Consider the following 111,380-nt stretch of genomic DNA (forward strand, 5'->3'; position numbering starts at 1 on the left):
GCAAATCCGAGCGCATGGCGCGCCGCGCGGGCACGCTCTTGCCGCCCTATGAAACCCGCGAGACACTGGCGCGGCTGGAGGCCGAGGTGGAGGCGACGGCAGCGCGGCGGGTGATCTGTCTGGGCGACAGTTTCGACGATGCCGCGAGCCTTGACGGGCTGGAAGAGGACGACAGGCTGTGGCTCACCCGGCTCATCGCGGGGCGCGACTGGATCTGGATTGCGGGCAACCATGATGCCGGGCCGCTCGACATTGCGGGCACCCACCGGGCCGAGGTGCCTTTGGGGCCGCTCACCTTTCGCCACATCGCCGAAGCCGGGGCGCAAGGGGAGGTGTCGGGTCATTACCACCCCAAGGCCCGGCTGGCGGGCAAGGCCTGGCGTTGCTTTCTCGCCGACCGCAACCGGGTGATCCTGCCGGCCTTTGGCACCTATACCGGCGGGCTCTGGTGCCAAGACGCCGCTTTTGCCGGGCTGATGCAGCCCGGCGCTCTGGCCATCTTGGCCGGGGGCACGGTGGCCCGCGCGATCCCAATGCCGCGCTAGCCGCGCATGTGGCTGCCGCTCAGGCGGTCAGCCCCTCAGGCTCGGGCAGGCCATGGGCACGGCAGCAGGCGGTCAGCGTATTGGCCAGAAGACAGGCAATCGTCATCGGCCCCACGCCGCCCGGCACCGGGGTGATGGCCCCCGCCACCGCGGCAGCACTTGCGAAATCGACATCACCCACCAGCCGGGTCTTGCCGTCCCGCTCGACCCGGTTGATGCCCACGTCGATGACGGTTGCCCCCGGCTTGACCATGTCACCGGTGATCATCTCGGGCCGCCCCACCGCCGCCACCAGAATATCAGCGCTGCGGCACAGCGCGGCCAGATCCTTGGTGCGGCTGTGCGCGATCGTCACCGTGCAGCTGTCGCCCAACAGCAGCTGCGCCATCGGCTTGCCCACGATGTTGCTGCGCCCCACCACCACCGCGTTCAGCCCCGAAAGCGAGCCGTGATACGCGCGCAGCATCATCAGACAGCCCAAGGGCGTGCAGGGCACCATCGCCTTTTGCCCGGTGCCCAGAAGGCCCACGTTCGAGATGTGAAAACCGTCGACATCCTTGGCCGGGTCAATCGCATTGATCACCAGATCGGCGTTCATATGCGCGGGCAAGGGCAGCTGCACCAGAATGCCATGCACCTGCGCATCGGCGTTCAGCCGCGCGATCAGCGCCAGCAGATCGGCCTCGGGCGTGTCGGCGGGCAGCTTGTGTTCAAAGCTCCGCATCCCCGCCTCAAGCGTCTGCACGCCCTTGTTGCGCACATAGACCTGACTGGCCGGGTCCTCCCCCACCAGCACCACCGCAAGGCCGGGGACCAGCCCTTGCTCCTCGGCCAGCCGCGCCACATGGGCTGCCACCCGGGCGCGCACATCCGCCGCAAACGCCTTGCCGTCGATCACTTGGCCCGCCATCTCAGCCGTCCTTTCGCATGGAATCCGGGCCCAGGCGGTTTTCCTCCCGCGCGATGGACCAATCGATCAGCCGCCGCCACAGCTTTTCGACCAGATCGGGCGGCAGACCATGGGTCTGGGCATGGCGGCGCACATTGGCCACCACCTCCTCCACCCGCGAGCCGATGCGCGCGGGCAGGTCCACCTCGGCCTTGATCTCGGCGGCGCGGTCGATATAGCCCGCCCGTTCCGCAAACAGCCGCACCAGATCTTCGTCCAGCCGGTCGATTTCAGCCCGGATATGGACCATGGTTTCACATTCCGCAGGTTTGCGCATCGGACCCTTCCCGTTCAGACCCCCCCGACATAATCGCCTGCCCGGCAAAGGGCAACGCGGGGATTTGCCTCACAGCGTTCAGAACAGCCCTTCGACATGGCCTTCCGCGTTCAGCCGGATCACCTCGGCCGAAGGCACCCGCGGCAGGCCCGGCATCGTCATGATCTCGCCGCAGATCGCCACCACGAACCCCGCCCCTGCCGAAAGCCGCACCTCGCGCACCGGGATCACATGGCCCGTGGGCGCACCGCGCAGCGTGGGGTCGGTGGTAAAGCTGTATTGCGTCTTGGCGATGCACACCGGCAAGTTGCCATGCCCCGCCGCTTCCCACGCGCGCAACTGATCCACCACCGCCTTGTCGGCCACCACCGCCTCGGCGCGGTAGATCTCCTTGGCTATTGCCTCGATCTTGGCGAGCAAAGGCAGCGCATCGGGGTAGAGCGGCGCGAAATCCGCCGCCCCGCTTTCGGCCAGCGCCACCACCTTCTGCGCCAATTCTTCGATGCCGGCCGAGCCTTGCGCCCAATGCTTGCACAAGATCGCCTCGGCGCCTTGCTCGGCCACATAGGCCTGCACGGCGGCAATCTCGGCGGGCGTGTCGCTCACGAAATGGTTGATCGCCACCACCACCGGCACGCCGAACTTGCGCACATTCTCGATATGGCGGCCCAGATTGGGGCAGCCCGTCCGCACGGCCTCCACATTCTCGGCCCCCAGATCGGCCTTGGCCACGCCGCCGTTCATCTTCATCGCGCGCACCGTGGCCACGATCACCGCCGCCGCCGGGCGCAGGCCCGCCTTGCGGCACTTGATGTCAAAGAACTTCTCCGCCCCAAGGTCCGCCCCGAACCCGGCCTCCGTCACCACATACTCGCCCAGCTTCAGGGCCGTCGTGGTGGCAATCACCGAATTGCAGCCATGCGCGATATTGGCGAACGGCCCGCCGTGCACGAAGGCCGGGTTGTTCTCCAGCGTCTGCACCAGATTGGGCTGCATCGCATCTTTCAACAGCACCGTCATCGCGCCATCGGCCTTGATGTCGCGCGCCGTGACCGGAGCCTTCCCGCGCGTATAGGCCACCACGATATTGCCCAGCCGCTCCTGCAAATCCTCCAGATCGCGCGCAAGGCACAAAATGGCCATCACTTCCGAGGCCACCGTGATGTCGAACCCGGTCTGGCGCGGAAAGCCGTTGGCCACCCCGCCAAGGTTCACCACCACGTCGCGCAAGGCGCGGTCGTTCATGTCCATCACGCGCCGCCACACCACCCGGCGCGCATCAATGTCCAGCGTGTTGCCCCAGTAGATGTGATTGTCGATCATCGCCGCCAAAAGGTTGTGGGCCGATGTGATCGCGTGGAAATCGCCGGTGAAATGCAGGTTCATCTCCTCCATCGGCACCACCTGCGCCATGCCCCCGCCTGCCGCCCCGCCCTTCATCCCGAAGTTGGGGCCAAGGCTCGCCTCGCGGATGCACACCACCGCCCGTTTGCCGATCCGGTTCAACCCGTCGCCCAAGCCCACCGTCGTGGTCGTCTTGCCCTCGCCCGCCGGGGTCGGGTTGATCGCCGTCACCAAGATCAGCTTGCCATCGGGGCGATCCTTCAGCCCGGCGATGAAGTCCTGCCCCAGCTTGGCCTTGTCATGGCCATAGGGCAGCAGATCCGCCTCGGGAATCCCCAGCTTGGCGCCAATCGCCTGAATGCGCTGCTTCTTTGCCGCGCGGGCAATCTCGATGTCGGATGCAAAGGCCATGTCTCTCTCCCAAGGTCAGTCCTGCGCCTTGTTGCGGCGCTTGCCCTCAGTGTTAGCGACGGAGTCGCCCGAAACACAGGCATTTCCGACCTCTGACCGACGAATTCCGCCGCAAACGCGCGCGCCTGCCGCGCCCAAAGCTCAGGCGCGGCGCACCTCTTTCAGATGGGTCCAAGCCCGCTGGTCGGGAATGTGCAGCGTGATCGCCTCGCCCAGATGGAACGTGCCCTCGCGCTCGACCCAAGCCGTGATGCCCCGCCGCCCTTTGGCCGCCGTCTTGAACAGGCGGCCATAGCCGGGATGCGCGGCCTCGATCGGTTTGCCGGGCAGCACGCAAGGGCGGTTTTCCATATCCACCACCAGCGTCGCCCCGCCTGCGGCCTGAAGGCGCGAGGACGGCGGCAACCGCGTGAAATCCGGCAGCCCTTCAATCACCATCGTCGCACCCAGCAAGGCCGGGTCCAGCGCAGGCAAGCCCATGCGTTCGGCAATCTCAGCCATTTCCTCGGCGCCCATGATGGAAAACTGCCGCGTGTTGCGAATCTCGGTGCCGCGCGGATACTGCGCCTTCACCCGGCTACAGGCGGGCCGCGTCAGCCCGCCATGCGCCTCGCCTTCCGGCCCGGCAAAGCTCGCGCGCAACGCGGTCACCGGATCGGCCTGCAATTGGCGATCCCGGTCAGGCACCACCCCCAACCATGTGATGCGCCCCACAAATCCGCTCGGTTTCAACGCTGCCATACTGGCCTCCTGTCATTTCTGTCGCCGCAGGGCCGTGCCCCGTCGCCCCGCGCCGGCAAAGCGCCGCCGTAAAGGGGCGCCCGCCTCCGCCTCTGGCCGAACTCTGGCCCGGTCTGGGCCCGCGCGCAAGCAAGCCCTCTTAAACCCCATCTCTCAGCCGCACGCGAAAGCGCGTCTCGCGCCCGCACCGCATCGGCCAGCCGCGCGCGCAAAACCGCGCAAGCCAAGTCCCGCCCGGCGCTCACGGGCACAGCCCGACGCCCGCGCAGGAACCCCCGGCTCCACCAAAGCCCGCCAAGCCCGACAGGCGAAAACCTAGCCCCGCACACTCCGTACCGCGCCCCGCAAGCCCTCGGCGCTACGCAACTGTGGGGAAACTCACAAAGACACCCCCGCCCCGCGCGCCCCTCAACGAAACTGCGCAGTCACCCAAGCCACGCCCGCCAAAGATCACGCCACCCCGCACCACGCACCGCAAACGTCATCCGACCCAAGCCACGCACAACAAAGATCGCGCCCCGGCGCCGCCCCAATCACAGCGGCTTGGCCTGCCAAGGTGGCCAGCACGCTTGCCGCACTTGCCGAAAAAGAAAAGCCCCGGAACCTGCTTTGGTTCCGGGGCCATGCTCTTTTGGCATCAAGATCACGCCAGCGGTTCGGGCTCCATGCCGCCCGTCGCCTTGGGCTTCAGCTTCGGGATCGACGGGATCGAGGCGATCCCCCCGCCCGAGGCAGGTTTGTCGGCATCATCGCCGCCGCCCAGCTTTTCACCCGCGACCACCTTCTTGATCTCATCACCGGTCAGCGTTTCGTATTCCAGCAGGCCTTGCGCCAGCCGCTCGAACTCTTCGCTGCGCTCCAGCAGGATGCGGCGGGCGGTTTCATAGCCTTCATCGATCAGACGCTTCACTTCCTGCTCGATCAGGCGCTTGGTTTCCGCCGAAACCGAGAAGCCGCCCGTGTTGCCCTGATAGCCTTCGGCCGCTTCGGCATAATCGACGTTGCCGACCACATCCGACATGCCCCAGCGCAGCACCATCGCCCGCGCCAAGGCCGAGGCTTGCTGAATGTCGCCCGAAGGACCGTTCGACACCGCATCCGGGCCCCATTTGATGATCTCGGCCGCCTTGCCCGCCATGGTCATGGCGATGCGCTGTTCGCACTGGTCGCGGTGCCAGTTCAGCCGGTCCATCTCGGGCAGGCTCATCACCATGCCCAGCGCGCCACCGCGCGGGATGATCGTCGCCTTGTAGACCGGGTCACATTTCGGCAGCGCCATGCCGACGATGGCGTGGCCCGCTTCGTGATAGGCGGTCATTTCCTTCTGGTCCTGCGTCAGCACCATGCTGCGCCGCTCGGCCCCCATCATGACCTTGTCTTTCGCGTTCTCGAAATCGTCCATCGCCACAAAGCGACGGCCCACGCGGGCGGCCATCAGCGCCGCCTCGTTCACAAGGTTCATCAGATCGGCGCCCGAGAATCCGGGCGTGCCGCGCGCGATGGTGCGCAGATCGACATCGGGGCCCAAAGGCACCTTGCGGGCATGCACGCCCAAGATCTTCTCGCGGCCCTTGATATCAGGGTTGGGCACATGAACCTGACGGTCAAAGCGGCCGGGGCGCAGCAGTGCCGGGTCCAGCACATCCTTGCGGTTGGTCGCGGCGACGATGATCACGCCCTCATTCGCCTCGAACCCGTCCATTTCGACCAGCAACTGGTTCAGCGTCTGCTCGCGTTCGTCATTGCCGCCGCCGATGCCCACGCCGCGGGCACGGCCCACCGCGTCGATCTCATCGATGAACACGATGCACGGCGCGTTCTTCTTGGCCTGCTCGAACATGTCCCGCACCCGGCTGGCACCGACACCCACGAACATCTCCACGAAGTCCGACCCTGAGATGGTGAAGAAGGGCACGCCCGCCTCCCCCGCGATGGCGCGCGCCAGAAGCGTCTTACCAGTGCCCGGAGGGCCGACCAGCAAGGCGCCTTTGGGGATCTTGCCGCCCAGACGGCTGAACTTCTGCGGGTTGCGCAGGAATTCCACGATCTCTTCCAGCTCTTCCTTGGCCTCATCAATCCCGGCCACGTCGTCAAACGTCACCCGCCCGTGCTTTTCCGTCAGCAACTTCGCGCGCGATTTGCCAAAGCCCATCGCACCGCCTTTGCCTCCACCCTGCATGCGGTTCATGAAGAAGATCCACACACCGATCAGCAACAGGAACGGCAGGAAGGTCATCAGGATCGAGACAAAGCCCGATTGCTGCTGCGCCTCGGCCCGCACCTCCACGCCCGCCGCCACCAGACGGTCGGTCACATCGGTGCCCTGCGGCACGATGGCGCCATAGGTGTTGCCATCCCGGCCCCGCACCTGCAGCCGTTCGCCATCGATGACCACGCTGGTCACCTCACCCGAATCCACCCGCTGCACGAAATCCGAATAGGAAATCTGACGCGAGGACGTGGTGGCCTGATTCCCGCTGAACAGATTGAACAAGGCCAGGATCAGAAAGAACAGAACGACCCAGAAAGCGATATTTCGTGCATTTCCCACGAAGCGTCTCCTCACATGTCCGCCGCCCGGAACGGGGCGGCGGTCTTGACCCCTAAGATAGACAGAACGGCGCGGGGTTCAATGCGATAACAGGAATAAGCCGAAACCTGCCGTCAATGTCGCAGCAAATCCTTTCGCCTCCGTCACCAGCGGTGCCGCGCGCAGCGTCTCGCCCTCCCAAACCGCCGGAGTCGCCTCGGCCACCGCCCGCAAAAGCCCTGCGCTGCGCCAATCGGGCAGCTGCGCCAAACCCGCAGGCCCCAGCGCGCGCACAACGCCCGCGCCCGCGCCTGTCACCCGCCAGCGCCCGTCCCAGACCGCGCCCAAGGGCACCTCAGGCCCCAAGGCCCGCGCCTCGCGCACCAGCACCATACCGCCGCCGCGCGGCACCATGCGACAGCCCGCCAGCGTGGCCGCCTGCCCCCTGCGCAAGGCCGCACCCATCCGCGCCAAGGCAGGCGCCCGCGGCGCGTGCGCCGCCCCCGACAGCCACATCAGCCCCGCCTGCAACAACCGCCGCGCCACCTCCCCCGGCAGGGCGGCAAACCCTGCGCGGTCAATCTCCAAAGCTCCGGCCCGCTCCACCACCAGCCGCGCCGCCGCTTCCGCCACCAGACCGCGCACATCGCTCTGCACCGCCGCCAGATGGCCCGCCACCGCCGCCAGCCCCGGCGCGGTGATCCCCACCCCGGCCAAGCCCTGCAAGGCGCGGCGCATCTTCACCCGGTCATAGGCCGGATCGTCATTGCTCGGGTCATCCACAAACCACAGCCCGCGCTGCGTCAGATATCCGCGCAAGGCGGCACGCGTCACGGCCAACAGCGGGCGCCGGAACACCACGCCCCCCTGTTCCCACAGCGGCCGCATTCCGGCCAAACCATCCAGACCCGCCGCGCGGGCCAGCCCCAGCAGCACCGTCTCGGCCTGATCATCCGCCGTATGCGCCACCAGCACCGTTGCAACGCCTTGCGCGCGCGCCCAATCGGTCAGCAGCCCATAGCGCGCCCGGCGCGCGGCCTGCATCAGATTGCCCGCCACCGCTCCATGCTCCCAGCGCAGCACCGCATGCGGCAGCCCCAGCCCGGCGCAGATCTGCGCCACCTTGGCCGCCTCCGCCGCCGACTCGGGGCGCAGACCATGGTCCACCGTGGCCACCGCCAAAGGCCGCCCCAGCGCCGCCGCCAGATGCAGCATCGCCATGGAATCGCCCCCGCCCGACACGGCCAAGCCCAGAACCCCGTCCCCCGGAACGGAAGAAAGCGCCCGCCGGGCGCTTTCGATCACTCTTTCCTCGGGCAAGCCCGCATGGGTATCGGCGCTCACTGGCACTGATACCCCTGCATCGCCACCTGCGCCTGCGTGGCCGCGATGCTGCCCGGATAGCGGGTGCCGACCTCGGCCAAGGTCACGCAGGCCTCGGGCGTCTGCCCCAGCACCCCCAGCGCCTCGCCCAGCTTCAACAGCGACTCGGCGGCAAAGGGCCCGTCCGGGTTCACCGAAAACGCTTCCAGATAGGCCCGGGCCGCGTTCGAGGTTTCCCCCAACTGCACCAGCGCCTCACCCTTGCTGTATTCGGCCTCCTGACTCAGCGGCGAGCCAGGATAGGATTGGGTAAAGGTCGTAAAGAGGTCCGCGGCGGTGCGAAAGTCACCCTGACCGAGCACCGCCCGGGCCCGGTCGAAATCCGCTTGCTCACCAATCGCCAATTCTGCACCGCCCGAGGCCGCGCCGCCCGTGGCTGCGCCACCCCCGACAGGGGCCGAAGGTTCCTCAATCACCACCGCATTCGGCGGCTGCGACGGCACCACCGCCGCCGTGCCGCCGCCCGCGGCATCGCCGCCCAGCAAGGGCGTGGTGCCCACCGTGGCGATGTCACAGCCCGGCGTCACTTCGCACAGGCGGAATTCCAGATCTCCGATCCGGTTGGTGCCATCGCTGACCACCCGGTTCAGCCGCAGCTCGATCTCTTCGGCCCGCGCCGTCAACCGCGACAGTTCCGCCTCCAGCGTGTCCATGCGCTCAAGCGCCGATCCGCCCGCCAGCGCCCCGCCCGAGGCTCCAGTCTGCACCAGTTCCGCCTTCAGCCGGGTAAACTCCGCCGAAAGCGACCCCAGCTCGGCCCGGATATCGGCCAGCGTCTGCGGGTTGGCCTGCGCGAACGCAGGCCCTCCCATCAGAACGAAAGCCGTCACGATTGCGCGCAGCATCCGCTTACATCCCCGCGCCCATCGACAGAACCGTCACAGCGCGGCGGTTCTGGGCATAGCAGGCTTCGGACGAGCAGACTTCGATCGGACGCTCTTTGCCATAGCTCACGGTCCGCATGCGGTTGGCCGGAACGCCCTGCGAAATCAGGTAGTTCTGCACCGAAGCCGCACGGCGCGCGCCCAGCGACAAGTTGTATTCGCGGGTGCCCTGCTCATCGGCATGGCCTTCGATGATGACGGCATAGCTGCTGTTGGTCATCAGCCACTGCGCCTGCCCCGACAGGGTCTGACGGCCTTCCTCGGTCAGCGTGTGCTGGTCCACCGGAAAAAGAACGCGGTCGCCGACTCGCTGGTTGAAATACGCGATCGAGCGCGGGTCATTCGGATCGCCCAAGCCGGTGGTGTCGACGAAACCGCCGCCCATGCCACCGCCCGCGCCACCCGCGCCACCGGCACCGCCCGCGCCAAAGCGGTCGGGGTTGTTACAGGCTGCCAGTCCGAAGGCAGCGACGACCAGAAGGGCCTTGGGAAGAAGCGACATGGTAAGTTTCCTTTTCTTGGCTCGATGGCCATAGCGTATCAGGTTTGGCGCGCCCTGTGAATCGGCCCCCGCAGAATTGGGGGGCCGATCGGGGCGTGCAAGTCAGGTCAGGGCAGCAAAGGCGACCACGCCGGGTCCGAAGCCGCGCCTTCGGTCGGGATCTGGCGCAGGTTGCGCCCCGAAATATCCACCGAATACAGCGCCGCCTGTCCGCCGGCCCCGCTGGTTTCACGGGTGAACATGATGACCCGGCCATTCGGCGCCCAAGTCGGGCCTTCATCCAGGAAAGACGCCGTGAGCAGACGCTCTTCGCTGCCATCGGTGCGCATCACACCAATATGGAACCGGCCCTGATGCTGCTTGGTAAAGGCGATCATATCGCCGCGCGGGCTCCAGACCGGGGTGCTATAGCGCCCTTGCCCGGCCGAGATCCGCCGCGCCTCACCGCCATTGGCACCCATCACATAGAGCTGCTGCGTGCCCGACCGGTCGCTTTCAAACACGATCTGGCTGCCATCGGGGCTAAAGCTCGGCGCGGTCTCGATCGACGGCGCATTGGTCAGCTGCACCAGATTGCCCGACCCCAGCGTCAGCATATAGAGGTCCGAGTTGCCGCCCCGCTCCAGACTGAACACCACACGCCCGCCATCGGGCGAAAAGCGCGGCGCAAAGGTCATGGTGCCTTGCTGCTCGGCCAGCGTCTGCGTGCGCAACGACCCCACATCCATCAAGGTGATGCGCGGGAAACCGGTCTGATAGCTGGTGTAAAGAATGCGGTCGCCACTGGGCGAAAAGCGCGGTGCCAGCACGATCGAACTGCTGTCCGTCAGATATTGCACATTCGCGCCGTCGTAATCCATCACCGCCAGCCGCTTCAGCCGGTTGTTCTTCGGCCCCGACTCGCTCACGAACACCACGCGCGAGTCGAAATAGCCGCCCTCGCCGGTGATCCGGCTATAGGCCGCATCCGCCACCTTATGCGCCATCCGCCGCCAAGTCTCGGGCGTCCCGGCAAATTGCAGCCCTTCGCCCAGTTGCTGGCCGCTGAACACGTCGAACAGGCGGAACTTCACCACGATCCGCCCGCCAGACACCGTCACCGCCCCGGTGATCACCGCCTGCGCATTGATCGCCTTCCAGTCCTCATAGGCGATCGAGCTGTCAAAGCTGCTCACCCGGCTGATATGCGCCTCACGCGGGATCTCGCGGAACAGCCCCGTCCCCGACAGGTCCGCCGCGATCACACGGGCGATGTTGCGCGCATACTCGCCCGCGCCGCCTTCATCCACAAAATCGGGCACCGCAAAGGGCAAGGGCTCGATCACCCCTTCGGTGATCTCGATGCGCAAAGGCCCCGATTGCGCCTGCGCCGGGGCCTGCGCCCCGAACAGGCCCATCAGGGCAACGGCAAGTACGGAAAGAGACAAGTGTTTGACTGTCATCATGGCCTCGGGTTGTCCTCGGTCTGTCGCAGGCAGCATAACGCAGCCTTTGCCGGGGTTAGGAAGAAAACGAAAGCACAACGCCCCGTTTCAGCAAGTTCTGGCGCAATCGTGATCATCGCATCCGCATCCCGTCGGGATTGAACACCAGTTCCATCTCACGCCATTGGTCGTATTTCTCGGGCGGCAGCGGGAAGCCGCGCGCCCCACAACGGATGATCGCCCGCCGCGCCGCCTCAAAGGCGCCGCGCGCCCCGGCCTCGGATCCGCCGGAGGAACTCACCATCCGGATCGAGCCCGCATCCGGCACGCCATCCTGCCCCACCGAGACAAACACCACCACCGTGGTGTTCAGCGCATCCGACGACAGGCTGCCCACGTTCCAGCATTGCTGCACCGCCACCCGCATCGCATCGCGCTCGCCGCTGGTCATCGGCGGGCCGACGGGGGCATTGCTCGCGCCCCCGCTCGGGGCAGGTTCTTCTGCCGCCAACGCCTCGGCCAAGGCCGCCGCCACCGCATCGGCATTGCTCTCGGGCGCAGGCTCCGGCGTCGGGGTCGGGGTCGCGGCCGGGGCCGCCGTTTCCACCGGCGGGGCTTCGCTGCGCACCGGGCGACCGCGCGGGCGCGGGCTGCTGGGCGGCGCGCCCGAGGCCACAACCTCCTCGTCGCGGTTCGCTTCTGTTTCCAGCACGGTGCCCGCCTCTTCGGGCTGCGCCTCCGGCTGCTCGGGCTCCACGATCTCGGGCGCCTCGACCGGATCGGGCGTCACCGCCTCGACCGGGGCCTCGGCCACCTCCACCGCAGGCTCGGGCGCATCCACCGGCACCGGAGCCACGCGCGGGGCGGGCTTGGGGCGCGGACTGCTGCTGGGCGGCAAGGGCACTTCCGGGATCGGGTCCGGGTTCACCGGCAAGGGCAAGGCATCGGCCACGCCGTTGTTTTCCGGCAAAGGCACCGGCTCCGGCTCGGGCACCGGCTCGGGCGCCGGCGCCTCGGTGGGCGCGGGCAGATCCGGCACCACAGGCGGCGGCGGCTCCACCACGGCTTCGGGCGCTGGCGCAGGTTCGGGCGCTGGCGCCGGCGGCTCGGGCGCGGGCTCCGCCACGGGGGCAGGCTCAGGCGTGGACGGGGCCGAGGCCACCATCGCATCGAATTCCGCCGAAGAGATCAGCGAAACCTCCGCCACCTCCACCGCCGCCGGGGCATTGGATGCAAACAGCCAATCCCCCAGAATCACCCAGAGGATCAGGGCCGCATGGCCTGCACCCGAAACAAGGGTGCCCGTCTGAAACCGCCCGTCTTGCACCGCTGGCCTCAGTTGCCGCTGCCGTTCATGGCAGGCCCATCCGTATCGGTCACCAGACCGATGCTGTTAAACCCGCCCGCGTTCAGCGCGCCCATGACTTCCGCCACCCGCTGATAAGGAATGGCGCCATCGGCGCGCAAAAACACCTTGTTGCTGGTCCGCTCGGCGGCAATCGCCGTCAGCCGCAGGATCAGCTCGTTCATCGGAACATCCGTGGTCTGAATCAGCGTGCGGCCATCCGCCGTCAGCGTGATGGTCAGCGGCTCTTCCTGTTCGGTCGGCAAGGCGCTGGCGGCGGTGCGCGGCAATTCCACCGGCACCCCCACCGTGAGCATGGGCGCCGCCACCATGAAGATGATCAACAGCACCAGCATCACGTCCACGAAAGGCGTGATGTTGATCTCGGCCATCGCGGTCGATTTGCCGCGCCGCCGCCGCCCCGATCCGCCGCCCGATTTTTGCTGAACGCCGCCCCCCATGGCTCAGGCGTCCAGCTGGCGCGACAGGATGGTGGCGAATTCGTCGGCAAAGCTCTCATAGCCGCCCAGGATGCGCTCGCTGTCGGAATTGAGCTTGTTGTAGAACACCACCGCCGGAATAGCCGCGATCAGGCCGATGCCGGTGGCCAAAAGCGCCTCGGCGATGCCGGGGGCCACGACGGCAAGGTTGGTGTTCTGGCTGATGGCGATCTGCTCAAAGCTGTGCTTGATGCCCCAGACGGTGCCGAACAGCCCGATGAAAGGCGCGGTGGCCCCGGTCGTGGCCAGAAACGAAAGGCCGCTGTTCAGCTTCTCGCTCTCCCGCGCGATGGCCACATTCATCGCCCGGTCGATGCGCGCCTGCGCGCCTGCGATCAGCGCGCCATCCTGCCGGTGGCTGCGCCGCCACTCCAGCATGCCGGCGGCAAAGATCTTTTCGCTGGCGCCTTCAGGCTGCGGGCCGATCTTCTCGAACAATTCATCCAAAGGCTCGCCCGACCAGAAGGCGCGGTCGAAAACCTCGGCCTCGCGCTTGGCGGCGCGGTAGACAATATGGCGCTGCACGATGGTCGCCCAAGACCAGAAGGACATGATCATCAGCATCAGCATGACGATCTTCACCGTCAGCGTTGCGCGTGCAAAAAGGGCGATCAAAGAGAAATCAATCTCCTGCGCCATCGCAAGGGTTTCGGTATCCATTACGCCTGCTCTTGTTGTCCGGGGCCTTGTTGGCCGCCTGTTAGCAGCGATTCTATCTGGATTTAAAGCGGATTGCCAACACAACTGCGTCACAAGGCGGCAGATCGCTGAAACATTGCGTAAGGTGCGTGCAAGCACGCACCCTACACGGGTCGCCCCTTGCACCCGTTAAGCGGTATTTAACCTTGCAGGGGCAAGGCTCCCTCATGCCTCAATATCGCCGCCCCCAGATCACAGATGTGCCGATCTATTTCACCGTGGCGCTGGCCCAGCGCCCCAGCGATGCGCTGCTCCGCCATGTCGATCTGCTGCGCGCGGCGGTGCGGCAAACGCGGGCAGAGCGCCCGTTCGACATTCTGGCCTGGGTGGTCTTGCCCGATCACATGCATTGCATCTGGTCGCTGCCCGAAGGTGACCGCGATTATCCCACCCGGTGGCGGCTGATCAAATCCCGCGTGTCGCGCGCCTTGCCCATGGGGCCGCGCCGCGCCTCGGATCTGCGCCGGAACGAACGCGGCTTCTGGCAGCGGCGCTATTGGGAACATCACCTGCGCGACCCGCAGGATCTGGCGGCGCACCTACAGCAGTGCTGGCGCGATCCGGTGCGCCACGGCCTCGTCGCGCGGCCCGAGGATTGGCCCTGGTCTTCGGTGCATCAGGCGATGGCCCAAGGCTCCTATCGCCCGGCGCCCGCCGCGTAGGGTGCGTGCGCGCACGCACCCTCCCCGCACCAGAAAGGCGTGGACAAAAGTTAAAAATCCCTGAATCTCACAGGGCCAAACTGTTGATTTAAAAGGCAAAGAAAAACTGTCCGCGCGTGTTACACCGCCCCCGCCAGCGCGGCCCGCACCTCGGCCGGCAGCCGCGCCGCCCGCCCTTCACCCCCCACACAGACCAGCACCACCCGGGCCGCGAAGAGCCGCTCCTCCCCCCGCCAGACCGCCTGATCCAGCACGATCCGCGCCCCTCCCAGCTCCACCAGCTCCGTGGTCACCTCCAGCAGGTCATCAAAGACCGCCGGTCGCAGATAGTCCGCCTCCAGCCGCCGCACCGCAAAGACCAGCCCCGCCTCGGCCCGCAACCGCCGCTGATCCACCCCCACCGCCCGCACCCACTCACTGCGGGCCCGCTCGATAAAACGCAGATAGTTGGCGTAGTAGACGATCCCCGCCAGATCGGTATCCTCATAATAGACCCGAAGCTCAAACCGATGCGCCACAGCCGTCTCCTTTTTCCAATCGCGCGGAACCGCGCCGCCCGCCCCACGTTTCCCCAGTCCCTGACCGGAGTTCCCCATGACGCGCGCCGCCCCCCTCCTCGCCCTCGCCCTGCTCACCACCCCGCTCCACGCCGAAGAAATCGGCCGCGTCGGCGTCGACTGGGTGGGCAATGACATCATCATCGAAAGCATCGCCGACCCCAAGGTGCAAGGCGTCACCTGCCACGTCGCCTATTTCGACCGCTCCCTCATCGACCGGCTCTCAAACGGCAACTGGTTCGAGGACCCGTCCTATTCCGCCGTCGACTGCGTGCAGACAGGCCCCATCACCTTGGGCGACATCGACCGCGACGGCAGCGGTGAGACGGTGTTTTCCGAACGCCAGTCCCTCATCCTCAAATCCCTGCGCGTGACCCGGATCTATGATGAACCCAACAACGCCCTCGTCTACCTCGCCCATGCCAGCGAACTGACGCAAGGCTCGGGCAAGATGTCGATCTCGGTGATCCCCCTCGCCCGCCCCTGAGCGCGAGGTCACGCGACTCAGCGCACCGCAGGCATCCGCGCCGCGAGCCGCAAGGCGTGGCTCGCATCGGTGGCCACCAACGGCATCATCGGATCATAGACCGCGCGGATCACCTCGGCGATCTCAGGCTTCAACACCGCCACCCCATCCAGCATCCCCAGCGGCGGGCGGCTCACAAAGGCCTGATCGCTCCAGACCAATATCGCCTGAACCGCCTGCGACAACGCAAGCGTGCCTGCAGGCACCTCCGCCAAAGCGGCATCCATCCGCAGGAACACGAAACAGGCCCGGATCGCACCCGAGGCGTCATAACGAAACAGCCGGTACTGGTTGGCCCCCGCCGCCTCGAGCCGGTCGAGCACACCGCCAAACCCTTCGATCAGGCGGTCAAGCTTGGGCACCACGCGCAACTCGGCCCAATCCCGGCAAAAAAACAGCATCAGATTGGCCCCAAGCTCTGGGTCGGTCTCGGCCATCTTGTGCCCGGCCAAGCCCACCACGGCCTCAATCCCGCCCTTGATCACGCCCAGCGTGGCATCTTCCACGCCAAACACCACCGGCACGATCGGCCGCCCCCACCGCGCGCAAAGATAGCTGCCGTCGCCGCGTGTGAACAGTTTCGCAATCTGATCCGCGTCCATTTCACCCTCCGTTCTTGCCCTGCCCATAGCTGTCCCGGCCGACACAGACAACGCCTGCCCCTTGCACCTTTCCCAAATACTCCCGCCGGAGGCGGCGACAGTGGCAGCCGCGCTGGACTCACAGGCCAAGAGACCCGATATAGGCCTCATGTCCTTGCCACCCGGATTCCTTGACGAATTGCGCAGCCGGATCTCGCTCTCCCAAGTCGTGGGGCGCAAGGTCACTTGGGACATGCGCAAATCCAACATGGCCAAGGGAGATTGGTGGGCGCCCTGCCCCTTCCATCAGGAAAAATCCGCAAGCTTTCACGTCGATGATCGCAAAGGCTTTTATTACTGCTTCGGCTGCCATGCCAAAGGCGATGTGCTGACCTTCATCAAGGAGTCGGAAAACACCGGCTTCATGGAGTCGGTGGAAATCCTCGCACGCGAGGCCGGGATGCAGATGCCCGCCCGCGACCCAAAGGCCGCCGAAAAGCAGGATCACCGCGCCCAGTTGGCGCAAGTCATGGAAGAGGCGGTGAAGTGGTTCCGCCTGCAACTCAAGACCGGCGCTGCGGCCGAGGCCCGCGCCTATATCGCCAAGCGCGGCCTGTCCGATGCGGCGGTCGAGCGGTGGGACATCGGCTTTGCACCCGATGCGCGGCAAGCCCTGTTCAACGCGCTGATCCAGAAAGGATTTACCGCCGATCTGATCGTCGGCTCCGGCGCTTGCGCCAAGGCCGATGACGGGTCGATCTATGATCGGTTCCGGGGTCGCATCATCTTTCCCATCCGCGATGCGCGAGGCCGGGCCATCAGCCTTGGGGGCCGCGCGATGGACCCCAATGCCCGCGCCAAATACCTCAACGGCCCGGAAACCGATCTCTTCGACAAGGGCCGCAACCTGTTCAACCATGCCCCCGCGCGGGAGGCGGCAGGCAAAGGCAAGCCGCTGATCGTCGCCGAAGGCTATATGGACGTGATCGCCCTGTCCGAGGCTGGCTTTCATGCGGCGGTTGCCCCCCTTGGCACCGCCATCACCGAAGACCAACTGCGCCTGATGTGGCGCATCGCGGATGAGCCGGTGATCGCGCTGGATGGCGATACGGCGGGCATCCGGGCGGCGCTGCGGATGATCGACCTTGCCTTGCCGCTGCTCGAGGCCGGCAAGGGCCTGCGCTTTGCCGTCCTGCCCCCCGGGCTCGACCCCGATGATCTGATCAAGCAGCAAGGCGCGCCCGCGATGCAAAAGGTGATCGAGGGCGCCCAGCCCATGGTCAGCCTGCTGTGGCGGCGCGAGACGGAAGGCAAGAACTTCGACAGCCCCGAGCGCAAGGCCGCCTTGGAAAAGTCCCTGCGCGCGGCCTTGGAGCGGATCACCGATCCGGGAATCCGCGGGCATTATGGCGAAGAGATCAAGCGGCTGCTCGGTGATCTTTTTGGCACCAATGCCCGGCCCTTCACCCCCTTTGCCGCCCGCCCGCCCCGCGCGCCTTGGCAGCCGGGGCAAAAGGGCAAGCCGTTTCAGCCCATAGCGCCGATGGCCACCACCAAGCTTTCGCTGCTGGCCTCGCCTGCCGACACGGTCGCGGACAGCCTGCGCGAGGCGGTGGTGCTCGCGGCCTGCATCCATCACCCCGGCCTGATCCCGCGCTTTGAATCGGCGCTGGAGCGGCTGGATTTTCTGGGCCATGGCCATGACATGCTGCGCAGCCTCATCCTCTATCATCAGGCAGCCCCGGACCTGCGCGCGCTCCTCATGACCGAGGCTCCCGTGCCCACCGAGGCGGTCCTTTTGCACCCGCATGTGCGCATCACATTGGCAATCGGACCAGAGGCGTCCGACGAGGCCGCCGAGAACTGTCTCGCGGAGGCTTTGGCGCGCTTGCAGGCGGATCGCGCCCATAGGCTTGAAATTGCCGATGCCGAAGACGATGTAACAGGTGTGGCAGATGAAGGCCTGACATGGCGCCTGTCCAAAGCGGCTGAGGCCCGCCACTCTGCCGCGCGCGGCCCACAAGATACCAAGGGTGAATCCGTGATCGCGCCCAATGGAATCGAATTGGATCGTGACGAGTTGAACCGGGCCCGATCGTTGCATGACTCGATTGATTTCACGCGCGGCGGCCGAGGTGGTAAACAATGAGTAACCCTTTTCCCGACCAATCGGGCAAGAAAATGCAGCATCCGGCCTTTAACCCGGCGTGATTCGCGGTATTGATTCGGAAAAGTCCGCAACGATTCGCCCCGCGCGCCCTCAAGGAGCACCCATGGCCCTGAAAGACACCGACGACGGCAAACCCGACGCAGACGAGGCCGATGTCTCCCTCGACATGAGCCAGGCCGCCGTCAAGAAGATGATCGCCGACGCGCGTGAGCGTGGCTACATCACCTATGAGCAGCTCAATCAGGTCATGCCGCCGGAGCAGGTGTCGTCCGAGCAAATCGAAGACGTCATGTCGATGCTGTCCGAAATGGGCATCAACGTGATCGAGGATGACGAAGTCGAAGACGGTGAGGCACCGCTTGGCGGCGAACTGGTCGAGTCCTCTTCCACCTCGCGCGAGGTTGCTGTCGCAGGCACCACCACCGAAACGCTGGACCGCACCGATGACCCGGTGCGGATGTATCTGCGTGAGATGGGCAGTGTGGAGCTGCTGTCGCGCGAAGGCGAGATCGCCATCGCCAAGCGCATCGAGGCTGGCCGCAACACGATGATCCTTGGGCTGTGCGAAAGCCCGCTGACCTTTCAGGCCATCACGATCTGGCGCGACGAACTTCTGAACGAAGACATCCTGCTGCGCGATGTGATCGACCTTGAGGCCACCTTTGGCCGCAGCCTTGATGGCGACGATGACATGGACGGCCCGATGGGCGCGGCCGATCTGGAAGGCGTCGATGTCAGCGCGGCCACGCCACGCCGCTCCGAAAGCTCGGAACCGGAACTGGACGCCGACGGCAACCCGCTGATGCGCAGCGACGATGACGATGAGGATGACGAAGCCTCGAACATGTCGCTGGCGGCCATGGAAGCCGCGCTGAAGCCGAAGGTTCTTGAAACGCTCGCCATCATCGCGCGCGATTACGTCAAGCTGGCCGATATGCAAGAAGCGCGGATGAACGCCACGCTGTCGGAAAAGACCCGCTTCTCCTCTGCCGACGAGGCCGCCTATCAGAAGCTGCGGTCAGAGATCGTGGTTCTGGTGAACGAGCTTCACCTGCACAACAACCGAATTGAAGCGCTGATCGACCAGCTTTATGGCATCAACCGCAAGATCATGACGATCAACTCCGGCATGGTGAAGCTTGCCGATGCGGCCCGCATCAACCGCCGCGAGTTCATCGACGAATATCAAGGCTATGAGCTGGACCCAAGCTGGTGCGACCGCATGGCCGCCAAGGGCGGGCGCGGCTGGCAGGCGCTGATGGAACGCTCGCGCGACAAAGTGGAAGAGCTGCGCGCCGAAATGGCCGCGGTCGGCCAATACATCGGCGTCGACATCAGCGAATTCCGCCGCATCGTGAATCAGGTGCAAAAGGGCGAGAAAGAGGCGCGTCAGGCCAAGAAGGAAATGGTCGAGGCCAACCTGCGCCTCGTGATCTCGATTGCCAAGAAATACACCAACCGCGGGCTGCAATTCCTTGATCTCATTCAGGAAGGCAACATCGGCCTGATGAAGGCGGTGGACAAGTTCGAATACCGCCGCGGCTACAAGTTCTCGACCTATGCCACATGGTGGATCCGTCAGGCGATCACCCGCTCAATCGCCGATCAGGCCCGCACGATCCGCATCCCGGTCCATATGATCGAGACGATCAACAAGCTGGTCCGCACGGGCCGCCAGATGCTGCACGAAATCGGCCGCGAACCCACGCCGGAGGAACTGGCCGAGAAGCTGCAAATGCCGCTGGAAAAGGTCCGCAAGGTGATGAAAATCGCCAAGGAACCGATTTCCTTGGAAACCCCGATTGGCGACGAGGAAGACAGCCAGCTCGGCGATTTCATCGAAGACAAGAACGCGATCCTGCCACTGGATTCCGCCATTCAGGAAAACCTGAAGGAAACCACCACCCGCGTTCTGGCCTCGCTCACGCCCCGCGAAGAGCGCGTGTTGCGCATGCGTTTTGGCATCGGCATGAACACCGATCACACGCTGGAAGAGGTGGGCCAGCAGTTCAGCGTCACGCGCGAACGCATCCGCCAGATCGAGGCCAAGGCGCTGCGCAAGCTCAAGCACCCCAGCCGCAGCCGCAAGCTGCGCAGCTTCCTCGACCAGTGATCCAAGATACAGGGCGGGGGGAACCCCGCCCTTTCTTCTGGCCAAAGGCGGCGGACCTTCCGCCCTCCCCCACGCGGCAAAAGGCCCTCCGCACGCGTCCTCCCTGTGCCTTTGCCTTACCCCGACAGGAGCCTGCACATGCCCTCTTTCCTTTCCCGCCTTTTCGGAAAATCCGCGGACCCGGCCCCTGCGGCAGAGCCGATCCTGCACAATGACTTTCGCATTTTCCCCGATCCGATCAAGGAAGGCGGCGTGTTCCGCATCGCGGCCCGGGTCGAGAAAACCTTTGGCGACACCGTGAAAACGCATCAGCTCATCCGCGCCGATACCCGCAGCACACAGGATGAAGCAACCGAGGCCAGCATCGCCAAGGCCAAACAGGCGATCGATCAGCTGGGTGACACGCTCTTTACCTAAAGCGCCTGAGTCTCCCACGCCACACCTCTCCCCCCTAGATCATGTGGTCGCAACTTCGGCCTAGCCCAGATCACAGGCTTCCCCCTATAGTCTGTGGATAAATGCCCGGAACACACCGGGTTCAGAGGCAGGCACATCAACGAACAAGCGAGGAGGGGGCCATGCGCTGCCCATTCTGCGGCAATATCGACACCCAGGTGAAGGACTCGCGCCCCGCCGAAGACCATGTCGCCATTCGGCGCAGGCGCTTTTGCCCGGCCTGCGGCGGCCGCTTCACAACCTATGAACGCGTGCAACTGCGCGATCTTGTGGTGATCAAATCCAGCGGCAAGCGGGAAGATTTCGACCGCGACAAGCTGGAACGCGCGATCCGCATCTCCATGCAGAAGCGCCCCATTGATCCGGATCGCATTGACCAGATGATCAGCGGCATCGTGCGCCGGCTGGAATCCATCGGCGACACCGACATCCCGTCCCGCACGATCGGCGACATCGTGATGGAAAGCCTCGCGCGGATCGATACCGTGGCCTATGTGCGCTTTGCCAGCGTCTACAAGAACTTCCAAGCAGCCGATGACTTTGACAAGTTTGTCAGCGAGCTGCGCCCCGGCGAAAAACCCGAAGAGTGAGCGCGGAAGACCACGGACATATGGCCCATGCCCTCGCACTGGCTGCGCGCGGGCTGGGCCGAACTTGGCCCAACCCGGCGGTTGGCTGCGTGCTGGTGCGCGATGGCCGCATCCTTGGCCGCGGCTGGACACAGCCGGGCGGCCGCCCCCATGCCGAACGCCGCGCGCTGGATCAGGCGGGTGAAGCGCGCGGCGCCACGGCCTATGTCACGCTGGAGCCTTGTGCCCATCACGGCAAGACTCCCCCTTGCGCCGAAGCCCTGATTGCGGCGGGCGTCACCCGCGTTGTCACCGCGCTGACAGACCCAGACCCGCGCGTCGCCGGTAAAGGCCATGCCATGCTGCGCGCCGCCGGAATCGCGGTGACGGAACATGTGCTGGCCGCAGAAGCGCAGCGCCTGAACGCGGGCTTTCTCAAGCGCGTGACGCAGGGCTTGCCCTTTGTCACCCTCAAACTTGCCACCACCCTCGATGGCCGCATCGCCACAGCCTCGGGCGAGTCGCGCTGGATCACCGGGCCCGAAGCCCGCCGCTATGTGCATGGCCTGCGCCTTGCCCATGATGCGGTGATGGCGGGCTCGGGCACCGCGCATGCCGATGATCCGGATCTGACCGCACGCGACATCGGCGCCACGCATCAACCCGTGCGCATCCTCTTGGACCGCAAGCTGCGCCACAGTCCCGCCAGCCGTCTTGGTCAGACGGCGCGCGCGCATCCGGTCTGGGTGCTTCACGGCCCCGACGCCCCGCAGGAGGCGCAACAGGCGTGGACGGCCACCGGGGCCCGACTGATGCTCTGCCCGGTTGCCGAGGGCCATCTGGACCTTGGCGCGGCGCTGTCACAGCTGGCCGCGCAGGGTCTGACCCGCATCCTGAGCGAAGGCGGCGGCACCATCGCGGCGGCCTTGATACAGGCCGGGCTGGTGGACGATCTGATCCACCTGACCGCAGGCAAGATCATCGGCGCAGAGGGGACACCCGCCTTGGGGGCCTTGGCGCTGCTGCGCCTTGCCGATGCGCCCCGTTTCCGGCGGCTGGCGCAACGCAGCCTAGGCCAAGACATGCTTTGCCACTGGACCCGCGCCTGAACCCTCCACGGGCTATTGGCGCTGCAAGACCCGCGCAATGGCGGGCGGGGGCATCCCGTCGAACGTGCCCCAAACCCGGGCCACCTCCCCTTGCTGCCACAAGGCAATACCCACACGCCCATCGGGATGGAGCGCCACCGCGCCTTGGGTCACATCGCATTGGTGCGGCTGGCAGCCACTGGCGGTGATCCAGCCGGCCTCCTCTGTGAAAAAGGTGGCAACCGAAATGATCCGCTGCGCTTCCTGCAGCGCATTTGGCCCCAACAGCGCCGTCAGCCGGGCCGTTTGTTCGGGCGCCGCCAGAAACTCGGCCGGATGGCGGCCAATCCAGACGCGCGCCGGGGCGTCCACGCCAACGCCGCTGGGGGCCGATGCCAAGGCCTGCTCACGCACGGCAGCACTTTTGCCATCCCAGTGAAAAGCCACCTGCCCTTCTCCGGGCCGCATCGAAGGCATGGTCACGATCAGAGACTCGGCATCCCATGTCACCTCGGCCAGATCCGAGCAGGTTCCAAAACGATCCGACAGCCGCACAAGGCCCGGCCGCGTGTCCAGCCAAACGAATTCCGCCGGGCACATGCTGCCCCCCGATGACACCGACAGCAGCACCACATCCCCCAGCCGCGTGCCAAAGGCCGCATAGGGCATCCCGTCGAACACAAAGCGCTGGCCGCCAATGGTCAGGACGGAATGAATGTCGTCACGGCTGAGGATCGCCGGACCCGAGGGCGTGTCGATGCGCTGCGCTGCATCCTGCGCCAGCAGCGGTGCCGATCCTCCAAAAGCCAATGCCAAAGCAATCGCGCCTGCCAGCCGTTTCATCTGCGCCTATCCTTCCGCGAAAAGATCACCCTGCCCCGGCACCTTTGGTGCCTCCAGTCCCAGATGCCGCCACGCCTTCGCCCCAAGCATCCGCCCGCGCGGCGTGCGCAGGATCAGCCCTTGTTGCAGCAGATAGGGCTCGATCACCTCTTCGATGGCATCGCGCGGCTCGCTCAGGGCCGCAGCGATGGTTTCCACCCCCACCGGCCCGCCGCCATAATTCTCGGCCAGCAGCACAAGATAGCGCCGATCCGCGCCATCCAGCCCCAGCTTGTCCACCCCCAACCGCGTCAGCGCGCGGTCAGCCAAGGCGCGGCTGATGCGTCCCCCCTCCTCCACCAAAGCGAAATCCACCACCCGGCGCAGCAGCCGCCCGGCAATGCGCGGCGTGCCGCGCGCGCGCCGCGCGATCTCCAGACAGCCCTCCGGCTCCGCCTGCACACCCAAAAGCCGCGCACCGCGGCTGACGATCTCGTGCAACTCGCCTTCGGTGTAGAATTCCAACCGGGTGGGAATGCCAAAGCGGTCGCGCAGCGGCGTTGTAAGCAAGCCCAACCGCGTGGTCGCCCCCACCAATGTAAACGGCTGCAGATCGATCCGCACCGTGCGCGCCGCCGGACCCTCGCCGATCACCAGATCCAGCGCGAAATCCTCCAGCGCCGGATACAGCACCTCTTCAACCACCGGGGAAAGCCGGTGGATTTCATCGATGAACAGCACATCGCGCGGTTCCAGATTGGTCAAGATCGCCGCCAAGTCCCCGGGCTTGGCCAGCACCGGGCCACTCGTCATGCGAAAGCCCACCCCCAATTCGCGCGCCATGATCTGCGCCAAGGTGGTCTTGCCAAGGCCGGGGGGGCCATGAAACAACGTGTGATCCATCGCATCGCCCCGCATGCGCGCGGCCTCGATGAAGACGCGCAGGTTGGCGCGCGCCTCGGCCTGACCTATGAATTCCTCAAGCCCCTGCGGGCGCAAGGCGCGGTCAGTGTCTTCGGGCAGGCGCTCCGGGCGCAGGGCGGGGTCTGGTTCCAACATGGCGGAACAATCCCCGAACGCGCGCACTTTGGCAAGCGGTCAGATCAGACCCACGGCCCCGACTTCGGCCCCGACCGCCCGCCTGCGCGCGGCACCGATGACCGTGTCATGGCCGCCTCTGCCCTGCCCGCCCGTCGCACAGGCGGCATCGCCTCCAGCGCGGCAATCCGGTTGGCCGTGTTGGGATGGGTGGAAAACAGCTTGTCATGGGCATGGGCATGCAAAGGGTTGATGATGAACATATGCGCAATCGCCGGATTGCGCTCGGCCGCGTTGTTGTCGATGCCTTTGGCGAAAGCCTCGATCTTGCGCAGCGCATCCGCCAGCCAACGCGGCTCGCCACAGATCTCGGCCCCCACCCGATCGGCCTCATATTCGCGCGACCGCGAAATCGCCATCTGCACCAAAGCCGCCGCCAAAGGCGCGAGAATCATCAAAGCCAAGGTGCCGATCACGCCCCCCGGACGCTCGCGGTCGCCGCCGAAGAACAGCGCGAAATTCGCCAGCATGGAGATCGCCCCGGCAAAGGTCGCCGTCACCGTCATGATCAGCGTGTCACGATTGCGGATATGGGCCAGCTCATGCGCCATCACCGCCGCCACCTCCTCTTCGGTCAGCCGCCGCAGCAGCCCCGTCGTCGCCGCCACCGCCGCATTCTCGGGGTTGCGCCCGGTGGCAAAGGCATTGGGCTGGTCGGTCTCGATGACATATACCTTGGGCCGCGGCATGCCCGCCCCATCCGCCAGCTGGTTGACCATGCGCACCAACCCCGGCGCGCTCCTCTCATCCACCGCCTTGGCGCCCGTCATCGACAGCACCGCCTTGTCGGAATTCCAATAGGCAAAAACATTCATGGCCGCCGCCAGCACAAGCGCGACCGCCGCCCCGCCCGTTCCGCCCAGCATGGCCCCAAGGCCCATGAAAAGCGCGGTCAAAGCCGCCATCAACATGCCTGTCTTCACATAGCCAGCCATCGGGTGCCCTTTCTGTGTTGCCTCAGGATATGGGCAGGCCCACCGAGGCTGAAAACCCCCATGACCTTTATCTTGGCCAAAATATCCCGGGGGGACGCCGCAGGCGGGGGGGCAGAGCCCCCCTTTCTCAGCGCGGGGCCAGCACGCGCAGCGCCTTGCGGATCAAGGTGCCGGTGTCCGCTTCCGGCTCTTCGCCTGCCACTGTCGCCACAGCCTGGGCTGCATCGCCTTGCCCGTAGCCAAGGTTGAGCAGCGCCGAAAGCGCATCGGCCGTGATGGCCGCCCGTCGCGCCGGGGCGTCATCCGCCTTGGCAGGCGTTTTCGGCGCCGCCCGTTTGCGCGGCGCATCCGCGGCCGCGATCTCTTCGATCACCGCCGCATCCACCTCAGCGCGCGCCGACAGGCTTACGCCCGCCGCCATCACCGAGGGCGCCTTGGCCTTCAGCTCCAGGATCACCCGCTGCGCGAGCTTTGGCCCCACCCCCGGCGCCGCCTGCACGGCGCGGGCATCCCCCAGCGTGATTGCGCGTGCGACCCCTTCGGGCCCCAGCGCCCCCAAAATCGAAAGCGCGGCCTTCGCCCCCACGCCTTGCACCGTCACCAGCAGACGGTGCCATTCCTTCTCCAGCATGCTCGGAAAGCCGAACAATTGCAGCAGATCCTCGCGCACCACCAGCTCGGTATACAATGACACCGGCTCGCCCAAGACTGGCAGGCCCGCCAGCGTGCGCTCTGACACATGCACGATATAGCCCACGCCGCGCACATCGATCAGCACCTCGCCCGGCCCGCGCCAATCCAACCTGCCCGAAATCTTCCCGATCATCCTGCCGCCCTTTTCACTGCAGCCTGCAACCGGCCCGAGGATTGCACATGATGCGCATGGCAAATCGCAATCGCCAAGGCATCGGCGGCGTCCGCCCCTTTGATCACCACCCCCGGCAGATGCAGCCGCACCATATGGTCCACCTGTTGCTTGGCGGCATGGCCGACGCCCACCACGCATTTCTTCACCGCGTTGGGGGCATATTCCCCCACCTCCAGCCCGAACTGCGCCGGAACCAGCAGCGCGATCCCCCGCGCCTGCCCCAGTTTCAAGGTGGCCACCGCATCCTTGTTCACGAATGTATGCTCCACCGCCGCCGTTTCCGGCTGCCAGATCCGCAGAACCTCTGTCAGCTGAGCGTGCAAGCTGCGCAGACGCTCGGCCAAGGTGCCGTCACCCCCTTCGGAATGGCAGATGCCATTGGCGACATGGGTGATGCGCGCGCCCATCACATCGATCACACCCCAGCCAAGGTTTCGCAACCCCGGATCGATTCCCAAAACCCGCATGCCCGCCCTTGCCCCTGTTTTGTGAAAATCTTTCTTGACCAAGGGCTAGCACGAAAGGGGAACATAGGCCAAGCCCTTCCCGAAATCCGGCGACGCGCGCCGCAAAACAGGTGCCGCGCGTCACGGGTCTGTTACGCAGGTGCAGCAAAAGCGACCTTCCGCAGATCACCCGCGACGCAATCGCCGCCAAGGCCGCCAGAGCCTTAAAATTAAGGTAAAATTGCGGCCTCCTCCCATGCAGGCGCTGCATGGCTGCCATGCCAATCGCTCCACTTGCTTTGCATATGCAGCATCGTTATGTGGCAACGCGAGGGCAAAAATGCCTCTCCAGTAAGCAGTTTAAAAAGGATAACCGCCATGGCCGCCTATGAGACGACCCGCACGGCGCCGTTCGGCGCCATCTCGATTTTCCGCGCCGTTCAAGGCATCGGCAGCATGTTCGCTGCTGTCTCCGCTTGGAACGATGCCCGCATCACCCGCAAGGCCCTGTCCAAACTTTCGGACCGTGAGCTTGACGATATCGGTCTGTGCCGCGGCGACATCGAGAGCCTGACCCGCTGATCCAAGGGCGCACCCGCTCGCAATCAGCCCTCTCAGCCGAATGCCAAAGGCCACCGAGCAGCGCTCTGGTGGCCTTTTTGCTGCGCTGGGACCGCCGGGCGCGGCGCGGCTCAGCCGTCCAGCCGCGCCAAGGCGCCGATCTGCCCTGCAAGCGTGGCCGTCAGCGGATCGGCTTGCATCAGCCAGCCCCCGATCCGTGCGACCCCGTCCTGCGCCAGCAAGCCAGCCACGCGCATCTCATAGGCCGGTCCGCCAAGCTCATACAGAACCAACGCTTTCAGCACCGTGCCGAACATCAACGCGATGACAAGCGGCCGCAGGACCGGCACGCGCCAAAAGCGCCCGCGTCTGGTGTTCTTACGGCTGTAGAAAGAGCGCCCCAAAGCGCCCTCGGCCTCAAATCCATAGCCCTTGGCGCGGGCCTTCTGGATGCGTTCGATGCGATTGTTGAACTCAGCGATGCCTGGGTCATACATGACCAAACTCCACACTCATACACCCCACGAGACCATCCTAGGGCAGAAATGTGGCGTCGCCGCGGCGCTTTTCTCAGAGCCTTGGCAACAATCGCCGGGCTTTGTCTCAAATCCGGCGCATCACAAGCGTGGACCACTCTCCGATGTCCTCACGCCCCACCGGCTCGAAACCAGCCGCGACATAGGCGGCAGTCACGGTTTCGGCCTGCACCACCAGCAGACCCGACAGGATGCACAATCCCCCTGCCCCCAGATGGGCCGCCATCGGCGGCGCCAGCTCGATCAGCGGACCCTTGAGGATATTGGCAAAGACCAGATCAAAGGGCGCGGCCTCGGCAAGGCGCGGATGCGCAAAGCCTGCGGCCTCCATGCATTCGATCCGGCCTTCCAACCCGTTGATCAACACATTCGCCCGCGCCACATCCACCGCCACTTGGTCGATGTCGCTGGCCAGCACCAAAGCCTCGGGCAGCACGGCCGCCGCCGCCATCGCCAGAACGGCGGTGCCGCAGCCGATGTCGGCAACACGGGCGGGGGCAAAGCCTTCGCTGAACAGCCGGTCAAAGGCACGCAAACATCCCAGCGTGGTGCCATGATGCCCGGTGCCAAAGGCGACCGTCGCCTCAATCTGCAACGCCACCCGATCCGGCCCCAGCCCGGTCGCCCGCTCGGCATCATGGCTGCCAAACACAAAGAAGCGCCCCGCCTCGACCGGCGCCAACTCGCGCCGCACCTTGGCCACCCAGTCGATCTCCGGCAGTTCGGAAATCACAAAAGGCTTTGCGCCATGGGCACTGCCCAGCTGATCCAGCATCGCGGCATCGGGCTCCTCCAGAAAATAGGACCCCACCTCCCACAGACCGGAGTCATCCTCGATTTCAAACGCGCCAACGCCATAAGGCGCGGGTTCCATCGCCTCGATCGCTTCTGCAAGCGCTTTGGCAGCCCCCTCCCCCGGCAGGGTTGTCAGCGCGGTAAAGGTGCGCTGTGCATGCTCCGTCACGGTGAAGGCCGTCGCCCCGAAAGCCTCGGCCAGCACATCCAGCACCGCGCCATTCGGCGCTTTGGCGAACAGGGCCACCACTCGGGCAAGACCGGGCGTCTCGGCCTCGTCGTAAATCTCCACCTCCATCGGTTCCGGCTGCATCCGCTCCAGCGCCTGCGCCAAGGCTTCGGCGGCATCGTCACCGGCAATCGTGGTCAGGGCGGTATAGGTGGGCATGGCAAAACCTCTGGCAGTTGCGCCTCAGGGCCTAGCCGCCGCTGCCAGTGGCGTCAAGGCGACTGCGCGCATGGCGTGCCGCCAGCACCCGCCACATCACCCCGGCCAGACGGCGTGGCCCCAGATCGGCGTAATCCATCTCACCCGCCAAAAGCGCCAGATAGCGGCGTTGCAGGTGATCCGAACCGGCGAGGCTGCGCAAAAGCCGTGGTTGCAGCGCCGGGTGATACACCAGCTTCGCCAAAAGCCGCGCCCGCACCAGCTCGGCCCGGACCGGACCCATCCGCCTGTGATAGCGCTGAAACGCCGAGTCCGGCGCGCGCGCCCGAAGCGCCTCCACCGCCGCCTGCCCTGCCATCTGGCCCGAAAGGATGGCCCAACCAATGCCCTCGCCCGTGATCGGATCGACCAGACCCGCCGCATCCCCTGCCAAAAGCACGGATCCCCGCCCTGCCTGAGGCCGCGACGTGCCCGACGGCAGGTGATGCCCCTTGATCTTTACCAGTGCCGGATCCACGCCGCGCGCGCGCAACCAAGCGTGAAACCGGGGGCGCAAATCCTGATCCTGCACCGCCAGTCCGCCGATGCCCAAGGTGCGCCCCTGCGGCTTCGGGAAATCCCAGCCATAGCCCCAAGGCAGCGCTGTCAGATCCAGCTCGGTCTCCGGCCCCGGTGCGCCCGGCACCTCGGCTTCCAGCGCAAAGCCCATGCTGCGCAGGTCCGGCCCGCCGCCCAAAAGCGCGCGCGCCACCGCCGAGTGAACGCCATCCGCCCCGATCACCACCGCCGCTTGCAACACCTGCCCATCGGCCAGCGTCACCCGCCCTGCCTCGGGAGCACAGTCCATCATCCGCTGGCCGCAGCAATCCACCGCCCCCGCCGCGATGGCCCGCGCGCGCAAGACCGCGTCAAAGCCGCTCCGCATGGTCATGTAAATCGGGGGCGCTGGTTCCACCCGTGCCACGGTGGCGGTGCCGCTGGAAAACCGCACCGCGCGGCTGACATGAAACAGATCCTGCGGCAGGTCGCCAAAAACCGCGCGGGCATATCCATAGGCCCGCGCCGTAACCCCACCGCCACACAGCTTGTCGCGCGGGAAAGCCGCCTTGTCGATCAAGGCCACCCGCAGCCCGGCGGATGCGGCGGTGATCGCGGCGGCCGCACCCGCAGGCCCGGCCCCGATCACCAGCACATCCAGTGCGGGCTGCGGCAAGATCAGGCCGAAACGCCGGTGCCAATCGGGCAGGTCACACCCGTGCCGCCGATCCCGCAATAGCCGTTCGGGTTCTTCTCAAGGTATTGCTGGTGGTAGTCCTCGGCATAGTAGAACACCGGGGCGGGCAGGATCTCGGTGGTGATCGCGCCCCGCCCTGCCGCCGTCAACGCGGCCTGATAGACGGCCTTGCTGGCCTCGGCGGCCTCGGCCTGCGCAGGCGTGTAGGTGTAGATGCCGCTGCGGTAAGTGGACCCCACGTCATTGCCCTGACGCATGCCTTGTGTGGGATCGTGGTTTTCCCAGAACAGCTTCAACAGCTGCTCGTAACTCACCACCGACGGGTCATAGATCACCCGCACCACCTCATTGTGCCCGGTCAGCTGGGTGCAGGTTTCCTTATAGGTCGGGTTCGGCGTGTAGCCTGCGGCATAGCCCACCATCGTCAGCCAGACGCCGGGCACCTGCCAGAACTTGCGCTCGACGCCCCAGAAGCAGCCCATGCCGAACATCGCCTCTTCCATGCCCTCGGGCACGGGGGATTTCAGCGGAATGCCGGAAATGAAATGCGTCTCGGCGGTCGGCAGCGGCTCTGCCCGCCCGGGCAGCGCGTTCTTGGGGTCAACCATCTGCGTCTTGGCGCGGTCCATGAAGAACATCTTGAAACTCTCCTAATGCCAGACTCGATATATAGGAACGATCGCCCGAACCGCCACTCATTCCGCCGGTTGTGGCAGGCCGCGTGCAAAGATTGTTTCATATCCCGGCTCGGGATGGCGGGGGATCAGCAGGACCAGCGCGAAAGCGATCAGCGCCATCCCCGCGCCAAGCAGAAACACGTAATCCGGCGAAGTCGCCCACAGATACCCCATCGCGGCCGGCAAAAACACCGCAGCGATGTGGTTGATGGTGAAGGAAACCGCCGCCGTAGGGGCAATATCGGCAGGATCGGCGATCTTCTGAAAATAGGTGCGCAGGGCAAAGGAGAGCGCAAAGAACATCTGATCGGCGATATACAGCGCCCCGGCGATCACCAGCCCCCAGCCGAACCAGTAAAGCCCGCCATACAGCAGGAACACCAGCGTCAGTCCCAGATACTCGAAGGCCATCACCGAACGTTCGCCAAACCGCCCCAAGGCGCGCCCCATCGCCGGGGCCGCCACCATCTGCAGAACATAGTTGATGAGCAAAAGCGCCGTCATCTCTGACACTTTCATGCCAAAGCGTTCGACCATCATGAACCCGGCAAAGACCACAAAGATCTGCCGCCGCGATCCGGCCATGAATTGCAGCGCATAAAACAGCCAATAGCGCCGCCGCAGCACGATGGAGTTGCGCTGCTTGACCGGGTTCACGAATTGCGGATAGGCCAAGGCCGCAAAAAGCGTAAGCAGGATCGTCGCCCCGCCCGACACCATGTAAACCGTGTCATAGGTCAGCGCGAACCGCTCCCACAGCACCACCAGCAGGCCATAGGCCAGCAGCGCCGCCCCGGACCCCACCGCCACAATCCGCCCCAGCACCTGTGGCGCGCGGCCCTTCTCCACCCATTGCAGTTGCAAGGATTGGTTGACCGTCTCGAAGTAGTGAAAGCCGATCGACGACAGCAAGGTCACGATCAGCAACCCGCCAAAGCTGGGAAACCACGCCGTCACCGCCGTTGCCAGCCCCAGAAGCAGCAGGCTCGACAACGCCAGCACCTGTTCACGGAACACCAGCAAAAGCGCGATCACCAGCACCGCCAGCAAGCCCGGAATCTCGCGCACCGTGTGCAGCCAGCCGATCTCGACCCCGGTGAACCCGGCCATCTCGATCACAAAGTTGTTCAGCACCGCCGACCATGTGGCAAAGGCCAAAGGCATCGCAGCGGCCATCACATACAGCAGCGCCTCGGGCCTGCGCCAACGCGGCAAGCTGTGGGCATCATCAAGGGACATGCGCTCGAACATAGCAAATCCCCTACACCCGAAGCGCGCGCCGTGCCAAGCGCGCGATTGTGTGGGTTACAGAGGCCCGTCTTGCGCCCTCCTTAGCACCCGCTTACGCATGGAGAAAACGAGGGCATGGGCATGAGCCTTGGGGTGTTTCTGGCCGTTCTGGGCGCGGCCTTCCTGCATGCGCTGTGGAACGCGCTGATCAAGCTGGGCACCTCGAAGGTGGGCACCATGGTGATCCTCTCGGTGATCGAAGTGCCCATCGGCCTTGCCGTCATCGCGGTCTCGCCCCCCATCGACCCGGCGGCGATCCCTTGGGTCATCGCGGCGGGATGCACGCATTTCGCCTACAAGTTCTTCCTCACCTACGCCTATGACCGGGGCGACCTGTCGCGCGTCTATCCGATCGCGCGTGGCGCGGCGCCCATGGTGGTGGCGCTGGTGGGCGCGCTGATGCTGCCCGATGCGGTCAGCGGCCAGCAATATCTTGCCATCGCCGTGCTGGGCTGCGGCATCCTTCTGATGGCACGCGGCGTCTTCTCCAGCGGCGAGGACCGCCGCCTTTTGCCCTTCGCCTTGGGCTCGGCGGCGGCCACCGCGACCTATACGATGATCGACGGCATGGGGGCTCGCATTTCCGGCGCGCCCGCCGCCTATGTGGCTTGGGTCTTCGTCGCCGATGGCCTGATCTTCACCTTGGGCATGCTCGCGCTGCGCGGCCGGTCTGTCCTGCCGATGAACCGCCGGGCTTGGGCGCTTGGGTCTGTCGCCTCGGCCGCAAGCTATGGGGCCTATGCCGTGTCGATCTGGGCGATGACCATCGCCCCCATCGCGGTGGTGGCCGCCTTGCGCGAAACCTCGATCCTGTTCGCCGTGCTGATCGGATGGATCGCCTTCGGCGAAAAAATGAACGGCGAGAAAGCCCTCGCCGCTCTTGTCATCGTCGCAGGGGTCTTGCTCACCCGGCTTTAACGCAGGCCCGGCCGCTCCGGGATCACCTGTTGCGCGATCCCCGCGAAGGTCAGGTAAAGCGAGGTCAGGATCAGCCCCCAATGCGCCCAAGACGCCGGGTGGAATTCCACGAACGCCGCCCAACCGGCAAAAATCACCCACAGCAGCGAAACCGGCAAGGACACCGCGCGCCAGCGTTTGGTGCGGGTCGGGTGGATGAACTTCAGGTTCAGGAACATGGCCACCGTCAGCGCGATCACAATCGCCAGAATCACACCTTTGCTCGGAGCCACCGCGAACAGAACCAGCACCACCATGTTCCAGCAGGCCGGAAAGCCTGAAAAGGATTTGTCCTTTGTCTTCATGCGGGTATCGGCGAAATAGATCACCGAGCCATAGACAATCACAATGATTGCAATCCAGCCTGTCCAGCCCGGCAGCAGGCCGGACTTGAACAAGGCATAGGCCGGAATGAAAACATAGGTCAGGAAGTCGATGATCAGGTCCAGCAGAACCCCATCATAATTCGGCCAGTTCTTGTTCACCTCGTAGCGCCGTGCCAGAGGCCCGTCGATGCCATCGACAATCAGGGCAAACACCAGCCACAAAAACATCAGGCTCCACTTTTCCTCGACAGCCGCCAGCATGGCGAACATCGACAAAACAGCGCCAGAAGCGGTCAGCAGGTGAACGGAGAGGGCTTTGTAACGTAGATCCATCACGTTTTGATGGCGCAAAGCGCGGTCGGGCGCAACCGCTCAGGCGCTCCTTGCACAAAGTTCAGGCACGCGGATGTGCCTTTTCATACACGTCCATCAGGCGCGCGGCATCGACCGCCGTGTAAACCTGCGTGGTCGACAGCGAGGCGTGGCCCAACAATTCCTGAATCGCCCGCAAGTCGCCGCCCGCGGCCAGCAGATGGGTGGCAAAGCTGTGGCGCATGGCATGTGGGGTGGCGGTCGCGGGCAGGCCCAACTGCATCCGCGCCCGCTCGACCACGGCCGAGATCAGGCGCGGGTTCAGTGGCCCGCCCCGCGCGCCCCGGAACAACGGCTGATCCGCCTCCAGTGGGAACGGGCACAGCCGCACATAATCGGCCACCGCCGCGCGTGTCACCGGCAGCACCGGCACCAGCCGAATCTTGTTGCCCTTGCCGGTGATGCGCAACACCTCTGGCAGCGGATGCGCCGCCCCCGTCAGGGCCAAGGCTTCAGAAATCCGCAAGCCGCAGCCATACAGCAACGTCACCACCGCCCGGTCACGCGCGCCCACCCAATCTTCCCGCGCCTGTTCACCCACAGCCGCGATCATGTCCTGCGCGCCCTCCACGCTCAGCGGGCGCGGCAACTTGCGCTTGAACCGCGGCGCGCGCGCCGACAGCACCGTTGTCGCATCGGCCCCCGCGCGATCCGCCACCCAAGCGGTGAAATTCTTCACCGAACTCAGCGCCCGCGCCAGCGACCGCGCCGACAGCCCCCGCGCGCGCTCATGCGCCATCCACGCCCGCAAATCGCCTTGCGGCAGATGCCCCAGATCCGCCAACCCCTCGGTGCCGCCACGATGCCGCGCGAGAAATTCCAGATATCCCGTCACATCGCGCAGATAGGCGGTCACCGTATTGCGCGCCGCCCCATGCACACCCGAAAGCTGCTGGCTCCAACTCTCCAGCGCCGCGCGCACCTGAGGAGACAGCGTCGTCATGCCAGCCAGCGCCGCATGGTCCGCTCGAACACGCCTGCGAAAAACGCCAGCAGATCGGTGCCATGCGTCGGCTTGAACTGATGCGGGTCCTCGGCCCCCAGCACCAGCATGCCCGGCAGCCGCCCCTTGCCGAAATCCAGCTTCAACAGCGCTTCCGACCGAATCCAGCCCGCGCTTTCGCCATAAATCATGTCCGAGGCCGGAATGGTCTGGCGCAGCGTCACCGGACGCAAAGGCACGTTGCGCCCGCCCGACAGGTATTCCCCCACGAACCCCGGCCCGGCCACGAACAGCACCTCGCCCAGCTTGCGCAAGGCCGGGTCTTCGGCATCCTGCACCGATTCCAGCACCAAGCGCACACTGTCCACCCGCAAGGTCGCCGCCACATCCGTGGCAAGATTTTTCAGGAAATCCTCAAAGCTCAGCGGGTCCAGCATCTGCATGATCGCCCGGTGCACCTGATTGGTGCCCGCCAGATTCTCATAGGCCGCCGCGATCACCGTGCGATGCGTGTCTTCCAGCCGGTCCAGACGGTTTGACAACCGCTCCATCGCGATCCCGCGCAGGTCCACCACATTGCTGCCCATCGCGCGTTCGTTCGCGCCGATCAGCGCGGCCATCAGATCGCGGTCCTCGAGAATCGTCTCGGGCTCCGCAATCAGGCGGTCGCGCAGGTCTTGTTCGATCATCGTCTCTCTGCCCGGTTCTTCTTGGTGATTTGTCTGCGATCATAGCAAAAAGCGTCCCGCATGGGGAAGGTCTTGTGCCGCCGCCTTTGGCTGGGTGTCGCATTCCGCCGCCCCGCTGTATCTGTTATGTCGCTTTGGCAATGCGCGGAAGGGGGCACAGTCTTGGCGGAAATTCTGATCCTTTACACCGGCGGCACCATCGGCATGGTCCCCGGCCCCGAAGGCCTGCATCCCGGCGCGGGCGTTCTGGAAACCGCCCTTGCCACGCTCACGCCGACCGGCACACAGACAACGGTCGAGACATTCTCGCCCTTGATCGACAGTGCCAATATCCGCCCGGCCGACTGGAACCACATGCTCGACCGGATCGCGGCATGGCAAGGCACGGCGGTGATCATCGTGCATGGCACCGACACCATGGCCTATACCGGCGCCGCCCTCTCCGCCGCGCTGGCAACGCCCCGCCTGCCCGTCATCCTTTGCGGCGCCATGGCACCGCTGAACACGGGCGGCGATGCAGAGGCAAACCTTTCCCTCGCGCTCGCCTCGGCCCAGACAGCGCCCCCCGGTGTCTGGCTCGCCTTTGCCGGCAAGCTCCTGCCCGGTGCGGGGCTGGTCAAGCAAGACAGCCACAGCGCCGACGCCTTCCGCAGCACAGCCCAGACCCCGCAGCCCGCCGCTGCCGCGCGCTTTGCGCCGCGTCGGCTGGCCATCCTGTCGCTTTCCCCCGGCCTGCCCGCCCCAGCCCTCGCCGCCGCCTTGGCCGAACTCGACGGCGCCGTTTTGCGCGTCTTTGGTGCGGGCACCATGATGCAAGACCCCGCCCTCATCGCGGCCTTGCGCAACGCCACTGCCGCAGGCTGCCGCCTGCGTGCGGTCAGCCAATGCGAAAACGGCGGGCTGATGCCCGCCGCCTATGCGGCCGGGGCCGCGCTCTGGTCTGCCGGAGTGGAAAACGGCGGCCATGAGACGGCCGAACTCGCGCTCGCCCGCCTGTGGCTGTCACTCTCCTGATCAGATGATCTTCTGACCGGTCTTGGCCCAGTCTTTCATGAACTGATCCAAGCCCTTGTCGGTCAGCACATGGCCCGCCATCGCCTTGATCACCGAAGGCGGCGCCGTCATCACATCGGCCCCAATCAGCGCGCATTGCGTGACATGGTTGGCGGTGCGGATCGACGCGGCCAGAATCTGCGTGTCAAAACCGTAGTTGTCATAGATCTGACGGATGTCGCCGATCAGTTCCAGCCCGTCCAGGTTGATGTCATCCAGACGCCCGATGAAGGGGCTGATGAAGGTCGCCCCCGCCTTGGCTGCCAGCAGCGCCTGATTTGCGCTGAAGCACAGGGTCACGTTCACCATGAAGCCTTCGCTCGAAAGCACCTTGCAGGTCTTCAATCCGTCCCAGGTCAGCGGCACCTTGACGGCGATGTTCTCGGCGATCTCGGCCAGCTTGCGGCCTTCGGCGATCATGTCATCGGCCTTGAGCGCCACGACTTCGGCCGACACCGGGCCCGAAACGATGCCGCAGATCTCTTTGGTCACTTCCAGAATGTCCCGGCCGGACTTCAGGATCAGCGAGGGGTTGGTGGTCACACCATCCACCATGCCAAGGTCGTTCAACTCGGCAATCGCCTCGACATCGGCGGTGTCTACGAAAAATCTCATGGGGCGCGTCCTTCGATGGGTTGCGAGGGGTTCACCGGGGGTTTACCCCATCAGCACACAGAACGAAAGACAGCGGATGGCGCCTACAGTCACAGATCGGACCTTTGCCGCAGGCGAGACGGTGGGCGTGCTGATCACCGAGTCGCTGGGCCGCTCGGGTCTGGGCCTGCTGGATTACCGCGCGCCCGAGGGCGGCTGCGGGTCGGGCGATTTTGTCGAGGTGCCGCTTGGCCCGCGCAAGGTGCTTGGCGTGGTCTGGGGCGCGGGCGAAGGCAGCTATGACGCCGCCAAGCTGCGCAGCATTGCCCGCGTGCTTGACGCGCGCCCGATGCGGGCCGAGTTGCGCGCCTTTCTCGCCCGCGCTGCCGATTACACCCTGACCCCCCTGCCCGCGATGCTGCGCTTGGCCACCCGCGCCCCGGGGCTGATGTCGGGGGCGGCGACCCGCCGGGTCTATCGCCTTGCCGGGCCGGTGCCGAACCAGCTTACCGATGCGCGCTTTCGAGTGATCGAGGCCTTGCGCGATTACGGCGGCGCATCGGTCACGCTGTCAGAACTGACGGAAGCCGCAGGCTGCACCGCTTCGGTGGTCAAGGGCTTGGTCGCCAAAGGCGTGCTGGCCGAAGAAGACGCCCCCAAGGACACGCCCTATCCGCCCCTGAATGCCCGCACCGAAGGGCGGCTCGCAGGCGATCAGATCACCGCCGGGGATGCGCTGGTGGCGGCGGTGGACAGGGGGGACTATTCCTGCACCCTCCTCAAAGGCGTGACCGGATCGGGCAAGACGGAAGTCTACCTCGAAGCCGTCGCCGAATGCCTGCGCCAAGGACGTCAGGCGCTGGTGCTGTTGCCCGAAATCGCGCTGACCGCCGATTTCCTGACGCGCGTGCAGGCCCGCTTTGGCGCCCGCCCCGCCGAATGGCATTCCGGCGTGACAATGACCGAGCGCCGCCGCCTGTGGCGCATGGTGGCCGAAGGCGGCGCCAGCTTCGTGGTGGGCGCGCGCTCTGCCCTGTTCCTGCCCTTTCAGGATCTTGGCCTGATCGTGGTGGATGAGGAACACGACACCTCCTACAAACAGGAAGAAGGCGTGCTGTACAACGCGCGCGATATGGCGGTGCTGCGCGGGGCGATTGCGGGCTGCCCGGTGGTGCTGGCCTCGGCCACGCCCTCGCTGGAAAGCTGGGCCAATGCGGACGCCGGGAAATATCAGCGCGTGGATCTGGGCGCCCGCTATGGCGCGGCGGAAATGCCCCGGATGCAGGCAATCGACATGCGGGCGGAAACGCTCAGCCCCGATCGCTTCGTCTCCCCCAGCCTCGCCGCCGCCGTCACCGCGCGCGTGGCCAAGGGGGAACAGGCGCTCTTGTTCCTCAATCGGCGTGGCTATGCGCCGATCACGCTGTGCCGCGCCTGCGGCCATCAGGTCGGCTGCGATGACTGTGATGCCCGCATGGTCGAACACCGCTTTCTCAAGCGCCTCGTGTGCCATCAATGCGGCGCCACCAAACCCGTGCCCACCGCCTGCCCTGCCTGCAAGGTGGAAGGCAAGATGGCCGCCGTCGGCCCCGGAGTGGAACGCTTGGCCGAGGAGGTCACCGCCCGCTTCCCCGAGGCGCGGGTGGCCGTGCTGTCCTCCGACCTGTTCGGCTCCGCCCGCGCGCTGAAAGCGCAGATCGAGACCATCGCCGCGGGCGGCGCCGACATCATCATCGGCACGCAGATCGTCGCCAAAGGCCACAACTTCCCCCTGCTCACCCTCGTCGGCGTCATCGACGCCGACCTCGGGTTGCAGGGGTCAGACCTGCGGGCGGCCGAGCGCACCTTTCAACTAATGCGGCAGGTGGCCGGACGCGCAGGACGGGCAGAGTTGCGGGGCACCGCGCTGCTGCAAACCCACCAGCCCGATCACCCGGTGATCCGCGCCATTCTGGGCGGGGATGAAGAAGCCTTCTGGAAAGCCGAAGCCGCCGAGCGCCAATCCGCAGGCGTGCCCCCTTATGGCCGGATGGCGGGAATCATCCTCTCCGGCCCCGATGTGGCACAGGTCTTTGACATCGGCGCCGAACTCGCGCGCCTCGACGCTCCCTTGCGCCGGATCGGCGCGCAGGTCTTTGGCCCGGCCCCCGCCCCCATCGCCCGGGTGCGCGGCCGCCACCGCGTCCGTCTTCTGGTGAAGGCCGACAAGGGCACCGCCTTGCAAGCGGCGCTGAGTGAATGGGTGGCCCAGATCAAGCTGCCCAATACCCTACGCCTCGCCATCGACATCGACCCGCAGAGCTTTTACTGACCCACCCTTGCGCCGAGTGCCACCCGCGGACGCCTCCGGCGGGAGTATTTCAGAAAGGTGCAAATGACAAAGCGCGCGCCCGATTTGCACCTTTTCCAAATACTCCCCCGCCGGAGGCGTCCGACGGGGACGCAGCGGCGAGGGGGCAGGATCAGCCCAGAACGGTATCGCAGCGCTTGCAAACGCCCGGATGCCTGTGGGTGCCGACATCCGGAAGGATCTGCCAGCAGCGCTGGCATTTCTGTCCTTCGGCCTGCGCAAAGACTACGGCGACACCCGGCACGTCTGGCAGGGTAAAGGCCCCCGCAGGTGCCGATCCGTGCTCGAGCGCGAGCGCCGAGGTGATGGCCACCTGCGCCAGATCCACCCGGTCGAGCGCAGCCTGCACGGCCGGCGCCTCAACATGCACCGTGGGGGCGGCTTCCAGCGAGGAACCGATCACCTTGGCGGTGCGCTGCACCTCGAGGGCGGCGGTGACCACACGGCGCACCTGCCGGACCTGCGCCCATTTTGCGCCAAGCGCCTCGTTGCGCCAAGCCGCCGGGGTCTCGGGAATATCGGTCAGGTGAACCGAAGACTCGTCGCCCGGGAAACGCTCGAGCCAGACCTCTTCCATCGTGAACACCAGGATCGGTGCGAGCCAAGTGGTCAGGCGGTGATAGAGCAGATCCAGCACCGTGCGCGCGGCGCGGCGGGTCACGGCTTCGGGCGCGTCACAATAGAGCGTGTCCTTGATCACGTCGAAATAGAAGGCCGACAGATCGGTGGTCGCGAAGGTAAAGACCTTCTGGAACACGCCTTGGAAATCATAGGCGGCATAGCCTGCCCGCACCTCGGCATCGAGTTCCGCCAGACGGTGCAGCACCCATTGCTCCAGCTCTGGCATCTCTGCCACCGGCAGGCGCTCGGCCTCGGTGAAGCCGTGCAGCGCGCCCAGCATGTAGCGCATGGTGTTGCGCAAGCGGCGGTAGCTGTCGGCCACGCCCTTCAGAATTTCCTTCCCGATCCGCAGGTCCACCGTGTAGTCGGACTGCGCCACCCAAAGCCGCAGGATATCGGCGCCGTATTCGTCGATCACCTGTTGCGGGGCCACGGTATTGCCCAGCGACTTGGACATCTTCATGCCCTTCTCATCCAGCGTGAAGCCATGGGTCAGCACGCCGCGATAGGGGGCGCGGCCCTTGGTGCCACAGGCTTGCAGCATGGACGAATGGAACCAGCCACGGTGCTGATCGGTTCCTTCGAGATAAAGATCGGCGATCCCGTCCTCGGCCCCATCGGCGCGGTCGCGCAGCACGAAAGCATGGGTGGAGCCGGAATCGAACCAGACATCCAGCACATCGAACACCTGATCATAGTCAGCCGGATCGACCAGCCCTTCCAGCATCCGCTCTTTGAAGCCCTCCACATACCAGACATCCGCGCCTTCGGCCTCGAAGGCGGCGGTGATGCGGGCATTCACTTCGGCGTTGCGCAGCAGGAAATCGGGCGCATCGGGGCGCGCGCCTTTCTTGACGAAACAGGTCAGTGGCACACCCCAGGCACGCTGACGCGACAGCACCCAATCGGGGCGCGCCGAGATCATCGAATGCAGCCGGTTGCGCCCGGTTTGCGGGGTCCAGGTCACCAGCTCGGAGATCGAGGTGAGCGCGCGCGCGCGGATCGTGTCGCCATGCGCGCCCATGCCATCCTCCAGCGGCTTGTCGATGGCGACAAACCACTGCGGGGTGTTGCGATAGATCACCGGCGCTTTCGACCGCCAGGAATGCGGGTAGCTGTGCTTGAGCTTGCCCTTGGCAAAAAGCGCCCCGGCCCCGGCCAAGGCCTTGATGTTGGACACGTTCGCCGGGCCTTCCTTGCCATCGGGCAGGATGATGTGCTGGCCTGCGAACAGCGGCAGATCGGCGCGATAGCTGCCATCGGCCTCGACGTTATAGGTCATCTTCAGGCCGAACTTGACGCCCATCTGGTAGTCGTCATCGCCATGGCTGGGCGCGGTATGCACAAAGCCGGTGCCCGCGTCATCGGTGACATGCTCGCCCGGCAGCATCGGCACATCGTAATCCCACTCGCCCGCACCGCCTTCGATGCCGCGATAGGGGTGGGCGCAGATCAGTGCCGCCAGATCATCGGCCGACACGTCGCACAACCGGCGCAGCATATCAGGCCCTGCCAGCTTGGCTTGGGCAAACACCGCCTCAGCCAGCTTGTCGGCCAAGATCACGCGCTGACCGATGGTCGCGGTGCTTTCGGCAGGGCGACCGATCACCTCATAAAGGCCATAGCCGATGCCGGGGCCAAAGCTGATCGCGCGGTTCTGCGGGATGGTCCAAGGCGTGGTGGTCCAGATCACCACATCGGTCGGCGTCTTGGTGAACAGCGCATCGCCTGCGACCACCCGGAAGCGCACCCAGACCTGATGGCTGGTATGGTCATGATATTCCACCTCGGCCTCGGCCAAAGCGGTTTTCTCCACCGGCGACCACATCACGGGTTTCGACCCCTGATAGAGCGCGCCGTTCATCACGAACTTCATGAACTCATCCGCGATCACCGCCTCGGCGTGGTAATCCATGGTGAGATAAGGCTTGTCCCATTTGCCGGTGATGCCAAGGCGCTTGAACTCGGCGCGCTGTACGTCGATCCAGCCTTCGGCGAACTTGCGGCATTCCTGACGGAAATCGACGATGTTCACCTCGTCCTTGTCCAAGCCCTTGGCGCGGTATTGTTCTTCGATCTTCCACTCGATCGGCAGACCATGACAATCCCAGCCCGGCACATAGCGGGCATCCTTGCCCATCATCTGCTGGCTGCGCACCACCATATCCTTCAGCACCTTGTTCAGCGCGTGCCCGATGTGCAGGTGCCCGTTCGCATAAGGAGGGCCATCATGCAGCACGAACGGCGCGCGCGCGCGGCCCGTCTCGCGCAGGCGGTCATAGACTCCCAGCCGCTCCCAGCGGGCCAGCCAGTCCGGCTCACGCGCAGGCAGTCCGGCGCGCATCGCAAAGCTCGTTTCCGGCAGGAACACCGTATCGCGGTAATCGGGCGCGGTGGTGTCAGGGGCAGAAGTATTGGTGGTGTCGGCGCACATCGGCGAATTCCTTGGAAGGGGGTATGGAGTCAGCGGCCCCATCGGGCCGCGCGCAAGGCAGAACGCATCCCGGACGCTTCAACGAAACCGTCAAAACGCCGGGCGACTAATTCGCGCTATGATCCGGGTCATCCACATGAGGCGCCTTATACGCGGCAGAATGTCGGTGGTCCAGATCACCCTGCGCAGTTGTGCTCCATCCAAGGTCAACGCCGGGCCGCCCAAGACCAAAGCGCCACTGGACCCTGCGCCGCGCGCGGCCTATCCTTGGCCCAAGCAAGGGGACGCGCATGAAAGAACCATCCGTAAATGTGCTGGGCGGCAGGTTGGAGCCGTGCTCGACCGATCCCGTCACCGGATTTTTCCGCAACGGCTGCTGCGACACCGGCCCGATGGACCGGGGGCTGCACACGGTGTGCGCGGTGATGACGGCCGAGTTCCTCGCGTTTTCCAAATACCTCGGCAATGATCTCTCCACGCCGCGCCCCGAATATGGCTTTGCGGGGCTCAAGCCCGGGGATCGCTGGTGCCTTTGCGCGGGCCGCTTTTTGCAGGCGCATGAAGAAGGTGCCGCGCCTCAGGTTCATCTGAACGCCACCCATCAGATCACCCTTCAGGTGGTCCCGCTGGAGGTGCTTGCCCAATACGCGGCCCCCGCGCCGCGCTGATCCGCACCAGCGCCGCATGATCCCGCCCCGCTTTCCGATCACCGCCGATCAGATCAACGCCACGCTGGCCGAGTTTTACGCCTGCGTGCGCGCCCATCCCGGCCTTGGCCCTGTCTTTGCCCGCCATGTCACCGACTGGCCCGCGCATGAAGAAAAGATCGCCCGCTTCTGGCGCAACGCGATCTTGTTCGAGCGCAGCTATGACGGCAACCCCATGGCCGTGCATATGGCGGCAGGCGATGTGCGGGCGCCGATGTTCGGCGTGTGGCTGGGCCTCTTCGATTCGGTCCTGCGCCGCACCCTGCCCGAGCAGACCGCCGCCGCTTGGTCGGCGCTTGCGCATCGCATCGGGCGCGGGATGCACATCGCCATTCAGGATCGTGACACGCCCACAGGCCCGCCCCGGCTTGGCTAGGCCGCGTCCGGGGCTTTGGCCGCCTGCCGCACCGCGCCATCGTCCCGCATCAGATCCTCGATGAACAGGCTCAGCAACTGCGGCCGCCCCGTCACCCCGGCCTTGCGGTAGATCGCATTGGTCTGCGCCTTGATCGTGCCTTCACTGGTGCCGCGCAAACCTGCGATCTCGGCCGTGCTCATGCCCTTGATCGAGAACAACGCCACATCGCGCTCTGCGGGGGTCAGGCCCCAATCGTCAAACCGTTCGGAAAGTAGGTCCATGAACGCGCCGGAAGCCCGCCGCAGCCGCGCCTCGGCCCGCGCCCGGTCGCGGAAACTGCGCCGCAGCACCAGTGCGCCCAAGATCAGGCCCAAGATCAGCCCCAAGGCCGCGCCGATCTCCAGCAATTCGCGCAATTCCCACGCCAGCGGCGTGCTGCGCAGCCCCAAAAGCGAAGACAGGATGTCCGAGACAAAGAAAAACGCGCACAGGGCCTGCACCACGAACAGCGCAAGGATCGCAACCCGCCGCATCACCCGCGCTCCTCAGCGGCAGGATCAATCGTCATCATCCGACCCACCGCCCTTGCCGCTGTTGTCCTCGCCGTCGCTCCCGCCAGAGCTGTCGTCGTCGTCCTCGTCTTCCTCTTCGTCCTCGTCATCGTCTCCGCCGCGCCCCCGGCCCCGGCCCCGACCGCTGTCATCCGCCTCGGCGTCACGGATCAGCCCGCCACTGCGGCCGCCGCCCGAGGCAGGGATCCACAGATCGCGCAAAATCTCGCCCGTGCGCGGGTTCAGGATGATCTCGCGCCGTCCGGTTCCGCTGTCGGCCAGTATGCGGGTGCGACCCAACAGGGTGCGCTCCACCTGAATCGCGCCAAAGCCCTGATCCTGCAACTGTTCCAGCACATGTTCGGTAAAGTCTTTCGCAAAGGCAGGATGCCCCATCAAGGCCACCGCCAAAACAAGCCCCAAAAGGCTGCGACGCTGCATAACTTCCTTTCCGGCCAGCACAGGCGCGGCTTCGTTGCGCAAAGGCACTATCCTACAAGGCGGATGCCCCGGCAAGAGCGGGGCATCCCTTCCGCATGGCGCGCGCGGTCAATCCTCCCCGTCGCGGTCATCATCATCATCGTCACGGTCATCGTCATCATCGTCACGGTCATCATCGTCACCGTCATCATCATCGTCACGGTCATCATCGTCACGGTCATCGTCGTCCCGGTCGCCACCGCGGTCATCTCCCGGCGCGTCATCGCTGCCCCGGCCCCGGCGCCCGTTGTCATCGTCATCCTCCGAAGCGGAACCGCCCCGCACGAAATCACGGTTGCGGTCGCGGATGCTCACGCCGGGCGTGGTGGTCTCCCCCGGCCGCACCGTCTCTTGCTCGCGCTTGAGCACCGCGCCAGTAGCGCGGTCCAGCACCAGTTCCAGTTTTTCGGTGCCACGGATCGCCTCTACCTTCATCTGCGACAGGCCCCGCTTCACTTCGACGCGCGAATAGCCCGCCGCCTGCAAATCCGCGATCGCCTGTTCGGCGGTCAGGGCAAAGCCCGTCCCCGCTGGCAGCATCAACCCCAGCACCAGCACACCAACCTTCAGTGTCATGATCTTTCTCCGAATGCGGCCCGTCCCAAGGTCGCCCTTGATCCGGCCTTCATCGCTCCCATCGGCGACAGGCTCAGCAAAACGCAGGCCGCGGCCCGCTGCCATGCACCGGCGGTTTAATCCGGCCCGCCTCGGCCTCTGGTTTGCGCGCCTAAACCAAGGTTTATGGCCCTTGCGCAAAGAAAACCCCCGCCAGCAGGACGCGGGCGCGGGCAAAGGCCATCCGGCAGAGCGAAAGCTCAGACCTTCATGTCAAATCCCAGATGCTTGGCCACCGTGAAGATGTCCTTGTCGCCACGGCCACACATGTTCATCACGATGATATGGTCTTTCGGCAAGGTCGGCGCGATCTTCATCACATGGGCAAGCGCATGGCTCGGCTCCAGCGCAGGGATGATTCCCTCCAGCTTGCACGACAGTTGAAACGCCTCCAGCGCCTCGGCATCGGTGATGCTCACATATTCCGCGCGGCCCACGTCATGCAGCCAAGCGTGTTCCGGCCCGATCCCCGGATAATCAAGCCCCGCGCTGATGCTGAAGCCTTCCAGAATCTGCCCGTCCTCGTCCTGAAGCAGATAGGTGCGGTTGCCATGCAGCACGCCCGGACGACCGCCGGTCAGGCTGGCGCAATGCTGCATCCGGTCATCCACACCCTTGCCGCCTGCTTCAACGCCGATGATCTTCACCGAAGGATCGTCAAGGAAGGGATGGAACAGCCCCATTGCATTCGACCCGCCGCCAATCGCCGCGATGATGGTGTCGGGCAGCCGCCCTTCGCCTTCCTGCTCGGCCAGCTGCCAGCGCACTTCCTTGCCGATGATCGACTGGAAATCGCGCACCATCGCCGGATAGGGCGCAGGCCCGGCCACCGTGCCGATGCAATAAAAGGTGTCGCGCACATTCGTCACCCAGTCGCGCAGCGCATCGTTCATCGCATCCTTCAGCGTGCCGCGCCCCGATGTCACCGGCACCACCTCGGCCCCCAAAAGCCGCATGCGGAACACGTTCGGCGCTTGGCGCTCCACATCATGCGCGCCCATATAGACCACGCATTTCAGCCCGAACTTGGCGCAGACAGTCGCGGTGGCCACCCCATGCTGCCCGGCCCCGGTCTCGGCGATGATCCGCGTCTTGCCCATGCGCCGCGCCAGAATGATCTGCCCCAGCACATTGTTGATCTTATGCGCGCCCGTGTGGTTCAGCTCGTCGCGCTTCAGATAGATCTTGGCCCCGCCCAGATGCTGGGTCAGCCGCTCGGCATAATACAAGGGCGACGGGCGCCCCACATAATGCTTCCACAGATCATCCATCTCGGCCCAGAACGCCGGGTCGGTCTTGGCGAACTCATAGCGCTCTTCCAGCTCAAGGATCAGCGGCATCAGCGTTTCCGAGACAAAGCGCCCGCCAAAGATGCCAAAACGCCCGGCCTCATCTGGCCCGGTCATAAAGCTGTTGATTCCGTCCTCGGCCATGGTCCGCCTCCTGATATGTCTGCGATTACCTAGCGCGCCCATGCCACGCGGTAAAGCCGCGCCACAGCTTCGTCATAACGGTTTCGTTATCACCCGGGCTGAAACTCGAGGTGGCTGGCAAACGTATCCATTGCGCATCGGCCGCTAAGGCCATGATTTTTGTATAAGATGGAGTGACACCATGACGCGTATTCTTGCAACTCTTCTCGCCACAGCCGCATTCACCGCGCCCGCTTTCGCGCAAACCGCTCTGGGCCTTGCTGGCGACAAGACGCTGGTGATGATCGACCCCGCCACCGCTGCCGTGACCGGCACTGTCGAGGTGCAAGGCGTCAACAAGCTGCACGGGATCGATTATCGTCCCGGCACCATGACCGTCATCGGTGTCACCGATGAACAGGCCATCGTCACCATCGATCCGATGACCGGCGAAACCACGCCGCTGTCCACCATGAACACCAAGATGGAAATCGCCGATGGCGCTCCGGTCATCGTCGACGTGAATCCGGCGGCAGATCGGCTGCGCTTCATGTCGGGCACCACCAACCACCGCATCAACATGGACACCGGCGAAGTCACGGTGGACGGCGACCTTGCGTGGGAGGCCGGTGATGCGAATGCCAATGCAGGCCTGATGGTCGGCGCGACCGCCTATAGCAACAGCTTCGGCAAACCCGAAAACACCGCGATGTATAACATCGACACTGGGCTTTCGGGCCTGCTGCAACAGACCGCCCCGAACGATGGCACCAATGCCAGCATCGGCATGCTGGGCGCCACGGTCGAAGGCCCGGTCGCCTTCGACATCGCCACCACCGAAGACGGCACCAACACGGCATGGCTGGTCGCCAATGGCGCCCTGCACACAGTGGACCTCGCCACCGGCGCCGTGACCCAGTCGTGGGACATCACCGGCACCGAAGAGGTGCTGCGCGACCTGACGATCCTGCCCGCTATGTAAGCCCCCCGGGTCGGCATCGCTTCAGTGAGAAAGGGGGGCGCAAGCCCCCCTTTCTTGTTGCTGCGGCACCCGCTGGTGCCAAGCCCCACAGGTTCAGCGCAAAATGGGCACGGCTGGCGCGCGTGTCGCCGCCACAAAGGCCGCGATCTTCGCCGCATCCTTCACCCCCGGCGACAGCTCCACCCCCGAGGACACGTCAACCTGACGCGCATTCGTCAGCCGGATGGCCTCCGCCACATTCCCGGCGGTCAGCCCGCCTGCCAACATCCACGGCCGCAACCAGCGCCGCTGCGCCACCAGCCGCCAGTCGAACGACAGGCCATTGCCTCCGGGCAGAGCGGCCGTCTTCGGGGGTTTGGCATCCACCAGAATCTGATCCGCCGCCAAAGAATATTCCAGCACCGCCGCAAGATCGCCCTCATCCGCCACGCCGACCGCCTTCATCACCGGCAAGCCATAGCGCGCGCGCACCTCGGCCACACGCTCGGGCGACTCGTGCCCATGTAATTGCAGCATATCCAAAGGCATCGCCTCGATGATCGCGTCCAGCGCCGCATCATCGGCATCCACCACCAGCGCCACCTTGGCCAAGCCCACCGGGGCCGCCAAGGCCAGCGCGCGCGCCTGCGCAAGGGTCACATGGCGCGGGCTTTTGGGAAAGAACACAAAGCCCGCATAGGCCGCCCCTGCCGCCGCCACGGCAGCCACATCCGCCACGGTCCGCAGACCGCAGATCTTGACCCTGATCTCTGCCATGCCCGTCAGCCCGCCTTGCGCTGATCCAGCAAGGCCAGCACATCATCCTGCGCTTCGGGCTTGGTGTCGCGCATCACGGCCAATTCCCGCTCCAGCTTGGAAACCTCACGCGCCTTGGTGGACGCATAAGCACGGTGCTTGTGCTCGCGGAACCATTCCCAGACGAAACCGATCAACACCCCGGCCAGAATGCTGGCAAAGATCACCACGTAAAGCGGCAGATCCACCTGCCAGCCAAAGCCCGAAAACGTCGCCAGATCGTCCGGCAAGGCCCGCAGCGTCACCACGCCCCGGTTGGCCAAGGCCAAGGTCAACAGGCTGATGGCCAGCACAGCCAAAAGCACATAGCGCAGATAACGGATCATCAAACCACTCCCGGAAACTCAGTCCCGAATATCGGCGCTGGAGGCGTCAGGTGCAAGTCCTGTCGGCCCCTGCCCTGCCCAAGCCTTCCGCTTTGGCCCTTCAGCTCTTGCCGTTCAGCCGATCGCGCAACAGCTTGCCGGTCTTGAAGAAGGGCACCTTCTTGTCCTCAACCTCGACCGCCTCCCCGGTGCGCGGGTTGCGCCCGGTGCGTGCGTCGCGCGACTTGACCGAAAAGGCCCCAAAGCCGCGCAACTCCACCCGATCCCCCTTGGCCAGCGCCTCGATGATCTCTTCGAACACCGTGTTCACGATGCGCTCGACATGGCGTTGTGTCAGATGCGGGTTCTCATCCGCGATTTTCTGGATCAGTTCCGAACGGATCATCCGAAGTGTCCCCCCTGCGATCGGTCCGCGATCTGCCTGCGCAAATGCCGCCGCCGCTGTGATTATTCTGCACCGACTATAGGCAAATAATTCGGCGCCACACAAACGAAAAGGCTGGAATCCCCGTAAGATACAAAAAGGCCCCGCCTTTCGGCGGGGCCTTTCCTCAACAATCGAGGCCAAAGCCTCAGTTCTTGTCGCCTTTCAGTGCCGCGCCAAGGATATCGCCCAGCGATGCACCCGAATCGGACGAGCCATACTGCTCAACCGCTTCTTTCTCTTCGGCGATCTCGCGTGCCTTGATCGACAGGCCCATGCGACGGGTCTTGGCGTCGATATTGGTCACGCGCACGTCAACCTTGTCGCCCACCGAGAACCGCTCGGGGCGCTGGTCGCCACGGTCGCGGCTCAGGTCGCTGCGGCGGATGAACGACTTAGCGCCGTTGTATTCCACCTCGACGCCGCCCTCTTCGATCGCGGTCACTTCAACCGTGATCACCGAGCCGCGCTTCACGCCATCCACCGCATCGGTGAAGGTGTCTTCGCCCAAAGCCTTGATCGACAGTGAGATACGCTCTTTCTCGACGTCAACTTCCGAAACGGCGGCCTTGACGGTGTCGCCCTTGCGATAGTTGGCAATCGCGTCTTCGCCGCGCTGATCCCACGACAGGTCGGACAGGTGAACCATGCCGTCGATGTCGTTTTCCAGACCGATGAACAGACCGAATTCGGTGATGTTCTTGACTTCGCCTTCGATGGTCGAACCCACCGGGTTGTTCTCGGCGAACACTTCCCACGGGTTGCGCTGGGTCTGCTTGAGCCCCAAGGACACGCGGCGCTTGGCGGAGTCGATCTCCAGCACCATGACGTCCACTTCCTGGCTGGTCGAAACGATCTTGCCGGGGTGCACGTTCTTCTTGGTCCACGACATTTCCGACACGTGAACCAGACCTTCGACACCGGCTTCCAGCTCGACGAATGCGCCGTAATCGGTGATGTTGGTCACGCGGCCCTTGTGGACCGAACCCAGCGGATAGGCGCGCTCGACAGCATCCCACGGATCTTCTTGCAGCTGCTTCATGCCCAAGGAAATACGGTGGGTTTCCTTGTTGATCTTGATGACCTGCACCTTGACAGTCTCACCAATGGCAAGGATTTCCGACGGGTGGTTGACGCGACGCCAAGCCATGTCGGTCACGTGCAGCAGGCCGTCAACGCCGCCCAGATCCACGAACGCACCGTATTCGGTGATGTTCTTGACCACGCCATCCACGGTCTGACCTTCGGTCAGGTTGCCGATGACTTCGGCGCGCTGTTCGGCACGCGATTCTTCCAGAATGGCGCGACGCGACACAACGATGTTGCCACGGCGACGGTCCATCTTCAGAATCTGGAACGGCTGCTTCAAGCCCATCAGCGGGCCAGCGTCACGCACCGGGCGCACGTCAACCTGGCTGCCGGGCAGGAAGGCCACAGCGCCACCCAGATCCACGGTAAAGCCACCTTTGACACGGCCAAAGATCGCGCCATCGACGCGGGTTTCGGCGGCATAGGCCTTTTCCAGACGGTCCCAAGCTTCTTCGCGCTTGGCTTTCTCACGGCTGATCTGGGCTTCCCCGCGCGCATTCTCCACGCGGTCCAGATAAACCTCGACTTCGTCGCCGACGTTGATGTCGGGCTGCTCGCCGGGGTTTGCGAATTCTTTCAGATCGATGCGGCCTTCCATCTTGTAGCCGACGTCGATGATGGCTTGGCCTGCTTCAATCGCGATGACCTTGCCTTTGACAACCGAACCTTCTTCGGGGGTGTCAATCTCGAAGCTCTCTTTCAGAAGGGCTTCAAAGTCTTCCATGGTAGCTTTAGCGCACATATGCAGTTTGTCCTTTTTCGTGGTTTTCTGGCCATGCGGTTGGCTCCGCCGGTCTTTGATCGCCCCGCTGACCCGACCACAGCCCGCAAAACCGGGCCAGAGATCTCTGGCAGGATGGGGGGCCTATAGCGCCAGAACGCAACAAGAGCAAGCCAAAGCGCGCGTTCAAGCGCCCTTCGCCTCAATCCCCAATCGCGCGGGCGGGAAGCCGGCGGCGGTGAAAATCGCCTCCACCTTGGTGGCAAAATCCGGCGCCCCCAGATTCACGCAGTTGCGCACGAAATACCAATACAAAAACCGCTCATACTCCGGCACCGGCGGCGCCAAGGCCCGCGCAAGGGCGGCGGCAAAGGCCTCTGGCCGCCGCAGCGTGTGCGCCACATGGTGAAAGTCCGACGGCCCGCACAGGATCGCGGGCTTGCGCTGCAAAAAGCCTTCAAGCGCACAGGCCGAATTCACGCTGACCGTCGCCACCGAGGCCGCGATGATGTCATGCACATTGGCCGTGGTCGGCGTCAGCGCCAGCCCCTCGGCCAAAGCCTCTGCAATCACCGCTGCATCATGATCGGGCGCCAGAGGGTGCGGCTTGACCAGCACCTGCCGCCCCCCGGCCCCTTGCGCCACCGCGCGCAGCATCTCCCGCCCCGTCAGATAGGCCAGCCCGTTCTGCTCTGGCTGGCTTCCCTGCAAAAACACCGCAATCGCGCCGGGGGCAAAGCGCGCCTCGGCCTCCTCTTGCGCACGCCGCGACCGCCGCTGCAACGTATAGCGCCCCCGCATCCGCTCGAAAAACCCGGCAGCCGCCCGCGCGGGCACCTCCGCCGGGTCGAACACCCGCCCAGCGATGCTGCTCTCGGCCTGCATCCCCAGCGGGTCCAGATGCCAGAAGGGCGGCAGATAGGCGATGGAGGCGTTCAGAACCCCCGCCCCCCGCGCCCGCCCGGAGTCGATGATGTGCAGATCTCCATCGTCATAGGCCGCCGTTTCCCCCGCCTGAAACAGACGCGCGCGCCGATCCGCCACCGCGATCCGCGCGCCCAAAGGCGCGAACACCGCCTCGATCCGCGCAAACAGCCGCAGATGCCGCGTCTCGCGCCAATTCTCCAGATGCCGCGCGGGCAGATGAAAAACGATACCCGCCTGCGTCATGCCACCGCCCTCTTGTCGCTGTGGCAAGATCCGCCATCACCGCGCGCCCTGCAAGACCGATCCCACAGGCCGCACGCCCCCGAAACAGGCGCGCAGGCCCCATGAAAAAGGGTGCGGCCCCCATGGATGCCGCACCCTCTCACAATACGGGGGACCAAAGGCCTCAGGCGACCTCCGAGACCAGCTCCGCCATCGGCTTGCGCACCTTCTTCATGCCCAAAAGCCAGTCGCCGTCCGCCGCGCGATAGCCCAGCGGCAACAGCGTGACAGAGCGCAAACCGCGCGCGCGCAGACCCAGAATCTCATCCACCTTGGCCGGGTCGAACCCTTCCATCGGGGTGGAATCCACCTCTTCAAAAGCCGCCGCCGTCAGCCCGATGCCAAAGGCGATATAGGCCTGACGCGCCGCATGTTCGAAGTTCACCTCGGCGTCGCGCGCCAGCACCATGGTCTTGAGATTGTCGTAATAGCCCGAAACGGCCTCACGCGGAATGCCACGCTCTTCCACCAACTGGTCCACCACCGCGTCAATCCGCGCTTCGGTGTAGTTATCCCATGCCGCGAAGACCAGCACATGGCTGCCATCGGTCACCTGCGCCTGCCCAAAGGCGACCTCGCGCAGCTGCGCCTTGACCTCTGGATTGGTGACCACGATCACCTCGAACGGCTGCAACCCGCTCGAGGTCGGGGCCAGCTGGATGGCCTCCAGAATACGGTCCACCTTGTCTTGGTCGACAGGTTTGGACGGGTCCATTTTCTTGGTGGCATAGCGCCAGTTCAGTTTCTCGTGCAGCATGATGATCCGCCTTGTGCTGTGCGATCCGGGACCCGGATCGGCTCGATTGCGTCATGCCTGCATGTAAGCGAGCGACAGCCGGAACCAAAGTGCAGCGGCGCACAGGCTCTGTTCGATCCGGGCCAAACGCTCGGCAACTCAAAGGAAAAGCGGCTCAGCGCCCCAGTGTCTGCCGGACCAGCGCCACCGCCTCTGCGATGGCCTCCGCGCTGCTCAGCGCGCTGGTGTCGATCACCTGCGCGCCCTCGGCCGCGCGCAAGGGTGCATCGGCCCGCCCCATGTCGCGCGCATCCCGCTCCTGCACCTCAGCCAGCACATCGGCGAGACTGCGCGACGCCGCCGCGCCGCCCAACTCCAGCCAACGGCGCCGTGCCCGCACATCGGCGCTCGCGGTCACAAAAAGCTTCACCTCGGCCTCGGGGCAGATCACGGTGCCAATGTCGCGCCCGTCCAGCACCGCGCCGCCCGGACGCCGGGCAAAGCGGCGCTGAAACGCCAGCAGCGCCGCGCGCACCTCCGGGATCACGGCCACACGGCTGGCCGCTTGCCCCGCCTCCAGCGTGCGCAGATCATCGCGCGCCAGATCCTCGGGCGTAAGGCCTTGCGCGGCCTGCACCGGATCGCCGCCCTTGACCCCCACGGCGCGGTAAAGGGCACCAGTGTCCAGATGCGCAAAGCCAAAAGCCTCGGCCACCGCCCGGCTGATGGTGCCCTTGCCCGCTGCCGCAGGCCCGTCAATCGCCACGGTAAAGATCATGCTCCAGCCTTCCTGTCTCAAAAACCCCAACGCCGCGCAGCCCCAAGGCGCCTCCGGCGGGAGTATTTAAGAAAGGTGCAAAGCCCAAGAGAGATCCCCGATTTGCACCTTTTTCAAATACTCCCGCCGGAGGCATCCGACCGCAGCCCGAGGCGCGGCCTTACAGGTTTTGCGCCGCGCCGCGCCGGATCGACGCCCCAAGGCCGTTCATCAGCCCTTCGAAGATCGGGAAGGATGTCACAATGGGCGAGGCATCATCGACCGAGATCGGCGCCTTGGAGGCCATGCCCGCCACAAGGAAGGACATGGCAATCCGGTGGTCCAGATGGGTGGCGCAGGTGGCGCCGCCCGGCATGCCGCCCGCCCCCAAGCCATGGACGATCAGCGTGTCCTCGTCTTCCTCGATCCGCACACCGCAGGCCTCCAGCCCGCGCGCCATCGCATCGATGCGGTCGGATTCCTTCACCCGCAACTCCTTGACGCCGCGCATCACCGTGCGCCCGCTGGCAAAGGCCGCGACCACCGACAGGATCGGGTATTCGTCGATCATGCTCGGCGCGCGCTCGGGCGGCACCTCAATTCCCTTCATATTGTCCGAAAACCGCACGCGCAGATCCGCCACCGGCTCGCCGCCTTCGGTGCGCGGGTTCTGGAACTCGATCTCCGCCCCCATTTCGGACAGCGTGAGATACAGCCCGTTGCGCGTCAGGTTCTGGCTCACCCCCGGCACCAGAATGTCGGAGCCTTCCACGATCAGCGCCGCACAGGTCGGAAACGCGGCCGAGCTTGGGTCGCGTGGCACCGCCACCGTTTGCGGGCGCAATTCCGGGCGACCTTGCAGCGTGATGACATGGCCTTCGCTGGTCTTTTCCACCGAAAGCTCAGCGCCAAAGCCCAAGAGCATCCGCTCCGAATGGTCGCGCGTCGGCTCGCGCTCGATCACCACCGTCTCACCCGGTGCGTTCAGACCCGCCAAGAGCACCGCCGATTTCACCTGCGCCGAGGCCACGGGCAGCGCATAGCGCACCGGCACCGGATTCGCCGCACCCACCACCGTCATCGGCAAGCGCCCGCCCTTGCGGCCATAGGCCTCTGCCCCGAACAGGCTCAGCGGATCGGTCACCCGCCCCATCGGGCGCTTGCGCAAGGAGGCATCTCCCGTGAAGGTCGCCGTCATCGCCGTGGTGGCCATCGTGCCCATGATCAGCCGCACGCCGGTGCCCGAATTGCCGCAATCGATCACATCGGCGGGTTCCGAAAACCCGCCCACGCCCACGCCATGCACCGACCATGCCCCCGGGCCGTGCTGTGTCACCTCTGCCCCGAAGGCGCGCATCGCGCGGGCGGTGTCCAGCACATCCTGCCCTTCCAGCAGCCCGGTGATCCGGGTCTCGCCCACCGCCATCGCGCCAAAGATCAGCGCCCGGTGTGAAATCGACTTGTCGCCCGGCACCGCGGCGGTGCCCTTCAGCGGTCCGCTTTTCGCAGAGGTCATCGGTTGCGCATCGCCATGGCCGGACATCATCTTCTCCCGAATGTGAACGCCCGCCTGATAGCGCAAGCAGGGACTGCGGTCCATGGGGGGTTGATGTGCGCGCGCCATGCCGCATATCGACGGCCATGCACCGTCGCACCATTCTCAAAGGAACCGCCCTTCTCGCCGCCCTCGGGGTCGGCGGGGGCGCTGCTGCCATGGCCCTCACGTCACCTCGCAACCGCTATTACAGCGGCCCGGTCTCGGATCACTTTGACGGGGTGAGGTTTTTCAACCCCGGCGGCACCGCCCCGCGCGGGTTTTCCGACCTGTTGAAATGGCAATTCGGCGGCACCCGCCAAAGCTGGCCCGAACAGGTGCCCGTCACCCCGGCGCGCCCTGCCGCGCAGGTGGCAGACATGACCATCACCATGGTCGGCCATGCCAGCCTGCTGATTCAGATGGCGGGCCTGAACCTGCTCACCGATCCGGTCTGGTCCGACCGCGCGAGCCCCCTCGCCTTTGCCGGGCCCAAACGGGTGGCGGCCCCCGGCATCGCCTTTGCCGATCTGCCGCGCATCGATGCGGTGCTGATCAGCCACAATCACTACGATCATCTGGATCTGGCCACCCTCGCCAGCCTGCACGCCGCCCATGCGCCGCAGATCCTCACGCCGCTGGGCAATGATGCGATCATCCGCGACGCCCTGCCCGAGGCCCGGATCACCACGCGCGACTGGGGCCAATCGGCCCCGCTCGGCCCGCTGACCCTGCATTTCGAGCCCTGCCATCATTGGTCGGCGCGCGGCACGCGCGACCGCTCCATGGCCCTTTGGGCCGCCTTTGTGATCGAAGGCCCCCCCGGCCGTGTGCTGCACATCGGCGACACCGGCTTTGACCAAGGCCGCCCTTACCGCGATCTCGCGGCAAAGCATGGGCCCATCCGCGCCGCCATCCTGCCGATCGGCGCCTATGAGCCGCGCTGGTTCATGCAAGGCCAGCATCAGAACCCCGCCGAAGCGGTCGAAGGTTTTGTGATGTCGGGTGCGGCCCATGCCATCGGCCACCATTGGGGCACGTTCCAGCTGACCGATGAGGCGCGGGACGCGCCGCTTCTGGCGCTCGACACAGCACTTGCGGCCAAGGGCATCGCGCCCGCGCGCTTTCGCCCCCTCGCCCCGGGTGAGGCTTGGGCGATTCCGCCGCTTTAGGCGGCGCGGCGGAAGGTCAGGTAATGCGGCGCGCGCCCCTCGCGCAGCGCCTTTTGCTCATAGCGGGTGGACAGCCAATCCTCCCATGCCCCGCCCTCTCCGGCCTGATGCTCCAGCACGAAGCCCGCGTGTGGCACCTCTTCCAGCGTCTGGCGCACATAATCGGGGATATCCGTCGCCACCCGGAACTCGGCCCCCGGCTTCATCACGCGGGCCAGCAGCGCCAGATAGCCCGGCGTCACAAAGCGGCGGCGGTGGTGGCGCGCCTTGGGCCAAGGGTCGGGATAGTTCAGGAAAACCTTGTCCACACTGGCCGCAGGCAGCACATCGAACAGATCGCGCACATCCCCCGGATGGATCGCCAGATTGCGCACCCCCGCCGCGCGGATCTTGCCCAAAAGCATGGCAACCCCGTTCACAAAGGGCTCGCAGCCGATGATCCCCACCTCCGGGTAACGTGCGGCCATATGCACCAGATGCTCGCCGCCGCCAAAGCCCACCTCCACCCACAAGGGGCGGGCGCCGGGAAACACCGCCAGATCCAGCGGCGCGCGGCTTGGGTTGTCCTCGACCGTCACCCCCGGCAGTCGCAGGGTTTCCAGATCATGGGCCAGATAGTCCTTCTGGCTCGCGCGCAGCGTCTTGCCATGCACCCGGCCATAGAAATTGCGGCGTTCTGTCTGGTCTGACATGCGGCTTCATCCTGTTTGCGAACTCTGGCGCGCCTAGTGTCAGGCCGGACCCCTGCGGTCAAGACATAGCCGGCCCGCAAACTTCCGCCCGCGCCAAACCCTGCCCGGCGCGGGCGGCTTGGCTCACACCGCCTTCTTCAAGGCCTCGACCAGATCGGTCCGCTCCCAGCTAAAGCCGCCATCGGCCTCGGGCGCGCGCCCGAAATGGCCATAGGCGCTGGTGCGGGCGTAGATCGGGCGGTTCAGGTTCAAATGGGTGCGGATGCCGCGCGGGGTCAGATCCATGCAGGCCGCAACAGCGCGTTCGATCTGCGCCGCGTCCACTTCACCAGTGCCATGAGTATCCACATAGATCGACAGCGGCTCGGCCACGCCAATCGCATAAGACACCTGCAGCGTGCAGCGATCGGCCAACCCCGCCGCCACCACGTTCTTGGCCAGATAGCGCGCGGCATAGGCCGCCGAACGGTCCACCTTTGTCGGGTCCTTGCCCGAGAAAGCACCGCCCCCATGCGGCGCCGCCCCGCCATAGGTGTCCACAATGATCTTGCGCCCGGTCAGGCCCGCATCGCCATCCGGCCCGCCAATCACGAAAATGCCCGTGGGGTTCACATGCCATTTCGTGGCCTCGGTCAGCCAGCCTTCGGGCAGCACCTGCCGGATATACGGCTCCACGATCGCGCGGATATCGTCTGAGGTCTGGGTCTCCAGCGCGTGCTGCGTCGACAGCACGATCGAGGTCACCTCCACCGGCTTGCCATCCTCATAGCGCAAGGACAGCTGCGATTTCGCATCCGGCCCCAGCGTCGGCTGCTCGCCCGATTTGCGCACTTCCGCCAGACGCCGCAGGATCGCCTGCGCATATTGCAACGGCGCGGGCATCAACTCGGGCGTCTCGCGGCAGGCATAGCCGAACATGATCCCCTGATCACCGGCGCCATCCTTGTCCACACCTTGCGCGATATGCGCCGACTGGCCGTGCAGATAATTGTGCACCGACAAGGTGTTCCAGTGGAACTTGTCCTGCTCGTAACCGATGTCCTTCACACAATCGCGCACGATGCCTTCGACCCGCTCCAGCATGGCATCGGTCGCGGCCTTGCTCGACAACCCCACCTCACCGCCCACCACCACGCGATTGGTGGTGGCAAAGGTTTCACAGGCAACGCGCGCATTGGGCTCTTCCGTCAGAAAGGCATCCAGCACCGCATCCGAGACCCGGTCACAGACCTTGTCAGGATGCCCCTCGGAAACCGATTCCGAGGTGAAAACATAGTTCTTGCGGCTCATTGGGGTCGTGCTCCATTTGTGTGATCCCTGCCACGCCAGGAAGCCGTTGTGACAGTTCAGCCCCGCACCTAGAGCCTGCGCCCCACAGCGTCAAGCGATGCGCGCCCTGCGCCGCCAGCACGCAGCGGCAAAAAGCAGCAAAACCGCCAGAACCGCCGGACCCTCGCCCCAACGGGCATAGGGGGTGATGGCAAGCGCCCCCGGGATCTGCGCCACGTCCAACGCCCCCGCCTCGCCAAAAGGCAGCGCGTCCAGCACCCGCCCGCGCGCATCGATCACCGCCGTGACGCCCGTATTGGCCACCCGGATCAACGGCAAGCCCTGCTCGACCGCGCGCATCCGCGCCTGCTCGAAATGCTGGAACGGCCCGGTCAGCGTGCCAAACCACGCGTCATTGGTGATCTGAAGCATCCAGTCCGGCCGCTCTGGCGCGCCACGCGGGATCTGCGGGAACACCGCCTCATAGCAGATCAGCGGCAAGACCCGCCCCAGATCTGGCCCAAGGTCAAGCACCTGCGGCCCTGTCCCCGCCGAATAGCCATTGCCCACCTGCGCGGCAAAGGCCCCGATGCCGAACCAGTCCTGCAACAGATCGCCCATCGGCATGTATTCGCCAAAGGGCACCAGATGAAACTTGTCATAGGTCGCCACCAGCGCCCCGTCGCCTTCCAGCACCCGCAGCGAATTCCAGCCGCGGTCGCCTTCCACCCGCTGAATGCCAATCGCCACCTTGGCCCCGCCCGAAGCCGCGGTGATGATCGGCGCCACCTCGGGCGAATATTCCAGCAGATAGGGCACCGCCGTTTCGGGCCAGATCGTCAGATCCGCAGGCTGCCCCGCGCGGGTCAGATCCAGTTGCCGCTGAAACAGCACCCGCGCCTGATCCGGGTCCCACTTCAGATGTTGCTCGGCATTGGGTTGCACCAGCCGCAGGCTCGCCATGCGCGCTGCAGCCTCCGGCTGGCCCAACTGCCACAGGCCAAAGCCAAAGCCCGCCGCCAGCCCCGCCGCCGCCAGCGCGATGCCCCAGCCGCGCCAAATGAGCGGCGCAGCCGCCAAGGCCAGCGTCACCACGGTAAGCCCGGTCGCCCCCCACAGCGCCACGCTCTGCACCACCGGCACCCCGTGCCACATATGCCCCACCAGCGCCCAAGGGAATCCGGTCAGAACATAGCCGCGCAAGATCTCCATCCCGGCCAAGGTCGCCGCCAAGGCCACAGGGCGCATGGGAAAGCGCGCGGCCAAGGCCGCCGCGCCCCCCCAGAACAGGCCAAAGCCAAAGGCCATCAGAACCACCGCGAACGGGGCCATCCAGCCGTAAACCCAAGGATCAATGAAGAACGGCGACACGATCCAGGTCAATGAGGCGCCAAAATACCCCGCCCCCACCAGCAGACCGGCCCAGAAAGCCCCGCCTGCCGTCGCGGGCCGGGCCATCCGCGCCAAGGCCCAGACCAGCGCCGGAAACGCCAGATACCACGCCGAAAGTGGCGCCTGCCCCAAGGCAACCGCCACCCCCGCCACAACATTCAGCGTCGCCGCGCGCCAATCCGGCGCTGCGCGAAAGACCCGTCCGCGCCCGATCAAGACGCGGCCTTCTCCAGCATCAGCGGGGCCGGAGCGGGCAATTCGGCCACCGGATCGGGCAGACTGCCCGGCAGGCGCACCCGCAAGCGCTTGATCCGGCGCGGATCGGCGTCCACCACCTCGAACTCGGCCCCGGTTTCATGCGGCACGATCTCGCCGCGCACCGGCACCCGTCCGGTGCGCACAAAGATCAGGCCGCCCAGCGTGTCGATCTCTTCATCGTCCTCGCCATGCCGCAGCTTGAACCCGATCGCGGCCTCGAACTCTTCCAAGGGCGCTGTGGATTGCGCCAGAAAGACTCCCGGCTTTTCTTCCTTCCACAGCAGGCCTTCATCCTCGTCGTGCTCGTCCTCGATCTCCCCGATCACCGTCTCGATCAGATCCTCGATCGTCACCAGCCCGTCGACACCGCCATATTCGTCGATCACCAGCGCCATATGCACCCGCTCGCGCTGCATCTTTTGCAGCAACACACCGATGGGCATTGACGGCGGCGCGTAAAGCAAGGGCCGCAACAGCTTGCGCAGCGAAAACCGCCCCGAGCTGCCAAAGCCGTGCTGCAAGGCCAGATCCTTCAACAGCACAAGCCCTTGCGGATGGTCCAGCGTGCCCTTGTAGACCGGCAGGCGCGAAAAGCCCTGCTCGCGGAACACTTCCACCAATTCGTCACGGCCAATGTCGATGGGCACCGCGGCAATATCCACCTTCGGGATCGCCACATCATCCACCCGCAACCGTCGCAGGTTGCCCAAGCCCGGACTCGATCCGGGACTGCTGGCGGCAATGGGCACAGGCTCTTCCGACCTTCCCCCCGCCGGGCTGTCAGCCCCCGAAAACACCCCCATCAAACGTCCGAACAGACTTCTACTCGGAGGTTGATCTTCGTCAGTCTGCACATCAGACAGCGCGCCATGCGCTGCGATAGACCCGTCGTTGCTACTGCCCATCAGTCCTTTTCCCAAAAAACATCCCAAAAGCGGATGCCGCGTCAATATGGGTCATCAACCCCAAGGGTGGCAAGTATGGCCACCTCCCATTTTTCCATCACTGCGGCATCCGCATCCTCGATGTGATCATAGCCCAGCAGATGTAACAGTCCATGAACAACCAGATGCGTCACATGGTCGGTCAGCGGCTTTCCCGCCGCCGCCGCTTCCCGCGCACAGGTGTCATAGGAAATCGCAATATCGCCCAAAGACCACGGCGCCTCCGCTTCCCCCGTCAAAGGCCGCGCGGGCTCCGCCCCCGGCCCCGGCTCCGCAAGCTCTTCCGAAGGCCAGCTCAGCACATTGGTCGGCGCAGGCTTGCCGCGAAACTCGGCGTTCAGCACCGCAATCCGCGCGTCATCACAGCCCAGCACGCAGAGCGTGAACCCCGCCCGCGGCAGATCCAGCGCCGCCAGCACCGCTTCGGCCGCGCGCAAGGACAAGGGCTCCAGCCCCGCGCCCTCCCAACGGGCATCCTCGATCACGCAATCCACAAGCGGTTCCATCGCTGCGCCCTAGCGCAAGACCGGCGGCCAGACAAGCCGAACAACGGCCAACCCTGTCATCTGTTCACAAATATCCTCGGGGGCCCGGGGGCAGACAGCCCCCGGACATCTCAACCCGCGCAAGCGTCAGGCCTGTGGCGTCTCATCCGCCTCATAGGCTTCGATGATCCGCGCCACCAACGGGTGCCGCACCACATCTTTCGAGGTGAAATAATTGAACGTCACCCCCCGCACCCCTTTTAGAATGCGCTCCGCATCGGCCAAGCCCGAAGGCATGCCGCGCGGCAGGTCCACCTGCGTGCGGTCGCCCGTAATCACCATGCGGCTGCCTTGCCCCAGACGGGTCAGGAACATCTTCATCTGCATGGTGGTCGCGTTCTGCGCCTCGTCCAGCACCACAAAGGCGTTCGACAAGGTCCGCCCGCGCATGAAGGCCAAAGGCGCAATTTCGATGCGCTTTTCCTCCATCAGCTTCTGCACCTGCTTGGCGGGCAGGAAATCATTCAGCGCATCATAAAGCGGCTGCATGTAAGGATCGACCTTCTCCTTCATGTCGCCGGGCAGGAAGCCCAAACGCTCGCCCGCTTCCACCGCCGGACGGCTCAGGATGATCTTTTCCACCGCGCCCGACACCAGCATGGTCACACCCACCGCCACCGCCAGATAGGTCTTGCCCGTGCCCGCAGGTCCGATGCCAAAGCCCAGCTCATGGCTGAACAGATTGGCCACATAGGCCTTCTGCGCCTCGGTGCGCGGCTCCACCGGCTTCTTGCGGGTGCGGATTTCCATGCCGGGGTTGAACAGCTCGATCTGCTCCCCTTCCGGGCTGATCGTCGCCTGCCCCAGCCGCATCGCGCCATCAATGTCGCCCGCGGCCACGGTGCGCCCGGACTCCAGCCGCGCATACAGACTGCGCAGCACCGCCGCCGCCTGATCACGCGCCCCCTTGTCCCCGATCACCGCAAGGCGATTGCCCCGCCGCAGGATATGCACGCCCATCTGATGCTCGACCTGTGCCAGATTGCGGTCAAATTCGCCGCACAGATCAATCAGCAAACGGTTGTCTGGAAATTCAAGAACAGTCTCGATGATGTCCTCGGGTTTGGTCGGGGGGGTCAGCGCGCTGATGCCCAATGAGGTCTCCTTCGGCTAGGGCCTGTATGTATCGTGCGCCGCGTCACAGGATCTGGCAAGCATCGATTTCGTGTCGGTCTCAGTTTATATCCAGCACCTGCACGCAAATGTGACACCTGCCCAAATGCCGGGCATAGCGTTCAACAGGCAAAAGGGGCCACGGTTCCCCGCAGCCCCCCGATTTTTTCCCCTCGGTGCCGCTCAGTTGCTGCGGCGCACCACCGTGCGGATGCCCGGCCCCGGCACATAATCGCGCAGGCCTTCGCTTCCGGTCTGATAATTGCGGATCACGGTCCCCGGGGGATAGTGATCGTTGCAGATCGGCAGGCCCGTGCGCGGGTCAAAGCGCGGGCTGGAATAGCCTTCCACGCCATCATCCATGATCCAGTTCTGGCAGCCATCCGGATCATAGGCAATCGCCGCCTGCCCGTTGCGCAGCACCCCCGAGTCGCGCCCCTTGTCCAGCCCGGTCGCGATCACCGAATCCGGCCCGCGATAAGGCGTCAGGCCATCCCCCGCCACACAGCCGCCCAGTGTCATCACCGCCAAGGCCGCGCCAAGTTTGAATGTCATGTTCATGCTCATCACCACCGGTAGCAAACGACTTCGACGCGCCGATTCTTCTGCATCCCCGCCGCCGACGCATTCGAGGCCACAGGCTGACGCTCGCCAAAGCCGATCTCGCGCTCCACATGCGCGCCCACCGACCGCGCCACATTGGCCACGGCCGCCGCGCGCCGCTCGGACAGGCGCATGTTGTATTCATCCGAAGCCCGGCTGTCGGTATGGCCATAGATGGCATAGCCAAAGGCCCCGGCAGAGCGGAAGAACTGCTGCAACCGCGCCCGCCCCTGCGCGCTCAGCTGCGCCGAATCCGTTGCGAAAAGCTGGTCGGTGTTCTCCACCAAACAGGTGTTGCGCTTCAGACAGACCGGCTTGCCATCCTTCGGGTTGCGGCGCGGCACCATATAGCCTTCCAATCCGCCATCCGCCCACCAGTGCATGCAGCCGTCATCATCGATCCACACACCCCATTCAATCTTTCCGGTGACCTGCGGAGCCCCCTGCGCCAAGGCGGCAGTCGCACCCGACATACCAACCGCGAGCGCCGCTCCCCCAAGGATCATCCGCAATGCTTTGGAAAACCGTTCCACAGCCGCAGCCCCCTTCCCTCATGTGACACTAAACGAGCAGAACAATACGCTCAGGATTGACGTCGAGGAAAAGTGAAGTAAAGCGAAATCTCAGCGATTCAGGGCATTTATCGCGCAACCCTTAGCAGCTCACAGCAAGAGGCGCGCTACATCTTGCGGCATTGTCTTGCGCCCGGCAACACTCCGGGCCCCACCGGATCACTGCGCAGGATTACGAAATTCTGACCGCCGACAGAGAGTTGGCCAGCGAAGCTGTCACACGCACGCGCGCAAGCTCGCCCACGCGCCCGGTCGCATCCGCCACATGCACCGCGTGCAGGTGGTCTGATTTGCCCACCATCTGGCCTGGCTGGCGTCCGGGCTTTTCATACAGCACCGTCACCTCGCGCCCCACCATGGCCTCCTGCCCGGCCCGCTGCTGCTCCAAAATCAGCGCCTGCAAGCGTTGCAACCGCGAATCCGCCACCTCGGCAGGCACCGGAGTCTTTTCTGCCGCCGGGGTGCCCGGCCGCGCGGAGTATTTGAAGGAATAGGATTGCCCGAACCCGACCCGGCGCACCAGATCCAGCGTGTCGTCGAAATCCTCCTCCGTCTCACCGGGGAAGCCCACGATGAAATCCGACGAAAACAGAATGTCCGGCCGCGCCGCGCGAATGCGGTCGATCACCCGGAAATAATCGTCCCGCGTGTGCTTGCGGTTCATCGCCTTGAGGATGCGGTCAGATCCCGACTGCACTGGCAGGTGAAGATAAGGCATCAGCTGCGGCACATCGCCATGCGCGGCAATCAGATCGTCGTCCATATCGTTGGGATGGCTGGTGGTATAGCGGATGCGCTCCAGACCTTCGACCTCTGCCAAGGCCCGGATCAGCCGCCCCAGCGTCCAGTCGCCATCCGCGCCCGCACCATGATAGCCGTTCACATTCTGCCCCAGCAGCGTCACCTCACGTACCCCACGCGCCACCAGATCCCGCGTCTCGCGCAAGATGCGCTCCACCGGGCGGCTGACCTCGGCGCCGCGCGTATAAGGCACCACGCAAAAGGCGCAGAACTTGTCGCAGCCTTCCTGCACCGTCAGAAACGCCGTCGGCCCCCGCAAGGCCTTGCGCTCGGGCAGATGGTCAAACTTGTCCTCGGCCGGGAAATCGGTGTCCACCTGTGGCCCCGTCGCCCGCGCCAGCGCGGGCAGCCGGTGATAGGCCTGCGGACCCACCACGATATCCACCAAGGGCATGCGCCGCTGGATCTCTGCCCCTTCGGCCTGCGCCACGCAGCCCGCCACCCCGATTTTCAGATCCGGTCGCGCATCCTTCAACGGGCGCAAGCGGCCCAGATCGGAAAACAGCTTCTCGCTGGCCTTCTCACGGATGTGGCAGGTGTTGAGCAACACCATATCCGCATCTTCCACCACATCGGTCAGCGTATAGCCCTCTGCGCCCATGGCTTCCGCCATGCGCTCGCTGTCATAGACATTCATCTGACAGCCATAGGTCTTGATGAACAGCTTCTTGGCCTCAGACATGGCATACCCCGGCGTGGAACAGCGCGTGTTCTAGCGCGAACCGCCGCCGGGCGCAACGCAAGCCCGCGTGGCCCGCAAAACCCCACCCCTCCGGCGCAAAATGCGCAAGGCCCGTGGGCACGCTCTTGCAATGCGCCCCCCCATCGCCGACCCTGCGCCCCAACCACAGCGGAGGACCCATGCGCCACGGCGGCCTGACCGAGTTTCTTGCCCGCGCCCCCGCCCTCATCGGCCCGGGCCCGGTCGCGGTGATCCTGGCGGAAGACGGGGTCGAGGTGGAAAGCACCCTGCGCCATCACCAGAACGCGGGCTTTCCCGTGGTGGTCCTGCTCGCGCCTTCGGAAATCGATCTTGACCCCCAGCTCGAAGCCAGCATCCACCGCATCCCTCACGATGTGCACGCCGAAGGCGCGCTCGTGACAGCCGTCAATCGGTTGATCGCGGCGGTGCCCGATGTCTGGCTGTTTTACGGCTACAATGCCGAATACCTGTTCCACCCTTTCTGCGAAACGCGCAACGTGCTGGAACTGCTCGCCTTTCACAGCGAAGAGCGGCGCTGCGCCATGCTCACCTATGTGATCGACCTTTACGCCGGCGATCTGACACGTCACCCCAATGCCGTCTCGCTCGAAGACGCGCATCTCGACAAGTCGGGCTATTACGCGCTTGGCCGCCCCGATCCTGCCAACCACAATCACCCGCGCGAACGCCAACTCGATTTCTTCGGCGGTCTGCGCTGGCGGTTCGAAGAACACATCCCGCCGCAGCGCCGCAAGATCGACCGCATCAGCCTGTTCCGCACCAAACCCGGCCTCACCCTGCGCCCCGATTTCACGCTCTCGGATGAAGAGATGAACACCTATGCCTGCCCGTGGCACAACAACATCACCACGGTGCTCGCCTCTTTCCGCACCGCCAAGGCCCTGCGCACCAATCCCGGCTCGCGCTTCAGCATCCAAGATTTCCGCTGGCGCAACTCCACCGCCTTCACTTGGCACAGCCAGCAGCTGATGGATCTCGGCCTGATGGAACCCGGCCAATGGTTCTAACCCGCGGCGCACAGGCCAAAGGCGGCGCAACAACACATTTGATCTTGCAAAGAAAAAGTGGTGCCCGGAGACGGATTTGAACCGCCGACACGCGGATTTTCAATCCGCTGCTCTACCAACTGAGCTATCCGGGCACCGGATCAAGCGGGTGTTCCGCTTGGGTTGGCGGGTGATACGTCAGGGCGGCGAGGCTGTCCAGAGGCTTTTTCGCCTTTTTCGCCATTCCGGCACCGGAATGTTTTCCACGCCCTGCGTAAACCCTGAAAACACAGGCAAATCAGGCAGATGCCACTCCCCCGCCTTAGCCGCGCGGCAGCCGGTCTTCATCCTCCAGCCCGGGCCGCCCGTCTTCCTCGCCGTCCGGCGCGGGAATCGCATAGCTCTCGTTCAGCCACCGCCCCAAGTCCACGTCGGCGCAGCGGCGCGAGCAAAAAGGCCGATACTTCGGATCGGTGTCTTTCTTGCAGATCGGACAACTCATGCGAACAGCCCCCGCGCCACCTCGGCCAAAGGCAAGCGGTCGCGCTTGCGGGTCAGCTCATACAGGCCCAGCGTTGTCCACCCCGCCAGATTGGCCTCGCCATCGCCTTTGAACGCGGCCTTGATCACCTGATCCAGAATCGCCCGGTCTTTCTTGGACATCGGTGCGAAATCCACCACCACCTGCCCGCCCAAGCCCCGCAGCCGCAACTGGCGCGGCAGATCACGGGCGGCGGCAATGTTCACCTTCAGGCTCGCCGCCGGGCTGGTGTCGGGTCCGGTGTTCACATCCACCGCGACCAAGGCGCGGGTAGGCTCAATCATCATATGCCCGCCGCCCGGCAGATCGACCCGGGGCTGCAACAGCGCCGCCACCATCTCATCGACGCCATGTGCGGCAAAACCGCCGGGCTCCATCACCGCCTCATCCGGCGCGGGGTCCAGCCAGTCGCGGAACGCAATGTCATGCGCCCCCGCACCATCCACCAGCAGTTCTGCATCGCCCTTGAGGTCCGCCAGCACTGCCTCGGCCAGCCCGCGCATCGCGGCAATATCCTCGGCAATCGCGTCGGGCTCTGCCCCGTCGCAGGCCGAACGCAGGATCAACCCCAGCGTCTCGGCCGCGCCCGCCATCCCTTCGGCGGCAATCGCGGCCAACTCCGCCCGCGCGTCTTCTTCGCGGATGCGGCGACTGATGTTCAGCCCCGGCGCATCCGGAGTGACAATGGCAAAGCGCGACTTGAACAGCAGCCGCGCCGTCACCGGCACCGCCTTGCCCGGCTCCGCTGGCCCCGAGACCTGCACCAGCAGCCGCTGACCGGGCGCTATGCCGCTGATCTGGCGCAAAAAGCCCGAGCCTTCCGGCAGTTTGACGAAAATCCCGCCCTGCCCTTTCACCGGCCGGTCGGCAATGGCGCGGTAAATCGCCCCCGGCAGCACCGCATCGCCCTCCGGGTCCACCGACAGCTCCATCAGCTGCCCGTCCACCACCAGCGCCGAAACCTGCCGCGCGCCGATCTCGTCGACGATCACCACCCGACCCTTCATGCCTGCCTCCAGACCGGATAGCCAATGGCCTCCAGCAACACCGCGGTTTCCGCCACCGGCAGCCCCATGATCCCGCTGTAACTGCCCTGAATCCAAGGGATCAGCGCGCCCGCCATCCCTTGGATGCCATAGCCGCCTGCCTTGCCCTGCCAGTCACCGCTGGCCAGATAGGCGTTCAACTCGGCATCCGACAGCCGCTTCATCTTCACGGTGCTCACCGACTCGCGCGCAAGGATGCGCTCCCCACGGCGCACGGCAACCGCCGTGATCACCTCATGCCGGCGCCCGGCCAACAAGGTCAGAAAAGCGGCGGCCTCGCCGACATCGGCAGGCTTGCCCAGAATACGGCGCCCCAGCGCCACCGTGGTGTCGGCACACAGCACCACATCCTCCGGCCCGGCCTCGACCGCCTGCACCTTCTCGCGCGCAAGCCGCACGCAATACGGGCGGGGCAATTCGCGCGGGCGCGGATCTTCATCAATGTCAGGGGGCAGGATGGCGTCCGGCGTTAGGCCAAGCTGCGCCAGAAGCTCCTTCCGGCGCGGGCTGGCGGAACCAAGGATCAGCCGCAACTTACTTGAAACGATAGTTGATACGACCCTTTGACAGGTCATATGGGGTCATTTCCACCTGCACCTTGTCGCCCGCCAGAACACGGATGCGGTTCTTGCGCATCTTGCCTGCCATCACAGCGATCAATTCATGGCCATTGTCGAGTTCAACCTTGAATGTCGCATTCGGCAGGAGTTCCTTGACGACACCGGGGAATTCGAGAATGTCTTCCTTGGCCATGGTCACTCCAATACGTATCAGCCCGCGGGAACCGCAGGCCATAGGCGGGGCATATGCGCCTGATTTCCGGGGTTTTCAAGAAGATTCTGCCCCAAGTCGGCGCGCATCGGCCTTTACAGGCCGCTTCGCTGGCCAAACGCACGCCCCAAGCGATGCCGCGCGTCGGGTCGGCGGAGCGGCGCAAACTCTAAATCGCGCCGCAGATCACCGCCCCAGCCGCTGCGCCTGCTCGGCCCAATGCAGATGGTTCAGCACCCGTCCCTCGCGGCGCACATGGCGGATCGCGTCAAGGCGCACCTCGGCCATGGCCCAGCCCGGCACATCCCGCGCCGTTTCGGCCAGAATGCCACTGGCCGGAAAGCCCAGATCGGGCGGCCCGTAGATCGCGGCCGATCCCACGTTCTCATCCACGGCGGGGCAGAAATCGCACAGGCCCACCGTGGGGGATTGCGCCACAACGCATTGATTTTCCAAGGCCCGCGCCATCGCCCCGATCCGCACCCGCGTGAACCCCGCCAGCGAATCGGTGCACGAAGGCGCCAGCAGGATCTCGGCCCCTTGCTCCACCAGATGCCGCGCCAGCAAGGGAAACTCGCTGTCATAGCAGATCGTCACTCCGATCCGCCCCAGATCGGTGTCAAAGGGCACCATCCCTTGGCCCGCCACCACATCCCACTCTTCGCGCTCGAACCGGGTCATGATCTGCTTGTCCTGATGCCCGATGATGCCCTCTGGCCCGTAAAGCGTGGCGCGATTTACCGGACGCGCGCCCGCGAAAAACGGCCGCGAGGCGCCAAGGATCAGGCAATCGTGCCGCCGCGCAAGGTCCAGATGCAGCGCGTCACTGGCCGCACCGTGGCGCGCCACCTCGTGCAGCGCCGCCTCCAGATCGCCCGCCACCGCGCGCCCGCCAAGGCTCGCAAGTTCCATCGCGCCATATTCAGGAAAAACCAGCAGCTTGGCCCCCTGCCCTGCCGCCGCCACCACCCAAGCCTCCAGCTTGGCGGCATGGTCATCGAAATGGTCAAACCACGTCAGGTCATAGGCCGCCGCGGCCAGCGTAAAGGCGGTCACAGCGCGCGCATCCAGAATTGCAGCGGCTTGCGGCTCTCGTTGGCCTCCCCCACATCGCGCCACGCGAATTCCGCCACCGCTCCGGCCAGCGGCGCATAACCGCGCCCCTGCCAGAAGGCCTCGTTGCCCCGATGCTGGCTGGGGCGCTGCGGATGATCCTCGGGACGCTGGACCGAGCAAAACGCCACATGGCTGCGCCCCAGCGCGCGGGCATGATCTTCGCGCAGGTCAAAGAAGCGATGCCCCAGACCCAGCCCGCGATAGGCGGGCAACAGAACCGATTCGGCCCCATAGAGGATGCGGTCCAGCGGCAGGCCCAGCCCTGCGAGCGGTGCGGCGAAGTCGGCGGCATGGTCCTCCATCGGGGTCGAGGTCGAGGCCCCGATCAGCCGCCCCCCGTCAAAGGCGCCCACCAAAAGCGCCTGCGGCGACTCGCGATAGGTTTGCAGATAGTCGCGCTCATAGTCCAGCGTGCCGTCGTAAAGATAAGGCCAGTCACGGAACACCGCGATGCGCAGCCCCGCCACCGCATCCAGCGTGGCATCCAGTTCCGCCCCCTGCAAGGCGCGCAGCTCAATGCCCTCTGGCAGCGCCGCCCGGCTCATGCCGACACCTGTGCCACCCAATCCGACAGATTGTAAAACGTGGTGATCCGCGCAATCCGCCCTTCGCGCAGATCAAAGAACGCCCCCGCCGGCAGCACATAGCGCTGCCCCCGCGCCTCGGGCAGGCCGGGGTCGGTTTGCAGATAGGCGCCATGCACCACGAATTCCGCAGCCCCCCGGCGGCCATCGGGCGTGGCAAAGATCACAAGATCGCGCAGTTCCTCGCGGTAACTCACCCCCATATGGGCGCAGAATTCGGCAAAGGCCTCCCGCCCGCGCCGGATGCCCCCTTCATTCACCCGATGCTCCACATCCTCGGTCACAAGCGCCAGCATCCCCGCAGGATCACCCGCGTTGAAAGCGGCGTAATAGGCGGCAATCGTGGCTTCGGCTTGCGACATGGCGATCCTCCGGCAATCGACCGCACGATAACGCCAATCTCTCGGATGGCCAGTCCCTTTTGACCCACCGCAGGCGTGGGGCGCGCGCCCCAGCCCCTTGGTGTCTTGACCCAAAGGCGACACCAAGGGGCAACCCCAGAGTATCAACGCCGCAAGATCAAAGCCGCGCCAGCGCCGCGGCAATCGCGTCGGCCATCGGCGTGGTCGGGCGTCCGATCAGCCGTGACAGGGTGCCACTCTCGTCTTGCAGCGCGCCCCGCGCGGCCTTGGCATCGCTGTCGGCCAGAATGCGGGCAAAGCCTTCGGGCAGGCCAAAGCTGGTCAGGATCTCGGCATAGGTCGCCTCTGGCAGGCTGTCATAGCGCATCGGCCTGCCCGCTTGCCGTCCCAGTTCCGCCGCGAATTCGGCCATGGTAAAGGCCTGATCGCCCGCCAGTTCATAGACCGCAGTGTCATGGCCTTGCGTCGTGGCCGTGACCGCAATCGCCTCGGCGAAATCCGCGCGCGCCGCTGCCGAAAAGCGCCCATCTTCCGCCGCGCCGATCACCGCGCCCTGCGCCAAGGCCGCGCCCAGCGCGCCGGTCAGGTTTTCCAGATACCACCCGTTGCGCAGCAGCGTGTAGCTCAGACCCGAGGCCCGGAGGGCGGTCTCGGTGGCGATGTGATCCTGCGCCAACAGCAGCGGCGACTCCGCGCCCTTCAGGATCGAGGTATAGATCACCCGCCCCACCCCCGCGCTTTTCGCCGCCGCGATCACCCGCGCATGCTGCCCCGCACGGTCGGTGAAATCATTGGACGAGATCAGCACCAGCACCTCGACCCCGGCAAGCGCCCCGACATCGGGCGCGGCATAGTCAAAGGCCCGCGTCTCAAGCCCCAGATCGGCACTCTTTTCCGGGCTGCGGGCCAGCGCAATCGGCGCCTCCCCACGGGCAGCAAGGGCGGCAAGGGCCAGACGGCCCAACTGGCCGCTGGCTCCGGTGATGGCGATGGTGGGCATGGCGTTCTCCTGCAAATGAATGCAAAAGACCTACCGGCTTTACTTCCTTTTCGTAAGTACGTACATTTTTGTTCGTATTCCACACAGGTGCACATGACCCCCGCTTCCACCGCACAAGCCTTGATCGACCGCTGGGACACAGGCGATGTCCTCGCCGCCGCCTGCCCGTCGCGCACCATCTTGCAACACCTGACCAGCAAATGGGGCACCTTGGTGATGGTCACGCTGGCCACCGGACCGCACCGCTTTTCCCAGTTGCGCCGCCGCATCACCGGCGTCAGCGAGCGGATGCTGGCCCAGACCCTGCAACAGCTGGAAGCCGATGGTTTCGTGCTGCGCGAAGCGCGCGATGTGGTGCCGCCGCATGTCTCCTACAGCCTCACCCCGCTGGGGGCGGAGGCCGCGACGCATGTGCTGGCGCTCACCGCCTGGATCGAAGGCAACCTGCCCCGCATCCTGCCCACCCCCCAAAAGCAAGCGGCACAGCCCTAGGCCGCGCCGTCTGCGCTGGGGGCGCCAAAGCGCGCCACCATCCGGTCCCGGATCTGGTCGCGCGCCTGACGATAGGCCGAAAGCTTGTGCTCGCGCGATTCCCCCAACCCGGTCGGGTCAAGGATCGGCCAATATTCCACATCCAGATGAAAATGCCGCGTCAATTCCAAGGCCAAACGCTGGCTGGCCGGGGACAAGGCGATGATCAGGTCGAATTGCGACAGATCATCGCCCCATTCCTGCATTTCCTCAAAGCTGCGGCTGCGATGCCGGGCCAGCTCGATCCCCATCTCGCGGCAGACGGCCACCGAAAACCCGTCCACCTCCATGTCATTGCGCACCCCGGCCGATTGCACATAGGCGCGCTGCCCGTAGAATTTCTTCATCAGCGCCTCGGCCATGGGCGAGCGCACCGCATTATGATCGCAACAGAACAGAACCGATTGGGGAAACTCACCCAAATTGCTCACCCCCAGTTTGCCTTAGCCCCAATGCAGCACGCAGATCAGGGTGAACAGCCGCCGCGCCGTATCGGTGTCCACCACGGCCTTGCCCTCCAGCCGCTCTTGCAGCACGCGGGCGCCTTCGTTGTGAATGCCGCGCCGGGCCATGTCGATCGCCTCGATCTGGCTGGGCGGCAGGCGCTTCACCGCCTCGAAATAGCTCTCGCAAATCTGGAAGTAATCCTTCACCACCTGCCGGAACGGCCCCAGCGACAGATGGAACGCCCCCACCGGCGCGCCTTCTTCCGATCCGAGCTCAAACACCAGCCGCCCTTCGCGGATCGCCAGTCCCAGCCGATAGGGCCCCGGCACTTCCGGCCGCCCCTCACGCGCAGGCAAGGCAAAGCTGTTGTCTTCCAGCAGATCAAAGATGGCGACCCGCCGCTCTTGCTCGATCTCAGCCGTGGGGCGGGCAAGTCCCTTGTCGTCAATCTCGATATGGCAGATGCGGTTCGTCATGGGCTGGGCCTTGCTCGTGGATAGACAGGTGATGCCTGACAGCCGCGCATGGCGCAAGAGCGTCTGTGCCCTCCCCCGCGCGCGACCGCGCGCCTTTCCCCCCGCGCCGCGCGGGCACGCACCTTTCGCACGCACCGCGCGACCGCGCGCCTTTCGCACGCACCGCCCGGCGCCCACACTACAAGGCGCCCGCGCAGCTTCCGCCGCCCGCGGCGGCGGAGCTCACCCGTTCAGCCGGTCCAGCCGCGCCCGCACGCTCAGGCCATGCGCCTCAAGGCTTTCGCTGATCGCCAGCCGCTCGGCACTGGGGCCGATCGCCTTCAGCGCCTCGGGCGTCATCCGCGCCAAAGTGGTGCGCTTCATGAAGTCCAGCACGTTCAGACCACTGGAAAACCGGGCCGAGCGCGCGGTGGGCAGCACATGGTTCGGCCCGCCGATGTAATCGCCAATCGCCTCGGGCGTCCAAGGCCCAAGGAAGATCGCCCCCGCATGCGGAATGGCGGCGGCAAGCCCCTCGGCATCCTCCACCATGATCTCCAGATGCTCGGGCGCGATGCGGTTGGCCAGTTCCGCCGCCTGCGCCAGATCGCGCACCACGATCACCGCGCCATTGTCGCGCCAGCTTGCGCCCGCGATGTCGCGGCGTTCCAGCGTCTCAAGCCGCGCCTCCACCGCCGCCGCCACCGCGCGCCCCAGCTCCGCATCGGTGGTGATCAGAATGGCCTGCGCGCTCTGGTCATGCTCGGCCTGGCTCAGCAGGTCCAGCGCGATCCAGTCCGGATCATTGCCCGCATCCGCGATCACCAGAATTTCCGATGGCCCCGCGATCATGTCGATGCCGACCCGGCCAAACACCCGCCGCTTGGCCGCCGCCACAAAAGCATTGCCGGGCCCGGTGATCTTGTCGACCGGCGCGATGGTGTCGGTGCCATAGGCCAGCGCTGCCACCGCCTGCGCGCCCCCGATGCGGTAGATCTCATCCACCCCGGCGATCTGCGCGGCCAAGAGCACCAGCGGATTGACCACCCCCCCCGGCGTCGGGCAGGTCACCACCAGCCGCTCCACACCCGCCACCTTGGCCGGGATCGCATTCATCAACACGCTTGACGGATAGGACGCGAGCCCCCCCGGCACATAGAGCCCCGCCGCCGAAACCGGCGTCCAACGCCAGCCCAACCGCGCCCCCGCCGCATCGGTCCAGCTCGCATCCTCGGGCCGCTGCCGGTCATGATAGGCGCGGATGCGTTCGGCGGCGAGCTCCAGCGCCGCCCGGTCCTCGGCCGAGACCTTGGCAATCTCCGCCGCAATCTCCGCTGGCGAAAACGCCATCCCCTCCGCCGTCAGCTCCAGCCGGTCAAAGCGCGCCGTCAGCTCCAGCACGGCAGCATCGCCCCGCGCCCGCACATCGGCGATGATCGCGGCCACCGCCTGATCCACATCCTCCGCCTCTTCCCGCTTCATCCCCAAAAGCGCGGCAAAATCCGCCTCGAAATCGGCATCGCTATGGGTCAAGAACACAGGCATCAGGGCATCCCTCGCAAAGTTTCGCCTCAGATAGCGCGCCCCCGCCCCCCCCTCAACCCGCCAATTGCGCGAGGCGCCCGGCACAACCCCACCTGCCCGCCTGCCATTGCACCTTTGCCAAATACTCCGGGGGGGCGCGGCACGCGCGGGGGGCAGCGCCCCCCTCCGCCCTCAAACCACAGGCGCCGCCGGCATCCGGGCCCAGAACCGCGCCATCAGGCTGACCGCCGCACAGGCCAGACCAATCACCAACCCCAGCCACAGCCCCACCGCGCCAAAGCCAAGCGGGAAGGCCAGCACATAGCTTGCCGGAATCCCGATCAGCCAATAGCTGATCGCCGCATAGATCATCGGCACCCGTGTGTCCTGCACGCCCGCCAGCAGCCCCAGCGCCATCACCTGCATCGAATCCGCCAGCTGGAACAGCGCCGCACAGGCCAGCAGCGCCGCCCCCACCAGCAGGATCGTCGCCCGCGCCGGTTCCGCCGGATCCAGAAACACCGAGATCAGCGGCGCAGGCAGCGTCAGGAACAGCACCACCGTCAGCCCCGCCACCGCCAGCGACAGGCCGATCGCCACCTTCGCCCCCAGACGCATCGCCGCATAATCCCCCGCGCCGGCAAAGCGTCCCGTGCGCACCGTCACCGCATTCGACAATCCCACATGCACCATGAAGGTCAGCGCGGTGATCTCCAGCGCAATCCCATGCGCCGCCAGTTCCACCGTCCCGATCCAGCCCATCATCAAGGCACTGGCCTGAAACAACCCGCTCTCCGCAAGGCCCGTCAGCCCCATCGGCCAGCCCAGCCGGAACACCGCCCCAAAGGCCGCCCAATCCGGTCGCCAGAAGCGGATGAACAGCTGATAGCGCCGCAGCCCCGGCAACAGGCCCGCATAAAGACACAGGAACAGCAAGGACAACACCTGAATGATCACCGTCGCGATCGCCGCCCCCTGCACCCCCAACTCGGGCGCGCCCCAATTGCCAAAGATCAGCGCCCAGTTGATCGCCGCATTGAGCGGCACCGCCGCCACCGTGATCCACAACACCACCTGCGTGCGCTCCAAAGCCGACAGATAGCTTTTCAGCACCATCACCAACAGCGCCGGGATCATCCCCAACCCCGCGATCCGCAAATAGTCCTGCCCCAGCGCCGAGACATCCGGCGCCTGCCCCAAAGCCAGCAAGATCGGCTCCGACCACCAGAACACCGGATAGATCAGCACGCCAAACAGGATCGACAGCCACAGCCCCATCCGCGCCACCCGGCGCACCTGCACCTCATCGCCCTGCGCCTGCGCATTGGCCACCATCGGCATCACCGCCTTGGCAAAGCCCGACCCCATGATGAACAGCACGAAAAAGCTTGAAGCCGCCAGCACCCCCGCCGCCAGCGGCACCACCCCATACCAGCCCAGCATGATGGTATCGGTGACATGCAGCGCAAACTGCGCCACATGGCTGCCGATCAGCGGCAATCCCAGCGCCAGCGTGGCGCGCACATGATCCGCGGCAGTTTGCGGCGGCACAGCAGAGACATGATCATTTTTCATGCAGCGAGCGATACGCCGCACCCTGCGCCGAGGCAAGCGTCACAATGTGCCCGCCAGCAATCCCAGCGCCACCACCGCAATCACCGCCCCTGCCAAAAGCTCCACGCCGGGCAAGATCCGCGCCAACCCCGCCCCGGGCAGCGCCGCAAAAGCGCCTTCCCGCGCCCAGACCGCCAGCCCAGCCACCACCACCGTCACCGTTGCGGTGCCAAGCCCCATGGCAAAGGTGCCCGCCACCCCGGCCCCCCCGATCCCCATGGCAAAGGTCAGGATCAACAGGAACAAGGCCCCCGAACACGGCCGCAAGGCGATCGCTCCGATCAACACCAACGCATCGCGCAGCGAGGTGACGTCCGCCACCTCCGCCACCGTCGGCCCATGCGCATGACCACAGCCACAGGCCGCCGCTTCCTCGCGGGAAGCGTCATGATGATGATGAGCGGAATGCCCGTGATCGTGAACAGGGACAGGAGGCGCGTGATGCCCCTCGCCCTCCGCCGCCCCGGCCCGCTGCGCCCAAAGCCCACGCGCGCCCCGCCAGACAAGCCAAAGCCCCAAACCGGCCACCAGCGCATGCGACAGCGGCAGCATCGCGGTCTCGGCAAAGCCTTCCATCCGCACCCGCGTCCAGCCCAGCGCAAAGGCGCCCCCGGCCACCAAGGCCACCGCCACCGCCGCCTGCGCCAGGGATGAGGCCAGCGCCAAGCCCGCCAGCATCGGCAGGCGCACCCGCCGCGCCAGCCCATAACCGCCGATCACCGCCTTGCCATGCCCCGGCCCCACCGCATGGAAAAACCCATAGGAAAAACACACCGCCATCAGCGCGGCCCAAGCCCCCGGCTCCCCCGCCCGCAAGGCCCGCACCGCCGCCGCCAGCGCGTCCTGCACCGCCCGTTGCTGCCCTGCGGCCCAGCGCTGCACCGGCTCCAGCCCGCCAAGGCCCCAAACCGCCGCCAGCCCCAAGGCCAGCAGCAACCCCGCCAAGGCCAGCCCGCGCGCGCGTGCCGTCACTCTGTGCATGAAATCCGCGCCTCCTCGGCATAGGCGGCGCCGATCGCCGGAAATTCGCTCTCGGCATCCGCGCTCCCCGCCAACTCGTCCAGCGCCGCCTGCAAGCGCGCATCCGCCGCCGCGCGGTCCGGCTCATAGACCTGCACCCGGCAGTCGGTGCGGCCCCTCACCACGGGTGTCTCGGCAATCAGATAAGAGGTGTAGAACGACGGATCATAGACCTGCACCACCAACTCCTCGGCGCCAAGCGCCACCGGCGCCGCCAGCCGCCGCAGATGAGTCGAGATCAGACTGCCGTCCACATAGGCCGCCGTCGGCTCCAGCGGCCCCGACAAGGTCAGCGGTGCCTCCCCCAACAGCGCATAGGTGTCGCCCGCGAAATCCGCATGCCACCCCATGTCAAAGCCCGCCAGCGCCGCCTCTTCCTCCGGCGTCAACACGCCGTCGAAATCCGGGTCGAACCCTTGCTCGGCCACATAGGCCATCGAAAACAGCGAATCATAGCGCCAACCCACCCGCACTGCCTCGGCCCGGCCTTGGGCGTCAAAGATCACCTCCAGCGTGGCATCGATAAAGACATGCGGATGCGCCGCCGCCGCCAAGGGCAGCGCCAAGACACTTCCGAACACCGCCGCGAACAGTCCTTGCATGCCGCCACCCTAGCCCAAAGCCGCGCCCGCCGCCATGCCCGCCAACGGACGGGATCACCGGGCGGCACCCCACCGCTCACCCGCGGCACGGCCAAGCGTCGCGCCCACCGCGCCAGAGCACAGATCATCCCTCAAGCCCCCCGAAATCACCCTTGCCCGCGCGCGGCCGACATGCTGCACTCCACGCAATCAGAAAAGGACAAACCCCGATGCTCACCATCTATGGCGTCTACCGGTCCCGCGCCATCCGCCCGCTCTGGGTGCTGGAAGAATGCGAAGCCCCCTTCACCCATGTGCCCGTCATCCAGTCCTACCGCCTGACGCAAAGCAGCGGCCCTGACGCACCCCTCAACACCGCCATGCCCGAGTTTCTGGCGATCAACCCTTTGGGTCAGGTGCCCGCGATGCGCGACGGCGCGCTTTTGTTGACGGAATCGCTGGCCATCTGCCTGCACATCGCCCGCAAATACGGCGGCAGCCTCGGCCCTGCCTCCGATGATGAGGCCTCCGAGATGGAACAATGGGCGCTCTTCGCCGCCACCGCGGTCGAGCCCGCCGCCATCGAGATCCTCTACACCGCCCGCGACGGTCAGGCCGATACGCCCACCGGCCAAGGCATCATCCGTCTCGCCGCCGAAAAGCTCCGGCGCCCGCTGGCCCGGCTGGAACAGCACCTTGCCCGCCGCGACTGGCTGATGTCGCGCTTCACCGTCGCTGACATCATGGTGGCCGAATGCCTGCGCTACGGCCAAAGCCACGCCCCGCTTCTGGCCGATCATCCCAACACCGCGCGCTGGCTCGCCGCCGCACAGGCCCGCCCCGGGTTCCAAACCGTCTGGGCGCGGCGCGCAGCCGAACCCGAGTAGGGGGGCGCTGCCCCCCGCCTTCGGCCCCCCCGGAGTATTTTCAAAAGGTGCAATGCAAGAGAGCGCCTGATTTGCACCTTTTCCAAATACTCCCGCGCGGAGCGCACCTCCGAGGAGACGCGGCACCGCCGCGCGACGAGACAAAAAACTTGCGGCGCAGCCGCGCCTTGGGATCACCCGTGGTCCGGCAGCATGTTGCGCCAGTCGTATTGGTCCTGAAATCCCAGCATCTCGCGGATCTTGCGGTTCGACATTAGGCTGTCCCAAGGCCCCAGCGCCTCGGTCACCGGCACATTGGGAAAGAACCGCGCCAGCAGCTCGGCGTTGGGGATGTTCATCCCGTTGGTCGAGTTGCAGGCGTTGAAGACCTGAAACCCCAGACCATCCGTCTTCAGGCACCGATCGACGATCTGCCCCAGATCGCGGGCGTCGACGTAGTTGAAGGCATTCCTGCGCCGCAGATCGGGTTGGGCGAAATAGGTCGGGAACAGCGTCTCATATTCATGCGGCTCCACCACATTGCCGATCCGAAGCGCGTAGATATCCGCGCCCGACCGCTGTGCGAAGCTGCGTGCCGTCACCTCATTCACCTTCTTCGAGGTGCCATAGGTGTCCATCGGATCGATGTCATACGCTTCCGTCAGCGGCAGCTGATGCGGGTCCGTCACACCATCGGCAAAGCAGATGCCATAGGTCGTCTCGCTCGACGCCACGATCACCTTGCGGATGCCCAGCTTTACCGCCGCCTCGATCACGTTATAGGTGCCCAGCACGTTCACCCGCCATGTCTCCGTATCAGGGCACATCAGCATCCGCGGCACGGCGGCGAAATGCACCACCGCGTCGAACGCCCGCGCGCCTTGCCCCGTCTCCAGCTCGTCATAGCCCGCATGGCCATGCAGCGCCGAATAGACCTGCCCCGCATCGGTCACATCGCCGATCAGGTCATGCACGCCTGCGCTCCCCAGCGGCACCCGGTCGAAGTTCAGCACCCTATGCCCTTGCGCCACCAAATAGGGGATCACATGCTTGCCCGCCTTGCCCGATCCGCCCGTAAAGAAAACCCGCATCCTGCATCCTCCATCCTGCGACCCTGACCTAGTCCACACCGCCGCCCCCGGCAATGCCCCCCGGATCTTGCGCCCCCTCCCCTGCAGATGATCTAATGCCCCCCAGCCCTGACCCAGAACAAGAATCGAGCACGCCATGGCCAATGATCTTCTCTCCGCCGCCACCCCCGCCTATACCGCCGCCTCCATCGAGGTGCTCGAGGGGCTGGAGCCGGTGCGCAAGCGGCCCGGCATGTATATCGGCGGCACCGATGAACGCGCACTGCATCACCTTGTCGCCGAAATCCTCGACAACGCCATGGACGAGGCCGTCGCCGGCCACGCCACCCGCATCGAGATCGAACTGCACGAAGGCAACACCGTCACCATCCGCGACAATGGCCGCGGCATCCCTGTCGATCCGCACCCGAAATTCCCCGGCAAATCCGCACTGGAAGTCATCCTCTGCACCTTGCACGCGGGCGGCAAGTTCGGCGGCGATGCCTATGCCACCTCCGGCGGCCTCCACGGTGTCGGCGCCTCTGTCGTCAACGCGCTCTCCGATCACATGCGCGTCGAAGTCGCCCGCAACCGCGAGCTTTACGTGCAGGAATTCTCGCGCGGCATCCCGCAAGGCCCGGTCGCAAAGGTCGGCCCCGCCCCCAATCGGCGCGGCACCACCGTCACCTTCCACCCCGATCCGCAGATCTTCGGCTCGCTCACCCTCAAACCCGCCCGCATCATGAAGGCGGCGCGGTCCAAGGCCTATCTCTTCTCGGGGGTCGAGATCCGCTGGAAAACCGCCGTCAACGATGGCGAAACCCCGCTCGAGGCCACCTTCCACTTCCCCGGCGGCCTTGCCGATTACCTCACCGACACGCTGGCGAAATCCACCACCTATGCCGACCGCCCCTTCGCGGGCAAAGTCCCCTTCACCGAGAAATTCAACGTCCCCGGCTCCGTCGAATGGGCGATCAACTGGACGCCCGCCCGCGACGGTTTCATCCAATCCTACTGTAACACCGTCCCCACCCCCGAAGGCGGCACCCATGAATCCGGCTTCTGGTCCGCCATCCTCAAGGGCATCCGCGCCTATGGCGAGCGGGTGAAAAACCGCAAGGCCGACCAGATCACCCGCGATGACCTGCTCACCGGGGGCTGCGCGCTGGTCTCCTGCTTCATTCGTGAACCGCAATTCGTGGGCCAGACCAAGGACCGCCTCGCCACCGAAGAGGCCGCCCGCTATGTCGAACTCGCCGTGCGCGACCACTTCGACACCTGGCTCGCCGCCGATCCGAAATCGGCGGGCGCCATCCTCGATTTCCTGATCCTGCGCGCCGAAGAACGCCTGCGCCGCCGGATGGAAAAGGAAACCGCCCGCAAATCCGCGACCAAGAAACTGCGCCTGCCCGGCAAGCTCACCGATTGCACCGCGAAAAACCGCGAAGGCACGGAGCTGTTCATCGTCGAGGGCGACTCGGCCGGCGGCTCCGCCAAAGGCGCACGCTCGCGCGAAACCCAAGCCTTGCTCCCCCTCAAGGGCAAGATCCTCAACGTGCTGGGCGCGGCCAGCAACAAGCTCAATGACAACTCGGAAATCCGCGATATCTGCGAAGCACTTGGCGTCCAGATGGGCACCAAGTTCAACGTCGATGATCTGCGTTATGACAAGATCATCATCATGACCGACGCCGATGTCGACGGCGCCCATATCGCCAGCCTGTTGATGACCTTCTTCTTCACCCAGATGCGCCCGCTGATCGACAAGGGCCACCTCTACCTCGCCTGCCCGCCGCTCTACCGCCTGACCCAAGGCCCGCGCCGCATGTATGTGGCCGATGACGCGGAAAAGGACCTCTGGCTTTCCAAAGGCTTGGGCGGCAAAGGCAAAATCGACGTGCAACGCTTCAAGGGCTTGGGCGAGATGGATGCCAAAGACCTGAAAGAAACCACCATGAACCCCGAAACCCGCAAACTGATCCGCGTCACCATTGATGAGGATGAACCGGGCATGACCGGCGATCTGGTTGACCGCCTGATGGGCAAGAAACCAGAACTGCGGTTCCAGTACATTCAGGAAAACGCGCGGTTTGTGGAGGAGTTGGATGTGTGAGGGGAAGGAAATAGCGACATGCTGCACAAGGGCCTATCTCGTCTAGCCTTAGAATATAGCTATGAAAGAACAAAGCCCTTCGCTGGAAGTGAATTTGGTAATTTTGTTCGCCACGATTTAGCAATAGAAGCAAAAAAACACATCTTATTTTTACCTTACGACCTAAAAGTTAAGGCTAGTGTAGGTGCAGGTGTGTGGGCAGCTGTCCCATGGCTAGCTTTCTTCGACCCACTGATCACCGAGACTGCCACGACAGGTTTTTACATCGTCTACTTGGTTAATTCAGACACAAACGAAATTTTTCTTTCGTTGAATCAAGGAACGACTGCCATTTATCGAGAATACGGCGAAGCAAAAGGTCAAGATGTCTTAAGACGACGCGCACTCGATATGTGCGAAAGAGTTTCAAAATTTTCAAAGCTCTTCGATGCTGAATCAATTAATCTTGGCAGCGAAGCATCACTTCCAAAAGGCTACATGGCTGGTCATGCGTTTGGGCGACGTTATGATGCCCGCCAGATAGATAAAGATCAGTTTGATATCGATCTAGAGCGCATGCTTTCTGCTTATCAATATCTAATCGACTTAGGCGGCATGACACCTTCGGACGTCATGCAGGAAGAAGCAGGAACAACTGACATAGAAGAAACGAGAAGATATATTCTTTCAAGACGGATTGAACGTGCTTCCAACGTACGCCCGCGAGTTTTGGAAAGAAAGGGTTTGGTTTGCGAGGGATGCGGCCTTGATCCTAAGACTCATTTACGTTTCACGGGCCCACCTAACGAAATCCCTCTAGACGTGCATCATTCAAAGCCAATAATGAATTTAGCGGAGGGCGAAAGTCGCAGGTACAAAATACCGGATGATTTCATGGTGCTTTGCCCTACTTGTCACAGGCTTATTCACAAAATGGATGATCCGTCTGATCTAGATGCACTAAGAGACCGCATCGCATTCACCCCGCGTATCAAAACGTCATAAAAGTAATTACTGCAGCAATACGCTGATTAGAGCCTGTTAAATTTTTCCTATCTTAAAATACTCCCTTCCATTTCAAAATAGGTCCCACTCTCACAAACTTGCTCGGGCGTTCACCGGAAAAACAGTCCACTGGCTGTTTCAGATCCGGTTCACCTTGCCTTCCCTCTCCAAAGCGCCCATCCTCACACCACAGGCTCCGCCCCCATCACCGGGGCACCCCTGATGCCTGCTGCGCCCAACGGGCCAGTGTGCAGCGATCCTTCCGGCATGGGCTGGCGGGAACCTCGGCAGGAAAGGGAACGCCATGGGAAAAGAGAAAAACAAGGGCAACAAGGAAGCCAAGAAGCCCAAGAAAGAGGTCGTCAAGGTGCTGGCCACTTCGAACACCGGGGTGCGCAAGGATGGCACCACCATCGCAGGCCAGCAGGTCAAGAAGTAACTCGGCGGGCAGAGGGGGGCCTCGCCCCCCCCGCGCAAACCTTAACAACTCCTGAATCCCGCAGAGCCAACCCATTGATTTCAAAGGGTTCAATCCGGTGTAACACAGGGGGACAAGCCAGCGCCCTTGCCTGACCTGTCCGAAGCGGCTAGGAACCTTCCGACCCCCTTTAGCGATAGGCCGCCCCTCATGCGTCTCTCCCGATACTTCCTCCCCGTCCTCAAGGAAAACCCCGCCGAGGCCCAGATCGTCAGCCACCGCTACATGCTGCGGGCCGGCATGATCAAACAGCAGGCCGCCGGGATTTATTCCTGGCTCCCGCTGGGGTATCGGGTCCTGAAACGGATCGAGCAGATCGTCCACGAAGAGCAGGCCCGTGCGGGCCATATCCCGCTCCTGATGCCCACCCTGCAACCCGCCGACCTCTGGCGCGAAAGCGGCCGCTATGACGACTACGGGCAGGAAATGCTGCGGATCAAGGACCGCCACGACCGCGACATGCTGTTCGGGCCGACCAATGAAGAGATGATCACCGATATCTTCCGCGCCCATGTCGGCAGCTACAAAGACCTGCCGATGACCCTGTATCACATCCAGTGGAAGTTCCGCGACGAAGTCCGCCCCCGCTTCGGCGTGATGCGTGGCCGCGAGTTCCTGATGAAGGACGGCTATAACTTCGACCTCGACAAGGACGCAGCCCTGCACGCCTACAACCGCCACATGGTCAGCTATCTGCGCACCTATGAGCGCATGGGCCTGACCGCCATCCCGATGCGCGCCGCCTCCGGCCCGATCGGCGGCGACAACACCCATGAATTCCTCGTCCTCGCCAGCACCGGCGAATCCGAAGTCTTCTACGACGCCGCCGTGACCGAGCTCAAACTCGGCGCGCGCGAGGTCGATTTCGACAACCGCGCCGAGGTGGCCAGCATCTGCGAAGAGTTCACCACTCTTTATGCCCGCACCGACGAAACCCATGACGCCACGCTCTTCGATCAGATCCCCGAAGACCGCCGCAAGGTCGGGCGCGGCATCGAGGTGGGGCAGATCTTCTATTTCGGCACCAAATATTCCGAAGCCATGGGCGCCACCGTCGTCACACCAGAAGGCACCAAGGTTCCGGTCGAGATGGGCAGTCATGGCATTGGCGTCAGCCGTCTCTTGGGCGCCATCATCGAAGCCAGCCATGACGACAAGGGCATCATCTGGCCTGAAGGCGTGACCCCCTTCCCGGTTGGGATCGTGAACTTGAAGCAAGGCGATGCCAGCACCGATCTGGCCTGCGAAAGCCTGTGCAAGGCGCTGGCCGCCAAGGGCCTTGAGGCGCTTTATGATGACCGCGAAGAGCGCGCCGGCGCCAAGTTCGCCACAATGGACCTGATCGGCCTGCCGTGGCGCATCACCGTTGGTCCACGCGGGCTGGCGAATGGCGTGGTGGAGCTGACCAGCCGCCGCACCGGCATCTCGGAGGAAATGAGCGCCGAGGCTGCGGTGGAGCGGGTGGCGCAGATTTACGCTGCGCATCGCTGAGCCCCGCCCGCCGGGGGCTTCGCGCCCCCGGACCCCCGCGGGATATTTGAGCCAAGATAAAGATCGAGAGGGGTAGGATGGCCGCTGCATTGATCACTTGGGGCGGTTGGGACGGACACCAGCCCGATCAGGTCGCAGCCTTGTTTGCCGGATGGTTGCGCGCGGCCGGGATGGAGGTGGAAGTGACCGACAGCCTGTCATGCTTTGACGATCCGGGAAGGCTGGCCGCATTGAGCCTGATCGTGCCGGTCTGGACCATGGCCGAGATTGGCAAGGAACAGGCCGAGCATGCCGCGGCGGCTGTGGCTTCGGGGGTGGGTCTTGCCGGGTGCCATGGCGGCATGTGCGATGCGTTTCGCAGCAATGTCACATGGCAGTTCATGACCGGCGCGCAATGGGTTGCGCATCCCGGCAATGACGGCGTTCCCTACCGGGTGCGGACGGTTGGCGCGCACCCGCTGATTTCGGGGATCCCGGATTTCGACGTGGAAACCGAGCAATACTATCTGCACATCGATCCTGCCGTCACCGTGCATGCGGTCTGCGATTTTCCCGTGGTAGCCGGGCCTCATAGCCCCAATGGCCCGGTGGAGATGCCGGTGGTGTTTACCAAGCGTTGGGGGCAAGGCCGTGTCTATTACAATGCCCTTGGCCATCAGGCGGAGGTGGTGGCCAGCGGTCCTGCCGCCGAACTCATGCGGCGCGGATTGCTCTGGGCGGCGCGCTGACGCGACGTCAGAGTTGGGATGGATTGACGCAAGGCGCCCGCGGGCGATCATTATACAGACCTTCATCCCGGATGCCCCCATGTCATTGCCCGCTGATCACCCCAGACTGATGAAACGGCCCTTCACGTTGGGCGAGTTGGTGGCTGATGGGGTTGTGCATACATTGGCCCTTCTGGCCGGGCTGATTGGGTTTTCCGCCCTGCTCTATCACGTGCTGGCACGCGCAGAGTTCGGGGTGTTTGCAGCCCTTGCGGTCTATGCGGCCGGCTTCTTTCTGATGTTCGGCTTTTCGCTTGCCTATAACATGGCACCGCCCTCTGCGCTGAAATGGATGCTGCGGCGCTTTGACCACTCTGCGATCTACGTCATGATTGCGGGCACCTACACAGCAATCCTGGCGCAGTTTGAACCTGCCCCGCTCGTCTGGGCCTTGGGAGCCGTGGTCTGGGCAGGCGCGGTGCTTGGCGTGGTGGTCAAGCTGGCCTTGCCCGGCCGTTACGACAGGCTTTCGGTGATTTCCTATGTGGCGCTTGGCTGGATGGGGGTTCTGGCGATCGGACCCGCGCGGGCATCGCTGCCGGAGGCGTCGCTTTGGCTGATCGTGCTGGGTGGCATCACCTATGTGGGCGGGGTTGCCTTTTACAAATGGCATCGTCTGCGGTTTCACAACGCAATCTGGCACCTGTGCGTGGCGGTGGCCGCCGGACTGCATTTTGCCGCGGTTGCAATCGCGGTTGGCTGACGGGTGATCCCGCCGAAGTGAGCCCGAGGCGCGCCATGCCGCCTTGACGCGACCAGCGGGCCGCGACACTGTCCGCGCAAACAAAAGACAGAGCAGACATGCCCCAGACAGCCCCTTTTTCCCGCTTTGAACGGATGATCGCCTGGCGCTATCTGCGCGCCAAACGTGCCGAAGGCGGGGTCAGCGTGATGACATGGATCAGTCTGATCGGCATTACACTGGCCGTCTTTGCGTTGATTGCCACGCTGGCGGTCCGGGCGGGGTTCCGAGCGGAATTCGTGGACACCATTCTGGGCGCCAATGCGCATGTGACGGTCTATTCCGCCGGCCGTGCAGATGAATTTGGGAACCTCGTCAAGGGCTTCCCCGATTATGAGGCGCGCGCCGCCGCTTTGGCGGCGGTGCCGGGCGTGACGCGGGCTGCCCCCATGATCCGGGGGCAGGTGATGGTTTCCAGCCAAGGCGCCACCAACGGGGCCGAGGTCTATGGGCTTTCGGAAGAAGATCTGAAATCCATCCCGCGCGTGGGCCTTGGGTCTGATGCCGAGGGCGACATCGAGCGTTTTGAGGAAGGCATCGCGATCGGTTCGGTCTTGGCGCGCGATCTGGGCGTGGGCGTGGGGGATCGCTTGCGCGTCATCTCGCCCGACGGGGTGAAGACAGCCTTTGGCAGCAGCCCCCGGGTGAACGCCTATGAGGTGGTCTACATCTTCACCGCCGGGCGCTATGACATTGACAAAACACGCCTGTATATGCCCTTCACCGAAGCGCAGAGCTATTTCAATCGGGAAGGATTGGCCGATGAATTCGAGGTGATGGTGGATCGCCCCGATGAGATTGACCGCTTCACCGCGCCGATCCTGCAAGCAGGCGGCGAGGATGCCATCCTTTGGACATGGCGCGATTCCTCGGGCGCTTTCCTGCGCGCCTTGGATGTGGAGGACAACATCATGTTTGTGATCCTGTCCATTCTGGTGCTGATCGCCACCATGAACATCATCTCTGGTCTGATCATGCTGGTGAAAAACAAGGGGCGCGACATCGGCATTCTGCGCACGATCGGGCTGACCGAAGGCGCGATCTTGCGCATCTTCTTCATGTGTGGTGCGTTCACGGGCGTGGTGGGTACGGTGATGGGAGTCGTGCTGGGCTGTCTCTTTGCGCTTTACATCGACCCGCTGTTTTCCGCCGTCAACTATTTGGCGGGCGGCGGCGTGTGGGACCCGTCGATCCGCGGCATCTACGCGCTGCCCGCCAAGCTGCAATGGGGCGACGTGCTGTCGGCGGTTTCCTTGTCTTTGGGATTGTCCTTCATTGTGACGATCTTTCCGGCCCGGCGCGCGGCGCGGATGAACCCGGTGGAGGCGCTGCGCTATGAGTGATCTGGCACTTGATCTGGCAGGGATTGAAAAGACCTACAACCGCGGCAAAGCGTCAGAGGTTATGGTGCTGCGCGGCGCGACGTTGCAGGTGAAACCGGGGGAAGTGGTGGCACTTGTGGCCCCCTCGGGCGCCGGCAAGTCCACCCTCCTGCATGTCGCCGGGCTTTTGGACACGCCCGATGCGGGTCAGGTGCGGTTGAACGGGCGCGACATGAACGGCTTGCCCGACAAGATGCGGACCGAGGTGCGGCGGGCGGATGTTGGGTTCATCTATCAGTTCCACCATCTTCTGCCCGAGTTTTCCGCGCTGGAAAACATCGTCATTCCCCAATTGGCGAATGGGGTTTCCGAGACCGAAGCGCGGTCGCGCGGAATGGATCTGCTCACCCGGGTTGGCGTGGCCGGACGGGCCGATCACCGGCCAGCGGCCTTGTCGGGCGGAGAGCAACAGCGGGTCGCGTTCTGCCGTGCCATGGCCAACGCGCCGCGTCTGCTGCTGGCCGATGAGCCGACCGGAAACCTCGACCCCGGCACATCTGATCAGGTGTTCGCCGCGCTGATGGATCTGGTGCGCGCGACCGGGCTTGCGGCCCTGATTGCCACCCACAACATGGATCTCGCCGCGCGGATGGACAGGATCGTGCGGCTGGATCAAGGCCGCGTGGCCTGAGCGCTTGTCTGGCGCCTGCAGGGGTGTCACTCTGCGGGCAACCAGAAGGAGCCCATCATGGCAAAATCCCCGCCATTCCTGTCGCTTGTCGCAGCCCTTGGTCTGGGGGCTTGCGTGATTGCCGGTGCGCCCGCGCCAGTGCCCAGCGGGGCGCAGGACTTCGCTGACTATTGCGCGGGGTGCCACGGGATTTCGGGTAAGAGGGATGGTGAGGTGGCGTCCACGCTGTCCCGGCGCCCCGCGGACCTAACCTTGCTGGCACGGCGCAATGACGGAACCTTCCCGACCACCGCGGTGATGGCGAAGATTTGGGGATATACCGGCGGCAAGGGTGAGGGCGTGATGCCGAACTTCGGGCCGCTTCTGGACAGCGCTCTGCTGCCCTATGACGGCGGGGATGGCATCCTGACGCCGACGCCGCAGCGGCTGGTGCAGATTGCCGAGCATTTGAAGACGCTTCAGGTCCGCTGATCGGTCAGGGCGTTTGGGCGACCTGGATTTGCGGCAGTTCGCCCGCGATTTCGAGCACGAGCTTGCGGCGGACAGCGGCTGCGAAGGTGTCGCGGCTGGTGGCGGCCACGACGAAGGCGCCGGGGCCGCCGATGATCAGGTTCTCATAGGCGGTGACGAGATCTTCCGCCCGGTCGTCGCGCAGGATGGGCAGGCCGTTGATGGTGATGCCGGCGGCCAGCACCTCGGCGCGGGCGTCGGCGATACGGGGGCCGGAGAAATTGCCCACCGAGTCGCCCGAGAAATCGATCACCTGCCGCAGGCTGGTGATAGGGTTGTCTTCGATCAGGCGCTTGCCTTCGAGCAAGGCCGCGCCGATGGCGTTGCGGCCCGTCGCGAGGCGGGGCGGGAGGAGGAGGCGGGCGGCGAAGTCTTGCGCGGCCTCGGGGCCGTCGATCACCTGCCAGTCGACCACGACCACCTGATTGGCCGCCCACTCGACATAGGTGACGGCGATGGTGCCGGTCAGGGTGGTGGAAATGGCGTCGAGAACATCGGGGTGGGTGATGGCGCTGGCGTAGCCTTGGCGCTGAAAAACCACCTCTTCCTGATCGATCGAGCCTGAGGCATCGGCGAGGAGGACCAGTTCGAGGTCCACCTCTTGGGCGAGGCTGGGCAAGGGGAAGAGGAGGAGAGGGATGAGCCATCGCATGGGGCAAGACTAGCGTGGAAGCGGCGGCGGAGGGATCACGATTCTGTGGGAGAAAGAATGGGCGTGCCCCCTGTGTTACAAACCGTGGGACCATTTGAAATCAATATCTTAGCCCTTCGAGATTCAGAAAGTTTTAACACTTTCCGGCGGCGCGGCGCGCGTTTGTGCCCTGCCCTGCCCAAGGGTCGGGCTGTCTGGCGCGGGGGGGTGGCGCGTGCGGCAGAGCGGACCGCGCGCGGCGAAGTGGGCGGGGGCGAGGGTGATTCCCGTTTGAGCGGATGGCCCGCGTGGCGGAGGCCGCACCAAGCGCCCGTCCTGCCGCGCCTTTGGGCGGCGCGCGCCGTGCCGCGCGGCCCAGCGGGCGGCGGCATGCGGTGAATGGCGGGCGGTGCAGAGATTGCCAAGAGCAGGCTTGCGCCCGCACCCCGCAGCGGCAATATCAGGAGCGAAACCCGACCCGGTCTGGCAAAGCGCCTGACCAGCACACACACCGCCAAACCGGCAGAGATCCAGACGGGCAAAGACCCAGACGGGCCGACCGCCACAGAGGCAGACCGCCCACCAAGGCAGACAGTCGAACAGGCAAACAGGGACGCGCGCAATGGCACTTCCGATGACACAGCAGGCGAAATACTGGGGCATCGCAGCGGCGGTGTTCCTGCTGCTGATGTGGCTGATGGGCAATGTGCTGGTGCCGTTTCTGGTGGGCGGCGCGATTGCCTATTTCCTTGACCCGGTGGCCGACCGGCTTCAACGCCTTGGCCTGAGCCGGGTTCTGTCCACTGCGCTGATCATGCTGATGCTGTTTCTGGTGATCGTGCTGTTGGTCTTGGCCGTGATCCCGACCCTGATCCAGCAAACCACGGCGCTTGTGAACGCAGCACCCGAAATTTCGCGCAACCTTCAGACCTTTTTGACAGAGCGTTTTCCCGAGCTTTCGGATGAAACCAGCATCATGCGCAAGACGCTGGCGGATATTGGCGATTTCATCCAGTCCAAGGGCGGCGATCTGGCGCAGGGGGTGCTGACCTCGGCGATGTCGGTGATCTCGGCCATCGTGTTCATCGTGGTGGTGCCGGTGGTGGCCTTTTACCTGTTGCTGGACTGGGACAAGATGGTGGCGCGGGTGGATGCGATGATCCCGCGCGATCACATTTTCACCGTGCGGCGGCTTGCCCGCGAAGTGGATGAGGTTTTGGCCGGTTTCGTGCGCGGACAGTTGACGGTTTGCTTTGTGCTGGGGGCCTATTATTCGGTGGCGCTGATGGTGGCCGGGTTGCAGTTCGGCCTTGTGGTGGGGGCCATCGCAGGGGCAGTGACCTTTATTCCTTATGTGGGGGCCATCATCGGCGGCGTTCTGGCGATTGGTCTGGCGCTGTTCCAGTTCTGGGGCGATTGGGTGGCAATCGGGATCATCGCGGCGATCTTTGCCTTTGGCCAGTTCATCGAAGGCAATATCCTGACCCCGAAACTGGTGGGCGATTCCGTGGGCCTGCATCCGGTCTGGCTGCTGCTGGCGCTGTCGGCCTTTGGGTCCTTGCTGGGCTTTGCAGGCATGCTGATCGCGGTGCCGGTCGCGGCGGTGCTGGGGGTCTTGCTGCGCTTTGCCATTGGGCAGTATCAGGGCAGTCTGCTTTACCGAGGCTTGGACAGCGCTCCGGTGCCGCGAGACCCCGTGCCAGAGGGGCCGCAGGTGCCAAACCCGGCGGCAGCGCGCGTGGCAGGCAAAGAGGATGTGGTTTGACGCAGCAACTGGCGTTCGATCTGCCGTTTCAGGCGGTGTATCGGCGGGAAGATTTCTTTGCCTCGCCTGCCAATGCGCATGCTTTGGCGGCGATTGAAGGCTGGCGCGGCTGGCCGGGCGGCAAGTTGCTGCTGATCGGGCCACCCGGCGCGGGCAAGACCCATCTGGCGCATATGTGGCGCGAGGCCGCGGGGGCGGTGATGGTGTCGGGGGCCGATCTGGCCGAGGCCGATCTGCCCAGTTTGGCCGCGGCGGGGGCCGTGGTGGTGGAGGATGCCGATTCCGTGGCCGGAGAGCACGCGGCGGAAGTGGCGCTGTTTCACTTGCACAATATGGTGGTGCCGCAGGGGTCCTTGCTGTTGACGGCCCGGGGGCCTGCGCGCGACTGGGGTTTGCGCTTGCCCGATCTGAAAAGCCGGGTCGAGGCGGCATCGGTGGCACGGCTGGAACCGCCCGATGATGATCTGCTGTCAGCCGTGCTGGTGAAGCTGTTTGCCGACCGGCAGACCACAGTGGCCCCCAGCTTGGTGCCTTGGCTGGTCGCGCGGATGGAACGGTCGATCGCCGCCGCGCGGGCGCTGGTTTCGGCGATGGACAAGCGCGCCTTGGCGCAAGGCAAGCCGATTACCAAGGCAACGGCGCAAGGCTTGCTGGACAGCGATGATGCGGAATGAAAGACTGCCATAAAAGTGCAAAACTTCAGCAGCATAAGTTCCGGTCATGACACAATCCGATTTTCTCAAGGCCCCCTTCCCCCCTCCGGTGCGTTTGCCGGCAGATGAGATCTCGGGGCCGGGGCGGTTTTTCAATCGTGAGCTGAGCTGGCTGGCCTTCAACTGGCGCGTGCTGGATGAGGCGGCGAACCCGCAGGTGCCGCTGCTGGAGCGGCTGCGCTTCCTGTCGATCTCGGCCACCAATCTGGATGAGTTCTTTACCGTGCGGGTGGCGGGGTTGCGCGCGCTGGTGCGGACGGGGAATGCGGTTCTGTCCGAGGATGGGCGCAAGCCGGCCGAGCAACTGGTGCTGATCCATGCCGATGCGCGGCGGTTGATGCAACGCCAGCAGACCGTGCTGAACGGATTGAAGCGGGAGATGGAGGCCGAGGGGATCTGCGTGGTCACCCGGTCGAAGCTGACGGCGGCGGATCTGCGGCATCTGGAGGCGCATTTCCTGCACAAGGTGTTTCCGGTGCTGTCGCCCTTGGCGATTGATCCGGCGCATCCGTTTCCGTTCATTCCCAACACCGGGTTTTCGCTGGCGCTGGAACTCGAGCGGTTGACGGATCGGCGCACTCTCAAGGCGCTGTTGCCGATTCCGCAGCAGATTGCGCGCTTTGTGCCCTTGCCGGGCAAGGCGGGGGCGCAGCGGTTTTTGCCTTTGGAAGAGTTGTTGTTGCTTCATCTGAACATGCTGTTTCCGGGCTATACCGACCGGGGGCATTGCGCGTTTCGGGTGTTGCGCGACAGCGATCTGGAGGTGGAAGACGAGGCCGAGGATCTGGTGCGCGAGTTCGAGACCGCGCTGAAGCGGCGGCGGCGCGGCGAGGTGATCCGGTTGAAGATGACGGCGGGGGCGCCAGCGGATTTGCGCGCGCTGATCATGGATGAGCTGCATGTGACCGAGGCCGAGGTGGTCGAGGTCAAGGGCCTGCTGGGGATTGCCGATCTGAAAGAGCTGGTGCTGTCGTCGCGGCCCGATCTGCTGTGGCCGCCCTTCAGCCCTCGCGTGCCCGAGCGGGTGCAGGATCATGAAGGCGATCTGTTCGCGGCGATCAAGCAGAAGGATATTCTGCTGCACCATCCCTATGAGACATTCGATCTGGTGATCCGCTTTCTGGAGCAAGCGGCGCGCGACCCGAATGTGCTGGCGATCAAGCAGACGCTGTATCGCACCAGTTGGGACAGCCCGGTGGTGAGTGCCTTGTGCGAGGCGGCGGAGGCGGGCAAGTCGGTGACGGCGCTGGTCGAGCTGAAGGCGCGGTTCGACGAGGCGGCCAACATCCGGCAAAGTCGGCGGCTGGAGCGCGCGGGGGCGCATGTGGTTTATGGCTTCATCCATTACAAGACCCATGCCAAGATCAGCACCGTGGTGCGGCGTGAAGGCGACCAGCTGGTGACCTATACGCATTACGGCACCGGGAACTATCACCCGATCACCGCGCGGATTTACACGGATCTGTCGTTCTTTACCTGCGATCCGGCCTTGGGGCGGGATGCGACGAAGGTGTTCAACTATCTGTCGGGCTATGTGCAGCCCGAGGGGCTGGAGAATCTGGCGATCAGCCCGATCACGCTGAAGCCGCGCCTGCTTGCGCTGATCGCGGCCGAGGCCGATCACGCGCGGGCGGGGCGGCCGGCGGAGATCTGGGCGAAGATGAACAGCCTGATCGACCCGGAGGTGATTGATGCGCTGTATGACGCGTCACGCGCCGGGGTGAAGATCAGTCTGGTGATCCGGGGGATCTGCGGCTTGCGGCCCGGCATTGCGGGGCTGAGCGAGAACATCCGGGTGAAATCCATCGTCGGCCGCTTTCTGGAGCACAGCCGGATTGTGTGCTTTGGCTCGGGGCATGGGTTGCCGAGCAAGCAGGCGCGGGTGTTTTTCTCCAGCGCGGACTGGATGGGGCGGAACCTCACGCGGCGGGTGGAGACGCTGGTGGAAGTGCACAATGACACCGTGAAGGCGCAGATCGTGAGCCAGATCATGGCCGCCAATCTGGCCGACGAGGCGCAAAGCTGGGTGCTGGGGCCGGACGGACGCTCGGCGCGGGAGTTGCAGCCAAAGGACGGGAAACTTTTCGCCTGCCACACGTTCTTTATGGAGAATCCGTCGTTGTCGGGGCGCGGGACGGCGGGGGCCAAGGATGTGCCAAAGCTCGCGGCGCTGAAGGAATAGGGTATGGGTTCTGCGGCGGACACCTGCACAACGAAAAAGCCACTGAGGACATCATGACACGCCAGAAAAACGACATTGAGGCGGAGGATGAGGATTTCGGCCCCTTTGGCCGGTCCTTGTTCGAAGATCCGGCCAGCCGCGCCTTGAGCCGGGTGGGCGTGGTCGACGTGGGGTCGAACTCGGTGCGGATGGTGGTGTTTGATGGCGCGGCGCGCAGTCCGGCCTATTTCTACAACGAAAAGATTCTGTGCGGTCTGGGCAAGGGTCTGGCCGAAACGGGAATGCTGAACCCCGCCGGCAAGGACCGCGCACTGGCGGCGCTGAAGCGCTTTTCGCTGCTGGCCGAAGGCATGGGAGCCGCGCCCCTGACCGTGGTGGCCACCGCCGCCACGCGGGAGGCCAAGGATGGCCCCGCCTTTACCGCGCAGGTTCTGGAAGAAACCGGACTGAAGCTGCATGTGATCGACGGCGATGAAGAGGCCCGGCTTTCGGCGCAAGGCGTGCTCTTGGGCTGGCCCGAGGCCAAGGGGATTGTCTGCGACATCGGCGGCAACTCGATGGAGTTGGCCCGCATCGGGGATGGCAAGGTGGGCAAACGCCTGTCGGTGCAACTGGGCCCGTTCCGGTTGCAACAGGTGCAAGGCGGCGCCGACAAGCGCCGCGCGCTGATCCACCGAGTGCTGACCACCGCGCAGCAGAAGATGAAAACCGAAGGCGAGCGGTTCTACCTTGTCGGCGGGTCGTGGCGGGTGATCGCGCGGCTGGACATGGAGCGGCGCGGCTATCCGCTGACGGTGCTGCACGAATACCGGATGCCCGCCAAATCGGCGCTCGATACGCTGGACTGGCTCGAGGGCGCGGACCTTCCGATGCTGCGGGGCCGCACCGGCACCAGTGTGGAGCGGATGGAGTTGGTGCCGCTTGCCTGCGAGGTGCTGCGCGAGGTGATCCGTGTGTTCCAGCCGTCGGAACTGGACATTTCGTCCTATGGCATCCGCGAGGGGCTTTTGTATGAGCAGATGCCCGAGCAGTTGCGCGCGCGCGACCCGCTCATCGAGGCGGCGCGGGCGGCAGAGCAGACCGGCGCGCGGCTGCCGGGGACCGGCAAGGCGCTGTATAAGTTTCTGATGCCGCTGTTCGAGGATCGGACCAAGGACCGGCTGCGGCTGATCAAGGCCGCCTGCTTGCTGCACGATACCTCATGGCGGGCGCATCCCGATTACCGGGCCGATGTGTGTTTCGACAATGCCACCCGCGCCAACCTTGGCGGCTTGGACCATCCGGGGCGGGTGTTTCTGGGGCTGGCCTTGCTGCACCGGTATAAGAACAACCGATCCGGCAGCCGGTTGGAGCCGCTGTTCCGGCTTCTGAGCGAGGATGAGATTCAAGAGGCCGAGGTGCTGGGCAAAGCGATGCGCTTTGGCGCGATGTTTGCCGCAGGCGACCCGGCCACGGCAGGCGCCTTGATCTGGAAGCCAAAGAAACGGGCGCTGGCGCTGCAATTGACTCCGTTGGGGGCGGGTTTGTTTGGCGAGGTGGCGCAGGCGCGGTTCAACTCACTGGCGCAGGCGCTGCGCGCCAAGGGGCAAGTGTTGCTGCCCGGTGCACATGCTGACGCTTGACCATCTGGCGGTGAGTTGCACCGATCTGGCCGAAGGCGTGGCGGCCATCGAGGCAGCGCTGGGCCTGCCTTTGGCGCCGGGGGGCGAGCATCCCCATATGGGCACGCATAACCGGCTGCTGAGCTTGGGCGATCTGTATCTGGAGGTGATCGCGATCAATCCCGAGGCCCCTGCCCCGGCTTGGCCGCGCTGGTTTGCGCTGGACGCATTTTCGGGCCCGCCGCGCCTGACCAATTGGGTGGCGGCTTGCCCGGATCTGGAGGCTGCGGTGGCGGTGGCGCCGGAAGGTGCGGGCGTGCCCGTGGATCTGGCGCGGGGGGATCTGCGCTGGCGCATGGCGGTGCCGGGGAATGGGCTTCTGCCCTTTGGCGGGGCGTTTCCAGCGCTGATCCAGTGGCTGGGGCCACACCCTGCCCCGCGCCTGCCCGATAGGGGCGCGCGTCTTGCGCGGCTGGTGGTGACGCATCCGCAGGCGCGCGATCTGGGTGCCGCGCTGGCGGGGGTGCAGGATGCGCGGCTGGTGATCGAGACAGGGCCGCTGGGCTTGCAGGCCGAGATCGACACGCCGCACGGGCGGCGCGTGCTGGCATGATCCGCGCGGCATCAGCGGCGGATGCCGAGGCGGTGGCGGCCATCTGGAACCATTACATCCGCGACACCGTGGCCACCTTCAATTCGGCCGAGAAAAGCGTGGCCGAGGTGGCGGCCACACTCGCCGCACGGCAGGTGCAACGCTGTTTTCTGGTGGCCGAGGGGGCGGGTGGCGTGCTGGGCTTTGCCACCTATGACCAGTTTCGCGGCGGGGTCGGCTATGCGCACAGTATGGAGCACACCGTGCTGCTGGCGCCGGGGGCGCAAGGGCGCGGTGTGGGCCGCGCGCTGATGGCGGCGGTTGAGGCGCATGCAACAAAAGCTGGCGCACATGTGATGGTGGCGGGCGTCACGGCGGAAAACGCCGCCGGCCAAGCGTTTCATGGCCGTTTGGGCTATCATGAGGTCGGGCGGATGCCGCAGGTGGGGCGCAAGTTCGGCCGCTGGATGGATCTTGTGCTGATGCAGAAAATCCTCTCCTGACAAGCGGCGCGGGTCGCGCTATCCTGCCCCCATGTCGATCTGGACCCGCATCGCTGACGCGCTTTCGGCCCTCGCGCAAGGCGAAGGGCTTTCCGTGGTGTTTGACCGGCTGCGGGGTGTGGGATCGACGCCGGAAAAATCGGTGGGCTTCACCATCGCGGTGATCGCGCTGGGGGCCAAGATGGCCAAGGCCGATGGCGCGGTGTCGCGCCACGAAGTGGCAACCTTCCGGCAGATCTTTGCGATTCCGGATGAGGAAGCGGCCAATGCGGCGCGGGTGTTCAATCTGGCGCGGCAGGATGTGGCCGGATTTGACGCATATGCCCGCAAGGTGGCGGCCTTGTTCCGCCCCGAAGGGCAAGCGCTTTGTGCGGATGACCGCAATGTGCTGATCGACCTGCTGGAAGGCCTGTTTCACATCGCGATGGCGGATGGTGATTTTCATCCGGCCGAGGATACGTTCCTGCGCGAGGTGGCGCGGATCTTCGGGCTCGATGACCGCTGCTATGCCACGATGCGGGCGCGCTTTGTCGAAGGCGCGCCGCGTGATCCTTATGACGTGCTGGGGGTGGAGCCCGGGGCCTCGATCGCGCAGGTGAGGGCGGCGTGGCGGCAGGCGGTCAAGGACAGCCATCCCGATGCGATGATCGCGCGCGGGGTGCCCGCCGAGGCGGTAAAGCTTGCAGAGCGGCGGCTGATCGCGATCAATGCCGCATGGCATGAGATTTCGGGCAAACAGGCCGCGTGATGGCCGGGGCCGAGCGCTTGCGCATCGCCACCTATAATGTGGAATGGTTCAACGCCCTGTTCGACGAAGACGGGCGACTTTTGGCGGATGGCGCGCCCTCGGCCCGGCATCAGATCCGCCGCGCCGAACAGGCCGGAGCGCTGGGGATTGTGTTCACCGCGCTGGACGCCGATGCGGTGATGGTGATCGAAGCGCCCGACACCGGGTCTCGCCGCAGCTCGGTGCGCGCGCTGGAAACCTTTGCCGCCACTTTCGGTCTGCGCACAAGGCGCGCTGTGACGGGCTTCATGTCAGAGACCGAGCAAGAGATCACGCTGCTATACGATCCCGACCGGCTGACGGCGCGGCATGATCCGCGGGGCGATCCGGTGGGCAAGAAGGGCAGCCGCGACGCCCCCCGCTTTGACAGCACCTTCCGCTATGATCTGAACGCCGATGCCGCGCCCGAGCTGATCCGCTTTTCCAAGCCGCCGCTGGAACTGGCGGTGACCACGGCGGCAGGTCGCACGCTGCGGCTGATCGGCGTGCATGCCAAGTCGAAAGCGCCCCATGGCGCACGCAGCCCGGCAGAGATCACCCGCCTGTCGATCGAGAACCGCCGCAAGCAGCTGGCGGAATGCATCTGGCTGCGCGCGCGGGTGGCGGACCATCTGGCGCGCGGCGAGGATCTGATCGTGCTGGGCGATTTCAACGACGGTCCGGGGCTGGACGCCTATGAAAAGCTGTTCGGCCATTCCGGCGTCGAAATCGTGCTGGGCCTTGACGTGCCCCCCGAGGCGCAGATGTATGATCCGCACGCCGCAATGGCGCAGGCCGGGCGGATGAACCTTGCCCCCACCACGGCGCGGTTCTGGCTGCATCCGCAGCAGCGTTACTTCGAGGCGCTGTTGGATTTCATCATGGTCTCGCCCCGGCTGGCCGAGACACGCCCCGCGTGGCGGATCTGGCACCCGTGGAACGATCCGGCCTGCCTGAACACAGCCGAACTGCACGAGGCGCTGCTACAGGCCTCGGATCACTTCCCGGTGACGCTGGATCTGACATGGCCGCGCGACAAGACGTGATTTGCCCTCAGGTCCGTCCCCGGGCATGCTGCGCGCATGACACAGCACCTCCGAACCCTGCTTTTGCCGCTCCTGCTGCTCGCAGCCCTGCCCGCGCTGGCGCAAACCCCGCCTGCCGAAGAAGAAGAAGAAGAACGCCCGGGCTTTGATCTGATGCAGGACGGCGCGCAGCTGTTGTTTCGCGGCCTGATGCGCGAGATGGAGCCTGCGCTGACCGAAATGGGCAAGGCTCTGGCCGAGATGGAGCCCGCGCTGCAAGAGCTGCTGGGGCTGATCGATGACATCCGCAATTACGAAGCGCCCCGCGTGCTGGAAAATGGCGATATCCTGATCCCGCGCCGCGAGGATGCGCCGCGTCTGCCACCGCCTGCTCCGGGGGAAATCGACCTTTAAGAAGGGGGGCGCTGCCCCCCGCCTTCGGCCCCCCCCGGAGTATTTTCAAAAGGTGCAAAGCCAAGACCGCGCCTGTCCATTGCACCTTTCTTAAATACTCCCGCCGGAGGCTCCGGCGGCAGGTCGAAGGGTGCGTCGGGCGGCAGGATCAGCCCCGGGTCTGGCGGATCAGGGTCAGGATATCCTTGGCCGCCGTGGGAATATGGGTGCCGGGGCCAAAGATCGCCTTGACCCCGTTCTCATGAAGAAACGCGTAATCCTGCTGTGGGATCACGCCGCCACAGATCACCAGAATATCCTCCGCCCCTGCCGCTTTCAGCGCCTGCACCAGTTTGGGCGCCAGCGTCTTGTGTCCGGCCGCTTGCGAAGAAATGCCGATCACATGGACATCATTGTCAATCGCGTCCTGTGCCGCTTCTTCGGGCGTCTGGAACAAGGGGCCCACGTCCACGTCAAAGCCGATGTCGGCAAAGGCGGTGGCGATCACCTTGGCGCCGCGGTCATGGCCATCTTGGCCCATCTTCACCACCAGCATCCGCGGACGGCGGCCTTCCTCGGCGGCAAAGGCCTCGACATCGGCCTGAATCGCCGCAAATCCGGCGTCGCCCTCATAGGCGGCGCCATAAACCCCGGCGAGGGTTTTGACCTCGGCCCGGTGGCGGCCAAACACACGTTCCATCGCGTCGGAAATCTCGCCCACCGTGGCGCGGGCGCGGGCGGCGGTGACGGCGGCGTCGAGCAGATTGCCGCCTTCGGCGGCGCGCCGGGTCAGCTCGGCCAAGGCCGCCTGACAGGCGGCCTCATCGCGCGCCGCGCGGGTGGCGGTCAGCCGGGCGATCTGCGCCTCGCGCACCGCCACATTGTCGATGTCGAGAATGTCGATCGGATCTTCACTGGCCTTGCGATACTTGTTCACCCCGACGATCACATCCTCGCCCCGGTCAATCGCAGCCTGACGGCGGGCGGCGCTTTCTTCGATCCGCAGCTTGGGCATGCCGCTGGCCACCGCCTTGGTCATGCCCCCCATCGCCTCGACTTCTTCGATCAGTTTCCACGCTTCTTCCGCCAGCTGATGCGTCAGCGTTTCAACATAATAGCTCCCCGCCAGCGGATCGACGACATGGGTGATCCCGGTCTCTTCTTGCAGGATCAACTGCGTGTTGCGCGCGATGCGGGCGGAAAACTCGGTGGGCAAGGCAATCGCCTCGTCCAGCGCATTGGTGTGCAGGCTTTGCGTGCCCCCCAACACCGCCGACATCGCCTCATAGGCGGTGCGGATCACATTGTTGTAAGGGTCCGCCTCTTGCAGGGAAACCCCGCTGGTCTGGCAATGGGTCCGCAGCATGAGCGAGGCGGGATTTTTCGCAGAAAAATCGGACATGATCCGGTGCCACAACAGGCGCGCCGCGCGCAGTTTGGCGGCCTCCATGAAGAAGTTCATCCCGATGGCAAAGAAGAAGGACAGCCGCCCCGCAAAGGCATCCACATCCATTCCGCGCGCAATCGCGGTGCGCACATATTCGCGCCCATCCGCCAGCGTGAACGCAAGCTCCTGCACAAGGTTCGCCCCTGCCTCTTGCATATGGTAGCCCGAGATCGAGATCGAGTTGAACTTCGGCATCTCGGCCGAGGTGTATTCGATGATGTCCGCGATGATGCGCATGCTGGGCTCGGGCGGGTAGACATAGGTGTTGCGCACCATGAATTCCTTCAGAATGTCGTTCTGAATGGTGCCCGAAAGCAGGTGCCGCGCCACGCCCTGCTCTTCGCCTGTCACGATGAAATTGGCCAGAATCGGGATCACCGCGCCGTTCATCGTCATGGAAACGCTGACTTTATCCAAGGGGATGCCGTCGAACAGGATCTTCATGTCCTCGACCGAGTCGATGGCGACACCTGCCTTGCCCACATCGCCCACCACGCGCGGGTGATCCGAGTCATAGCCGCGGTGGGTGGCCAGATCGAAGGCGACCGACACCCCCTGCTGCCCCGCCGCCAGCGCCTTGCGGTAGAAGGCGTTCGACTCCTCGGCGGTGGAAAAGCCCGCATATTGCCGGATGGTCCAAGGGCGGCCTGCATACATCGTGGCCTTCACCCCGCGGGTAAAGGGGGCGGCCCCCGGCACCCCGCCCAGATGCGGCAGGTCCGCCACATCTTCGGCGGTGTAAAGCGGTTTGACCGGGATGCCTTCCAGCGTGTGCCAGGTCAGGCTTTCGGGATCTTTGCCCTTGAGCTCTTTGGTGGCGAGCGCGGCCCAGGTTTTCAAGGCGTCGGTCATCGGTGTTCTCCGTCCGTTTGCGCGTGGCATCTTCTCTTGGGTTTCCGGCGCGGCCGCCCTATGTCTGGGGGAAAGGGAGCCGCATGAAACCGCTATATCTTCTTGCATTCGCAGCATTGCTGCCGTTCGTGGCCTCCGCGCAGGACGCGGGGGCGTTGGATCCGTCAGGGGGTGGCGTAAGGGCCACCGTCGAGTCGACCGAAGCCGCCGCCTATGGGCCGCGCGATGCGGCCGATGTGGTCTTTGACGATCTGATGTTTGAATACCGCCCCTTGGTGGTGTTCGGTGACAGCCCGGAAGACCCGAACTTCCTGCGCCAGATGGAGCTTCTGGCCCGGGATCTGCCCGCGCTGGAATTGCGCGACGTGGTGCTGGTGACCGACACCGACCCGGAGGCGCGCGGGGAGTGGCGCACGCGGCTGCGCCCACGCGGCTTCAGCCTTGTCCTGATGGACAAGGATCTGCGCCCGGTGATCCGAAAGCCGCTGCCTTGGGAGGTGCGGGAAATCGTCGCGGCGATCGACAAGTTCCCGCTGCGTCGGCAAGAGATTCTGGAGCGCAACCCGGCGGGACGCTAGGGGGCGCGCCATCATTCGAACTCCAGGATCACATCGTCAACCTTGAGGCTGCTGCCTGCGGTGGCGGTGATCTTTTTCACCACGCCGCGGCGTTCGGCCTTGAGGATGTTTTCCATCTTCATCGCCTCGACCGTGGCGAGCGCCTGGCCTTCCTGCACCTCGTCGCCTTCGGCCACGCTGATGCTGACCACCAGCCCCGGCATCGGGCAAAGCAGGAATTTCGAGGTGTCCGGCGGCAGTTTTTCCGGCATCAGCGCGTTCAGCGCGGCTTGGCGCGGGGATTGCACCAGCACCTTGAGATCGGCGCCGCGCAGGCGGATGCGAAAGCCCATCGGCACCTTGCCGACCTTGAGCACCAAGGGCGCGCCATCCACCGTCAGCCGGGCGAGGCTGTCGCCTGGGGTCCAATCGGATTGCACGCGCAAGGATTGGCCGTCGGGGAAGGTGACGGTGGAGCCTGCCTTGTCGGCGGCGATGGTGACGGGGATCTGGCTGCCTTGCAGGCTGACCACCCAAGCGTCCCCGACACGGCGCTGGTGGTTGTCCATGGTGCCGGAAATGCGGGTGCGGCGGATTTCGGCGACGCGGTTCATCGCGGCGCAGGCGGCGGCGACGTGGCGTAAGGTGGCGTCGTCCAGCGTGGTGCCGTGGAAGCCTTCGGGGAATTCCTCGGCGATGAAGGCGGTGGTGATGGCGCCGCTGGTAAAGCGGGGGTGGTCCATCACTGCCGCACAGAAGGGCAGGTTGTGGCCGATGCCTTCCACCTCGAACGTGTCCAGCGCAAGGCGCATTTCCTCAATCGCTTGCCCCCGCGTGGGGGCCCAGGTGCAAAGCTTGGCGATCATCGGATCGTAGAACATGCTGATCTCGCCGCCTTCGAACACGCCGGTGTCATTGCGCACGATCCCGCCCAAGGCGGTGGGGCCTTCGACGGGCGGGCGGTAGCGCGTCAGCCGACCGATGGAGGGCAGGAAGTTGCGGTAGGGATCTTCGGCATAAAGCCGCGATTCCATGGCCCAGCCGTTGATCTTCAGATCCTCTTGGCGGAAGGGCAAAGGCTCGCCCGCTGCCACGCGGATCATCTGTTCCACCAGATCGACCCCGGTGATCAGTTCGGTCACCGGGTGTTCGACCTGAAGGCGGGTGTTCATTTCGAGGAAGTAGAAGTTGCGGTCGCCATCCACGATGAATTCCACCGTGCCCGCCGAGGTATAGCCAACGGCGCGGGCCAGCGCGCAGGCCTGTTCGCCCATCGCCTTGCGGGTGGCGGCGTCGAGGAAGGGCGACGGGGCCTCTTCGATGACCTTCTGATTGCGGCGCTGAATGCTGCATTCGCGTTCGTGCAGGTAGACGCAATTGCCATGTTTGTCGGCCAGCACCTGAATCTCGATGTGGCGGGGCTGGGTCACGAATTTTTCGATGAAGATGCGGTCATCGCCAAAGCTGCTCGCGGCTTCGTTCTTGGACGACTGAAAGCCTTCGCGGACCTCTGATTCGCTCCACGCGATTCGCATGCCCTTGCCGCCGCCGCCTGCCGAGGCCTTGATCATCACCGGATAGCCGATCTGGCCCGAGATGCGGATGGCCTCATCCCCGTCGGCGATCAGGCCCATATAGCCCGGCACGGTGGAGACCCCGGCTTCCATTGCCAGCTTTTTCGAGGTGATCTTGTCGCCCATCGCTTCGATCGCGGCGGAAGGCGGGCCGATGAAGACAACGCCTTCGGCTTCCAGCGCGGCGGCGAAGTTGCGGTTTTCCGACAGGAAGCCATAGCCGGGATGCACAGCCTCGGCCCCGGTCTGGCGGATGGCATCAAGGATCTTGTCGATCACGATGTAAGACTGGTTGGCGGGCGACGGGCCGATGTGCACGGCTTCATCTGCCATGCGGACATGCAGGGCGTTGCGGTCGGCATCGGAATAGACCGCAACCGTCTTGATCCCCATTTTCCGGGCGGTTTTGATGACGCGGCAAGCGATTTCGCCCCGGTTGGCGATCAGGATCTTCTGGAACATTGGCTCTCTCTCCCCTCGGGCGGGGTCGGGCCGGACCCTGCGCCGTAAATAAAAAGGGCCTCCCAGCCGCCGAGGCTGGAAGACCCTGTGTTCGTTTCATGTGCGTTCAGATCAATGGACGCGAGGCCGGGCCGCGCAGTGGCGGCACCCGGATCAGTAGCAGTTGTTGGTGCCCGGAATGATGCACGAGCCGCCGCCCGCGACAGCGCCGATGAGCGCGCCTTGCGTTCTGGAGCCGCCGGTGGCCCCGGCAATGAGAGCGCCGGTGGCAGCGCCGCCGACGGTGCGGACAGCCGCGCTGTTGAGCGGCGACGAGTTGCCGTAGCCGTTGTTTTGCACGCAACCTGCGAGCGTGGTGGCAAGAACCGTTGCGATAAGGATGTGTTTCGTGACCATGTGTGACTGCCTCGTGTCAGGGTTTTTATTGGCTCTGACTCTACTGCATCCTTGGCGACGGAAAAGGGGAAATTTCCGCCCGGCGCGGCATCGGCAAGGCTTTGCCACCCGGCAAAGGACGGTCCGGCCCCAAGGGGACCGGACCGCAAGGTCAGGGATAGGGTCGTCACGTGGAGGCCGGACAAGGGGCTGTTGCCCACAGGCCGACCCTGCAAAGGATGGGTGTGCTGCGCATTGAAATCAAATGCAAATCCGCCGCCTTGCCCGCTATGGGCGCCGCTTTGCCAAACAGGCACAGAGACCGGCGGAAGCGCGCGCATCACACATCATCCTCATCGTCTTCATCATCCCAGATCACGTCTTCGGCATCGGCGGCAAAGACAGCCGGGAAGGAGACTTGCGCCACCTTGAGGTTGATGCGCAGCAGCGCCTCATAGCTTTCGGGATCGAAAGGGTCTTCGGCCGCCACCACCTCGCGCCCGAACAGCCAAGACAGGCGGCCCGCATCGAGATTGCCACGTTCAAAGGGTTCTTCGCCAAAGCATTGCCAGAGCGCCGCCATGAAGCCTTCGTCGGCCTTGCGGTCGGCAAGCTTGCGGTCGCGATAGCGCTCGCGCTTGATGAGTTTGGTGGGGCCGTCCTTTTTATTGGCGCGGCGGATGGTGAATTGAAAATCGGTGCCCGGAAGGCGGCCGGGAAAGCCGCGATGTTTCAGCATGGTGTGCCCCCTTGGTGTGGATGGGCACAGCAATAGGCATCTGGGGCAGCAAGGCCAAGGGGCGATGGCGGGCTGCGGAAGCGAGATGCGGCCGAAAAGGATACGTCAGCCCTTGGGCAAACGTGGGCCGCGCCGGGGCGCGGATAAAGGGATGGGGCGGACTGGACCGAAGCGCGTTCGGCGGCCCGCCCGACCGACTTACTTGTATTTGCCGGTGTAGGTGGGTTCGACCGAAACCGGCTCGTCCACGTAAACGACTTCAGCTTCTTTCTTGGCGCAGGCAGCCACAAAGGCGACCATGGCGAACGCCAGGATAATGTTCGTGCTCTTAGACATCCTCGACTCCTATATTCTTGGAAGGTTGCATCGGAACGCCCGATAGCACACCCTTCATCTGAGGCAAAGGCCGCTTGGGTCCGGCCTTTCGCCACAGTAGCGGATTGCTGCCGGGTTTGACATGGGAAGTTTTCCAAGTTTGCCCGCTGTGACTCTGCTACATCAGGGGCGGCTGCCAGAGCCTTGACGCATACCATATCTTGGGGTTGCATCAGTAAATCTCCCATATGCAGGCGCCATCCTGAAAGGTGAAGGCCTCGAAAAATTGTGTGGCCTCGGGGGCGGTTTCGCCAAAGGGCACCGGCTGATCGGAGAAAGAGATGATGATCTGCGTGGGCTGCGGGCCAAATTCGCTGAGCCGGGGCAGAGCGTAGGTTTGGCACAGGTGAAAGATATCCTCGGCCGCCACTTCATAGGAAATGGTGCCACTGTCGCGCGCGATCTGTGGCGCGACAAAGCGAAACCGCACGGCCAGACCATCGGGGCCGGGCACGTTCCAGATGACATCCTGCAAGGCCACCGGCTGGCCCGACGGCACGGGAATCAGGGTGGCATCGCCGGGCAGGCTGTGCGCGCTGCCTTGCTGTTCGGGTTTCGGGTCGGTCATCGCCGCGCCCCCTGCCCTGCCCTGTGAAACTGTGCCATCGGTGCTTTCCCCCTGAATTCGGATGTCAGAGGGGAATGTTATCGTGCTTTTTCCACGGGTTCGCCAACTTCTTCGTGCGCAGCGCGGCGAAGGCGCGGCAAACGCGGCGACGGGTGGATTGCGGCATGATCACCTCGTCGATGAAGCCTTTTTCGGCGGCGACGAAGGGGTTGGCAAAGCGGTCTTCATAATCCTTGACGCGGGCGGCAATTTTCTCGGGATCGCCAAGTTCGCTGCGATAGAGGATTTCCACCGCCCCCTTGGCCCCCATCACCGCGATCTGGGCGGTGGGCCAAGCGTAGTTGAAATCACCGCGCAGGTGTTTGGAGGCCATCACATCATAGGCGCCGCCATAGGCCTTGCGGGTGATGACGGTGACCTTGGGCACCGTCGCCTCACCATAGGCGAACAGCAGTTTGGCGCCGTGCTTGATGACGCCACCATATTCCTGCGCGGTGCCGGGCAGGAAGCCGGGCACGTCGACCAGCGTGAGGATCGGGATTTCAAAGGCGTCGCAGAAGCGGACGAAGCGGGCGGCCTTGCGGCTGGCATCAATGTCGAGGCAGCCCGCCAGCACCATGGGCTGATTGGCCACCACGCCGACCGACTGGCCTTCGAGCCGGATGAAGCCGGTGATGATGTTGGCGGCGAAGGCGGCCTGAATTTCGAAGAAATCGCCTTCATCGGCCAGTTTGGTGATCAGCTCTTTCATGTCATAGGGCTGATTGATGTTGTCGGGGATCAGCGTATCAAGGCTGGGATCAACCCGGGCGGGATTATCGAAGAAGGGGCGCACGGGCGCCTTTTCGCGGTTGTTGAGCGGCAGGAAGTCGATCAGGCGGCGGGTTTCGGCAAGCGCCACCACATCGTTTTCATAGGCGCCATCGGCGACGGACGATTTCTTGGTATGGGTGGAGGCGCCGCCCAGCTCTTCGGCGGTGACCACTTCATTGGTGACGGTTTTCACCACATCGGGGCCGGTCACGAACATATAGGAGCTGTCCTTCACCATGAAGATGAAGTCGGTCATCGCCGGGGAATAGACCGCGCCGCCCGCGCAGGGCCCCATGATCAGGCTGATCTGCGGCACCACACCGCTTGCCATGATGTTGCGCTGAAACACCTCGGCATAGCCGGCAAGGCTGGCGACGCCTTCCTGAATGCGCGCGCCGCCCGAATCGTTGATGCCGATGACAGGGGCGCCGTTCTGGATGGCCATATCCATGATCTTGCAGATCTTCTGCGCATGGGTTTCAGACAGCGAGCCGCCGAAGACGGTGAAATCCTGGCTGAAGACATAGACCATGCGGCCGTTCACGGTGCCCCAGCCAGTGACCACGCCATCCCCGGCGGGGCGGTCGGCCTCCATCCCGAAATCGGTGCAGCGGTGGGCGACAAACATGTCGAACTCTTCAAAGCTGCCTTCGTCGAGCAAAAGCTCGATCCGTTCGCGGGCGGTCAGCTTGCCCTTGGCATGTTGCGCATCGATGCGGCGCTGGCCTCCGCCCTGCCGGGCGGCAGTGCGGCGGTTCTCAAGCTGGGCCAGAATGTCTTTCATCGCACCGACTCCCCCTGCGGATTTCCGGCACAATAGGAGCCGATGCTGCAGGCGCAAAGGAGAAATGGGAAAATTTGCATAAAGCGGACAGGCAAAGCGTTGCGAAATGCAAAATTGCAAATCCTGTCGGTGCGTCACGCCCGCAAGGCGGCCGCGCGCGCCTGTTGTTTTGGCCTCAAGGCCATGCCATAGAAACGGGATGACACGGCGCACCCCCTTGCTGGCAGACCTGCGTCAGGCCTTTGTGGCCTGGACGCTGCTCTTGGCCATGGCGCTGGTGTGGAGCGCGGCGCCCTCGCGCAGCACCGAATTCCCGAGCCATGCCGCCTTGGCCACGCTGGCGGCGGTGCAAAGCGCCGAGCCGGTGGCGACGCTGTCGGCGGCTGGGAAGCTGCACCGGGCCCCGGAATTCCGGGCCGGGGATGAGCCTGATGCCGTGCTTTTGTCGCCTGCGCTGGCGCTTGCGGCCACGGGCGCGCGCCATGCTTGGGCGTTTTGCCAGCGGGATCTTCCTTGTGCGGCGCGTCACCGCACGCGGCCTGAACCCCGGGCCCCGCCCCTGATCTGACCCAAGGTCCCGACGGCCTGCCGCGTGCGGGCCGCAAATCGGCCACAGACCCGGATGGGAGTGCCGGACGCCGAAGGCGCCGCGCCCTGCCGCCTGTGGTGCCTTTCACGGTTATATCAGGGTCGGCCCCGCAGGCGTGCGCGCCACGGGTGGCTGACGCAAGGACAGGTCATGTCACATACTTTGCTTTGGAAACGCCTGCTTATCTGGGGCGTCTGTCTTTGGGGCATTCTTTTTGCCCTGCCCAATGCCTTTTATCCGCAGGTGGAGCGGCACAACGATGCCGCCGCGCTGATGGCGGAAAGCGGCACCCTGCCCGCCGATCGGGCCGCGGATCTGGCGGGCTGGCCCGCGTGGTTGCCGTCGAACCTTGTGGCGCTGGGGCTGGATCTGCGCGGGGGCGCGCATCTTTTGGCGGAAGTGCATGTCGAAGACGTGCATGCCGCGCGGATGGAAGTGCTGTGGCCGCAGGTGCGCGATGCCTTGCGCGCCTTGCGCGATCAGGTGGGCAACGTGCGGCGGCAGGAGGCGGCACCGGGGGAGTTGCGGGTGAGCCTTGGGGAGCCTGCCGGAATGCCCGCCGCGCTGACGGCGGTGCGCGCCTTGGCCACGCCCGTGGTCTCGCTGACCGGGATCGGCCAGAACGACATCGACGTGCGGGCCGAGGGCGATACGCTGGTCATCGCGCTGTCGGCTGCCGAGCAAGAGGCCTCGGACGCGCGCACCTTGCAGCAGTCTTTGGAGATCATCCGCCGCCGGGTGGATGAGGTGGGCACGCGCGAGCCCACGATCATGCGGCAAGGCGACGACCGCATCCTGATTCAGGTGCCCGGCATCGGATCGGCGGCAGAGTTGAAATCGCTGATCGGGACAACCGCGCAGCTGACCTTTCACACCGTGCTGGGCCGCGCGACACAGGAACAAGCGGGCGAGCCCGGTGCCTTGGTGCTGCCATCGGCGGACGAGGCGGGGGTATTCTATGTGCTGGACTCCAGCCCGGTGGTGAGCGGCGAAAATCTGGTGGATGCGCAGCCCGCCTTTGACCAGAACAACCGCCCGGCGGTGAGCTTTCGCTTTGATCCGTCGGGGGCGCGGCTGTTTGGCGATTACACGGCGTCACATATCGGCCAGCCCTTTGCCATCGTGCTGGATGGCGAGGTGATTTCCGCCCCGGTGATCCAAAGCCATATCGCGGGGGGATCGGGGATCATCACCGGGCAGTTCACGGTGGAGGACTCGACCGAGCTTGCCGTGCTGTTGCGGGCGGGCGCGCTGCCTGCGGGCATGACCTTTCTGGAAGAGCGGACCATTGGCCCCGAACTGGGGGCCGACAGCATCGAGGCCGGGCAGCGCGCCGCCGTCATCGGGATGGCGGCGGTCGTGGTGTTCATGCTGGCCTGCTATGGCAGCTTTGGTCTGGTGGCGACGCTGGCGCTGGGGCTGAACATGGGGCTGCTGCTGGCCGCGCTGTCGGTGATGGGGGCGACGCTGACCCTGCCCGGCATTGCCGGCATCGTGCTGACGATGGGCATGGCGGTGGATGCCAATGTGCTGATCTTTGAGCGCATCCGAGAAGAGTTGCGGCAAGGCCGCGCGGCAGGCCGCGCCATCGAGATCGGCTTTCAAAAGGCGCTGTCGGCGATCATGGACAGCAACATCACCGGGCTTTTGACCGCGTTGATCATGTTCGCCATCGGCTCGGGCCCGGTGCGGGGCTTTGCGGTGACGCTGGGCTTGGGCATCCTGACCTCGATGTTCACCGCCGTTTACGTGACGCGGCTGATCATCGAGACATGGATGCGCTGGAAGCGGCCGCGCCAGATCACGCTGAAGGGATGGCTGCGGCTGGCGCCCGAGCACACCACCATCGACTTTTTCCGCGCCCAATGGCTGACCTTTGGGGTGTCGGTGGTGGCGGTTGTGGCCTCTTTGTTGCTGGTGGTGACGATGGGGCTGAACTTCGGGATCGACTTCAAGGGCGGCACCACGATCCGCGCCGAAACGACACAGAGCATCGACGTGGGCAGCTATCGTGCGGCGCTGTCCGAGCTTTCCTTGGGGGATGTCTCGATCACCGAGGTGTTCGATCCGGGTTTCCGGGCCGATCAGCATGTTGCCACCATTCGCATCGAGGCACAGCAAGGTGCCGAGGCCCTGTCGCCCGAGGTGGTGGCGACGGTGGAAGCCGCGATTCAGGCGGTGGACCCGGCGGTGCAGTTCACGGCGGTGGAATCGGTGGGGCCGAAGGTTTCGGCCGAGCTGATCTGGCTGGCGCTGGCAGCGGTAGGGGCCGGGGCGGCGGGCATTCTGGTGTATGTCTGGCTGCGGTTTGAATGGCAATTCGCCGTCGGCACGGTGGCGGCGCTGCTGCATGATGTGATCGTGACGGTCGGGGTGTTCGCCCTGTTCGGGTTGAAGTTCGACCTGACCATCGTGGCGGCGCTGCTGACCATTCTGGGCTATTCGGTCAATGACACGGTGGTGATCTTTGACCGGCTGCGCGAGAACCTTGTGAAGTTCAAGACCACCCCGCTGCGGGAGTTGATGAACCTGTCGGCCAACGAGACGCTGAGCCGCACGCTGATGACGGCGATGACCACGCTGATCGCGCTGATCGTGCTGTTGGTCTTTGGCGGCGATGTGATCCGGGGCTTTGTCTTTGCCATGGTGCTGGGGGTGATCCTTGGCACATGGTCGACGCTGTATGTGGCCAAGAACATCGTGTTGTTCCTTGGCGTTGACCGCAGCGAAAAGGCCAAGCGCGGGGCGGATCACGAATTCGCCCATATCGACGCCTGACACCGGGGCGGCACCGGAAAGATCCGGTGCCGCCCGCCCAGCGAAAAAAAGATCCGGTCGTCCCTTGCGGGATCACGCGCGGATCACAAGATTGTGGATGCGGACCGGGCCCCTCTGGTGCAGGCAGTGCCTGCATGATGTCGGACCGCATCGACAGCGTCGATGCATCCTTGGGTCTTTCCGTTTCCGGTCCAGCGGTGTCTCGGCGCGTTCATGCAACCGAGGAGCCAAAATTGGACTTTCTTTTCCTGCTTTTCCTCAGCAAGCCGCTTTGGATGTGGCTGCTGTTCATCACGCTGGTGCTGGGCCTTCTGGCCTTTGATCTGGGCGTTCTGCACAAGGGCGACCATGAGATCGGCGTGGCCGAAAGCTTGCGCATGTCGGCGATGTATATCGTGCTGGGCCTGTCATTCTCGGGCTTCATCTGGTGGCAGATGGATGCAACGGCGACCGCGCAATATCTGACGGCCTTTGTGGTGGAAAAGACGCTGGCGATGGACAACATCTTTGTCATCGCCTTGATCTTCAGCTTCTTTGCCATCCCGCGCGAATACCAGCACCGGGTGCTGTTCTGGGGCATTCTGGGTGTGATCGTGCTGCGCGGCATCATGATCGCGCTGGGGGCGACCATCGTGGACCAGTATCACTGGGTGCTGTA

General features: G+C 64.9%; 114 protein-coding genes, 1 tRNA gene and 1 riboswitch (2 of these 116 cut by a window edge). Of the genes, 41 read left to right on the plus strand and 74 right to left on the minus strand.

Going from position 1 to position 111,380, the window contains the following annotated elements:
* Positions 1-545 carry the 3' portion of a ligase-associated DNA damage response endonuclease PdeM gene (pdeM, locus tag CUR21_RS10710; protein ID WP_100197029.1) on the plus strand. The gene continues 106 nt to the left of window position 1, outside the view, so 545 of the gene's 651 nt are visible here — the last part of the coding sequence; the start codon falls outside the window, past its left edge; its stop codon occupies positions 543-545.
* Positions 546-564: 19 nt separating this feature from the next.
* On the opposite strand, the gene folD is transcribed toward pdeM, so the two are convergent.
* The 12 genes from folD to tolQ all read right to left on the minus strand — a co-directional run bounded on the left by folD (position 565) and on the right by tolQ (position 13,495).
* Positions 565-1,455: a bifunctional methylenetetrahydrofolate dehydrogenase/methenyltetrahydrofolate cyclohydrolase FolD gene (folD, locus tag CUR21_RS10715; protein WP_100197030.1), complete on the minus strand. Its 891-nt coding sequence runs from the start codon at positions 1,453-1,455 to the stop codon at positions 565-567.
* A gap of 1 nt (position 1,456) precedes the next feature.
* The gene (locus CUR21_RS10720; protein WP_100197031.1) at positions 1,457-1,771 is read right to left on the minus strand and encodes a chorismate mutase; all 315 of its coding nucleotides are present in this window, start codon (positions 1,769-1,771) and stop codon (positions 1,457-1,459) included.
* A 78-nt stretch (positions 1,772-1,849) separates the two neighbouring features.
* Positions 1,850-3,526 (minus strand): formate--tetrahydrofolate ligase, encoded by a 1,677-nt coding sequence (locus CUR21_RS10725; RefSeq protein ID WP_100197032.1) that lies wholly within the window; start codon positions 3,524-3,526, stop codon positions 1,850-1,852.
* Between the two features lie 141 nt (positions 3,527-3,667).
* On the minus strand, positions 3,668-4,267 hold the full coding sequence (locus tag CUR21_RS10730) for an MOSC domain-containing protein (protein WP_100197033.1): 600 nt from the start codon (positions 4,265-4,267) through the stop codon (positions 3,668-3,670).
* Between the two features lie 643 nt (positions 4,268-4,910).
* Positions 4,911-6,818 (minus strand): ATP-dependent zinc metalloprotease FtsH, encoded by a 1,908-nt coding sequence (gene ftsH / locus CUR21_RS10735; RefSeq protein ID WP_100197034.1) that lies wholly within the window; start codon positions 6,816-6,818, stop codon positions 4,911-4,913.
* 78 nt (positions 6,819-6,896) lie between these two features.
* Positions 6,897-8,141, minus strand: a complete 1,245-nt coding sequence (tilS, locus tag CUR21_RS10740) for a tRNA lysidine(34) synthetase TilS (RefSeq protein WP_100197035.1) — start codon at positions 8,139-8,141, stop codon at positions 6,897-6,899.
* A complete protein-coding gene (ybgF, locus tag CUR21_RS10745) occupies positions 8,138-9,025 on the minus strand; it encodes a tol-pal system protein YbgF (RefSeq protein WP_100197036.1) in 888 nt (295 codons plus the stop codon). The genes tilS and ybgF overlap by 4 nt, the downstream gene beginning before the upstream one ends.
* A gap of 4 nt (positions 9,026-9,029) precedes the next feature.
* A complete protein-coding gene (gene pal, locus CUR21_RS10750; RefSeq protein WP_100197037.1) occupies positions 9,030-9,566 on the minus strand; it encodes a peptidoglycan-associated lipoprotein Pal in 537 nt (178 codons plus the stop codon).
* 107 nt (positions 9,567-9,673) lie between these two features.
* Positions 9,674-11,008: a Tol-Pal system beta propeller repeat protein TolB gene (tolB, locus tag CUR21_RS10755; RefSeq protein WP_100197498.1), complete on the minus strand. Its 1,335-nt coding sequence runs from the start codon at positions 11,006-11,008 to the stop codon at positions 9,674-9,676.
* A 115-nt stretch (positions 11,009-11,123) separates the two neighbouring features.
* Positions 11,124-12,317, minus strand: coding sequence for a cell envelope biogenesis protein TolA (locus CUR21_RS10760; protein ID WP_100197038.1), 1,194 nt, complete (start codon positions 12,315-12,317; stop codon positions 11,124-11,126).
* A gap of 8 nt (positions 12,318-12,325) precedes the next feature.
* Positions 12,326-12,796 (minus strand): protein TolR, encoded by a 471-nt coding sequence (gene tolR / locus CUR21_RS10765; RefSeq protein WP_100197039.1) that lies wholly within the window; start codon positions 12,794-12,796, stop codon positions 12,326-12,328.
* Positions 12,797-12,799: 3 nt separating this feature from the next.
* The gene (gene tolQ, locus CUR21_RS10770; protein WP_100197040.1) at positions 12,800-13,495 is read right to left on the minus strand and encodes a protein TolQ; all 696 of its coding nucleotides are present in this window, start codon (positions 13,493-13,495) and stop codon (positions 12,800-12,802) included.
* 206 nt (positions 13,496-13,701) lie between these two features.
* On the opposite strand from tolQ, the gene CUR21_RS10775 reads away from it, so the two are divergent.
* Positions 13,702-14,196, plus strand: coding sequence for a transposase (locus CUR21_RS10775; RefSeq protein WP_100197041.1), 495 nt, complete (start codon positions 13,702-13,704; stop codon positions 14,194-14,196).
* 119 nt (positions 14,197-14,315) lie between these two features.
* Here CUR21_RS10775 and ybgC read toward each other — a convergent pair whose 3' ends face one another.
* Positions 14,316-14,714, minus strand: a complete 399-nt coding sequence (ybgC, locus tag CUR21_RS10780; protein WP_100197499.1) for a tol-pal system-associated acyl-CoA thioesterase — start codon at positions 14,712-14,714, stop codon at positions 14,316-14,318.
* A 76-nt stretch (positions 14,715-14,790) separates the two neighbouring features.
* Here ybgC and CUR21_RS10785 point away from each other — a divergent pair, with 76 nt between their 5' ends.
* The gene (locus CUR21_RS10785) at positions 14,791-15,240 is read left to right on the plus strand and encodes a CreA family protein (protein WP_100197042.1); all 450 of its coding nucleotides are present in this window, start codon (positions 14,791-14,793) and stop codon (positions 15,238-15,240) included.
* 17 nt (positions 15,241-15,257) lie between these two features.
* On the opposite strand, the gene CUR21_RS10790 is transcribed toward CUR21_RS10785, so the two are convergent.
* Positions 15,258-15,881 (minus strand): hypothetical protein, encoded by a 624-nt coding sequence (locus CUR21_RS10790; RefSeq protein WP_100197043.1) that lies wholly within the window; start codon positions 15,879-15,881, stop codon positions 15,258-15,260.
* A gap of 148 nt (positions 15,882-16,029) precedes the next feature.
* Here CUR21_RS10790 and dnaG point away from each other — a divergent pair, with 148 nt between their 5' ends.
* From dnaG to ribD, 5 genes are all read left to right on the plus strand, one after another.
* Complete coding sequence (gene dnaG / locus CUR21_RS10795; protein WP_100197044.1) at positions 16,030-18,009, plus strand: DNA primase; 1,980 nt, start codon at positions 16,030-16,032, stop codon at positions 18,007-18,009.
* A gap of 124 nt (positions 18,010-18,133) precedes the next feature.
* A complete protein-coding gene (gene rpoD, locus CUR21_RS10800; protein WP_100197045.1) occupies positions 18,134-20,143 on the plus strand; it encodes an RNA polymerase sigma factor RpoD in 2,010 nt (669 codons plus the stop codon).
* A 138-nt stretch (positions 20,144-20,281) separates the two neighbouring features.
* Positions 20,282-20,560 carry an HlyU family transcriptional regulator gene (locus CUR21_RS10805; RefSeq protein WP_100197046.1) on the plus strand — a complete coding sequence of 93 codons (279 nt, stop codon included), beginning with the start codon at positions 20,282-20,284 and terminating at the stop codon, positions 20,558-20,560.
* 161 nt (positions 20,561-20,721) lie between these two features.
* Positions 20,722-21,189, plus strand: a complete 468-nt coding sequence (gene nrdR / locus CUR21_RS10810; RefSeq protein WP_100197047.1) for a transcriptional regulator NrdR — start codon at positions 20,722-20,724, stop codon at positions 21,187-21,189.
* Positions 21,190-21,209: 20 nt separating this feature from the next.
* Positions 21,210-22,277, plus strand: coding sequence for a bifunctional diaminohydroxyphosphoribosylaminopyrimidine deaminase/5-amino-6-(5-phosphoribosylamino)uracil reductase RibD (gene ribD, locus CUR21_RS10815; protein ID WP_100197048.1), 1,068 nt, complete (start codon positions 21,210-21,212; stop codon positions 22,275-22,277).
* Between the two features lie 12 nt (positions 22,278-22,289).
* Here the strand turns inward: ribD and CUR21_RS10820 are convergent, their stop codons facing one another.
* From CUR21_RS10820 to ruvC, 5 genes are all read right to left on the minus strand, one after another.
* Positions 22,290-23,099 carry a hypothetical protein gene (locus CUR21_RS10820; RefSeq protein WP_100197049.1) on the minus strand — a complete coding sequence of 270 codons (810 nt, stop codon included), beginning with the start codon at positions 23,097-23,099 and terminating at the stop codon, positions 22,290-22,292.
* A gap of 6 nt (positions 23,100-23,105) precedes the next feature.
* Positions 23,106-24,137, minus strand: a complete 1,032-nt coding sequence (ruvB, locus tag CUR21_RS10825) for a Holliday junction branch migration DNA helicase RuvB (RefSeq protein ID WP_100197050.1) — start codon at positions 24,135-24,137, stop codon at positions 23,106-23,108.
* A gap of 44 nt (positions 24,138-24,181) precedes the next feature.
* Entirely contained in the window at positions 24,182-25,111 is a 930-nt protein-coding gene (gene htpX / locus CUR21_RS10830) for a zinc metalloprotease HtpX (RefSeq protein ID WP_100197051.1), read from the minus strand.
* 127 nt (positions 25,112-25,238) lie between these two features.
* Entirely contained in the window at positions 25,239-25,937 is a 699-nt protein-coding gene (gene ruvA, locus CUR21_RS10835; protein WP_100197052.1) for a Holliday junction branch migration protein RuvA, read from the minus strand.
* Positions 25,934-26,446 (minus strand): crossover junction endodeoxyribonuclease RuvC, encoded by a 513-nt coding sequence (gene ruvC, locus CUR21_RS10840; protein ID WP_100197053.1) that lies wholly within the window; start codon positions 26,444-26,446, stop codon positions 25,934-25,936. The genes ruvA and ruvC overlap by 4 nt, the downstream gene beginning before the upstream one ends.
* A 357-nt stretch (positions 26,447-26,803) precedes the next feature.
* Between ruvC and CUR21_RS10845 the strand changes: the two genes are divergently transcribed.
* A complete protein-coding gene (locus CUR21_RS10845; protein WP_100197054.1) occupies positions 26,804-27,007 on the plus strand; it encodes a DUF1127 domain-containing protein in 204 nt (67 codons plus the stop codon).
* A 110-nt stretch (positions 27,008-27,117) separates the two neighbouring features.
* Here the strand turns inward: CUR21_RS10845 and CUR21_RS10850 are convergent, their stop codons facing one another.
* The 5 genes from CUR21_RS10850 to CUR21_RS10870 form a co-directional block, all read right to left on the minus strand.
* Positions 27,118-27,483 carry a hypothetical protein gene (locus CUR21_RS10850; RefSeq protein ID WP_100197055.1) on the minus strand — a complete coding sequence of 122 codons (366 nt, stop codon included), beginning with the start codon at positions 27,481-27,483 and terminating at the stop codon, positions 27,118-27,120.
* Positions 27,484-27,589: 106 nt separating this feature from the next.
* Positions 27,590-28,486 (minus strand): 50S ribosomal protein L11 methyltransferase, encoded by an 897-nt coding sequence (locus CUR21_RS10855; RefSeq protein WP_232622795.1) that lies wholly within the window; start codon positions 28,484-28,486, stop codon positions 27,590-27,592.
* 250 nt (positions 28,487-28,736) lie between these two features.
* Positions 28,737-29,918: an NAD(P)/FAD-dependent oxidoreductase gene (locus CUR21_RS10860; protein ID WP_157791994.1), complete on the minus strand. Its 1,182-nt coding sequence runs from the start codon at positions 29,916-29,918 to the stop codon at positions 28,737-28,739.
* Positions 29,919-29,920: 2 nt separating this feature from the next.
* On the minus strand, positions 29,921-30,577 hold the full coding sequence (gene msrA / locus CUR21_RS10865) for a peptide-methionine (S)-S-oxide reductase MsrA (RefSeq protein ID WP_100197057.1): 657 nt from the start codon (positions 30,575-30,577) through the stop codon (positions 29,921-29,923).
* Positions 30,578-30,634: 57 nt separating this feature from the next.
* Positions 30,635-31,867: an MFS transporter gene (locus tag CUR21_RS10870; protein WP_100197058.1), complete on the minus strand. Its 1,233-nt coding sequence runs from the start codon at positions 31,865-31,867 to the stop codon at positions 30,635-30,637.
* Positions 31,868-31,987: 120 nt separating this feature from the next.
* Here CUR21_RS10870 and CUR21_RS10875 point away from each other — a divergent pair, with 120 nt between their 5' ends.
* Positions 31,988-32,824 carry a DMT family transporter gene (locus CUR21_RS10875; protein ID WP_100197501.1) on the plus strand — a complete coding sequence of 279 codons (837 nt, stop codon included), beginning with the start codon at positions 31,988-31,990 and terminating at the stop codon, positions 32,822-32,824.
* Here CUR21_RS10875 and CUR21_RS10880 read toward each other — a convergent pair.
* From CUR21_RS10880 to CUR21_RS10890, 3 genes are all read right to left on the minus strand, one after another.
* On the minus strand, positions 32,821-33,522 hold the full coding sequence (locus tag CUR21_RS10880; RefSeq protein ID WP_198431679.1) for a phosphatidylcholine/phosphatidylserine synthase: 702 nt from the start codon (positions 33,520-33,522) through the stop codon (positions 32,821-32,823). The two genes, CUR21_RS10875 and CUR21_RS10880, sit on opposite strands and share 4 nt — an antisense overlap.
* Before the next feature lie 61 nt (positions 33,523-33,583).
* Positions 33,584-34,504 carry a tyrosine recombinase XerC gene (locus tag CUR21_RS10885; protein ID WP_100197060.1) on the minus strand — a complete coding sequence of 307 codons (921 nt, stop codon included), beginning with the start codon at positions 34,502-34,504 and terminating at the stop codon, positions 33,584-33,586.
* The gene (locus CUR21_RS10890; protein ID WP_100197061.1) at positions 34,501-35,193 is read right to left on the minus strand and encodes a DUF484 family protein; all 693 of its coding nucleotides are present in this window, start codon (positions 35,191-35,193) and stop codon (positions 34,501-34,503) included. The genes CUR21_RS10885 and CUR21_RS10890 overlap by 4 nt, the downstream gene beginning before the upstream one ends.
* A gap of 162 nt (positions 35,194-35,355) precedes the next feature.
* Here CUR21_RS10890 and CUR21_RS10895 point away from each other — a divergent pair, with 162 nt between their 5' ends.
* The gene (locus CUR21_RS10895; RefSeq protein ID WP_232622759.1) at positions 35,356-36,207 is read left to right on the plus strand and encodes an asparaginase domain-containing protein; all 852 of its coding nucleotides are present in this window, start codon (positions 35,356-35,358) and stop codon (positions 36,205-36,207) included.
* On the opposite strand, the gene fsa is transcribed toward CUR21_RS10895, so the two are convergent.
* On the minus strand, positions 36,208-36,861 hold the full coding sequence (gene fsa, locus CUR21_RS10900; protein WP_100197062.1) for a fructose-6-phosphate aldolase: 654 nt from the start codon (positions 36,859-36,861) through the stop codon (positions 36,208-36,210).
* A gap of 76 nt (positions 36,862-36,937) precedes the next feature.
* Here fsa and CUR21_RS10905 point away from each other — a divergent pair, with 76 nt between their 5' ends.
* Positions 36,938-39,151 (plus strand): primosomal protein N', encoded by a 2,214-nt coding sequence (locus CUR21_RS10905; RefSeq protein WP_100197063.1) that lies wholly within the window; start codon positions 36,938-36,940, stop codon positions 39,149-39,151.
* 151 nt (positions 39,152-39,302) lie between these two features.
* Here the strand turns inward: CUR21_RS10905 and ileS are convergent, their stop codons facing one another.
* Complete coding sequence (ileS, locus tag CUR21_RS10910; protein ID WP_100197064.1) at positions 39,303-42,245, minus strand: isoleucine--tRNA ligase; 2,943 nt, start codon at positions 42,243-42,245, stop codon at positions 39,303-39,305.
* A 290-nt stretch (positions 42,246-42,535) separates the two neighbouring features.
* Between ileS and CUR21_RS10915 the strand changes: the two genes are divergently transcribed.
* Positions 42,536-42,913 carry a DUF2237 family protein gene (locus CUR21_RS10915; RefSeq protein ID WP_100197065.1) on the plus strand — a complete coding sequence of 126 codons (378 nt, stop codon included), beginning with the start codon at positions 42,536-42,538 and terminating at the stop codon, positions 42,911-42,913.
* Positions 42,914-42,929: 16 nt separating this feature from the next.
* The gene (locus tag CUR21_RS10920; RefSeq protein ID WP_100197066.1) at positions 42,930-43,328 is read left to right on the plus strand and encodes a group III truncated hemoglobin; all 399 of its coding nucleotides are present in this window, start codon (positions 42,930-42,932) and stop codon (positions 43,326-43,328) included.
* On the opposite strand, the gene CUR21_RS10925 is transcribed toward CUR21_RS10920, so the two are convergent.
* The 4 genes from CUR21_RS10925 to trpB all read right to left on the minus strand — a co-directional run bounded on the left by CUR21_RS10925 (position 43,325) and on the right by trpB (position 46,389).
* Complete coding sequence (locus CUR21_RS10925) at positions 43,325-43,843, minus strand: helix-turn-helix transcriptional regulator (protein ID WP_100197067.1); 519 nt, start codon at positions 43,841-43,843, stop codon at positions 43,325-43,327. The two genes, CUR21_RS10920 and CUR21_RS10925, sit on opposite strands and share 4 nt — an antisense overlap.
* Before the next feature lie 24 nt (positions 43,844-43,867).
* Positions 43,868-44,302, minus strand: a complete 435-nt coding sequence (locus tag CUR21_RS10930) for a hypothetical protein (protein ID WP_100197068.1) — start codon at positions 44,300-44,302, stop codon at positions 43,868-43,870.
* 108 nt (positions 44,303-44,410) lie between these two features.
* A complete protein-coding gene (locus CUR21_RS10935; RefSeq protein WP_157791995.1) occupies positions 44,411-44,917 on the minus strand; it encodes a PepSY domain-containing protein in 507 nt (168 codons plus the stop codon).
* Positions 44,918-45,156: 239 nt separating this feature from the next.
* On the minus strand, positions 45,157-46,389 hold the full coding sequence (gene trpB / locus CUR21_RS10940) for a tryptophan synthase subunit beta (RefSeq protein ID WP_100197070.1): 1,233 nt from the start codon (positions 46,387-46,389) through the stop codon (positions 45,157-45,159).
* A 181-nt stretch (positions 46,390-46,570) separates the two neighbouring features.
* On the opposite strand from trpB, the gene CUR21_RS10945 reads away from it, so the two are divergent.
* Positions 46,571-47,350, plus strand: coding sequence for a DUF4394 domain-containing protein (locus CUR21_RS10945; RefSeq protein WP_100197071.1), 780 nt, complete (start codon positions 46,571-46,573; stop codon positions 47,348-47,350).
* Between the two features lie 93 nt (positions 47,351-47,443).
* Here the strand turns inward: CUR21_RS10945 and CUR21_RS10950 are convergent, their stop codons facing one another.
* The 8 genes from CUR21_RS10950 to aroA form a co-directional block, all read right to left on the minus strand.
* Positions 47,444-48,106, minus strand: coding sequence for a phosphoribosylanthranilate isomerase (locus CUR21_RS10950; protein ID WP_100197072.1), 663 nt, complete (start codon positions 48,104-48,106; stop codon positions 47,444-47,446).
* Positions 48,107-48,111: 5 nt separating this feature from the next.
* The gene (locus CUR21_RS10955; protein ID WP_369802519.1) at positions 48,112-48,471 is read right to left on the minus strand and encodes a lipopolysaccharide assembly protein LapA domain-containing protein; all 360 of its coding nucleotides are present in this window, start codon (positions 48,469-48,471) and stop codon (positions 48,112-48,114) included.
* A 100-nt stretch (positions 48,472-48,571) separates the two neighbouring features.
* Complete coding sequence (gene ihfB, locus CUR21_RS10960; RefSeq protein WP_100197073.1) at positions 48,572-48,856, minus strand: integration host factor subunit beta; 285 nt, start codon at positions 48,854-48,856, stop codon at positions 48,572-48,574.
* A 187-nt stretch (positions 48,857-49,043) separates the two neighbouring features.
* Positions 49,044-50,786, minus strand: a complete 1,743-nt coding sequence (gene rpsA / locus CUR21_RS10965) for a 30S ribosomal protein S1 (protein ID WP_255413787.1) — start codon at positions 50,784-50,786, stop codon at positions 49,044-49,046.
* Positions 50,787-50,891: 105 nt separating this feature from the next.
* A complete protein-coding gene (locus CUR21_RS10970) occupies positions 50,892-51,875 on the minus strand; it encodes a hypothetical protein (RefSeq protein ID WP_100197075.1) in 984 nt (327 codons plus the stop codon).
* A gap of 163 nt (positions 51,876-52,038) precedes the next feature.
* Positions 52,039-52,671, minus strand: a complete 633-nt coding sequence (locus CUR21_RS10975; protein ID WP_100197076.1) for an NAD(P)H-dependent oxidoreductase — start codon at positions 52,669-52,671, stop codon at positions 52,039-52,041.
* Between the two features lie 154 nt (positions 52,672-52,825).
* On the minus strand, positions 52,826-53,428 hold the full coding sequence (locus CUR21_RS10980; protein WP_100197077.1) for a d(CMP) kinase: 603 nt from the start codon (positions 53,426-53,428) through the stop codon (positions 52,826-52,828).
* Positions 53,429-53,588: 160 nt separating this feature from the next.
* Positions 53,589-54,950, minus strand: a complete 1,362-nt coding sequence (gene aroA, locus CUR21_RS10985) for a 3-phosphoshikimate 1-carboxyvinyltransferase (RefSeq protein WP_100197504.1) — start codon at positions 54,948-54,950, stop codon at positions 53,589-53,591.
* A 170-nt stretch (positions 54,951-55,120) separates the two neighbouring features.
* On the opposite strand from aroA, the gene CUR21_RS10990 reads away from it, so the two are divergent.
* The gene (locus CUR21_RS10990; RefSeq protein WP_232622760.1) at positions 55,121-56,113 is read left to right on the plus strand and encodes an MBL fold metallo-hydrolase; all 993 of its coding nucleotides are present in this window, start codon (positions 55,121-55,123) and stop codon (positions 56,111-56,113) included.
* On the opposite strand, the gene CUR21_RS10995 is transcribed toward CUR21_RS10990, so the two are convergent.
* The 9 genes from CUR21_RS10995 to miaB form a co-directional block, all read right to left on the minus strand.
* Complete coding sequence (locus CUR21_RS10995) at positions 56,110-56,805, minus strand: tRNA (guanosine(46)-N(7))-methyltransferase TrmB (RefSeq protein ID WP_100197079.1); 696 nt, start codon at positions 56,803-56,805, stop codon at positions 56,110-56,112. The genes CUR21_RS10990 and CUR21_RS10995 overlap by 4 nt on opposite strands.
* Before the next feature lie 123 nt (positions 56,806-56,928).
* Positions 56,929-58,095 (minus strand): methionine adenosyltransferase, encoded by a 1,167-nt coding sequence (metK, locus tag CUR21_RS11000; RefSeq protein ID WP_100197080.1) that lies wholly within the window; start codon positions 58,093-58,095, stop codon positions 56,929-56,931.
* An 8-nt stretch (positions 58,096-58,103) separates the two neighbouring features.
* A riboswitch (SAM-SAH riboswitch) is annotated at positions 58,104-58,153 on the minus strand.
* A 32-nt stretch (positions 58,154-58,185) separates the two neighbouring features.
* Positions 58,186-59,682, minus strand: a complete 1,497-nt coding sequence (gene lnt, locus CUR21_RS11005; RefSeq protein ID WP_232622761.1) for an apolipoprotein N-acyltransferase — start codon at positions 59,680-59,682, stop codon at positions 58,186-58,188.
* Positions 59,679-60,629 carry a transporter associated domain-containing protein gene (locus CUR21_RS11010; RefSeq protein ID WP_100197081.1) on the minus strand — a complete coding sequence of 317 codons (951 nt, stop codon included), beginning with the start codon at positions 60,627-60,629 and terminating at the stop codon, positions 59,679-59,681. The genes lnt and CUR21_RS11010 overlap by 4 nt, the downstream gene beginning before the upstream one ends.
* Before the next feature lie 41 nt (positions 60,630-60,670).
* Positions 60,671-61,174, minus strand: coding sequence for an rRNA maturation RNase YbeY (ybeY, locus tag CUR21_RS11015; RefSeq protein WP_100197082.1), 504 nt, complete (start codon positions 61,172-61,174; stop codon positions 60,671-60,673).
* Between the two features lie 126 nt (positions 61,175-61,300).
* Complete coding sequence (locus tag CUR21_RS11020; protein WP_100197083.1) at positions 61,301-62,308, minus strand: PhoH family protein; 1,008 nt, start codon at positions 62,306-62,308, stop codon at positions 61,301-61,303.
* Between the two features lie 201 nt (positions 62,309-62,509).
* Positions 62,510-62,881, minus strand: a complete 372-nt coding sequence (locus CUR21_RS11025) for a hypothetical protein (protein WP_157791996.1) — start codon at positions 62,879-62,881, stop codon at positions 62,510-62,512.
* 11 nt (positions 62,882-62,892) lie between these two features.
* A complete protein-coding gene (locus CUR21_RS11030; RefSeq protein WP_100197085.1) occupies positions 62,893-63,435 on the minus strand; it encodes an OmpA family protein in 543 nt (180 codons plus the stop codon).
* Positions 63,436-63,673: 238 nt separating this feature from the next.
* Positions 63,674-64,984 carry a tRNA (N6-isopentenyl adenosine(37)-C2)-methylthiotransferase MiaB gene (gene miaB, locus CUR21_RS11035; RefSeq protein WP_100197086.1) on the minus strand — a complete coding sequence of 437 codons (1,311 nt, stop codon included), beginning with the start codon at positions 64,982-64,984 and terminating at the stop codon, positions 63,674-63,676.
* Positions 64,985-65,163: 179 nt separating this feature from the next.
* Between miaB and CUR21_RS11040 the strand changes: the two genes are divergently transcribed.
* Positions 65,164-66,033 carry a hypothetical protein gene (locus CUR21_RS11040; protein ID WP_100197087.1) on the plus strand — a complete coding sequence of 290 codons (870 nt, stop codon included), beginning with the start codon at positions 65,164-65,166 and terminating at the stop codon, positions 66,031-66,033.
* A 58-nt stretch (positions 66,034-66,091) separates the two neighbouring features.
* Here the strand turns inward: CUR21_RS11040 and CUR21_RS11045 are convergent.
* The 9 genes from CUR21_RS11045 to CUR21_RS11085 form a co-directional block, all read right to left on the minus strand.
* Positions 66,092-66,167: transfer RNA gene (locus CUR21_RS11045), tRNA-Phe, on the minus strand.
* Positions 66,168-66,334: 167 nt separating this feature from the next.
* Entirely contained in the window at positions 66,335-66,514 is a 180-nt protein-coding gene (locus CUR21_RS11050) for a DNA gyrase inhibitor YacG (RefSeq protein ID WP_100197088.1), read from the minus strand.
* A complete protein-coding gene (locus tag CUR21_RS11055; RefSeq protein ID WP_100197089.1) occupies positions 66,511-67,560 on the minus strand; it encodes a ribonuclease E/G in 1,050 nt (349 codons plus the stop codon). Before CUR21_RS11055 ends, CUR21_RS11050 begins: the two co-directional genes overlap by 4 nt.
* A complete protein-coding gene (locus CUR21_RS11060) occupies positions 67,557-68,132 on the minus strand; it encodes a nucleoside triphosphate pyrophosphatase (protein ID WP_100197090.1) in 576 nt (191 codons plus the stop codon). Before CUR21_RS11060 ends, CUR21_RS11055 begins: the two co-directional genes overlap by 4 nt.
* 1 nt (position 68,133) lies before the next feature.
* Positions 68,134-68,352, minus strand: coding sequence for a translation initiation factor IF-1 (gene infA, locus CUR21_RS11065; protein WP_054005112.1), 219 nt, complete (start codon positions 68,350-68,352; stop codon positions 68,134-68,136).
* A gap of 204 nt (positions 68,353-68,556) precedes the next feature.
* On the minus strand, positions 68,557-69,426 hold the full coding sequence (locus CUR21_RS11070; RefSeq protein WP_232622762.1) for a carbon-nitrogen hydrolase family protein: 870 nt from the start codon (positions 69,424-69,426) through the stop codon (positions 68,557-68,559).
* Positions 69,423-70,031 carry a GNAT family N-acetyltransferase gene (locus CUR21_RS11075; protein WP_100197091.1) on the minus strand — a complete coding sequence of 203 codons (609 nt, stop codon included), beginning with the start codon at positions 70,029-70,031 and terminating at the stop codon, positions 69,423-69,425. Before CUR21_RS11075 ends, CUR21_RS11070 begins: the two co-directional genes overlap by 4 nt.
* Positions 70,028-70,432 (minus strand): ketosteroid isomerase-related protein, encoded by a 405-nt coding sequence (locus CUR21_RS11080; protein ID WP_100197092.1) that lies wholly within the window; start codon positions 70,430-70,432, stop codon positions 70,028-70,030. Before CUR21_RS11080 ends, CUR21_RS11075 begins: the two co-directional genes overlap by 4 nt.
* Before the next feature lie 157 nt (positions 70,433-70,589).
* Positions 70,590-71,432: an NAD(P)H-binding protein gene (locus tag CUR21_RS11085; protein ID WP_100197093.1), complete on the minus strand. Its 843-nt coding sequence runs from the start codon at positions 71,430-71,432 to the stop codon at positions 70,590-70,592.
* Between the two features lie 93 nt (positions 71,433-71,525).
* On the opposite strand from CUR21_RS11085, the gene CUR21_RS11090 reads away from it, so the two are divergent.
* Positions 71,526-71,924, plus strand: coding sequence for a helix-turn-helix domain-containing protein (locus CUR21_RS11090; RefSeq protein ID WP_100197094.1), 399 nt, complete (start codon positions 71,526-71,528; stop codon positions 71,922-71,924).
* On the opposite strand, the gene CUR21_RS11095 is transcribed toward CUR21_RS11090, so the two are convergent.
* From CUR21_RS11095 to CUR21_RS11120, 6 genes are all read right to left on the minus strand, one after another.
* Positions 71,921-72,385, minus strand: a complete 465-nt coding sequence (locus tag CUR21_RS11095) for a low molecular weight phosphatase family protein (protein WP_100197507.1) — start codon at positions 72,383-72,385, stop codon at positions 71,921-71,923. The genes CUR21_RS11090 and CUR21_RS11095 overlap by 4 nt on opposite strands.
* 21 nt (positions 72,386-72,406) lie before the next feature.
* Positions 72,407-72,886: a UPF0262 family protein gene (locus CUR21_RS11100; protein ID WP_100197095.1), complete on the minus strand. Its 480-nt coding sequence runs from the start codon at positions 72,884-72,886 to the stop codon at positions 72,407-72,409.
* A 222-nt stretch (positions 72,887-73,108) separates the two neighbouring features.
* A complete protein-coding gene (hisD, locus tag CUR21_RS11105) occupies positions 73,109-74,410 on the minus strand; it encodes a histidinol dehydrogenase (protein WP_100197508.1) in 1,302 nt (433 codons plus the stop codon).
* A 171-nt stretch (positions 74,411-74,581) separates the two neighbouring features.
* Complete coding sequence (locus CUR21_RS11110; protein WP_100197096.1) at positions 74,582-75,964, minus strand: MATE family efflux transporter; 1,383 nt, start codon at positions 75,962-75,964, stop codon at positions 74,582-74,584.
* Between the two features lie 39 nt (positions 75,965-76,003).
* On the minus strand, positions 76,004-76,984 hold the full coding sequence (locus tag CUR21_RS11115) for a nickel/cobalt transporter (RefSeq protein WP_100197097.1): 981 nt from the start codon (positions 76,982-76,984) through the stop codon (positions 76,004-76,006).
* Complete coding sequence (locus CUR21_RS11120) at positions 76,972-77,625, minus strand: DUF1007 family protein (protein ID WP_100197098.1); 654 nt, start codon at positions 77,623-77,625, stop codon at positions 76,972-76,974. Before CUR21_RS11120 ends, CUR21_RS11115 begins: the two co-directional genes overlap by 13 nt.
* A gap of 209 nt (positions 77,626-77,834) precedes the next feature.
* On the opposite strand from CUR21_RS11120, the gene CUR21_RS11125 reads away from it, so the two are divergent.
* On the plus strand, positions 77,835-78,491 hold the full coding sequence (locus CUR21_RS11125; RefSeq protein WP_100197099.1) for a glutathione S-transferase family protein: 657 nt from the start codon (positions 77,835-77,837) through the stop codon (positions 78,489-78,491).
* Between the two features lie 173 nt (positions 78,492-78,664).
* On the opposite strand, the gene CUR21_RS11130 is transcribed toward CUR21_RS11125, so the two are convergent.
* Positions 78,665-79,561 carry an NAD(P)-dependent oxidoreductase gene (locus CUR21_RS11130; RefSeq protein WP_100197100.1) on the minus strand — a complete coding sequence of 299 codons (897 nt, stop codon included), beginning with the start codon at positions 79,559-79,561 and terminating at the stop codon, positions 78,665-78,667.
* A 136-nt stretch (positions 79,562-79,697) separates the two neighbouring features.
* On the opposite strand from CUR21_RS11130, the gene parE reads away from it, so the two are divergent.
* The 9 genes from parE (at position 79,698) to CUR21_RS11175 (ending at position 88,599) form a co-directional block, all read left to right on the plus strand.
* Positions 79,698-81,653: a DNA topoisomerase IV subunit B gene (gene parE / locus CUR21_RS11135; RefSeq protein ID WP_100197101.1), complete on the plus strand. Its 1,956-nt coding sequence runs from the start codon at positions 79,698-79,700 to the stop codon at positions 81,651-81,653.
* 18 nt (positions 81,654-81,671) lie between these two features.
* A complete protein-coding gene (locus tag CUR21_RS11140; protein ID WP_100197102.1) occupies positions 81,672-82,637 on the plus strand; it encodes an MrcB family domain-containing protein in 966 nt (321 codons plus the stop codon).
* A 304-nt stretch (positions 82,638-82,941) separates the two neighbouring features.
* Positions 82,942-83,076 (plus strand): hypothetical protein, encoded by a 135-nt coding sequence (locus CUR21_RS19015; RefSeq protein ID WP_100197103.1) that lies wholly within the window; start codon positions 82,942-82,944, stop codon positions 83,074-83,076.
* A gap of 189 nt (positions 83,077-83,265) precedes the next feature.
* Positions 83,266-84,606: a proline--tRNA ligase gene (proS, locus tag CUR21_RS11150; RefSeq protein ID WP_100197104.1), complete on the plus strand. Its 1,341-nt coding sequence runs from the start codon at positions 83,266-83,268 to the stop codon at positions 84,604-84,606.
* A gap of 77 nt (positions 84,607-84,683) precedes the next feature.
* Positions 84,684-85,334, plus strand: coding sequence for a ThuA domain-containing protein (locus CUR21_RS11155; RefSeq protein ID WP_100197105.1), 651 nt, complete (start codon positions 84,684-84,686; stop codon positions 85,332-85,334).
* Positions 85,335-85,413: 79 nt separating this feature from the next.
* Entirely contained in the window at positions 85,414-86,076 is a 663-nt protein-coding gene (locus CUR21_RS11160) for a hemolysin III family protein (protein WP_157791997.1), read from the plus strand.
* 98 nt (positions 86,077-86,174) lie between these two features.
* Positions 86,175-87,458, plus strand: a complete 1,284-nt coding sequence (locus CUR21_RS11165) for a lipoprotein-releasing ABC transporter permease subunit (protein WP_100197107.1) — start codon at positions 86,175-86,177, stop codon at positions 87,456-87,458.
* The gene (locus CUR21_RS11170; RefSeq protein WP_100197108.1) at positions 87,451-88,128 is read left to right on the plus strand and encodes an ABC transporter ATP-binding protein; all 678 of its coding nucleotides are present in this window, start codon (positions 87,451-87,453) and stop codon (positions 88,126-88,128) included. The genes CUR21_RS11165 and CUR21_RS11170 overlap by 8 nt, the downstream gene beginning before the upstream one ends.
* A 57-nt stretch (positions 88,129-88,185) precedes the next feature.
* Entirely contained in the window at positions 88,186-88,599 is a 414-nt protein-coding gene (locus CUR21_RS11175) for a c-type cytochrome (protein WP_100197109.1), read from the plus strand.
* A gap of 4 nt (positions 88,600-88,603) precedes the next feature.
* On the opposite strand, the gene CUR21_RS11180 is transcribed toward CUR21_RS11175, so the two are convergent.
* A complete protein-coding gene (locus CUR21_RS11180) occupies positions 88,604-89,290 on the minus strand; it encodes a DUF1194 domain-containing protein (protein WP_100197110.1) in 687 nt (228 codons plus the stop codon).
* A 601-nt stretch (positions 89,291-89,891) separates the two neighbouring features.
* Here CUR21_RS11180 and CUR21_RS11185 point away from each other — a divergent pair.
* The 9 genes from CUR21_RS11185 to CUR21_RS11225 are packed head-to-tail and all read left to right on the plus strand — an operon-like array spanning position 89,892 to position 98,830.
* Positions 89,892-91,034, plus strand: coding sequence for an AI-2E family transporter (locus CUR21_RS11185; RefSeq protein WP_100197111.1), 1,143 nt, complete (start codon positions 89,892-89,894; stop codon positions 91,032-91,034).
* The gene (locus CUR21_RS11190; protein WP_100197112.1) at positions 91,031-91,708 is read left to right on the plus strand and encodes a chromosomal replication initiator DnaA; all 678 of its coding nucleotides are present in this window, start codon (positions 91,031-91,033) and stop codon (positions 91,706-91,708) included. Before CUR21_RS11185 ends, CUR21_RS11190 begins: the two co-directional genes overlap by 4 nt.
* A 46-nt stretch (positions 91,709-91,754) precedes the next feature.
* Positions 91,755-93,929: an RNA degradosome polyphosphate kinase gene (locus CUR21_RS11195; RefSeq protein WP_100197113.1), complete on the plus strand. Its 2,175-nt coding sequence runs from the start codon at positions 91,755-91,757 to the stop codon at positions 93,927-93,929.
* A gap of 53 nt (positions 93,930-93,982) precedes the next feature.
* The gene (locus tag CUR21_RS11200; protein WP_100197114.1) at positions 93,983-95,551 is read left to right on the plus strand and encodes a Ppx/GppA family phosphatase; all 1,569 of its coding nucleotides are present in this window, start codon (positions 93,983-93,985) and stop codon (positions 95,549-95,551) included.
* On the plus strand, positions 95,538-96,143 hold the full coding sequence (locus CUR21_RS11205; RefSeq protein WP_100197115.1) for a VOC family protein: 606 nt from the start codon (positions 95,538-95,540) through the stop codon (positions 96,141-96,143). Before CUR21_RS11200 ends, CUR21_RS11205 begins: the two co-directional genes overlap by 14 nt.
* Complete coding sequence (locus CUR21_RS11210) at positions 96,140-96,625, plus strand: GNAT family N-acetyltransferase (RefSeq protein WP_100197116.1); 486 nt, start codon at positions 96,140-96,142, stop codon at positions 96,623-96,625. Before CUR21_RS11205 ends, CUR21_RS11210 begins: the two co-directional genes overlap by 4 nt.
* A gap of 31 nt (positions 96,626-96,656) precedes the next feature.
* Positions 96,657-97,373, plus strand: coding sequence for a molecular chaperone DjiA (locus CUR21_RS11215; RefSeq protein ID WP_100197117.1), 717 nt, complete (start codon positions 96,657-96,659; stop codon positions 97,371-97,373).
* On the plus strand, positions 97,373-98,437 hold the full coding sequence (locus CUR21_RS11220; RefSeq protein WP_100197118.1) for an endonuclease/exonuclease/phosphatase family protein: 1,065 nt from the start codon (positions 97,373-97,375) through the stop codon (positions 98,435-98,437). The genes CUR21_RS11215 and CUR21_RS11220 overlap by 1 nt, the downstream gene beginning before the upstream one ends.
* Positions 98,438-98,473: 36 nt before the next feature.
* Positions 98,474-98,830, plus strand: coding sequence for an AAA+ family ATPase (locus CUR21_RS11225; RefSeq protein ID WP_100197119.1), 357 nt, complete (start codon positions 98,474-98,476; stop codon positions 98,828-98,830).
* Positions 98,831-98,978: 148 nt separating this feature from the next.
* Here CUR21_RS11225 and scpA read toward each other — a convergent pair whose 3' ends face one another.
* Positions 98,979-101,108 carry a methylmalonyl-CoA mutase gene (scpA, locus tag CUR21_RS11230; RefSeq protein WP_100197120.1) on the minus strand — a complete coding sequence of 710 codons (2,130 nt, stop codon included), beginning with the start codon at positions 101,106-101,108 and terminating at the stop codon, positions 98,979-98,981.
* A gap of 83 nt (positions 101,109-101,191) precedes the next feature.
* On the opposite strand from scpA, the gene CUR21_RS18790 reads away from it, so the two are divergent.
* Positions 101,192-101,686, plus strand: a complete 495-nt coding sequence (locus CUR21_RS18790; RefSeq protein ID WP_198431680.1) for a DUF4174 domain-containing protein — start codon at positions 101,192-101,194, stop codon at positions 101,684-101,686.
* An 11-nt stretch (positions 101,687-101,697) separates the two neighbouring features.
* Here the strand turns inward: CUR21_RS18790 and CUR21_RS11240 are convergent, their stop codons facing one another.
* The 6 genes from CUR21_RS11240 to CUR21_RS11265 all read right to left on the minus strand — a co-directional run bounded on the left by CUR21_RS11240 (position 101,698) and on the right by CUR21_RS11265 (position 107,355).
* Entirely contained in the window at positions 101,698-103,701 is a 2,004-nt protein-coding gene (locus CUR21_RS11240) for an acetyl/propionyl/methylcrotonyl-CoA carboxylase subunit alpha (protein WP_100197121.1), read from the minus strand.
* Positions 103,702-103,854: 153 nt separating this feature from the next.
* A complete protein-coding gene (locus CUR21_RS11245; RefSeq protein WP_100197122.1) occupies positions 103,855-104,097 on the minus strand; it encodes a hypothetical protein in 243 nt (80 codons plus the stop codon).
* Between the two features lie 319 nt (positions 104,098-104,416).
* Positions 104,417-104,815 (minus strand): hypothetical protein, encoded by a 399-nt coding sequence (locus CUR21_RS11250; RefSeq protein WP_100197123.1) that lies wholly within the window; start codon positions 104,813-104,815, stop codon positions 104,417-104,419.
* Positions 104,816-105,013: 198 nt separating this feature from the next.
* On the minus strand, positions 105,014-105,151 hold the full coding sequence (locus CUR21_RS18795; RefSeq protein ID WP_100197124.1) for a hypothetical protein: 138 nt from the start codon (positions 105,149-105,151) through the stop codon (positions 105,014-105,016).
* A 211-nt stretch (positions 105,152-105,362) separates the two neighbouring features.
* Positions 105,363-105,758 carry a DUF6497 family protein gene (locus CUR21_RS11260; protein ID WP_232622763.1) on the minus strand — a complete coding sequence of 132 codons (396 nt, stop codon included), beginning with the start codon at positions 105,756-105,758 and terminating at the stop codon, positions 105,363-105,365.
* A gap of 64 nt (positions 105,759-105,822) precedes the next feature.
* A complete protein-coding gene (locus CUR21_RS11265) occupies positions 105,823-107,355 on the minus strand; it encodes an acyl-CoA carboxylase subunit beta (protein WP_100197125.1) in 1,533 nt (510 codons plus the stop codon).
* A gap of 199 nt (positions 107,356-107,554) precedes the next feature.
* Between CUR21_RS11265 and CUR21_RS11270 the strand changes: the two genes are divergently transcribed.
* The 3 genes from CUR21_RS11270 to CUR21_RS11280 form a co-directional block, all read left to right on the plus strand.
* Positions 107,555-107,923, plus strand: coding sequence for a hypothetical protein (locus tag CUR21_RS11270; RefSeq protein ID WP_100197126.1), 369 nt, complete (start codon positions 107,555-107,557; stop codon positions 107,921-107,923).
* A gap of 171 nt (positions 107,924-108,094) precedes the next feature.
* Positions 108,095-110,722: a protein translocase subunit SecD gene (gene secD / locus CUR21_RS11275; protein ID WP_100197127.1), complete on the plus strand. Its 2,628-nt coding sequence runs from the start codon at positions 108,095-108,097 to the stop codon at positions 110,720-110,722.
* 233 nt (positions 110,723-110,955) lie between these two features.
* A protein-coding gene (locus CUR21_RS11280) for a TerC family protein (RefSeq protein WP_198431681.1) crosses the window boundary here: on the plus strand, positions 110,956-111,380 show its start. It continues 583 nt past the right edge of the window; the window shows 425 of its 1,008 coding nt (coding positions 1-425); it begins with the start codon at positions 110,956-110,958; its stop codon lies beyond the right edge, outside the window.

The organism is Pseudorhodobacter sp. MZDSW-24AT (assembly GCF_002794355.1).
Classification (GTDB): domain Bacteria; phylum Pseudomonadota; class Alphaproteobacteria; order Rhodobacterales; family Rhodobacteraceae; genus Pseudotabrizicola.

Coding starts and splice junctions, on each gene's coding strand:
- CUR21_RS10915 (WP_100197065.1), top strand. CDS start 42,536: ATGAAAGAACCATCCGTAAATGTGCTGGGCGGCAGGTTGGAGCCGTGC.
- CUR21_RS11130 (WP_100197100.1), bottom strand. CDS start 79,561: ATGCGGGTTTTCTTTACGGGCGGATCGGGCAAGGCGGGCAAGCATGTG.
- ribD (WP_100197048.1), top strand. CDS start 21,210: ATGGCCCATGCCCTCGCACTGGCTGCGCGCGGGCTGGGCCGAACTTGG.
- CUR21_RS10880 (WP_198431679.1), bottom strand. CDS start 33,522: ATGGATCTACGTTACAAAGCCCTCTCCGTTCACCTGCTGACCGCTTCT.
- metK (WP_100197080.1), bottom strand. CDS start 58,095: ATGAGCCGCAAGAACTATGTTTTCACCTCGGAATCGGTTTCCGAGGGG.
- ybgF (WP_100197036.1), bottom strand. CDS start 9,025: ATGCTGCGCGCAATCGTGACGGCTTTCGTTCTGATGGGAGGGCCTGCG.
- CUR21_RS18790 (WP_198431680.1), top strand. CDS start 101,192: ATGAAACCGCTATATCTTCTTGCATTCGCAGCATTGCTGCCGTTCGTG.
- CUR21_RS11250 (WP_100197123.1), bottom strand. CDS start 104,815: ATGCTGAAACATCGCGGCTTTCCCGGCCGCCTTCCGGGCACCGATTTT.
- CUR21_RS10920 (WP_100197066.1), top strand. CDS start 42,930: ATGATCCCGCCCCGCTTTCCGATCACCGCCGATCAGATCAACGCCACG.
- CUR21_RS11225 (WP_100197119.1), top strand. CDS start 98,474: ATGACACAGCACCTCCGAACCCTGCTTTTGCCGCTCCTGCTGCTCGCA.
- CUR21_RS10720 (WP_100197031.1), bottom strand. CDS start 1,771: ATGCGCAAACCTGCGGAATGTGAAACCATGGTCCATATCCGGGCTGAA.
- CUR21_RS11010 (WP_100197081.1), bottom strand. CDS start 60,629: ATGGGCAGTAGCAACGACGGGTCTATCGCAGCGCATGGCGCGCTGTCT.
- CUR21_RS10775 (WP_100197041.1), top strand. CDS start 13,702: ATGCCTCAATATCGCCGCCCCCAGATCACAGATGTGCCGATCTATTTC.
- CUR21_RS10975 (WP_100197076.1), bottom strand. CDS start 52,671: ATGCTGCACGAGAAACTGAACTGGCGCTATGCCACCAAGAAAATGGAC.
- CUR21_RS11025 (WP_157791996.1), bottom strand. CDS start 62,881: ATGACATTCAAACTTGGCGCGGCCTTGGCGGTGATGACACTGGGCGGC.
- CUR21_RS11165 (WP_100197107.1), top strand. CDS start 86,175: ATGCCCCAGACAGCCCCTTTTTCCCGCTTTGAACGGATGATCGCCTGG.
- CUR21_RS11265 (WP_100197125.1), bottom strand. CDS start 107,355: ATGAAAGACATTCTGGCCCAGCTTGAGAACCGCCGCACTGCCGCCCGG.
- CUR21_RS11090 (WP_100197094.1), top strand. CDS start 71,526: ATGACCCCCGCTTCCACCGCACAAGCCTTGATCGACCGCTGGGACACA.
- hisD (WP_100197508.1), bottom strand. CDS start 74,410: ATGCCTGTGTTCTTGACCCATAGCGATGCCGATTTCGAGGCGGATTTT.
- CUR21_RS11215 (WP_100197117.1), top strand. CDS start 96,657: ATGTCGATCTGGACCCGCATCGCTGACGCGCTTTCGGCCCTCGCGCAA.
- CUR21_RS10950 (WP_100197072.1), bottom strand. CDS start 48,106: ATGGCAGAGATCAGGGTCAAGATCTGCGGTCTGCGGACCGTGGCGGAT.
- CUR21_RS11100 (WP_100197095.1), bottom strand. CDS start 72,886: ATGACGAACCGCATCTGCCATATCGAGATTGACGACAAGGGACTTGCC.
- rpoD (WP_100197045.1), top strand. CDS start 18,134: ATGGCCCTGAAAGACACCGACGACGGCAAACCCGACGCAGACGAGGCC.
- CUR21_RS11185 (WP_100197111.1), top strand. CDS start 89,892: ATGGCACTTCCGATGACACAGCAGGCGAAATACTGGGGCATCGCAGCG.
- trpB (WP_100197070.1), bottom strand. CDS start 46,389: ATGGCCGAGGACGGAATCAACAGCTTTATGACCGGGCCAGATGAGGCC.
- CUR21_RS10885 (WP_100197060.1), bottom strand. CDS start 34,504: ATGACGACGCTGTCTCCTCAGGTGCGCGCGGCGCTGGAGAGTTGGAGC.
- CUR21_RS10790 (WP_100197043.1), bottom strand. CDS start 15,881: ATGGACGCGGATCAGATTGCGAAACTGTTCACACGCGGCGACGGCAGC.
- CUR21_RS10730 (WP_100197033.1), bottom strand. CDS start 4,267: ATGGCAGCGTTGAAACCGAGCGGATTTGTGGGGCGCATCACATGGTTG.
- CUR21_RS11110 (WP_100197096.1), bottom strand. CDS start 75,964: ATGAAAAATGATCATGTCTCTGCTGTGCCGCCGCAAACTGCCGCGGAT.
- fsa (WP_100197062.1), bottom strand. CDS start 36,861: ATGAGATTTTTCGTAGACACCGCCGATGTCGAGGCGATTGCCGAGTTG.
- CUR21_RS10805 (WP_100197046.1), top strand. CDS start 20,282: ATGCCCTCTTTCCTTTCCCGCCTTTTCGGAAAATCCGCGGACCCGGCC.
- CUR21_RS11050 (WP_100197088.1), bottom strand. CDS start 66,514: ATGAGTTGTCCGATCTGCAAGAAAGACACCGATCCGAAGTATCGGCCT.
- CUR21_RS10875 (WP_100197501.1), top strand. CDS start 31,988: ATGAGCCTTGGGGTGTTTCTGGCCGTTCTGGGCGCGGCCTTCCTGCAT.
- CUR21_RS19015 (WP_100197103.1), top strand. CDS start 82,942: ATGGGAAAAGAGAAAAACAAGGGCAACAAGGAAGCCAAGAAGCCCAAG.
- CUR21_RS11140 (WP_100197102.1), top strand. CDS start 81,672: ATGCTGCACAAGGGCCTATCTCGTCTAGCCTTAGAATATAGCTATGAA.
- ruvA (WP_100197052.1), bottom strand. CDS start 25,937: ATGATCGGGAAGATTTCGGGCAGGTTGGATTGGCGCGGGCCGGGCGAG.
- secD (WP_100197127.1), top strand. CDS start 108,095: ATGTCACATACTTTGCTTTGGAAACGCCTGCTTATCTGGGGCGTCTGT.
- ybeY (WP_100197082.1), bottom strand. CDS start 61,174: ATGGAACCGCTTGTGGATTGCGTGATCGAGGATGCCCGTTGGGAGGGC.
- ihfB (WP_100197073.1), bottom strand. CDS start 48,856: ATGATCCGTTCGGAACTGATCCAGAAAATCGCGGATGAGAACCCGCAT.
- CUR21_RS11195 (WP_100197113.1), top strand. CDS start 91,755: ATGACACAATCCGATTTTCTCAAGGCCCCCTTCCCCCCTCCGGTGCGT.
- infA (WP_054005112.1), bottom strand. CDS start 68,352: ATGGCCAAGGAAGACATTCTCGAATTCCCCGGTGTCGTCAAGGAACTC.
- CUR21_RS11240 (WP_100197121.1), bottom strand. CDS start 103,701: ATGTTCCAGAAGATCCTGATCGCCAACCGGGGCGAAATCGCTTGCCGC.
- CUR21_RS11125 (WP_100197099.1), top strand. CDS start 77,835: ATGCTCACCATCTATGGCGTCTACCGGTCCCGCGCCATCCGCCCGCTC.
- CUR21_RS11200 (WP_100197114.1), top strand. CDS start 93,983: ATGACACGCCAGAAAAACGACATTGAGGCGGAGGATGAGGATTTCGGC.
- ruvB (WP_100197050.1), bottom strand. CDS start 24,137: ATGTTGGAACCAGACCCCGCCCTGCGCCCGGAGCGCCTGCCCGAAGAC.
- CUR21_RS11270 (WP_100197126.1), top strand. CDS start 107,555: ATGACACGGCGCACCCCCTTGCTGGCAGACCTGCGTCAGGCCTTTGTG.
- CUR21_RS10955 (WP_369802519.1), bottom strand. CDS start 48,471: ATGATCCGTTATCTGCGCTATGTGCTTTTGGCTGTGCTGGCCATCAGC.
- htpX (WP_100197051.1), bottom strand. CDS start 25,111: ATGGCTGGCTATGTGAAGACAGGCATGTTGATGGCGGCTTTGACCGCG.
- miaB (WP_100197086.1), bottom strand. CDS start 64,984: ATGTCTGAGGCCAAGAAGCTGTTCATCAAGACCTATGGCTGTCAGATG.
- CUR21_RS11170 (WP_100197108.1), top strand. CDS start 87,451: ATGAGTGATCTGGCACTTGATCTGGCAGGGATTGAAAAGACCTACAAC.
- CUR21_RS10935 (WP_157791995.1), bottom strand. CDS start 44,917: ATGACACTGAAGGTTGGTGTGCTGGTGCTGGGGTTGATGCTGCCAGCG.
- ileS (WP_100197064.1), bottom strand. CDS start 42,245: ATGTGCGCCGACACCACCAATACTTCTGCCCCTGACACCACCGCGCCC.
- CUR21_RS10970 (WP_100197075.1), bottom strand. CDS start 51,875: ATGACGCAGGCGGGTATCGTTTTTCATCTGCCCGCGCGGCATCTGGAG.
- CUR21_RS11115 (WP_100197097.1), bottom strand. CDS start 76,984: ATGCACAGAGTGACGGCACGCGCGCGCGGGCTGGCCTTGGCGGGGTTG.
- CUR21_RS11080 (WP_100197092.1), bottom strand. CDS start 70,432: ATGTCGCAAGCCGAAGCCACGATTGCCGCCTATTACGCCGCTTTCAAC.
- CUR21_RS11030 (WP_100197085.1), bottom strand. CDS start 63,435: ATGATCCTTGGGGGAGCGGCGCTCGCGGTTGGTATGTCGGGTGCGACT.
- CUR21_RS10945 (WP_100197071.1), top strand. CDS start 46,571: ATGACGCGTATTCTTGCAACTCTTCTCGCCACAGCCGCATTCACCGCG.
- CUR21_RS11180 (WP_100197110.1), bottom strand. CDS start 89,290: ATGCGATGGCTCATCCCTCTCCTCCTCTTCCCCTTGCCCAGCCTCGCC.
- CUR21_RS11055 (WP_100197089.1), bottom strand. CDS start 67,560: ATGAAGGGTCGGGTGGTGATCGTCGACGAGATCGGCGCGCGGCAGGTT.
- CUR21_RS18795 (WP_100197124.1), bottom strand. CDS start 105,151: ATGTCTAAGAGCACGAACATTATCCTGGCGTTCGCCATGGTCGCCTTT.
- CUR21_RS11075 (WP_100197091.1), bottom strand. CDS start 70,031: ATGAGCCGGGCGGCGCTGCCAGAGGGCATTGAGCTGCGCGCCTTGCAG.
- aroA (WP_100197504.1), bottom strand. CDS start 54,950: ATGTCCGGCCATGGCGATGCGCAACCGATGACCTCTGCGAAAAGCGGA.
- parE (WP_100197101.1), top strand. CDS start 79,698: ATGGCCAATGATCTTCTCTCCGCCGCCACCCCCGCCTATACCGCCGCC.
- ruvC (WP_100197053.1), bottom strand. CDS start 26,446: ATGCGGGTTTTGGGAATCGATCCGGGGTTGCGAAACCTTGGCTGGGGT.
- dnaG (WP_100197044.1), top strand. CDS start 16,030: ATGTCCTTGCCACCCGGATTCCTTGACGAATTGCGCAGCCGGATCTCG.
- CUR21_RS10820 (WP_100197049.1), bottom strand. CDS start 23,099: ATGAAACGGCTGGCAGGCGCGATTGCTTTGGCATTGGCTTTTGGAGGA.
- CUR21_RS10905 (WP_100197063.1), top strand. CDS start 36,938: ATGGCGCCTACAGTCACAGATCGGACCTTTGCCGCAGGCGAGACGGTG.
- CUR21_RS11220 (WP_100197118.1), top strand. CDS start 97,373: ATGGCCGGGGCCGAGCGCTTGCGCATCGCCACCTATAATGTGGAATGG.
- CUR21_RS11085 (WP_100197093.1), bottom strand. CDS start 71,432: ATGCCCACCATCGCCATCACCGGAGCCAGCGGCCAGTTGGGCCGTCTG.
- CUR21_RS11160 (WP_157791997.1), top strand. CDS start 85,414: ATGTCATTGCCCGCTGATCACCCCAGACTGATGAAACGGCCCTTCACG.
- CUR21_RS11260 (WP_232622763.1), bottom strand. CDS start 105,758: ATGACCGACCCGAAACCCGAACAGCAAGGCAGCGCGCACAGCCTGCCC.
- msrA (WP_100197057.1), bottom strand. CDS start 30,577: ATGTTCTTCATGGACCGCGCCAAGACGCAGATGGTTGACCCCAAGAAC.
- CUR21_RS10990 (WP_232622760.1), top strand. CDS start 55,121: ATGGCCCTCACGTCACCTCGCAACCGCTATTACAGCGGCCCGGTCTCG.
- CUR21_RS11040 (WP_100197087.1), top strand. CDS start 65,164: ATGCGCCACGGCGGCCTGACCGAGTTTCTTGCCCGCGCCCCCGCCCTC.
- CUR21_RS10995 (WP_100197079.1), bottom strand. CDS start 56,805: ATGTCAGACCAGACAGAACGCCGCAATTTCTATGGCCGGGTGCATGGC.
- CUR21_RS10725 (WP_100197032.1), bottom strand. CDS start 3,526: ATGGCCTTTGCATCCGACATCGAGATTGCCCGCGCGGCAAAGAAGCAG.
- proS (WP_100197104.1), top strand. CDS start 83,266: ATGCGTCTCTCCCGATACTTCCTCCCCGTCCTCAAGGAAAACCCCGCC.
- CUR21_RS11120 (WP_100197098.1), bottom strand. CDS start 77,625: ATGCAAGGACTGTTCGCGGCGGTGTTCGGAAGTGTCTTGGCGCTGCCC.
- CUR21_RS10785 (WP_100197042.1), top strand. CDS start 14,791: ATGACGCGCGCCGCCCCCCTCCTCGCCCTCGCCCTGCTCACCACCCCG.
- tolQ (WP_100197040.1), bottom strand. CDS start 13,495: ATGGATACCGAAACCCTTGCGATGGCGCAGGAGATTGATTTCTCTTTG.
- tolR (WP_100197039.1), bottom strand. CDS start 12,796: ATGGGGGGCGGCGTTCAGCAAAAATCGGGCGGCGGATCGGGGCGGCGG.
- CUR21_RS11175 (WP_100197109.1), top strand. CDS start 88,186: ATGGCAAAATCCCCGCCATTCCTGTCGCTTGTCGCAGCCCTTGGTCTG.
- CUR21_RS10890 (WP_100197061.1), bottom strand. CDS start 35,193: ATGATCGAACAAGACCTGCGCGACCGCCTGATTGCGGAGCCCGAGACG.
- CUR21_RS10930 (WP_100197068.1), bottom strand. CDS start 44,302: ATGCAGCGTCGCAGCCTTTTGGGGCTTGTTTTGGCGGTGGCCTTGATG.
- CUR21_RS10925 (WP_100197067.1), bottom strand. CDS start 43,843: ATGCGGCGGGTTGCGATCCTTGCGCTGTTCGTGGTGCAGGCCCTGTGC.
- CUR21_RS10845 (WP_100197054.1), top strand. CDS start 26,804: ATGGCCGCCTATGAGACGACCCGCACGGCGCCGTTCGGCGCCATCTCG.
- CUR21_RS10850 (WP_100197055.1), bottom strand. CDS start 27,483: ATGTATGACCCAGGCATCGCTGAGTTCAACAATCGCATCGAACGCATC.
- CUR21_RS11210 (WP_100197116.1), top strand. CDS start 96,140: ATGATCCGCGCGGCATCAGCGGCGGATGCCGAGGCGGTGGCGGCCATC.
- CUR21_RS11205 (WP_100197115.1), top strand. CDS start 95,538: ATGCTGACGCTTGACCATCTGGCGGTGAGTTGCACCGATCTGGCCGAA.
- folD (WP_100197030.1), bottom strand. CDS start 1,455: ATGGCGGGCCAAGTGATCGACGGCAAGGCGTTTGCGGCGGATGTGCGC.
- CUR21_RS11155 (WP_100197105.1), top strand. CDS start 84,684: ATGGCCGCTGCATTGATCACTTGGGGCGGTTGGGACGGACACCAGCCC.
- CUR21_RS10870 (WP_100197058.1), bottom strand. CDS start 31,867: ATGTTCGAGCGCATGTCCCTTGATGATGCCCACAGCTTGCCGCGTTGG.
- nrdR (WP_100197047.1), top strand. CDS start 20,722: ATGCGCTGCCCATTCTGCGGCAATATCGACACCCAGGTGAAGGACTCG.
- pal (WP_100197037.1), bottom strand. CDS start 9,566: ATGTCGCTTCTTCCCAAGGCCCTTCTGGTCGTCGCTGCCTTCGGACTG.
- CUR21_RS11245 (WP_100197122.1), bottom strand. CDS start 104,097: ATGGTCACGAAACACATCCTTATCGCAACGGTTCTTGCCACCACGCTC.
- tolB (WP_100197498.1), bottom strand. CDS start 11,008: ATGACAGTCAAACACTTGTCTCTTTCCGTACTTGCCGTTGCCCTGATG.
- CUR21_RS10980 (WP_100197077.1), bottom strand. CDS start 53,428: ATGATCTTTACCGTGGCGATTGACGGGCCTGCGGCAGCGGGCAAGGGC.
- scpA (WP_100197120.1), bottom strand. CDS start 101,108: ATGACCGACGCCTTGAAAACCTGGGCCGCGCTCGCCACCAAAGAGCTC.